The following is a 112,277-nucleotide window of genomic DNA, read 5'->3' as shown; positions in this document are numbered from 1 at the left end:
TCACCGAAGATGGCTCTGCTGCCGAACGAATGGCGGCGCGAGTCGAACGAATGCTTGAAGCCCGCGTCGGCGCAGGAAACGCCGTTGTAGAGGTCAGCATAGAGCGCGTGACAGAGCGCGAATCGATCGTGGAGCGCTTGGTGGACCCCGACAGCCGAGTCGCCATCAGCAGCGAGACACAGGAAAACTCGGCCACGGCCCGCAGCGCCGAAGCTGGCATGACGGTCGCTTCTGATCTGCCCGAAAATGCGGGCGCGAACGGTGGGGACTCGTCGGAAAACTCAAACGAAACCGTCGAGCGCGTGAATTACGAGGTATCCGAAACCCGCCGCGAAGTGTTGCGCACCCCTGGCGCGATCAAGCGTCTCACCGTCGCCGTCTTGGTAAATGGCGTCCCCGACGACACCGGTGCGATTATCCCCCGAGAGCAGACAGAAATCACAGCGCTCACCGCCTTGGTCGAGGACATTGTTGGCTTTAACGAGGCTAGAGGCGATGAAATCACCTTGCAGTCGATGGCGTTTGTCGGGACGGATCCGGTGTACGCAACGCCTGCGCCCGGATGGCTGGCCTCGACAGCACCTTCTGCGAATACATTGATCCGGCTGGGTGTATTGGCGTTGGTCGCATTGGTCCTTGGGCTTTTCGTTCTCCGGCCGATGCTGCGCAAATCAGACCCCGTCGAACTGCCCGCTCTGGCCGAATTACCCGCAGGTGATTTCAGCATGGCGCCCTTAGAAGGTGAGATTGAGGACATTGGCGAGTTTCAACCCCTATCGACCGATGTCGCAGGCCCCTCGCTAGATCTGCCCGAAGACCCGGTCACCCGAATGCGGGCTCTGATCGACGCTCGAAAAGAAGAAACCATGACGATCCTGCGCAACTGGCTTGAAGACGAGCAGGAGCAAGAGACATGAGTATCGAATTCTTGTTGATGGATTTCGGTACACCGACCGGAGCCGTCAACGACACCACGCCCGAGGCCACGATGAACCTCGATTCCTTCGAAGAGGGCTATAACGCAGGATGGGCTGATGCGGTCAAAGCCAACAAAGACGAGCAATCAGAACAGCAAGCGCAACTGGCAGAAAGCGTGAAAGACTTTGCTTTCTCGCGCACAGAAGTGCAGCAACACACGCTCCGAGAACTCCGCCCTCTGATCGAGGGCGTTTTAACGGCCATCCTGCCGGCGGCGCTCCGGCCTGCCCTTGCCCCCATGATTGTCGAAGCTCTCGAGGAGATCGCAGCCGATAGCCTAAGCGATGAGATCGTCCTTGCAGTGCCCGAAGGTCTTTCGGGCGCTGTTTCGGGACTGCTCGATCTGACGGACTGGCCCGATTTGACCGTGTCCGAAGATGATCGCTTGGGGGATGGCCGCGCAGAAATACGCTGCGGTGATACGACCAAAGCTGTCGATCTCGGGGCCGTGCAAACCCAGATCACCCAACTTGTTTCCGAATTCTTTAATGATCCGCAGCTCACTGCGGCCACCGGCACAGAGGGATAATTCATGAGCAACCGTTTTTCCGCACTTCCAATTGAGGTTCACGTCTGTGTCGGGCGCGCCCGCCCTTCGCTCGGGGAGCTTCTTGACCTCGCGCCAAACGCGGTACTGACGTTGGAGCAGCAAATCGATGACCCTGTAGACATCATGATTGGTGAACGAGTCATCGCCCAAGGTGTTTTAGAAGAGATCGAGGATGGTTCGCGCCGCGCACTATCCGTTCGGCTCACCTCGGTGAAGAGCTTTGAAAATGACGCTTAACGTCCGCGCAGTCAGTCTTGGAATTTTGATTACGGTGACTGCATCCGTGGCCAACGCCCAAGGTCTACAGATTGGTGACATGACGCTGGATGACGATCTGAGCCAGCGCGTGTTGCAAATAATAGCGACCGTCACTGCAATATCACTGGTGCCCGCGACTCTCATGATGGTCACGTGCTTTCCTTACATGCTGACAGTGCTTGTGGTCGTCAGATCCGGGCTGGGGCTGCAACAGTCCCCACCGAATATGCTCCTCATCACGATCGCTCTGTTTTTGACCTATTTCGTGATGGAACCGGTGCTCATGGAAGTCTGGGAGGGCGCAATCAAGCCACTCAATTCAGGAGTCATCTCGATAGAGCAAGCTTACGAGCGGTCCCAAGGACCGTTCCGGGGCTTCATGGAGCCTCGTATCGAGATAGACTCACTCTATCGGCTGGCAGAGATCCGAAACATGGACACAGCGGGGCTAACGGTGCAGACCGCACCCTTTTCACTGCTGGTACCGACGTTCATCCTGACGGAGCTGACACTGGCGTTTCAGGTCGGCTTTGTGGTTTATCTGCCCTTTCTGATCATCGACCTGATCGTCTCTGCGATCCTGATGTCGATGGGTATGATGATGGTCCCCCCGTCGGTCGTCTCTCTTCCCTTCAAGCTTGGGTTCTTTGTCGTCAGCGACGGCTGGTCTCTTTTGGCTGGTGGACTTGTAACGGGGTACATGGGCTGACGCCCATGCCCCTACTTCACCACCAGTTCTGCATACAGAGCACCGGCCGCTTTGATGCTTTTCAGGATATCGATCATATCACGCGGTGAGACCCCCAGCGCGTTCAATCCGCCGATTACCTGAGACAGAGACGTGCCGCCCCTTACCTCAGCCAAACCAACTCCCTGCTCTTCCTCGATCGACGCTGTCGTACGCGGCAGTGTAATCGTCTCTCCGTCGGTAAAAGGATTCGGCTGAGACACAATCGGCTCTTCGCTGACACGCAGGGTCAGATTGCCCTGAGCGACGGCGACACGAGCGATCCTCACGTCATCCCCCATCACAATCGTACCAGAACGCTGGTCAATCACGACACGGGCACGGCGCTCGGGCTCAATGAGCAGATTCTCGATCACACCAATCGCATGAGCCGGTGACGAGGCCCGCGTGGCAGACACATCCAGTTCGACCGTACCGGAATCGGTCATTCGCGCGACAGCTCGACCGAATTTTCCATTTACAGCCCGTTCAATCCGCGCAGCCGTCGTGAAGTCCGGCTCGCGCAGAGCCAGTCTCAACCGGTCCAACGAAGCCAACTCAAACGCAACTTCGCGCTCGACTCGAGCGCCAGACGGGATCGTGCCTGCAGTGGGAACGCCTTGGACGACTTCGGCCGCCTGCCCCGCAGCGACGGCGCCCGCCGCAATAATCGTCCCTTGGGCGACGGCATAGATATCGCCATCTGCTGCATTCAATGGCGTCATAACAAGCGTCCCCCCAAGAAGGCTTTCGGCATCGCCAATCGCAGAGACGGTCACGTCAATCTGCGTCCCAGCTCTGGCAAAGGGTGGCAAGGTCGCGGTCACGAATACACCCGCAACGTTTTGCGGGCGCAGTTGTTCACCAGTAACGTTCACACCAAGCCGCTCTAGCATCGTGCCGAGCATCTCTTCGGTAAACGGGGCATTGCGAAAGCCGTCACCCGTGCCGTTTAGACCGACGACCAGACCGTAGCCCACCAAGTCGTTTCCGCGGACGCCATCAAACTCCACCAGATCCTTGAGCCGGATCGGAGAGGCTGATGCGCTTAGGGTCGAAAATACCAATAAAACAGTCACAAAGAGACGCAGCATCACATGAACTCCGCGAAATTCATGGCCGAAACGCGGGAGGTCACCAAATAGAGCCGTTCCAGAGCCATCTCATAATTTTCCAGCTCAGTTGCGGCCTCATACATATCTGGCGTGGTTAGTTCGGCCAATCGCAGCTCCATAGCGGTCGCTGTCGCGCCGTTGCGCGTTTGAACAGTCTCAATCCTCTCTTGCACGATGCCAAGCGTGCCGCGTGTGTCCGCGATCGCTTGCGCGCCACTCAACAAGTCAGCCCCTGCAGTCACGGCTTGGTCAGCATTACTCACCAATGCGCCAGTTGCCATTGCCGCCAAAGATTGCCGCAAATCAGGCGACAGCGCCGTCACGTCTGAACGAACTGTCTGCCCCGGAGCTATGGTGAACGCGATACGGTCATCAGAGGCACCAGTGTAAGCTGCCGCGTACCCACCCGCATCATCTGTGAAAAAGGCATGAATATGAGAAGCCGCATCAGCATGCGACATGCCCGCAATTTCGACTTCAAGCGTGGCGAGCATGTCCTCGCCCGCGGGCAAAGGCGCATCTGTCACGTTAGCGCCCGAAAACAGGTATCGCCCGCCCGCGGCATAGTTCAGGGTGGACACTGCCTGAGTAAAAGCAGACCGAGCTCCCTCGGAGATCGTATCTAGGGTGCCTGTAGCCTCTGCCTCATGCGCTGCCACGAGATCTTGTGCGAGCCCCGTGGAGAGATCACTGATCATGTCAAGCGCGCTCTGTTGCTGATCCACAAAGAACGCAGCCTGCGTAGACACGCCCGAGTAAGCCGCTAGCCGACTGAGCGTGTTCTGAATAGCATTCAGGGGTTTAAAGTCTGCCTGCAGCGACGCTCTCAGGTTCTGGATTTTGCCTTCTGCAACTGTGGCCGCTGCGGCTTCGAATTTAGCGCTGGTTTGACCGTTGGCAGACCGCAACGCCATGTATTGCGCCAGATCGCTTGCTCCTGTGATCATCAGGTCATCCTCATCAAGGTATCCATCATTTCATCCACGACCGAAATCACCCGGGCGTTCGCGGTGTACAGCTTCTCGATCATGAGCAGCGATTGCAGCTCTGCGTCGCTATCGACGCCTTCGCTGGCAGCGGCCTCTTGGAGTGCGGTGTAGCGCGCATTGGCCGAGGTTTCGCTCATCTCGGCACGAAAGAGCTGCGCGGACTGTTTGCTTACGTAGTTACCAAGACTGTCAGAGATGCTTTCCGTGCCTGCCGCAAGTGTATCCAAGAAGCCCGCATTCGCTACGTACCCCGGCGAGGTTGGAGTAAAGCCATCTCGCAAGCGCCATGGGTCCGCCGAAAGTTGCTCTCTGACGGACAGCACCCCATCACCCTCGGTAAACAGGCCCGCTCCGTCAAACGCCGTCGCGTCCAGCATGCTTTGTCGTTCAGCAGCCAGCTCGTTCGACGCTTGCGGCATCAAACTATCCCTGACCTGAAGCGTTGCAGCGATCTGGCCGCCAATCAGGCGATTGCTGATGTCGTCACCATCCCCGCCGACGATCAAAATCCCAGAGAGCGCCCCGCTGTCCAAGGTCATTGCCTCGTCCATCCCTTGTACTGGCGTAAATTCCAGCGTGACAGCTTTGCCATCCAACAAAACCTGTCCGCCTCTGCTGACCAATGCGACGCTGCCATTGTCCCTCTCAAGGGTCCGCACAGGGATCAATTCTGACAGGGTGGCGATGGCCTGATCCCTCTGATCCGACAGGGTCGCTGCGCCGCGCCCGTTTTCCTTGGTTGAGATGATCTGTTTGTTCAGTTTCTCGATCTGGCTCAAGACTTCGTTGACTGTCTCGACATCCCGCGCAACAGCGTGGTCAGCGGACAAGCGCTCTGCTTGGATGGCGTCCCCTATTGCATTGAATCGCGCCGCCAAATCCTCTGCCGCGTATAGAACTTGGTTCAGCCGCACGTCGCTTTCGGGTTGGGCAGCCGCGCTGATCAGCGTAGACTGCATGTCGTCCAAGGCAGTGGTCAAACTGCCACTGTCCCCAACTGTTCCGACCGCAGCATCGACAGCAGCCAAAGCGTGCGTACGCACTTCGGCCGCCGCAGCTTGCGCGGATTGTGCGTTGAGCGACGCTTGCACCGCAGCGTCGCGGTGGCGCTGTATGCCAGTGACTTGAACGCCACCGTTCAGGTTCGAAACGAGGGAAACCTCGCGTTTGGCATAGGCGGCATTGGACGCGTTCGACAGGTTGGAAGAGACAATCTCTGCCCCCAGAGACGTGGCCCCCAACCCCGACAGCGCATTGGAAATTGCACTCGTCAGAGACATTCAGGCCCCCTTATCGTTTGATGTTGGTGGTTTCTTGAAGCATCTCATCCACAGTTTGGATGATTTTTGCGTTCGACGAATAGGCCCGCTGTGTCTGGATCAGGTCAGTCAACTCGCCTGCTACGTCAACGTTCGACTCCTCTAGCGCATAACTGATGATATCGCCCGTCGGGCCGTCTCCTGCGTCCCACAAGAAGAAGCTGCCGCTATCCGGCGACGGTGCATAGGTCTGGCTGTCCATCGCGATCAAGCCATCAGGATTCGGCAAATCGACCAGTGGCACTTTGTAAATCGCGCGGGTGATCCCTGTGTCATAGAGCGCCTGAACGATCCCGTTTTCATCCACTTCCACCGAAGTCACGTTGCCGATCTCGTATCCGTCTTTGCTGATCGCCAAGGGCGCGAAACCATCAGAGAGCTGCGTCATGCCGGACGCACTTCCCAAAGCGCCGATGTCAAATTCAATTGGACCGCCAGCAACATTCACAGTTAGTTTGCCCGTGGCGCTATCATATGCCCCCCCAGATGTCGCCGTGACAGAAGCGAGCGTGCCGCCGGACGCACGAGAATCGTCGAACGTCAGCACATATTCACCCACACTCGTCCCGCTCGACGCTCCATCACGGATCGTCATAGTCCACTGGTTGCTCGAGCCACTGGCCGGAATGGTTGGGGCGAACTCAATATCCAGGTTCTGAGAGGTCCCCAGATTATCGAAGTACTCAATCGACAGTTCTTGCGTTGAACCATCTGCATCAGAGTCCGTCTCACTCGCCGGTAAATTTACGCCGAGGCTGACCTGTGTGGTCGGCTCTCCAGAGAGTTGGTTTACATTGATCTGAACCGGCTCAAGCGCGTCAGCCGTGTCGCGCGCATAGGTTGGGAACGTCCCATCAGGCAGGGCCGGCCATCCCAGCAGCACCAAGCCCGACCCTGTGGTGAGATATCCCTCTGAGTCCGTACGGAAGGATCCCGTGGAGCTCAGCAGCATTTCTTCGTTTCCATTCACGATGGAGGACTGCTGCGTCACGGGCAAGAAGCCCCTGCCCCGAACAGCCAAATCTGTCGAGTTAGCTGTTGTGACCAACGATCCGGACTCGCCGATCCGCCGTTCAGTCGTGAATCTCACACCGCCAGCAGAATATTGGCCGCCATTTCCTCCGACGACCATAGAATGGAAGTCGGCCTCGGCCTTTTTGTATCCATAGGTCGAGGCATTTGCGATGTTGTCAGAGATGGTTGCCAGACGGCCTGCATTTGCGGCCAGCCCGGCGACGCCAGCATTGAGCGACGAAGAAATTGTCATGGGGCACCCTTGTGTTGTGCGGTCATGCCCCATGCTTAGGAACGGTGCCTTAATGCCTGACTAACGGAACAGGAAGTGGATTGCGCAGAATGATGATTTCGATCCTGTTGTTACCAATGGCCATTGGCGTTTCAGGGTACTTTAACTTCTGATCACCAAAGCCAGTGACGCGCTTTAGGCGATTACGTGGCAAACCACTATTTTCGAGTAATTCCCGTACCTTATCCGCTCTTTCCAAGGACAAACGCCACGTCGGATTATCCTCGAGAACGAGGGGTTTTGCGCCCATATGGCCTGCTACGACAAAGGCATTTCCCGTCCCTTTTGCGGTCGCCGCCACCGTACGTAAAAATGACCGCAAAGTTGATGTTGGGGTTGCAGTCCCCTCTTCAAAGAGCCTCGAATCGGTACGCTCTTCCAATTCCAGAGCGGGGCCCTCGTCGGTCATGCGGAACTCGTAATGTCGACGCATATCCGCGTCTTCGGCCATTTCCAGCGCTTCTTCGAGGCGGAGTTCTAACTCCAGAGCCGCCCCACGAGCAGCCTCTTCTTTTGTTGGGTACAAAGAGGACGCTCCACGCCCTTCAAGCGCAAGGCTCTCTTCGGATGCCAGGCTTTCGCCGCCAAAATTGCCCTGCCCGCCTCCTGAGACCCGCGCCACGGGAATGTCTGGCGTGAAGTAATCCGCCAACCCTTTGCGTTGCTGTTCTGTTGTCGCATTCAACAGCCACATCAAAAGAAAGAATGCCATCATAGCGGTCACGAAGTCAGCATACGCGACCTTCCAAGCGCCACCATGGTGCCCACCACCCGCGACGACTTTCTTTCTTTTGATGATGACTGGCGCGTTTGTCATCGCACCCATAGTCCACCACCTTTCCCACACTCTTGGAATAGGAACTGCGGGTTACCGAAGACTTAAAGCCGACAGAAACTTGAATGGATGGTTAACAGGCAGAAACCACCAAGGTGCTGCAAGTGGTAGAAGATGCAGTGAAGAAGTGGTGCCGGTAAAGGGACTCGAACCCCCGACCCCATCATTACGAATGACGTGCTCTACCAGCTGAGCTATACCGGCACTTCTTCGGTGGACCCTATTGGTCCGCGTGGAGTGCGATTTAGCACCGGCGCACTCCACGGAAAAGACCTATTTTGAGGTCTCTTTTTGCTCTTCTTCGGCCTCAATGACCTCTGCTTCCTCGATTTTATCGGCTTCTGCAGTCGGCTCGCTCGCGGGAACAATGGCGTTCTCTGCAGGAGCTTCGGGCGTCCCAACGATCAAGGGCAGCATTTCGGCGTTCAGGCCAGTGGTCGACAGCATCTGAGCAGGGGGCTGGCGCCATGCGAGTGTGTCAAAGCCTTTGCAGTGCTCGCAGATCGGAACCCATTCGTTGTGGATATGATTACAGTTGTCACAAATCCACGATTCACCACGGGGCGCAGTGACCGCACGAGCCAACCATCCGCGGACAACGGCGTCTTCGGCACCTTCGCCACGTTCGATAGCCGCCATCAGTGTCAGCGTGCGCGTGTTAGGCATCTCTTGGGCCAGGTCACCCAAGGCACGGCGCGCAGCGGGGAAATCTTCGGCAGCGATGTTGAGCTCTGCCAAAAGTTGCTTGGATTCGACATCATCTGCGTTTTTACCCAGCAGGGTGCCGAAACGCTTGAGGCGCTGTTGCGGCGTTTCGTCGGGCTCAATCTCAGCGAAAACGGATGCGAGATCGGGATGCGGCTGCACTTCCCACGCCTTTTTCAGAACACGCACAGCATTCCGCTTCTTGCCCTTTTCGATGTACCCACGCGCAGCCATGCATGCGGCGGGGATCAAGTCAGGCGAAAGACGGTTTGCTTCGATCGCTTCCTCGCGGGCCTCGATCGAGGTCTCTTCTGCGATCAGATCCTTGGCCTCGGACAGCGCCAGTACGGCGTCACGACGCTTGTGAACGTCGCGAGGCAGGGCGCCAGTCTTCAGTTTGGTGGCCAAAGTCTTGCGCGCGCCTTTCCAGTCATGGTTTTCCGACTGTAGGCGCAGCAGAACATCCTGAGTTTCTTCGTGTTTGGGCTTCAGGGCGAACGCAGTCTCGGCCAGTTTCAACGCGACCTCGTTGTTCCCTTCGGACAGACGCTGTTTCATCAGACCGCGCACACCGACGAAACGGGTGCGATTGTCCTTGAGCAGTTCTTTGTAGACCTTTTCAGCGGTTTTCTTGTCACCCATCATCTCGGCCGCTTGGGCCGTGATCAGATTGGTAAGTTCAGGACGGTTCAGGTATTTGTCCGCCTGATGCGCCTTATTCATAGCTTCGCGACCCTCGCCGGAAGCAAGCGCCAGCATGCCGTCAGACAGCGCCTTAAAACCTTTGCGCTCTCGATTCCGGCTGAAATAACGGGTCACCGCGGTTTCATCGCCATTGATAAAGCGCACAATCGCGACCAGCAGGCCCAGCAGTTTCAGCAGAATCCAAACCGCAATGATCAGCAGGATCCCTGCGATCACGGATTGCAGCGCACCGAGAGTGAATTCCATGCCACCAAAGGCAATCTGAATGCCGCCGTTGGCTTCCATGAGGTAACCAGCGGACAGGGTCAGCGCGGCGACAATGAGTACGAACAGGATAATTTTAGCAAGCGACCAGAGCATCGGGCGGGCCTCAGTTATTCAGGGTTTGTGCAAGCGACTCGGCCGCTGCGAGAGCATCCTGACGCGTGCGCGCCATTTCGATCCACGGAGCCATCGCGGGCTGCGCAACTTCGGGCAGGCCGTCGAGTTCCGCGAGCGCATCTGTCAAACGCGCCTCTTTCAGCGCAGCCTCGGCACGGCTGAGGATCGCATCGGTTCCATCACCTTCTTTGGGCTCCAGAGAGCGGGCGCCAAGCTGATTCATCAAGAATGCACTCACGCGATCCGCTGCACCCCCATCAGCCGTCTCGGCGCGGGTGTCCGCCAGCGCCTCTCGGGCGTGGGCGGGGTAGGCGTCGATCAATTGTGTCAGGCTCGGAATCCCGTCCGCGGCAGGACCAGCGAGCGATGCGGCAATATCTGCACCAGTGTTCGCGCGCAAATCGGCCAGAGCCGTTTCATAGGGCGCGCCAGCATCAAGGGCTGACTGCACCCGTGTCAGCGCAGCGCGTGCCATCGCCTGACGAGAGGTTTCCTCGGCTGCAGCTTCGGCTTCAACCGCCTCTTTGGCCATGTTTTCGATTTCTTCTTTCTGCGCAGCCACTTCCTGACGCAGGGTGTTCACCTCGTCCTCAAAGGCCGAAACAGCCGCATCGCTCGCCGCTTCGACGGGGCGCTGCTCCATGTCGGTCATGCGCTGTTCGAGCGCGGCCAACGCTTCGGTGAGGCGTGTATCAAGCGATTGAAAGTTTCCCTCGACCGCTGCAATGCGCTCTTCGATTGCGCTGGTGTCAGGCGTTGCAGGCACTGCGTTCGCGAGCTCGTCGATCCGAGCCGACAAGGCTTCCTGAGCTGAAGTTCGCTCAGCTTCACTTTCTTCGAACTGAGCAGCAAAGTCCCCAGTTGCACCAGAAGCTGCAAACGGACCGGTCTGGTAATAGTAAGAGGTTGCACCAAACCCAATGGCCGCCGCTGCGACGCCGCCAAGGAGCATGGGGAAAAATCCGCCCTTCCGCTCGACCACAGTTTCTTTGATGACTTCTTTCGGAGCCTCGGTGGGCGCCACTTCGGTCATGTCGATTTGCTCTTCATGCATCTCGACAGCTTCGGCTTCGGCTTCGGCTTCGGCTTCGGCTTCGGCTTCGGCTTCGGCTTCGGCTTCGGCTTCGGCTTCGGCTTCGGCTTCGGCTTCGGCTTCGGCTTCGGCTTCGGCTTCGGCTTCGGAAGAAGCATCCTCTACAGCGTCTGTGCTGTCATCCTCTTTGTTGGCAACATCTGCGGTGTCATCCGCAGGCGTTTCAGGGGCCACAGTTTCGGACTCTTCGGACTTTACCTCAGCACCGGTTTCCTGAATTTCGGACGACGCGTCTTGCGTCTCTTCCGGCTTGGCTGGTTTTTGGTCCATGGTCGTCTCAACCCCCCTAAAATCAAATAGCCTTGCGAATATCTTCGCCGCAACTTAGCCCCTTATCTAGGGGCTCACAATAAATCCGTCCTCGTCAAATAGGCCAGCAATGCCCTTTGCCATAGCAGGACTATCCGCCCTTGACGCAATAATAATGGTTTTTGCCCATCCTTGCGGCAATTCTGATGCAACTGCCCAACTCATCGCGACAACATAACGCGGGGCAATCCCGGTCACTTGTTGCGCTAACAGCTTGGCACTCCGCGGAGAAAACAACGGCAAGACCACCGGAAAAGTTCCATTAAGCAGAATTTTCGCATCTTCGGTAAGGGAAATGGGCGTCTGAGCATAGACCACTTTTTCGCGCGTTAAGATGCCGTGAGTCGACAATCGCTGCGCAACATCGCCCCGCGAAACCTCGCCGCGCAAGTGCAGGAGCGGTGCTTTGGGGCCCAGCCTAAGAAGCCCCTCGACCAGCTCATCCGCATCATCGCCCATTTGACGTGCGGCAAACCCCGCAGCAGCGGCAGCGGCTGTTGTGCGCTGCCCGACCGCATAGACCGGCAGATCCCGACGATCTGTCTTGGCGATCAACGCATCGACACCATTTTTCGATGTGACGATCAAACCTTTGACGTGCTCTAGCGGCAACAGATCGGGCAGGGGGGCGATGTCCAAAACAGGTGAGATTACAATCGGCATCGCGCATGGCATCACTTGCGCCAGTTCCATCGCAAACCGCTCGGCCCCTTCGCGCGGGCGCGTGATCAGGATCTTGGCAGCGGGACGGTCCATCAGGTCTCGGCATTGTAAGGTCTTTGTCCCAGTGCTACCTCGGGACAAACCGCCCTGCAATGAAAGAGACAGATGTCCGACCTGACGATTCTTGGTATCGAGAGCAGCTGTGACGACACCGGCGCCGCCATTGTGCGCGGGACTGCGGGCAACGCCCGTGTGATGTCGAACATCGTGATGGGGCAGGCCGAATTGCACGCAGCCTTCGGCGGAGTTGTCCCCGAGATCGCTGCCCGTGCCCACGCTGAAAAGGTCGATCTGGCGGTCAAACAGGCCCTTTCCGAAGCGATGGTGTCCTTGTCCGAGGTTGATGCGATCGCCGTCACTGCGGGCCCCGGCTTGATCGGCGGTGTGCTATCCGGCGTCATGTGCGCCAAAGGGATCGCGGCCGCCTTGGGCAAACCCTTGATAGGCGTAAACCATTTGGCGGGCCATGCGCTGACTCCGCGCCTGACTGACGGTCTGACCTACCCCTATCTAATGCTCTTGGTTTCTGGCGGGCATTGCCAGTTCCTGATCGTGCGAGGACCGGACGAATTCACCCGTGTCGGAGGCACCATCGACGACGCCCCGGGCGAGGCGTTTGACAAAGTTGCGCGACTGCTCGCGCTGCCCCAACCCGGTGGCCCCTCGGTCGAGGCACGAGCGCGCGATGGCGATCCGAAACGGTTCCGCTTTCCGCGCCCTCTGTTGGATCGCGAGGGCTGCGACATGTCCTATTCCGGTCTGAAAACCGCTGTCTTGCGCGCGCGGGACGAGGTGATGACCGACAACACCCTGACCGCTCAAGACCAAGCCGACCTTTGCGCTGGCTTCCAAGAGGCCGTCACTGCCGTTCTGGCCGAGAAAACGCGCCGCGCCCTGCGGGTTTATATGGATTTGAACCCCGGCCAGCCCATGATCGCCGTCGCAGGTGGTGTCGCCGCGAACCAAGCGATCCGCGCCGCATTAACCACCGTCGCCGAAGAGGCTGGCGCAGGCTTCACCGCGCCGCCCCTGAAGCTGTGCACCGACAACGGAGCGATGATCGCCTATGCAGGGCTGGAACGGTTCGCCTTGGGCGAGACCGACGACATGACCCTACAAGCCCGCCCTCGATGGCCTTTGGACAAGAAATCAGCGCCCATGATCGGCAGCGGCAAAAAGGGAGCCAAAGCATGAGCGTTTCCGTTCTGGGGGCAGGGGCGTTCGGCACCGCCTTGGCGATCACTTTGGCAGAGCGTGGCGTGACCCTGTGGGCCCGCGATCCGGATGCCGCCACTGCCATGCAAAAGACCCGTGAAAACGCCACACGGCTCAAGGGCATCCACCTGCCCGAAGGCTTGACCGTCACCAGCGATCTGACCACCGCCTGTGCCGCCGACACGATTCTGATGGCTGTCCCGATGCAGTCCACTGCTGCCTTCGTCACGGAAAACGCGGACCTTCTGCGCGGGAAAAAACTGGTGGCCTGCTCCAAGGGCGTCGATCTGACCAGCCTACGCGGCCCGACCGCTATTCTGGCCGAAGTCACGCGCGCCCCTGCGATCATCACAGGTCCCAGCTTTGCTATCGATATCGCCCGAGGACTACCGACCGCGCTGACGCTTGCCTGTAAAAACCCGATCCTTGGCGAAGAGCTGCAAGAAACCCTTAGCTCCGCGACCATCCGCTTGTATCGCAGTACGGACCCTGTGGGCGCGGAGCTTGGCGGCGCGCTGAAAAACGTCATCGCCATTGCAGCGGGGGCTGTGATGGGTGCAGGCCTTGGGGAGTCTGCCCGAGCAGCTCTGATCACCCGCGGATTTGCCGAGATGATGCGGATCGCAGGACCCCTTGGCGCGATCCCCGAAACGCTAATGGGATTGTCCGGATTTGGCGATCTGACGCTGACCTGCACGTCGCCGACCAGTCGCAACTATGCGTACGGCTTCGCGTTAGGGCAGGGTGCAGACTATGACCCAACCATAACAGTCGAAGGCGCCGCGACCGCCCGCGCCGTTGCCCGTCTAGCCCGTGACAAAGACATCGAAATGCCGATCACCTCGGTGGTTGCCGCGCTGGTCGAAGGCCGTCTAGATGTATCGCAGGGCATGCAAACATTGCTGTCCCGCCCATTGAAAGAGGAAATCTAATGCTGTTTGCCCTGACCGCCCGTGACAAAGCTGGCGCCCTTGAGGTCCGCAAAGCCAACCGTGACGCGCACCTTGCCTATATCAAAGACACAGGCGTTGTCGCCCAAGCTGGCCCGCTTCTGGATGCAGCAGGCGAGATGTGCGGATCGCTGGTCATTCTGGACGTCGAAGACATGGACGCAGCGCAGGCTTGGGCTGCCGGCGACCCCTACAAAGCAGCAGATCTGTTCGAATCCGTCGAAATCATCGCTTGGAAAAAGGTCATCGGCTGATGCGCTATTGGCTGTTCAAATCCGAGCCCGACACCTGGTCTTGGGACGATCAAGTCGCCAAAGGCGATGCGGGCGAAGAATGGGACGGCGTGCGAAACTATCAGGCCCGCAACTTCATGCGCGAAATGAAGGTCGGCGACCGCGGTTTCTTTTACCACTCGCAGAAGGCCAAGGCCATCGTCGGTGTTGTCGAAGTCATCGCCGAAAGCCACCCCGATAGCTCGACCGATGATGATCGCTGGGATTGCGTCGACATCAAAGCGATTGGCCCGTTCAAAACCCCTGTGACCTTGGATCTGGTCAAATCGGATGAACGTCTGGCCGATATGGCTTTGGTGAAGCAATGCCGCCTGTCGGTCCAACCGGTGACTGCAGAGGAATGGCAAATCCTCTGCGCATTGGGCGGCTATTCTAAATAAGGCGTCGGGGTCCGGCCAACGCGTGGCCGAACCCCTTTCCCCACATGCTCCCACACACGCGATGGATTGGTTCGGCCATTCTGGCCTGTTGATTTATGAATAGACCGTGCGGTGCCCTGATCGCAAACAAATAGAACAGGGCATTTTATTCGATTGCGCAGTCAATTGGCTTCGAGGCGCCAACTCATAAAAGGTGTTAGCCGTACACGGACTCTTTGCCGAAGTGCTTGACCAGCAGATAGTAGATGACAGCGCGGTACTTGTTGCGCTCTGAACGGCCATAGGTCTCGATCACGGAATTGATCGCCTCCATCAGTTCTGGACCATCAGTCAACCCAAGTTTCTTGATCAAGAAACTCTTGCGCACAGTTTCCAGCTCACTCGGCTGGCTTCCTGCAACGGTCGCAGCATCAGCATTGTAGATCGACGGGCCGCACCCGATCGTCACTTTGGTCAGCAAATCCATATCGGGGTCCGTGCCGCATTTATCGCGCAGATCCTCGGCATACTTGGCAATCAGATCATCTCGTTTTCCCATAGTCACTCTCCCTATTCGGGCTGCCGCCCTTACTCGCTAAAGTTGTGAAAAGCGTAAGAGCGGGATTGCCTTGCAGACAAGGGAATTTTGCATCCGCCGCGTTTTCGGCAAAGAAAAGGGCGCGCCGCACTGGCGCGCCCCACTTAAACCGATACGCTCGGAGTTACGAGTTGTCGGGCATATCCGGCATGGTCTCGGCGGTCATAGCATCCGCGATCACCATATCGTCGGGCAGGCTCTCAATCGCACTCTCGTCAATCTGCGGCATCTGCTTCAGGGCCTCAGCATCTTGCGACAGGATCAGAGTCTCGTCTTCGGCAACTGTGAAATCGTTCAGCGGCAGGGCAACTGTGTATTCGCCTAGGCCAAGGAAACCGCCCACGCCAACAACGGCTTCGACACCGGTTTCGCTTGCGATCACGTAGTCAATCTCGCCCACATCATCGCCGTTAATGGCCTCTACCTCCATCCCGATGACCTCACCTACAGTTTTCTGAGCCAGTGCCATCTCGGTGTCGGCTGGTTCGGTCGACATCATTGGATCGGCGCTCATGTCAGCTTGGGTGCCCATATCAGTTGTGGTTCCGATCTCGGTGTCGCCATCCATCGGTTGTTCCATCATGATCTGGCCATCGACTTCGCTCTGCGCATTCATGCCGGTGTCGTTCATTTCGGCATACGCGGTACCAGTCATCAGGGCGGTGGTGGCAGCGGCGGTCATCAGTTTGGTCATAAAGGTCATCGTGTTTCTCCTTCTCCAGTTGCGATGTGTTGGGGAAACAGAAAAGCCCCGGCGAATGTTTCCGCCGGAGCTTGGAACCGCCAAATTTGGCGGTAAGTTGCTGTGACTGCGGGGAAGCTCTGTGCAGGTTCCCGCCGACAGCCTGTTAGTAACGGTAATGTTCCGGCTTAAAGGGACCTTCGGGGGTCACGCCGATGTAATCCGCTTGTTCTTTGTCCAAAGTGGTCAGCTTCACACCAATCCGGTCGAGGTGCAGGCGCGCCACCTTTTCATCCAGATGCTTTGGCAGGATGTAGACCTTGTTGTCGTACTCGTCGCCTTTGGTCCACAGCTCGATCTGGGCCAGAACCTGGTTGGTGAATGAGGCAGACATCACGAACGATGGGTGACCGGTTGCGTTACCGAGGTTCAGCAGACGGCCTTCAGAGAGCAGGATGATCTTGGCGCCGCTCGGCATCTCGATCATGTCCACTTGGTCTTTGATGTTGGTCCACTTGTGGTTCTTCAGGTTGGCGACCTGAATTTCGTTATCGAAGTGACCGATGTTGCCGACGATCGCCATATTCTTCATCTCGCGCATGTGCTCGATGCGGATGACGTCTTTGTTGCCGGTGGTGGTGATGAAGATGTCAGCGGAGTCCACGACGTCTTCCAGCAGGACAACTTCGAAGCCGTCCATGGCTGCCTGCAGTGCACAGATCGGGTCGACCTCAGTGACTTTCACACGTGCGCCTGCCCCGCGCAGCGATGCGGCCGAGCCTTTGCCCACGTCGCCGTAACCGCAGACGACAGCCACTTTGCCGGCCATCATCACGTCGGTCGCGCGGCGGATGCCGTCAACCAGCGACTCTTTACAACCGTACTTGTTGTCGAACTTCGACTTGGTGACCGAGTCGTTCACGTTGATCGCGGGGAAGGGCAGCTGGCCGTCGCGCACCAGTTGGTACAGACGGTTCACGCCAGTGGTGGTTTCCTCGGACACACCTTTGATCTGGTCGCGCACTTTGGTGAACCAGCCGGGGCTCTGTTCCATGCGCTTCTTGATCTGCGCTTTGATGACTTCCTCTTCCTCGGACGAGGGGACAGGAATGATGTCTTCGCCTGCTTCTGCGCGGGCACCAAGCAGAACATACAGGGTCGCGTCACCGCCATCGTCGAGGATCATGTTCGGGCCGTCTTCAAACATGAAAGACTTGTCGAGATAGTCCCAATGCTCTTCGAGGGTCTGACCTTTGATGGCGAACACGGGGATGCCCGCTTCGGCGATCGCCGCAGCCGCGTGGTCTTGGGTCGAGAAAATGTTGCAGGATGCCCAACGCACGTCCGCACCCAGCGCCGCCAGCGTTTCGATCAGAACCGCGGTCTGGATGGTCATGTGCAGCGAACCAACGATGCGCGCGCCCTTCAGCGGCTGGCTATCACCATACTCTTCGCGCAACGCCATCAGGCCCGGCATTTCGGTTTCGGCGATGTCCAGTTCCTTGCGACCAAAGGCGGCCAGCGAAATATCCTTGACGATGTAGTCGTTAGCCATGGGAGGCTCTCCTTCGATCTAGCGTCTTTTGCCGGTCGAAATAGCACTCGGCCGCTATATCGACAATGCGTATGAAAAAATGCATTTTTACTGTTTCCATAATGGAAACATTATCCTAAAGTGTAGGTGCGAAGCGGAGCTACAAGGTCTGCGTCGTGTTTTACCAAAGTACAATTATTGAACACATTAACCCTCAGTGGGAGCAACATTTTCAAACGGAGCGCACCACAGTATAATATCGTTTTGCGAAACAATAGCACCCCCATGCACTGTTTATTCCTGCAACCTGTGCGAAATGGCTGATTGATCACGACAATCTGTCATTTTTGCTGACGGTCCCCAACATACCCCAGCACACAGTTTTGCTGGAATCGCAGGTGTCGGCCCATTCAGACCGGCATTGGCGGGCAAGGTGATACGAGGGGCCGGATTGGCCTTGGCCAATCCGGCACTGTAGTAACGAGTAACCTGGTACTGGATGGCGCGGAGGGCAGCACCGCGCCATTTTCTTTTGACTTCTGGCATTCTATTCATGGCACACCACCACAGGAGTGCCCCATGCCCCCACCTCCCAGAGCTTGGCAACGCATGCTATCCGGTCGTCGTCTGGATTTGCTGGACCCAACCCCCATGGATATCGAAGTTGAGGATATCGCTCACGGGCTGGCTTTTGTCGCGCGGTGGAACGGGCAGACAGTCGGGGATTATGCCTACTCGGTCGCCGAACATTCCTTGCTGGTCGAAAAGATTTACGCCCTTCAAAATCCCAAAGCTCCGCCAAAATGGCGGCTGGCAGCGCTGCTGCACGATGCACCGGAATACGTGATCGGGGATATGATCTCGCCGGTCAAAGCGGCAGTTGGCCCGTCCTATTCAGAACTGGATGAAAAGTTGGCTGCAGCAATTCACATCCGGTTCGGCCTGCCAGGCGCGCTGCCAAAGACGGTAAAGGCCGCGATCAAGCGCGCCGACAAGGTCAGCGCATGGCTTGAGGCAGTGAAAATCGCCGGGTTCGATGAGACAGAGGCCAACAAGTTCTTTGGCCGTCCATCAGAAGAAATCCTGAACAGTATCTCTATCGATCTACGTCCGCCGGTCAAAGTCCGCGAAGACTACACCAAGCGGCATGCAGAACTGCTCGCCCTTATTTAGGCGAGCGTTTAGCCAGAATGCGCTGAAGAGTCCGGCGATGCATATTCAAACGGCGCGCCGTCTCGGACACGTTCCGATCACACAGCTCATACACGCGCTGAATATGCTCCCAACGAACGCGGTCTGCGCTCATTGGGTTTTCGGGCGGCGGGGGCAGCTCGTCATCGGTGGCCAGTAAGGCGTTGGTAATGTCGGTCGCATCTGCGGGCTTCGACAGATAATCCGTCGCTCCGATTTTCACGGCAGCCACCGCGGTCGCGATCGCGCCATAGCCGGTCAGCACAACGATCCGAGAGTCAGGTCGTTTTTCTCGCAGAGTTTCGACGATGTCCAAACCGTTCCCATCTTCGAGCCGCAGATCAACAACGGCAAAGGCCGGAGGCCGCGCCGTGGCGACAGCTTTGCCACCCGCAACCGAGTCCGCAGTCTCCACATCGAACCCACGCTTTTCCATAGCCTTGGCGAGGCGCCGCAGAAACGGTTCATCGTCATCGACCAGTAACAGTGTCTTGTCGACGCCGATATCAAGCTGTGCTTCTGCCATCGTAAAACCTCCCCACCGATCCACCGGCCATCACCTATATCTATGTCCAAGGTGTGACTGCGTCAAACCTTCACATTCACGACTTAGCATCCAGAAAACATTGAATGCCGTCAGCCATCTGCTCTGGGCTCAGTTCGCGGCGATAGAAATCGAGAAAGCCATCCTCGGGCGTGACGAGGTAACTAAATGTTGAGTGGTCGACCAAATACCATTCGGGATCCTCGGACTCGTTCTTCTTGTAGTAAGTCCGGTAGGCTTGGCTTGCCGCTTTGACCTGCTCGGCGCTTCCGGTCAGCCCAATCATGTCAGGATGAATATTCTGTGCGAACTCTCCGACGACTTCGGGCGTGTCCCGCTCTGGGTCGATCGAGATAAAGACGGGCTGAATATCGTAGCCTCGTTCCGTCAAGATATCCACGGCATCTGCATTGCGCACAGTGTCAAAGGGGCAAACATCGGGGCAGAAGGTATAGCCAAAGTACAGCAGGGAAGGTTTGGTAATGACATCGGTGTCAGTTACGACCTCTGCGCGACTATTCAGCAACTCGAACGGACCACCGATCGCACCTGCACCGCCAGCCACTGCGCTGGTCCGACATTCGGCAAACTGATCTTCGGGCCCTTGGGTCAGCACGAAAGCCGCCGTCCCGCCAACCACTGCCACGACCGCAGCGGTTGCTCCGATTGCTAGTGCTTTCCGCATCGCCTTCTCCTTTGTTTGTTCGGGACGTTGATCCCAAAACCGGTGGCCCGTAACAATGGTTTACCTTGTCGCAACCTATGTAGGCATCGCTATGGCAGATACCAGCCTCTTTTCGACCGGTTTCGGCGGTCCAAACCACTTCGTGCGCCTACGGACCATGATCCTGCTGCGTTGGCTGGCCATCGGGGGTCAGTTGATGGCGATTGTGGTGGGGCAGTGGCTCTATGGTCTGCAACTGGAGATTGGCCTTTGCTTTATGGCTGTTGGCGTTTCTGTGATCGGCAACCTGATATCGCTGTTTGTCTTTCCTCAGAACAAGCGCCTATCAGAGACCGAAAACTTCCTCATGGTCCTGTTCGACATCCTGCAATTGGGTTTCCTGCTCTACCTGACGGGCGGTCTGCACAATCCCTTTGCCCTGCTGATCCTCGGACCCGTGACTGTATCCTCCGCGGTAATGAGCCTGCGGTCCTACCTGATCCTTGGCATGACGGCAGTGGTGATCGTTTCCCTGCTCGCCAAGTATCACCTCTTACTTACAACGCAGGCGGGCGAGGTCCTGCGGGTTCCGGATCTCTTTGTCTTTGGCACGTGGTTGGCGATTGTGATCGGGGTGATGTTTCTAGGCCTCTACGCGCGGCGCGTGACGTCCGAGATGCACACCATGTCGAACGCCCTACAAGCCACGCAAATGGCCCTCGCCCGCGAGCAGAAGTTGACCGACCTCGGCGGCGTGGTGGCAGCGGCAGCTCACGAGTTGGGGACTCCACTGGCAACGATCAAGCTAACCAGCGCCGAACTAGCCGAGGAATTGGACGATCGCCCCGAACTCCAAGAAGACGCCCTGCTCATACGGCAGCAGGCGGATCGTTGCCGTGACATCCTGCGGACGATGGGTCGCGCTGGCAAAGATGACCTGCACATGCGTCACGCCCCATTAACGACAGTTCTGGAAGAGGCCGCAGACCCCCATCTCATGCGTGGCTCTCAGGTGATCTTCGACTGGCCAGAGAACTTAGATGCAGAAATCCCGACGATCCTACGCCGGCCAGAGCTGATCCATGGTGTTCGCAATTTGGTCCAGAATGCGGTCGATTTTTCCCGCAGCAAAGTCTGGATCGAAGCTCGTTGGACCGAAAATACGATCACAATCCGTATCATTGATGATGGCAAAGGCTACCCTGTCAGCATCATTGGCCGCATTGGCGATCCCTTTGTTCGCCGACGCCGCGCAGAACGCGACCTGCACCAAAGACCGGAATACGAGGGCATGGGTCTGGGGCTCTTCATAGCGAAAACGTTACTAGAACGTATAGGCGCCGAATTGACATTCGCAAACGGATCTAACCCATTGGACCCCGAATCACTGGGCACAGAACAGTGCGGTGCGATCGTCGAAGTGGTGATCCCGAGGGCAAAAGTAGAAGCCTCTAGTGACCAAATTGCACAAATTGGCGCTGAAAACCCGTATTTCGAATAATTTTCGCAACATGATAGTTGCGCTAATGCTTTATCTCTCTACCGTGAGGTTATCTCTTAGGGAGAGTTACATGCCACCGTTGCCACCGCATCTTGTACTAGTTCTTGTGGCCTCTTCGCTCCTGGCGGGCGCATTAGCCGCTTTGGCAATTTTGATTGCCACGCACAACAAAGAAATACCGGAGAAGCCCGGTCAGAAAAGCACGTCCGGTGATCATCCAACGGATGATTTGTCCGGCACTGCGATTGCACAAAACCCCGAGGCTCTTGGGGGTGCCCTGCTACAAACATTGACCAAGACGATTGCCCATCTTTCAGTCGGTATCGCCATTTTCGACAAGGACGGTCGAATGGTGTTGTTCAACCCAGCCCTGATGGAACTGTCGAGCTTGCCGCTTGATCTGCTGACCAAGCGTCCACGCCTGTTCGACTTCTTTGACCAGCTGCGTACTCAAGGGATATTGCCGGAGCCGAAGGACTACGCAAAGTGGCGCAATCAATACATGCAGCTCGGGAATAATGCGCCAGACCTGCTCGAAGAATTGTGGAGCCTACCGTCCGGCCTGACCTACCGCGTGACAGCGCAATCCCTGCGCAACGGGAACATGTCCCTTATGATCGAGGATATCTCGAACGAGTTAAGCGCAACGCGCGGCATCCGTGCCCGCGTCCGACAGAACGAATGCATCCTCAACAGCATCGACGAGCCGCTATGCGTCTTTTCCGGCACCGGTCATCTGTCATTCTCTAACCGCGCATTCAAGGAACGTTGGGGCACCCCTGAGGCACGATCTGTCGGCAAGATGAACGACGCAATCAGCCGTTGGAAGGCACAAACCACTCTGAACGCAAACTGGGGCAAGCTCGCCGCGTTCTCTGAACAGCTGGATCACCGCAATGAATGGAGCTTTGATGCGGCCTTCCTTGATGGCGAGAGCTACTCGGTGCGTGTGAACCCTGTGACTGGCGGTGGAACTATGCTGCGGTTCTTGCGACAGGACGCGATGGATTCTCTGTTCGAAACTGCGCAGAGCAGGTTGCAGGTGGACGGCGCTCGGTCCATCTTCGCAACCGATGGAAAAGCTATTTGAACTTCGCAGTCCCGAGGACACCCAGGACCTGGCAGAGCGCCTTGCCCCGCAGCTGAGCGCGGGCGATATCATCCTGCTCGAAGGCCCGATCGGCGCTGGCAAAACACACTTCGCGCGGTCCCTGATTCAGGCCCTGCTGCCCGAGCCAGAAGATATCCCGTCGCCGACCTTTACGATCGTGCAGGTCTATGATGGGCCGGATTGTGAAATTTGGCACAGCGATCTCTATCGCCTGAGCCATCCTGACGAAGCGATTGAACTCGGACTAGAAGAGGCGTTCGAGACCGCAATCTGCCTGATCGAGTGGCCAGATCGGTTGGGTGACGAAACTCCAGAGGCGGCCTTAAAAATCACGCTAGATGTCTCTGACGACCTACGAGCGCGCACCGCGGTGCTCAGCTGGACCGATCCACGGTGGGGTCAGAAAATCGAGGCGGTGTCATGAGCGTCACCGAATTCCTCACCCTCGCAGGCTGGCAAAATGCGCAAATCAGTCCGATGACGGGCGATGCCTCTGCACGCCAGTACTCCCGCCTACAGCGCAAACAAGAGACTGCCATTCTGATGCAGGCCCCCCAAGACGGCAGCACGTCTACCTTTGCGCGGGTCGCTCGTTATTTGCGCCAGAGCAGCTTGGCGGCACCTCAGATTTTCGCCGCCCAGCCGGATCAAGGCCTGCTACTAACCGAAGACTTCGGTGCCTATCGGTTCGCTGACATCGCGGACCAAGAACCGGACCGAGCCACATCTCTGTATGCTTTAGCGACCGACGTCCTGATCCACCTGTCTCGGATCCCCGCGATGGATGGGTTGCAGCCCTATGACGGCAAGACGATGGCCGCGCAGGCAGAACTGATTTTTGAGTGGGCGCTCCCGGCCAAGCCTTTGCCCGACCTCACATTGACTAAGTCACTGAAAACCGCACTGAGACAGGCGGCGCGCCCCTTTGACCGGATGCCCCGCGTGACGATGCTGCGCGATTACCACGCCGAAAACCTGATGCTCAGGGACGCTGCGGGCATCCAAGCCGCTGGCCTGCTCGACTTCCAAGATGCAATGGCCGCGCATCCGGCCTATGATCTGGTCTCGCTCTTGCAGGATGCTCGGCGCGATGTTGATCCAGCGATCGAGCAAGAGATGACCTTCCGTTACATGGCCGAGACGGACTGCGACAGCACCGACTTCTACGCGGCATATGCGTTATATGGTACGGGCCGCGCGCTGCGCATTCTGGGGATATTTGCGCGTTTGGCCGCCCGGGATGGCAAGACGCGCTACCTCGATTTCGTGCCGCGGGTGCGCGCGAACCTCGAACGGAACCTCTCTCATCCCCATCTGTCAGAGGTTTCCAGGTGCCTCACCCCTTGGCTGGAGGCTACAGCATGACCCTGCGCTTCCCCGTCATGCTCTTTGCCGCCGGGTTCGGCACACGCATGGGCGCACTGACCCAGTCCCGCCCCAAGCCGCTGGTCGAGGTCGCGGGCAAAGCACTGCTCGATCATGCTCTTACTCTGGTTGCTGAAGCAGGCGGTGGCCGAACCGTCGTGAACACCCATTACCTAGGCGGTCAAATTGCCGACCATCTGACGGGTCGCGACGTCGCAATCAGCCACGAGGCACCCGATATTCTGGATACGGGCGGAGGATTGCGAAACGCTCTGCCGCTTCTTGGCCAAGAGACCGTCATGACCCTGAACACCGATGCCGTGTGGGCGGGGCCGAACCCCCTGACACAACTTGATGCTGCTTGGGACCCTGATCGCATGGATGCGCTGCTGCTTTGCCTGCCAAAGGAAAACGCTCTGGGTCACAAGGGCGAGGGCGACTTCATTGCCACCGCAGATGGTCCCGCCCAGCGCGGCCCGGGACTGGTCTATAGCGGTGTGCAGATTATCAAAACCGGCGGCCTATGGGACATCGCCGAAGATGCCTTTTCGCTAAGTGTGCTCTGGTCAGACATGATCGCCCGCGAACGTTTATACATCCTGCCCTACGCTGGCCATTGGTGCGACGTGGGCCACCCTGCTGGTATCACCCTAGCCGAAGAAATGTTGGAGACTCATGGCTCTGTTTGACCCGACCGACGGCCCTCGCATTTTCGGCCTGCCCATGGGGGCGGACTTCACGCGAGAATTCACACTTGGGCTGATGGATCGGCTGGATGGCCTGCCACCCCACGAACAGGCCCGCGCCGAGGTGTACGTGAACACCGCGCGGATGAAGCGCCGGATGCAAGAGGTCTTTGATGAGCGTGGCGCTCGCCTGCTGCCGCGCATCCGCCTGATCGGCGAGCTTGCGGACTTGCCGGGCCCAGACCCCATGCCGCCTGCTGTGCCCGCTCTGCGCAAGCGGCTGGAACTGGTGACGCTGATCCGCCAACTCCTAATCAGCGCGCCGGAGATCGCCCCACAAACGGCACTCTTTTCTCTTGCGGACTCGCTCGCTGCACTCATGGATGAGATGCAGTCCGAAGGAGTCGATCCCCAGCGCCTACAGGAGCTAGATGTCTCGGACCAATCGGGACACTGGCAACGCGCACTAGCCTTTGTCCAGATCGTCGAGCAATTCTTGGAAAACAGCGCAACACAGCCGGACAGGCTTGGCCGTCAGCGCATGATTGTCGAAGCGCTAGATACCTACTGGCAAGAGAACGTCCCCCAACACCCTGTCATCATCGCGGGCTCTACTGGCTCGCGGGGGGCGACGGCCGAGTTCATGAGGCTTGTAGCAGGTCTGCCTCAAGGCGCGATCGTCCTTCCCGGCTTTGACTACGACCTGCCTGCCAAGGTCTGGGGCGAGATGAACGATGCCCTAACAGCCGAGGACCACCCGCAGTTCCGCTTCCGCAACCTGATGCGGATGCTGGGTTTAACACACTCAGATGTGCCAATCTGGACCCAGATTGCACGCCAAAATCAGACACGAAACAAGCTTGTGTCGCTTGCTTTGCGGCCTGCACCTGTGACGGATGCTTGGCTCGAAGAAGGTCCACGCTTGCCAGACCTACACGCTGCAGCTGATGGTCTGACCCTGCTGGAGGCACCTGACCCTCGTACCGAAGCGAACGCGATCGCACTGGTCATGCGAGACGCTCTAGAGCATGGGCGCACTGCCGCTCTAATCAGCTCTGATCCCGTGCTCAACCGGATGGTCAAAGCGGCCCTCGACCGCTGGGAGTTGATCCCAGACGATTCCAAGGGCGATCTGGTACCGCTGTCTCCACCGGGCCGGATTCTGCGCCAAGTGGCCGAATTATATGGCACGCGGGTCAGTGCTGACGACCTGCTACGCATTTTGAAACATCCGCTAACCCACTCTGGTCACCTGCAAGAAGAAGATCCACGCGGCAACCACCTACGCCGTACCCGTGACATGGAATTGCAAATCCGCCGCAAGGGCGTCGCCTATCCAGACCCTGCGTGGCTGCGCGACTGGACCGCCAAGAAGTACAAGGGCGAAGAGGGCACCGAGGTCTGGGCCGAATGGATCATAACCAACCTCCTGACCCTGCCCGATTTCGGCGAGGCTCCTCTGCAATCCTATGTCGAGGATCATATCGAGCGCACAATCCGCATCGTCGCTGGTCCCGAGGGCGAAAGCTCGACCCTCTGGCGAAATGCGGCAGGTCGGGTGACGAAACCCCTGATCGACGAATTCCGGCGCGAGGCGCATGTGGGCGGCGACATCACCGCCTTTGATTACGTGGGGCTGCTTTACGGTGTGCTGACCGGTGCCGAAATCCGAGACCGCGATACGGGCCATCCCATGCTCAGTATCTGGGGCACCCGTGACGTGCGGGTCGAGCGGGCTGATGTGATGATCCTTGCTGGTTTGAACGAAGGCTCGTGGCCCAGCGCACCGCGCCCAGATCCGTGGCTGAATCGCGCGATGCGCGCGCGGGTTGGGCTGAACCTTCCAGAGCGGGACATTGGCTTGGCCGCACATGACTTCCAACAGGCGATCACCGCGCCAGAGGTGGTGCTGACCCGCGCAGTTCGCTCGGACGATGCGCAAACCGTGCCGTCGCGCTGGCTGAACCGCCTTACGAACCTGATGTCAGGCCTGCCGATGATCAACGGCGCAGAAGCCTTGGGCGCCATGCGCAAGCGCGGGCGCCATTGGGTCGAGCTTGCCGAAGCTATGGAAATTCCGGGCGACATCCCACGGGCACAACGTCCGAGCCCGTGCCCCCCGATCGAGGCGCGCCCACGCCAGATGTCAGTGACGGAAATCCAGACCCTGATCCGAGATCCCTACGCCATCTACGCCAAGCATGTACTGCGCCTGCGCAAGCTGGACCCTTTGGGCCGTGACCCGGACGCCCGCTTGCGCGGGACTGTGTTGCACCGTGTGTTAGAGTTATTCACCAAGGCGGGGCCCGTTACAGGCACTGCCGAAGACCGCGAACGCCTGCTGAAGATTGCTGATGGTGTGCTGCTGGAAGAGGTTCCGTGGACCGTGACACGCACCTTCTACCGTGGCCGGATCGAGAAGTTCGCCGATTGGTTCATCAAGGCCGAAGCCGAACGCCAGACACGGCTGCAAACACTGGGCCGAGAGGTTGCCGGCAAACTGTCGATCAACGTCGGGGACTTCACCCTGACGGCCAAAGCCGACCGTATTGATCAGGACGACAAAGGCCGCTTGCATCTGTTCGACTATAAAACCGGTGGCGCCCCCAAGGACAAAGAGCAGACCTATTTCGACAAACAGCTGCTCTTGATGGCGATGATGGCCGAAGAGGGCGCGTTCCATGGCATCGACCCAGCTGACGTCGCCAGCGCGATCTATATCTCTCTCCGTGACATGGACGAAACCGCTGCCCCGCTGGACAAGGACCCGACAGACAAAGTGAAAGGTGAGTTCTTTAGCCTGCTGTCCTCCTATCGCGACCTGGACAAGGGTTATACCTCGCGCCGCGCTGTGAAGAACGAGAATTTCGAAGGCGATTTCGACCATCTGGCCCGCTACGGCGAATGGGAGCCGACGGACGATGCCAATCCCAAGGTGCTGGAATGAACGTGATGAACGACGCAACCGCCCGTCAGGTGCAGGCAGCGAACCCGCACTATTCGACATGGCTGGCCGCAAATGCAGGGTCCGGCAAAACGCGTGTTCTGACTGACCGCGTGGCGCGACTGCTGCTTACTGGGGTCGAACCCCAGCACATCCTCTGCCTCACCTACACCAAGGCTGCCGCATCCGAGATGCAGAACCGTCTGTTCAAACGGCTTGGCGAGTGGGCGATGCTGGACGCTGCGTCCTTGCAGCAACAGCTCGAGGAATTGGGCGAAGCGGGAGAGATCAACGCCGAACGCTTGGGCCATGCACGCACCCTGTTTGCCCGCGCGATCGAGACTCCGGGCGGCCTGAAAATCCAGACGATCCACTCATTCTGCGGGGGGCTTTTGCGGCGTTTCCCCCTAGAGGCCGGCGTCAGCCCTGGCTTCGCCGAGATGGAAGAACGCGCCTCGGAGATTCTGCGCATCGACGTGCTGGAACAGATGTCTGAACAGGTGCCGGACCTCTTGGCCCGAGTGGCCGACCATCTGGACGAGAGCATGCTCGGGGGCTTTACCGCGAGCGTTGTTAGTAATCTGGACCGCCTGCGCGACCATCCAGGGCAGGACGCAATATGGCAGACCTTTGATCTACCCTCGGGATATACCGAGTCTGATCTGCGCGCCGACGCCTTCATAGGCGGCGAGACAGAATTGATCGGAGAATTAGTCCCGTTGCTGCTGGGATCGGGGGCGAATGACAGCAAGGCAGGCGCCAAGCTGCGAGGGTTCCACGTGGACAACGCCGATGCCTTTGACGTTCTGGAAAATGTGCTGCTGACGGGTGCGGGGGCCAAAGAGCCCTTTACAGCCAAGATTGACGCCTTTCCCACCAAAGGCCTGCGCACTAACGGGGCCGCACACCTCATGGATCGCCTGAACGCACTTATGCTGCGGATTGAGGATACCCGCGCTCGCCGCCTGTCCCTGTTGGCCGCCCGCAAGAGCCTGATCCTGCACGACTTCGCCGCCGACTTCCTGCGCCGCTACGAAAGCGCCAAGCAGCTGCGCGGCGCGCTCGATTTCGACGATCTGATCCGCAAGGCGCGCATGCTCCTGACCGATCCCGCGGTGGCGCAGTGGGTTTTGTACCGTCTGGACGGCGGTATCGACCACATTCTGGTGGACGAAGCTCAGGATACGAGCCCGCAGCAATGGGCGGTGATCGAAGCCCTCGCCCAAGAGTTCACCAGCGGCGAAGGCGCGCGGTCCGACGTGGAGCGCACCATTTTCGTCGTGGGCGACAAGAAGCAGTCGATCTACAGCTTTCAAGGCGCGGACCCCGAAGCCTTTGACCGGATGCAGGATGAATTCAGGGGTAAACTAGAGACTGTCGGCGCGCTGTTTCAGTCACTAGAGCTTGAATACAGCTTCCGATCCTCGGTCGCGGTTCTGGGATCAGTGGACAAAGTTTTCAAAGGCCCATTGTCCAAGCAGGTCGGTCAGGATGCCACCCACCGCGCGTTCAAATCGGCGCTCCCAGGGCGGGTCGATCTGTGGCCCTTCTACGAGGCGGACAAAGACAAGGAAGAAGATACGCCTTGGTACGATCCGGTGGACCGGACCAGCGCATCGTCGCCCGAAATCCTTCTGGCCCGCGACGTCGCCCGCGAAATACGCCGCATGGTGGATGACAAGGTGCTGCTGCCTGATGAGGCCAAGAGCACCACTGGCCTACGCCCCGTGCGGCCCGGTGATTTTCTGATCCTTGTTCAGAAACGGGCAGGGGCGCTGTTTTCTGAACTCATCCGCGCGTGCAAAGCCGAGGGGCTGCCCATCGCAGGGGCCGACCGCCTGAAGGTCGGCGCGGAACTGGCGGTGCGTGATCTGGGGGCCTTGCTGGCGTTTCTGGCGCTGCCAGAGGATGATCTGGCGCTGGCGACGGCGCTGCGCTCGCCGCTGTTCGGGTGGACGGAACAGGAACTTTATACGCTGGCGCATCACCGTGAACCGGGGCGGTTCCTGTACCAAGACCTGCGCGAGCGTTCCTTGGACGATCCGACCGCCGCAGTCCTGAAGGACTTGCGAGACAAATCGGACTTCTTGCGTCCGTTCGACCTGATCGAACGCATCCTCACCTACCACAACGGCCGCCATAACCTGCTGTCCCGCCTTGGGGCAGAGGCCGAGGATGGGATCAACGCGCTACTTTCTCAAGCCTTGAAGTACGAGCAGCAGAACGTCCCCGACCTGACCGGTTTCCTGACGTGGATGCAGACCGAAGACTTGGTGATCAAGCGTCAGATCGACGACGCAAACGACGAAATCCGTGTAATGACGGTGCATGGGTCCAAGGGCCTAGAGGCGCCCATCGTGATCCTGCCCGACACCGGCAAACGCAAGGCGCCCGACGCGCCAAAGCTACTCGATATGGGCACAGCCTATGCATGGGGCGGCAACGCGCAGACCCGCACCCAAGAGATGGCAGAGCGTAGCAAAGCCTCGGTCGAGCGGACTTCGGACGAAAATTTCCGCTTGCTTTACGTGGCGATGACGCGGGCCGAGAAGTGGCTCATCGTTGCGGGTGCCAAAGACAAGGGTAAATGGCCCGACAGCTGGTACAGCATTGTCGAACACGCGATGCAGGACATGGAGGCCAAGACCCACAGCTTCGATCTGGGGCCGGGTCCCGGCCAGCGGCTGGAGCATGGGGATTGGACGAGCTTGCCGCAGATCGACGTGCCCTTGCCCGAGCAGGCGATCGTCGATGTTCCGCCCTATGCCCGCATGGTGCCTGATGCGCCCGTGATGCCGCCACGCCCGTTGATCGGCTCTGATCTGGGTGGGGCTAAAGCCCTGCGCGGAGAGGGGCAGGACGAAGAAACCGCCAAAACATATGGCAGCATGGTACACCAGCTGCTGGAAGTGCTGCCTGACCATCCCCGCGACCGGTGGGAAGAGATCAGCGCGCGGCTGATGACCGGCAAGGACGGAGCGCTGGCTGCATTGGCCGAAGGAGAGGCCATTTCGGTGCTCGAGCACCCCGCATTGCAGTACGTCTTTGCACCGGACACTTTGGCAGAGGTTGCCTTGACTGCCCAAATCAATGGCCAAACCTTGCACGGGATCGTGGATCGCCTTATCGTGACGGATCATTTCATCGAGGTCATCGACTTCAAAACCCACCGCACCTTACCCCAGTCAGCAGACCAGACCCCCGAAGCGATTTTGCGCCAAATGGCCGCTTATTCCGAAGGGTTACGGCAGGTTTACCCAGGCCGAGACATCCGTGTTTCGGTGCTGTGGACGGCAAGTGCTGTGCTTATGCCAATCCCGGACACAACACTTCGTGAGGCGTTGAATCGGGTCGGGGTTGCTTGACGCCCCGAGCCCGCGCACTTACGTTCCGCTCAACCGCATTCCGTAGGAGTTACAGACATGGCCACCGTAGCCGTCACCGACGAAACCTTTGACACCGAAGTCAAGCAGTCCGACATCCCCGTGGTCGTGGATTTCTGGGCAGAATGGTGTGGCCCCTGCAAGATGATCGGCCCCGTTCTGGAAGAGCTGTCGACCGAGATGGAAGGCAAAATCAAAGTCGTCAAAGTCGACGTTGACTCGAACTCGGGCATGGCAGCCCAGCTGGGTGTTCGCGGCATCCCCGCGCTGTTCATTTTCAAAGACGGCGAAGTCGTTTCGAACCGCGCTGGCGCAGCCCCCAAGGCGGCTCTGCAAGCTTGGATCAACGAGTCGATCTGATCTAACGATCACTCGGAATACATAGGGGCGTCCGCCATAGGGCGCCCTTTTTCTTATGCGACACGAGGTAGATTTCATGGCAGAGAGCGAATTTCCCGGCTGGCACGGCACCACCATCATTGGCGTGCGCCGCGGCGGAGAGGTCTGCATCGCGGGCGACGGTCAGGTCAGCCTCGGCAACACAGTGATCAAAGGTACGGCCCGCAAAGTGCGCCGCATTTCCCCCGGCGGGTATGACGTGATCGTCGGCTTTGCCGGATCGACCGCAGATGCCTTTACCCTGTTGGAGCGTCTAGAGAAAAAACTGGAGGCCACACCCGGCCAGTTGGCCCGCGCGAGCGTCGAGCTTGCCAAGGATTGGCGCACTGACAAATACCTGCAGAAGCTGGAGGCGATGCTGATCGTCAGCGACGGCAAAGAGCTGTTGGTGATCACAGGTGCAGGCGACGTACTGGAGCCCGAGCATGACATTGCGGCCATCGGATCAGGCGGGATGTTCGCCCTGTCTGCGGCGCGCGGTCTGGCCCACAACGAAGAGCTGTCCGCCCGAGAAGTGGCCGAGCGCGCCATGGATATTGCGTCAGACATCTGTGTCTTTACCAACGGCAACCTCACCATCGAAACCCTGAAGGGTTAAGGGGTCCGCCCCTTTTCCCGACGTGGGCCAGCGCCTATGTCTGGCCCAAGAATGACATCCAGGAGACCCCTATGACCGACCTAACCCCGCGCGAGATTGTCAGCGAGCTTGACCGGTTCATCATCGGACAAGCCGAAGCCAAGCGGGCCGTCGCGGTCGCCCTGCGGTCCCGTTGGCGGCGCCAGCACCTGCCATCTGCCCTGCAGGACGAGGTGTACCCCAAGAATATTCTGATGATCGGGCCCACCGGCGTTGGTAAAACCGAGATCAGCCGCCGTCTGGCGAAACTGGCCCGTGCTCCCTTTATCAAGGTCGAAGCGACCAAGTTCACTGAGGTCGGCTATGTGGGCCGAGACGTGGAACAGATCATCCGCGATTTGATGGATGCCGCGATCGTCACCGTCCGCGAGTATATGCGCGAAGACGTGAAATCTCGTGCTATCCAAGCTGCCGAAGAACGCGTTTTGGCCGCGATTGCAGGTGAGGACGCCCGCGAGAGCACCAAAGAGATGTTCCGCAAGAAGCTGCGCGCAGGCGAGCTGGATGACAAGGAAATCACCGTCGAGATTGAAGACACTGCAAGCCCCTTTGGCGGGATGATGGACATTCCCGGCCAGCCCGGCAGCCAGATGGGCATGATGAACCTAGGCGAGATGTTCGGCAAAGCGTTCCAGCGCAAAGTGCGCAAGACCGTCACCGTGGCAGACAGCTACGAGCTGCTGATGGGCGAAGAGGCCGACAAACTGCTGGACGATGAACAGATCAAGCGCGCTGCGCTGGAGTCGGTCGAGCAAAACGGCATCGTCTTCCTAGACGAGATCGACAAGGTTTGCGCCCGCTCTGATGCCCGTGGTGGCGATGTCAGTCGCGAGGGCGTGCAGCGCGACCTGCTGCCCTTGATCGAAGGCACCACTGTCAGCACCAAATACGGCGCTGTACGCACGGACCACATCCTGTTCATCGCATCGGGTGCGTTCCACATTGCGAAACCGTCCGACATGCTGCCTGAATTGCAGGGCCGTCTGCCCATCCGCGTGGAACTGAACGCTCTGACAGAGGCAGATTTCGTTCGCATCCTGACCGAAACCGACAATGCGCTGACCCGCCAGTACGCCGCCTTGATGAAGACAGAAGGCGTCACTATCGAGTTCAGCGAAGACGGCATTGCTGAGATCGCGCGCATCGCCGCAGAGGTGAACCGCAGCGTCGAAAATATCGGGGCCCGCCGGCTGTATACGGTGATGGAGCGTGTTTTTGAGGAATTGTCGTTCGTCGCGCCCGATCTTGGGGAACAGCTGATCACGATCAATGCGGATTACGTCCGGAAATATGTGGGCGAATTGGCCGAGTCCGCCGACCTGAGCCGCTACGTCCTGTAATCAGCGGGTCCGTCGCAGATACACGTAATACGCACCTCCGCCCCCGTGGCGGAGGTGCGCTTGTCTCACCTGCAAGACCAGATGGGATAGGGGGCTCATTTGCAGCCACATAGGCACCTGATGGCGCAGCGCGCCGATACGTTCAGGAATGGGGCTGTCGGTCTCTTTGACCTTACCTTTGCCCGTGATCACCAAAACCAGCCGATGCCCCGCCGCGTGATTTCGCATGACAAAGCCGACGAGGGCAGGGTGCGCCTGTGCCAAGGTCATCCCATGCAAGTCGATCCGTGCGTCTGGCATCAGCTTGCCGCGCTTCATCTGCGTATGGGTTTTCTTGTGCATGTTCAGCGGAGCCCCTGCGACCTCGTCCTCGATCGCCGGACTCAGGTGCTGGCCGAGTTTGTGTTTGCCCTTTTTCGCTTTCATTCCGATGGTGAAATGCTCGAGCGGAGGAGGCGTCGGCACATCCTCTAGAGGCTTTTTCGGCGCCTTGCGGACAGGATGGGGCAGCCATTCCGCCTGATCTTCTGGTTCAGCTTTGCGCGTGGGGTGCAGAGGGTCCGCAGTGCGACGCACCTGATCCCATAATTCCCGCTCTTCATCGCTGAGTTTCCGGCGGCGGCTCATAACTCCTCCGCAAGGCTCGCGTAGGCGCGTTGGATCGGCATCAGAACGACCATGCGGCCGTTGTCTTTCATGGTTCCGGCGATTTCACCCGCCTTGTCTCCCGTCCCGACAAAGATATCAGCACGCTGCGCACCCTTGATCGCAGACCCTGTGTCCTGAGCGATCATGAGGCGGCGCAAAGACATGTGGCCATCCTTCTCGACCCAGACAGGCGAGCCAAGGGTCACATAGGCCGGATCGACCGCAATGCTGCGCCCTGCGGTGATCGACCGGTTCATCGCCCCGAGGGGCCCCATATGCGCGGGTACTTGGCTGACTTCGCGGAAAAAGACGAAAGAGGGGTTGTGCCATAGCAGTTCACGGCCCTCGGCCGGATTGCGGCGCACCCACTCGCGGATCACCTGCGCAGACACCTGATGTTGGTTAAAGACGCCGCGCGCCACCAGTTCTTGCCCAATTGAACGATACTCGTGACCATTATGGCCGGCGTAGCCCACGCGCATGGCCCCGCCACCGCGCAGTTTCACGCGGCCAGACCCTTGGACCTGTAGGAAGAATGCCTCGACCGGATCGTCGACGTAGACAAGTTCTAGACCGCGACCGCGCATGAAATCACCCTCTTCGATCTGGCGGCGTGTGGCCCAAGGAGAAATCTGCTTGGCCTCGGACGGCATGCGGTAGAGGGGATAGCGATAGCGGCCAGTCGGCACACGAGAACCATCCAGTTCCGGCTCGAAATAACCGGTGAATAGCGGGTCGTTTCCGTCCTCGATCATCACGGGGCGGAAGAAGAGTTCAAAGAATGTACGTGGGGCGTCTTGGTGCGCGCGCGCCAAGGAGCACAGGCTCGTCCAGTCGGATCCGTTGATATCGCCGCAGGTGTTCAGAAAAGCATCAAGGGCCGCGGCATGATCATCCTCGGCCCATCCATCCAGTTCTGAAAATTCAAGCAGTCGGTTCACAGGTTCCTCGCTGTGTGCTGGCGCGACCCACCAAGGGAGCAGCGCCAACATGACGGCCAGCGCCCTGCGGATCATTCGCCAGTTGCCACCAGCTGCCAGTTCGGATCGTCCGCGCCCATCTTGCGGGCAAAGGTCCATACGTCCTTCTGACGCTTGATCTGCTTTTCGTCGCCTTCGATCACGACGCCGTCCGCATCGCGCACCTGCCATGTCAGATCGGCAACATAACGTACGGTGACTTCACCTTCTTGGGTCGCTTCGTCAAATGTGGCTTCGACCAACTGCAGCTCACGGATACCCACGAACGTCGCGTCGATCGTCAGACCTTGGTCCGCACGATGATCGATCACGCTGGCAAAACTTTCGGCCACGTCCTCGGACAAGAAGGGGCTGATTTCGTTCAGATCGCCGCGCTCGAAACCCATCAGGATCATTTCATAAGCCGCACGCGCGCCGGACAAGAACTCGTGCACCGAGAAAGACGGCTCTGCACGTTTCATCGCGGTCAGCGCTTCGGCACTCGGGCTGTCCTCGGGCACATGGTCGGTGATGTCGCGGTCAGGTCCCCCTTCGATCACTTCGAAGGAATGGCGCGATTTCGCAGCGGGTTCAGGCTGTTCTGTTCGCGGAAGAGGGGGTTTTTCAAACCCTTCACGCGTGCCGAGCACGCTTCTGAGCCTCAGGATCAGAAACACGGCAATAGCGGCAAGGACCAAAAGCTGCACGATCGGAGATTCCATCTATTCCTCGTTCTTAAACGGGGACCGTAGCATGATCCCGTGTCAGCACCTATGTATGTCACTGACAGGGTCAAGTCCACTGACCCCCAGAAACTCTATTACCGGAAAGGTTCTAACAATGTGGTTATTCCTGGCGTTTGTGCTGGTCCCTCTGATCGAGATCGGCCTGTTCATTCAGGTCGGAGGTCTGATCGGGCTGTGGCCAACGCTGGCAATCGTGCTGCTTACAGCGGTCGTCGGCACCTATATGGTCAAGACCGAGGGACGCGGCGTGCTGCGTGATTTGCAGAACTCTGTCAATAATATGCAGGATCCCTCTGAACATCTGGCCAGCGGGGCCATGATCCTGTTCGCAGGCGCGTTGCTCCTGACACCCGGCTTTTTCACGGACATCACCGGCATTCTGTTCCTGATCCCAGGCGTGCGCAGCGTCATCTTCCAGCAGATCAAACACAAAATGCAGGAACAGCGCTCACGCGGACAGTCCGGGGGTGGATTTCGATCGGAAACGATCGTTGTCGACTACGAAGTGGTGGACGAAAATGCGCCGAAATCCGGACCAAGTGGCCCAGAAAACCAAGGGCCCTCTGGCTGGACGCGCCATTGAGCATCAATACAGCGGATGATAAGCCCGTTACCGAGATAAAATTCCCAGGGAGACCTTCAAAATGACTGATACACCCGAGGCAGGCGCACAGAACGCCGCCCCCCAAATGAAAATGCAAATTCTGGCGCAGTACGTTCGCGACCTTTCCTTTGAGAACATTCTCGCGCAAAAGGGCGCGTCGGGCGACACCACCCCCGAGGTTAGCGTTAACGTCGGTCTGGACGTGAAAAAGCGTCAGGCAGAGCACCAGTACGAAGTCATCATGAAGACCAAGGTCAACGCCAAGACCAAAGAAGGCGGTCAGCCCCTGTTCCACGTTGAACTGGAATATGCTGGTGTCTTCCACATCGAAGGTGTGCCCGAAGACCAGATGCACCCCTTCTTGCTGATCGAGTGCCCGCGTCAGCTATTCCCGTTTGCACGCCGCGTTATCAGCGACGTGACCCGCGACGGCAGCTTCCCTCCGCTGAACCTCGAAAACATCGATTTCGTTGCTCTGTACCGCCAGCAGCTGGCACAGATGCAGGCGCAGGCCGCACAGAAGGCCGACGCCTAATTTCTGCCTAGCTGCCCAGCTTTTTCCAAAGCGCGTCGTCGCCCAATTTGTCGATAAAGGCAGAATGGGCGGCGGCTTCCTGCTCCGAAATCCGCGACGGCAGCGGATTTGGACGCGGGCGGGGCCGCCATTCCTCGGCCCCTGAACCGCCGCGATCCCCGCGATAGGTTTCCGCCAGTCCGAAATCAGGCTGACGTCCGCCCAGAAGTTCCAGATAAACCTCGGCCAGAATTTCAGAGTCAAGCAAAGCGCCGTGTAGAGTCCGGTTCGAGTTATCGATGCCAAAACGGCGACAAAGGGCATCCAACGTCGCCGGCGAGCCAGGGAATTTCTTGCGCGCCATCGCCAGTGTATCGAACGACCGCTCCATCGGGATCTGGGGCAGGCCCATCCAGCGCAATTCAGCGTTCAGGAACTTCATATCGAAGCTGGCATTGTGGATCACGAGGATCGAGTCCTGACCGATGAAGTCCCAGAAAGACCGGCCAACTGCCTTGAACACCGGCTTGTCCTTGAGAGTGACCTCACCATCCTTGGGCGGGCGTGGGCTGTCTAGGAGGTCGGGGCCGATCCCATGCACGCCAAATGCCTCGTCCGGCATCCCGCGTTCGGGGTTGATGTACTGGTGATAGGTGTTGCCGGTGGGCATATGGTTCAAGAGTTCCACCGCACCGATTTCGACGATGCGATCCCCTTTCTCGGGATCAAAACCTGTGGTTTCGGTATCGAGCACGATCTCACGCACGCAATAACTCTCCTCTGATCTTGGTCACGATGGCCTCGACCTGCTGGCGCGCATGGTCGAGCGTATCCGTTTCAATGATATAGTCAGCGCGTGCGCATTTGTCGGCATCAGACATCTGACGGGATTTGATTTGTTCGAACTGCTCTTCCGTCATGGTGCCGCGCGCCAGAACGCGGGCGCGCTGGGTTTTGGCATCAACAGTGGTGACGCAGACAGCGTCCAACTCTACCTCGGTCCCATTTTCGAAGAGCAGAGGAATGTCATAGATTGCGATATCAGCATCGCAGGTATCTTTGAACACCGCGCGGTCCGCTGCCACCAGAGGATGTACAATCTCGTTTAACAGATTGAAATCATTCGTATTCTGAGACAGATGTTCACGCAAAGCTGTACGCGAAACCGCGCCATCAACGATGACGTCAGGAAAAACCACCCAAAGCGGGGCCACCGCAGTGCCACCCACATCGTAAATCCGATGAACTGCAGCATCTGCGTCCCAAACCGCACATCCTAGATCCGAAAACATCTGTGCAGTCGTGCTTTTGCCTGTGCCGATCGAACCGGTCAGGCCAAGGTGATAAGTCATCCCAAAACCACGTTACGCAGTTCGTCGTCCACTTCGGGGCGCTGACCAAACCAGCGTTGGAAACCTGGTACCGCTTGGTGCAGCAACATCCCAAGGCCATCGACAGTCTGGTAGCCATAGTCCTGCGCCAACGCGAGCAGGGGGGTGATCAACGGCGTATAGACGATGTCTGTAACCAGCGCCTTGGGATCCAATTCATCAAGGTTGATCTTGAGCGGTGGCTGCCCCTCCATCCCCATAGAGGTGGTGTTGACCAGAGTAGTCGCACCATTGAGCATACCGTTCATGTGGGCCCAGTCGTACACGACGATACGACCCCCGAATTCAGACTTCAGTTGATCAGCCCTCAGGCGCGTGCGATTCGTTAGCCGGATTTCAGGCACCCCCGCATCCAGCAGGGCGACGACAACAGCGCGCGCTGCGCCGCCTGCACCGATGACAGCGGCAGGGCCGCTGCGCGGGTCCCAGTCAGTCGCATTCTGGCGCAGGTTCTCGATAAAGCCATAGCCGTCTGTGTTGTCGGCAAAGATCGTGCCGTCCGGCCGGAAGGTCAGAGTGTTCGCCGCCCCAATCAGGGTGGCGCGGTCTGTGACTTGATCCGCCAGACGAAGCACCGTCTCTTTATGCGGGATCGTGACATTTGCCCCGACAAAGCCCATGCGGCCCATCGCGCCCAACGCTTCGACCAGATCATCGGGATGCACTTCGAGCGGCACATAATGACCTGTGATACCGTATCGCTGCAGCCAGTGGCCATGCAGACGGGGGGACAAGCTGTGCGCGACGGGGTTTCCGATGACACCGGCCAAAGGTATCGAATGCTTACTCATGATGCGATGCTCCCTGTCACTCCGAGATACGCCAGAAGCTCGACCAGCGGCAAACCCAAAATGGTAAAGTAGTCGCCCTGAACACTGGAAAAGAGGCGTACACCTTCCTCTTCGAGTTTATATCCCCCCACAGAGTGGCGAATGCTTTCCCAGTTCCGCGACAAATAGTCGTCAAGATAGGCGTCAGAGAAATTGTGCATCCGCAGACGCGCAACGCCCACATGGCGCCACTTTGGCTCTGCGTCTTTGTACAGCACCGCTGCAGAGAGCAGCTGGTGCGGCTGGTTTCGCAGCGCGGTTAGTTGCACGCGAGCGTCTTCTGGTGTGGCGGGCTTGGCGTAGATTTGAGTGCCCATCGCGAGAACCTGATCGCAGCCAATGACGATCGCGTCCGGATGCTTGGCGCTAATCTTACGCGCTTTGGCCTCGGCCAAGGCGTCGGCGACGTCGCGAGGTTTTGCCTCTTCCATCTCTAGCGCGGCGCGGATGGCCTCTTCGTCGACGCGGGCGGGGATGACCTCGACCTCGAGCCCTGCATTGCGAAGAAGCTGCGCGCGGATGTCCGATCCTGACGCAAGAATGATGCGATCCTGCATGTGGATAACCTTGTGAGAGTCTGCCGTAAAATCCCTGTAGGGGTTCGGGGACGGATAAAGCCCCTGAGCGGCCCTGTCGATAGTTTCGAGTTTATGAGTCTGGCTCATATTCTTTTTACCCCCACGGATAAGGATAAATCAGACTCTGTGGATAACCAACTTTCCCACGAGTTATCCACAGATTCCCGCAGGACTCAAATTTCCAGATTCAAGCAAGGAATCCTGAGATTTTATTAGGAAAAATCGATTCCCCCACACCCCCTGTGGGACTCTTATTCACTGTGCAAAACCATGGGGGAAAGGAAACAATCCACAGAGTCTGCTGACTCTTCAAATACATCTTCCTTTTAATTCTTATATTTTATTTAAGGGTGTTAATCAGAGAGGAACCCGCCCATGCTCGATCTGCTCGCTAGTGTTTATCCTTGGACGAAATCACTTCACGTGGTCTCGGTCATGTCCTGGATGGCGGGGTTGTTCTATCTGCCAAGACTGTTCGTCTATCACGCGGAACGCGTGGGGCAGGACGGCGAGACTCACAAGCTGTTCACCACGATGGAGCTCAAGCTGTTCCGCTACATCATGAACCCAGCCATGATCGCCACGTGGATCTTTGGACTAGCTTTGGTGTTCACGCCGGGGATCGTGGACTGGACCAGCGTCTGGCCTTGGACCAAGGCTGCGAGTGTGTTGGGAATGACTTGGTTCCATCATTGGCTGGGATACCGCCGTAAGGATTTCGTCGCAGCCAAGAACTCACGCGACGGCCGAACTTACCGCCTGATGAACGAGGTTCCGACGCTTCTGATGCTGGTCATCGTCTTCTCGGTGATTGTGAAGTTCTAAGCGATTCATTGACTCAAGGGGGAATCCCCCCTATGTCGCGTTCAACGGCCAGTCCTGGTCGGGGTTTTCCTGTGTAAGAAAATAACTTTGACCTTGGCTCGATCGCGGGCGGCAAAGGGTATACCTATGACCGATGAACGTCTGAATCTCTCTGAACTCAAAGCCAAGAGCCCCAAGTCCTTGTTGGCGATGGCCGAAGAGTGGGAAATCGAAAACGCGTCGAACATGCGCAAAGGCGAGATGATGTTCTCGCTTCTCAAAGAGCACGCAGAAGACGGCTGGGTAATCGGTGGTGAAGGCGTTCTTGAGGTTCTGCAGGATGGCTTCGGCTTCCTCCGTTCGCCCGAAGCGAACTACCTGTCTGGTCCCGACGATATTTACGTTTCGCCTGAAATGATCCGCCAGCATTCGCTGCGCACCGGTGACACCGTCGAAGGTGTGATCAAGGCGCCGGCGGACAACGAGCGCTATTTTGCTTTGACTGCGGTCGAGCAGGTGAACTTCCAGGATCCCGAGAGCGCGCGTCACAAGGTCAGCTTTGACAACCTGACGCCCCTATATCCTGACGAACGTCTGAAGATGGAGATCGAAGATCCCACCATCAAGGACCGTTCTGCCCGTATCATCGATCTGGTTGCACCCATCGGCAAAGGCCAGCGTTCGCTGATCGTGGCGCCGCCGCGTACAGGTAAGACCGTTCTGCTGCAGAACATCGCCACCAGCATCGAGAAGAACCACCCAGAGTGCTATCTGATCGTTCTGCTGATCGACGAACGCCCCGAAGAAGTTACCGACATGCAGCGGAGCGTTAAGGGCGAAGTCATTTCTTCGACTTTCGACGAACCTGCCACCCGTCACGTGGCCGTTTCCGAGATGGTGATCGAAAAAGCCAAGCGTCTGGTCGAGCATAAGCGTGACGTTGTCATCCTTCTGGACTCGATTACGCGTCTTGGCCGTGCATACAACACTGTGGTTCCGTCGTCGGGCAAGGTTCTGACCGGTGGTGTGGACGCAAACGCGCTTCAACGCCCCAAGCGTTTCTTTGGTGCTGCGCGAAACGTCGAAGAAGGTGGCTCGCTAACCATCATCGCGACCGCTCTGATCGACACCGGTAGCCGTATGGACGAAGTGATCTTCGAAGAATTCAAAGGCACCGGTAACAGCGAAATCGTTCTGGACCGCAAAGTGGCCGACAAGCGTGTCTTCCCCGCGATGGACATCCTCAAGTCGGGCACTCGCAAAGAGGACCTGCTTGTCGACAAAGTCGATCTGGCCAAGACCTTCGTTCTGCGCCGCATCCTTAATCCGATGGGCACCACAGACGGTATCGAATTCTTGATTTCCAAACTCAAGCAAACCAAGACAAACTCCGAGTTCTTCGACTCGATGAACACCTAAGAGGGCGTAATGCACACGATCTTTGCCCTGGCGACTGCTCAAGGCAAAGCCGGGGTCGCAGTGATCCGGATTTCGGGGCCGCTGGCATTTGCCGCGGCCTCTGTTCTTGCGGGTTCGATGCCTGAGCCGCGTAAAACGGGTATTCGCAGGCTGAGTGATAGGGCAGGGGCCTTGATCGACGAAGCTATGGTAATCTGCTTCGCCGGTCCTGCCAGCTTTACTGGCGAGGATGTTGTCGAACTTCACCTTCATGGCAGTCCCGCCATCGTGCGAAGCGTGATGAATGAGCTTTCCGTCATTGATGGATTGCGCTTGGCCGAGCCTGGAGAGTTCACGCGGCGTGCTTTGGAGAACGAGCGCCTCGACTTGGCTCAGGTCGAAGGCCTGTCCGATCTGATTGAGGCCGAGACGGAAGCACAGCGTCAGCAAGCGATGAAGGTGTTCTCCGGAGGACTGAGCGAGCAAGCAGAACTATGGCGCTCTCAGATCATTCGCGCTGCGGCTTTGCTCGAGGCGACGATCGACTTTGCAGACGAAGAAGTTCCAGAGGATGTTACCCCAGAAGTTCAAACGCTTCTCAGAAGCGTTAAAGAGGACCTTCAACAAGAAATTGTAGGCTCAGAGGTCGCAGAGAGACTACATCTGGGGTTCGAGGTCGCGATTGTTGGCGCGCCGAACGCGGGTAAGTCGACACTGCTGAACTATATCGCGAAACGAGATGCAGCAATCACCTCTGACATCGCTGGTACGACCCGCGATGTGATTGAAGTACGGATGGACTTAAAAGGCTTGCCAGTCACATTTCTGGACACGGCCGGACTGCGCGAGACCGACGATCAGATCGAAGGGATCGGAATTGAGCGTGCGATGCAGAGGGCGAAAGCTGCTGATCTTCGAATCTTTCTCAATCAATCCGGAGAGCCATTGCTACTGACGCCAGGGAGTGGCGATCTACAGTACTCTGCAAAAGGCGATACACGATATGATGCGCCCAACCCTATATCTGGTGTAACTGGCCTCGGTGTTATTGATATGCTGGATTCGGTTCATGCGATTCTTTCTGACCGACTGCAACAAGCAAACCTTGCCAGCAAAGAGCGGCACCGCGTTACCCTTCTGATAGCTAAAGACGCCATTGCTTTTGCTGAAGAACAGGTCCAACACGGCGCAGAACGTTATGAACTCGTCGCGGAAGAAATCCGTACTGCGGCGAGAGCCTTGGACTCGTTGTTGGGTCGAATCGATGTGGAAGTTATCCTTGATGAAATCTTTTCGAGCTTCTGCTTGGGTAAATAGGAGTGTTTCACGTGAAACAATCTGATTTCGATGTCCTCGTTATTGGTGGAGGCCACGCCGGCTCCGATGCGGCTCATGCGGCGGCACGCATGGGGGCGAAAACAGCCTTGGTCACCTTGCGAAAGGATACGATCGGAGTGATGTCGTGCAATCCGGCGATTGGTGGCTTGGGAAAAGGTCATCTGGTTCGCGAGATTGATGCGATGGACGGCCTTATGGCTCGCGTTGCAGATCGTGCCGGCATTCAGTTCCGTCTTCTTAATCGTCGCAAAGGACCTGCTGTACAAGGGCCACGAGCACAAGCTGATCGGAAGATCTATCGTGAGACCATGCTGGCCGAGTTGGTGACCGCCCGAAATCTCTCGATCATTGAAGGGGAGGTCGCGGACCTGATCGAGCTTGATGGTCGGATTTCTGGTATCGTACTTGCAGACGGCAGCATGATCAAATCCCATGCAGTCGTTTTGACGACAGGCACCTTCCTAAACGGGATTATCCACATTGGTGATGTTTCAAAGCCGGGCGGACGGATGGGAGATACCCCGTCGGTCAAACTGGCGGAGCGCCTTCACAGCTATGGCCTGCCACTTGGCCGCCTGAAAACTGGTACACCGGCAAGGTTGGACGGGAGAACGATCAAATGGGAGCTCCTTGAGGAACAGCCCGGTGATGAAGAGCCTACAATGTTCTCGTTCGCCTCAAAAGAGCCATATGTGCGCCAAATCTCTTGTGGGATAACACACACTAATGAGCGGACCCATGAAATTATTCGCGATAATCTCTCTCGTTCTGCAATGTATGGGGGACACATAGAGGGTGTTGGTCCGAGATATTGTCCTTCGATCGAAGATAAAATCGTACGTTTCGCTGATAAGACCTCCCATCAGGTTTTTCTTGAACCCGAGGGCCTGGACGATCCTACGGTTTATCCGAACGGAATTTCGACATCCCTGCCAGTTGACATACAAGAAGCCTATATCCGTTCGATGTATGGTTTGGAGGATGTAAAGATCTTTCAGCCAGGGTATGCGATTGAGTATGACTACGTTGATCCAAGATCATTGAATGAGACATTGGAGCTGCGAGACCATCCTGGTCTTTATCTGGCTGGCCAGATCAACGGCACCACTGGCTATGAAGAGGCGGCAGCCCAAGGAATGGTTGCCGGATTGAATGCAGCTCAATCAGCCTTTCGAAAAGATGCGATAACTTTCAGTCGGACGAATAGCTACATTGGCGTAATGATCGATGATCTAACGACGCGTGGTGTGAGTGAGCCTTATCGCATGTTTACATCTCGAGCAGAGTTTCGTCTATCGCTCCGTGCTGACAATGCTGATCAGCGTTTGACGCCGATGGGCGTTGCGCTTGGTTGTATATCCGAGGACAGAAAAGCGGCATTTGAGGATAAAATGGAGCGCTTGACCAACGGTAAAGCACGGTTGGAGAGCATGAGTTACACTCCTCGCGAGCTCAAAGAGAAGGGTTTGAAAGTAAACCAAGACGGTGCGCGACGCACCGCGTTCGATCTTCTGGCATTCCCTGATTTCAATTTTGATACACTTCTCACGGTATCGCCCGAACTGTCCGACGTCGATCCCGAAACCAGGCGACAGCTGGAATGTGATGGACTCTACGCGAAGTATATCGCGCGCCAAGAGAAAGATGCAGAGGCGCTGCGGCGGGACGAGGGACATGTCATCCCAGAGGATTTCGATTTTGCCGCTCTGCAAGGTCTCTCGAATGAGCTAAAAGCCAAATTGATTGCCGCTAGGCCCTCAACTTTGGGACAAGCTGGTCGCGTCGAGGGGATGACGCCGGCTGCACTAACTCTAATTCTATCCAAGATGCGTCAAAATAAAAGATTGGCCGCCGGCTCATGAATCTCGAAAGTTATCCACTGAGTGTTTCACGTGAAACACTGGACCGGTTAGCGCACTACGAAGCGCTCCTAAAAAAGTGGAACAAAGCGATCAATCTCGTTTCGCCGGCCACATTAAAAGATGCTCGATCTAGGCACTTTATAGATTCTGCCCAGATATATGCTCTGGCAAAAGAAGATTGGCAAATCTGGTGTGATATGGGCAGCGGTGGTGGTTTCCCTGGTTTGGTTATCGCAATCTTAGCCGCAGAGCTCAAGCCTGCGTCTGAGGTCGTTTTACTTGAGAGCGACCAGCGGAAGGCAACGTTTCTCCGTACCGTGGCGAGAGAGACTGGCATCAAGGCAACTGTAATTTCTGATCGAATCGAGACGGCTGAGCCGATTGGGGCGGACGTTTTGTCTGCTCGTGCACTTGCATCGCTCACCAACCTGCTCGAATTTTCTGAGCGACATTTGAAGCCAGAAGGGCAGGCATTGTTTCCAAAAGGAGCAACTTGGCAACAAGAGCTTCAAGAAGCAAAGCGAACGTGGTCTTTCTCTCATGAAGTTACTAAAAGCATCGTAGAGTCTAACTCGGTTATTCTGAGCATCGGAGGCATTGCACGTGGCTGATATTTTGACGTCCAGCGGTACCAAGATCATCGCTGTCACCAATCAGAAAGGTGGTGTGGGCAAGACGACTACAGCCATCAATCTGAGCGCGGCACTAGCCGATATGGGGAAGCGTGTTCTGGTGGTGGATATTGATCCTCAGGGTAACGCTTCAACCGGCTTGGGAATTCACGCCGACGAGCGTGATTACACAGCGTATGAACTGTTACTTGAAGAGGTTTTGCCAACCGAAGTGATCCGGCAGACCCAGTTTGAGAACATCTTTGTTGTGCCTGCGACCACAGATCTGGCGTCCGCTGATATCGAACTTATTTCGAATGAGAAGCGAAGCTATTTGCTCCGAAATGCATTGCGAACAGCTTTGATGGCCGAGATCGATTTTGACTACATCTTAATCGACTGTCCGCCGTCACTGAACCTTCTGACGGTCAATGCGATGGTCGCCTCGGACTCCGTGCTTGTCCCTTTGCAAAGCGAATTTTTTGCTCTGGAGGGTTTGAGCCAGCTCATGCTCACTATTCGGGACGTGCGCAAAGCGGCGAACCCCGATCTGCGGATTGAGGGGATTGTGCTGACGATGTTCGATGGGCGGAATAATCTGTCTCAGCAAGTGGAGGCAGACGCCCGCGAAAACTTGGGTGATCTCGTTTTTCAAACCAAGATCCCTAGGAATGTCCGCGTTAGCGAAGCACCTTCGTTTGCGCTTCCTGTTTTGCACTACGATCCCAATTCCCGTGGCGCAGTTGCCTATCGCGCACTCGCGAAAGAACTGGTAGAGAAGAGCGCTCAGGTAGCTGCATAAAAACATAAGAGGGCAGGCATGGATCGAAAGCCAACGAAACGAGGATTGGGCCGGGGTTTGTCGGCGCTGATGGCTGACGTTCAACCCGAAACTACGAGCGACGCGGCGACAACCGCGCCGCGCCGTCCAGATATGATGGTCCCGATCGAGAAGATCGAACCTAATCCCGACCAGCCGCGGCGCAGGTTCGAGACCGAAGATCTGGAGGATCTGTCGCGGTCGATCAAAGAAAAGGGCGTTATCCAACCCCTGATCGTTCGCGTAAGCCCGCGCGATAGTCTGAAGTACGAGATCGTTGCCGGCGAACGCCGCTGGCGTGCCTCGCAGATGGCACAGCTCCACGAGCTTCCTGTACTGATCCGTGACTTCGATGACACCGAAGTTCTGGAAGTTGCGATTATCGAAAACATCCAGCGCGCCGATCTGAACCCGGTAGACGAAGCTGCTGGCTACAAACAGTTGATGGAGAAGTTCGGTCACACGCAAGAGCGCCTTGCCGAAGCTCTTGGCAAGAGCCGGAGTTACATCGCGAACTCAATGCGTCTGCTACAGCTGCCAGAAGATGTCATAGAGCATCTGGCGGATGGCCGCCTGACGACTGGTCACGCGCGTGCGCTGATCACGAGTGACCATGCTTCGGAGTTGGCAAAGCAGATCGTCTCTCGTGGTATGTCGGTGCGCGACACCGAGCGGTTAGTCAAAAAGGCTGCGCAGGGCGAGACTGCGCCTAAACCGCGTGCCGCGTCAAAATCCGCGGGTGAAAAGGACGCCGATACCAAAGCACTCGAAGGGGATTTGTCTGCTGCAGTCGGGATGAAAGTTTCGGTCGAGCACAAGGACGGAACTGAGCAGGGCAAGATCGTTATCAGCTATAACAGCCTAGATCAGCTCGACGAAATCTGCCGCCGCTTGAGCGCAGTGGAATAAACGTTAATAGCTGGGGCGGGTCCATATAAAGATGAGAACCGCCCCAAGCGTCACGGCCTGAATAGCCAAGATCATTGGTCGTAATCCCATAAAAACAGAGATCGAAAAGACGACCGCGATCGAGGCGGTGGCAGCGCGTTTGCCCGTAAGGCTGATCGCGCCGCTACGATTCCAGTCTTCGATAGCGGGACCAAAGACTCGGTGGTTCACCAGCCATCCATGCATCCGTTCGGACGATCGGGCAAAGCAAAACGCTGCCAGCAGCATAAAGGGCACCGTCGGCAGCAGGGGAAGAACAACCCCGATGAGGCCGAGCGCCACGCATATGATGCCAAAGGTGAACCAGACAGGCCGCATGCTGTTAATCCAGTAGGAGTTCCGCGATTACCGCGTTCAGGACCAGTCGACCCGCACGCGTAGCTTTAAGATAGGGCTTTTCATTTTTAATCATCCCCATATCTTCTAGTTCTTGCAATGTGCACGGATTGAGAGGTTTGCCTCCAATTTGATTAAAACGCTGTAGATCGATGCCATCTGTCAGGCGCAGCCCCATCATCAGGTACTCGTTAGCTTGTTCCGTCGCAGAGACAGCCTCGACTAAATTCTCACCGGTCCCTGCCGCGACGGCATCAAGCCATTTCTGAGGTTGCTTCCACGTGTCAGTGGCGTGGCGCTGGCCGTTCATAGTTAATCGACCGTGTGCGCCAGGTCCGACACCGACATAGTCGCCATAATTCCAGTAGATCTGGTTATGCCGGCTCTCGGCGCCTGGTTTCGCGTAGTTCGAAACTTCGTAGTCGTACATTCCGAATTCAGCGCAGATCTCTTGGGTGACTTCGTACATCTCGGCTGCGTCATCATCTTCGGGCAGGCCACGCAGCTTGCCGCGTTCATATCGGTCGCCGAAGGCTGTTCCGGCCTCAATGGTCAGCTGGTAGAGCGATAGATGATCGGCCGCCAAAGAGAGTGCTTCGCGCAGTTCGGCTTTCCACGCAGAAACGGTTTGATCTTGGCGCGCATAGATCAAGTCAAAGCTGACACGCCCGAAACAGTCCTTGGCGATCTCGAATGCGCGCTGACCCTCGGCGACTGTGTGCATCCGGCCGAGACGACGTAAGTCATCATCTCGCAAGCTCTGAAGGCCCATCGAGACACGGTTTACGCCAGCGTCGGCATAGGCACGGAAGCGTCCAGCTTCGACTGATGTCGGGTTTGCTTCGAGAGTGATTTCCTGATCGTTGGCGGGCGTCCAAAGTTGGCCGACCCTTTCAAGGATCGCAGCGACAACGTCTGGGTCCATCAAGCTGGGGGTGCCGCCACCAAAGAAAACTGATTTCAGCACTCGGTCAGGGGTGCGGGCTGCATTGCGATCGAGCTCTTTCAGGTAGGCGTCCAGCCATGCCTTCTGGTCGATGGACCGAGAGACGTGGCTGTTGAAATCGCAGTAGGGGCATTTGGCCATACAGAATGGCCAGTGGATGTAGAGGCCAAACCCCCCGTTACGCCAGTCCTCAGCCAAAGCAGGCGTCCACGAACTTTTTGAAGGCGTCAGCTCGGTGGCTGATGCGGTTTTTCTCGGCGGGGTCCATCTCGCCGAGGGTGATGTCGTAGCCGTTGGGCATAAAGATCGGGTCGTAGCCGTGACCTTCGGCACCGCGCATGGGCCAAACAAACTGCCCTTCGATCGTGCCTTCGAAGACGTCATCGGCGCCATCGGGCCACGCCAGAACCAGCGTGCAGCAGAAGCGGCATGTGCGCGGCTCTGGCGCGTTCTTTTCTTCAAGTAGGTTGTAGGTCTTGGTCATCGCCATGACGAAGTCGCGCCCATTCGGAGTCTCGGACCAGTCGGCGGTATAGACACCGGGGGCACCGTCCAGCGCATCCACCGCGATGCCGCTGTCGTCGGACAGAGCAGGTAGGCCGGTCGCCTTGGCGGCGGCGTGGGCCTTGATGCGAGCATTCTCGACAAAGGTTGTGCCGGTCTCTTCTGGTTCGGGCAGACCCTTTTCCTTGGCGCCGACGACAGTGATGTTGAAGGGAGCGAGCAGGGCCCGCATCTCCTCCAGCTTACCGGCGTTGTGGGTTGCGAATAGGATCGTATCGCCTTCGAATTTCCGGGTCATGCGCAGGCGGCCTCTTGGGCTGCGACCAGTTCGGCGATGCCTTTGTCCGCTAGGTCCAGCAGCTGGTTCATCTGCGCCCGAGAGTAGGTCGCGCCCTCGGCCGACATCTGGGTCTCGATCATCTGGCCGTTGCCAAGCATGACGAAGTTGCCGTCAACGCCCGCAGCCGAGTCCTCGGGGTAGTCGAGGTCGAGCACAGCCTGACCCGCATAGATGCCACAGCTGACTGCCGCGACCGGAGAGATCAGCGGATCGGTTTTGATGTCGCCCGCCTTGATCAGCTTGTTGACCGCGAGACGCAGGGCAACCCAACCACCGGTGATCGAGGCACAGCGGGTGCCACCGTCCGCTTGGATCACGTCACAGTCGATGGTGATCTGACGCTCGCCCATGGCAACGCGGTCCACACCGGCGCGCAGGCTGCGGCCAATCAGGCGCTGGATTTCGACGGTGCGGCCGCCTTGCTTGCCAGTGGTCGCTTCGCGGCGCATCCGCGAGGTGGTCGATCGGGGCAGCATGCCGTATTCGGCAGTGACCCAACCCAGACCCGAACCCTTGATGAACGGGGGCACGCGGGGTTCGAGCGTGGCGGTGCACATCACATGAGTGTCCCCAACCTTGATCAAGCAGGAGCCTTCGGCATGCTTGGTCACGTTGGTTTCAATTGAAATTTCGCGCATCTCGTTTAGATCACGTCCAGAAGGTCGCATAATAATTCCCCTGTAATTGTTGCGTCGGGCATACGCCCGCGTCGGATAGGGTGGCAACCCCGATTGACGATTTCCTTCAGGCGAATTTTAGTGCGTCCTAAGGAGATGCAAATGCACGAAGGCAGAAAACTTCTCGAAGAGATGAACGACCGCTCGCGCGAGGTCTTTCGCCGTGTGGTCGAAGGTTACTTGGAAAGCGGCGATCCGGTGGGTAGCCGGACCCTAACGCGTACTATGAACGAAAAGGTCAGCGCTGCGACGATCCGGAATGTGATGCAAGATCTGGAGTACATGGGGCTGATCGGTAGTCCCCATGCCAGCGCGGGCCGCGTGCCGACCCAGATGGGGCTGCGTATGTTCGTTGATGGTTTACTCGAGGTGACGGCACCCTCTGATCAGGACCGCGAAAAGATCAGCGCGACCCTAGGCGGAAACAGTGATGATGTGGGCATGATGCTGGACCGGATTGGGTCGGCGTTGTCTGGGGTCACCAAAGGCGCCAGTCTGGTTCTGGCTCCCAAGCACGAAGCGCCGATCAAGCATATTGAGTTCGTGTCTCTGACACCAGAGCGGGCGCTCGTGGTGTTGGTGTTCGCAGACGGGCATGTTGAGAACCGCGTGTTCACTCCGCCTGTAGGCCAGACCCCGAGCAGCATGCGCGAGGCCGCGAATTTCATGAACGCGCTGGCAGAGGGCAAAACCCTGTCCGAGCTGCGGCGCGATGTCCGCGACCAGATCAGCACCCGCCGCCAAGAGATCGACGCACTGGCCCATGCCATGGTCGAATCCGGGCTCGCAGTCTGGAGCGAAGAGGGCGATGGCCCCGAACGCCTGATCGTCCGTGGCCGCGCGAATCTGCTCGAAGAGACGGGCCAAGACGATCTGGAACTGATCCGCGTACTGTTCGACGATCTGGAGCGCAAACGTGATTTGGCCGATTTCCTTCAACTGACCGAAGAAGGCGAAGGCGTGCGCATTTTTATTGGCTCGGAGAACAGACTTTTTTCACTTTCGGGTTCCTCTCTGGTCGTCTCTCCTTATATGAACGCTGACCGAAAGATTATTGGTGCGGTCGGGGTCATCGGACCCACGCGCTTGAACTATGGTCGGATCGTGCCCCTTGTGGACTACACAGCTCAGCTGGTAGGGCGCATGATCTCTGACCGGACTGAGAGGTAAGCAATGGCTGAGCCGAAGAACGAAGACTTCCTTGATGATGTCGAGGCTCTCGAAGAAGAGCTGTATGGCGAAGACGAAAATGACAGCGAAGAGCTGATCGATATCGACGAAGAAGCTGCCAAGGGCGAAGCATACGATGCCCTGAAAGCGGAACGCGACGATTTCAAAGATCGCTATGTCCGCGCACTGGCCGAGGCTGAGAACGCCCGCAAGCGTGCTGACAAGGATCGCCGTGATGCCGAGAAGTATGGCAGCACCCGTCTGGCCCGCGATCTGCTGGGGGTTTACGACAACCTGCAGCGCGCGCTGAAGGCCGCCGAGGAAACCTCGAAAGAGGACAACGCGATCCTGATCGAAGGCGTTGAGCTGACACTGCGCGAATTGAACAACACCTTCTCGAAGCATGGTCTTGTTGTGATCGAGCCTGCGGTGGGTGAGCAGTTTGATGCGAACGTCCACGAAGCGATGTTCGAGGCTCCTGTGCCGAACACCAAAAAGGGCGAGATCATTCAGGTCAGCGCCGTTGGCTTCATGCTGCACGACCGTCTGCTGCGTGCCGCTCAGGTTGGCGTATCGTCGAACCCCGCCTGATTTTCAGCGCATCTCTGGAATGCCAAAGGCCCGCCGTTACTGGCGGGCCTTTTCTTTGAGATCGTAGAGGAGTTGCAGTGCCTCGCGTGGGGTCAACTCGTCGGGATGGATTTTCTCCAGCATCTCGAGAGCAGGCGACGGAGCCGGTTTGGCAGCCGGTGGCGGTGCAGGTGGGATCGCAGCGAACAAGGGAAGGTCGTCGATCAGCGCCTTTTGCTTTGATCCGCCGCCCTGACGTTCGCCTTCCTCCAGCGCCTCTAGCACGACACGGGCCCGTTCCACGACGCTCGTGGGCAGGCCCGCCAGACGGGCCACCTGAACACCATAGGACCGGTCGGCTGCGCCGCGTTTGACCTCGTGCAGGAAGATAACTTCGCCTTCCCATTCCTTGACGCTGACAGTCGCGTTCTCCACGCCGTTCAGTTTTTCGGTCAGGGCGGTCATTTCGTGATAGTGGGTTGCGAACAGAGCACGGCAGCGGTTCACGTCATGTAGGTGCTCCATCGTGGCCCAAGCAATCGACAGACCGTCGTAGGTCGCCGTACCGCGCCCGATCTCGTCGAGGATCACCAGCGCTCGGTCATCGGCCTGATTCAGGATCGCAGCCGTTTCGACCATCTCGACCATAAACGTCGAGCGACCACGAGCCAGATCGTCCGACGCACCCACGCGGCTAAAGATCTGGCTCACCAGACCAATATGCGCGGACTGCGCGGGGACGAACCCGCCCATCTGCGCCAGCAAAGCAATCAGCGCATTCTGGCGCAAGAATGTCGACTTACCCGCCATGTTCGGACCGGTCAGCAGCCAGATCGCAGCACCGTCCCGTGGGGACGGGGACAGTTCGCAGTCATTCGCGACAAAGGGATCACCGTCCGACTTCAAAGCGGCCTCGACCACAGGATGCCGACCTGCATCAATGCGGAAGGTCCGGCTGTCGTCGATCACAGGACGGCACCAATCTTCGCTGCGGGCCAAATCGGCCAGAGCAGTCGTCAGATCCAACTCGGCTAAGGCACGGGCCATCGACCCCAGCGGGGCGGCTTGCTCCAGAATGGCCTGGCGCAGGTCCTCGAACAGGCGCTTCTCGATCTCTAGCGCGCGGCCACCCGCGTTCAGGATGCGTGTCTCCAGATCGGACAGCTCGACAGTGGTAAAGCGCAGGGCGTTCGCGGTGGTCTGGCGGTGAATGAACCGTTCGCCCATCCCTAGCATCTTTTCACCGTGGGTCGCGGTGCATTCGATGAAGTAGCCAAGGACGTTGTTGTGTTTGACCTTCAGGCTCGAGATGCCTGTCTCTTCGGCATACTGGGCTTGCAGGCCGGCGACGACCCCGCGGCCTTCGTCGCGCAGGGTGCGAGCTTCGTCCAGTTCGGCATGAAATCCGGCTGCGATGAAACCACCGTCCCGTGCCAGCAGAGGCGGCTCCGCGATCAGTGCCTGATCTAGCAGATCCAGCAGCTCCTCTTGCTGGGCCATGTCTACCGTCAATTGGGACAGCAGCGGGGGCAGGTCCAACTGCGACAAGGTCTCGGCCAGATCCAGAGATTGGGTGATGGTGTTCCGAACAGCGGTCAGGTCGCGGGGACCCGCGCGATCCAGCGACAAACGGGACAGCGCGCGGTCCAGATCGGGCACGCGGCGCAGGCTCTCGCGCCATTGATTTGCCGTGATCGTATGATCGACGGCATAGGCAACGGCTTCTTGGCGGCGTTGCACTTCATCCAATACGCGCGACGGGGCCGACAGGCGACGCTCTAGCAAGCGGCCGCCACCGGCGGTCACCGTGCGGTCCACGACAGACAGCAGCGATCCCTGACGCCCACCCGACAGACTGCGGGTCAGTTCCAGATTGCGGCGGGTCGAGGCATCGATCTGCACCACACGGTCCTGAGCCTCGCGCACGGGCGCGCGCAACAGGGGCAGGGTACCTTTCTGCGTGATGTCCAGATACTCGACGATCGCACCTAACGCGGACAATTCGGCACGAGTAAAGCTGCCAAAGGCATCGAGCGTGTCGACCTTGTAGAGCTTGCACAGGCGCCCCTCGGCGGCAGTGCTGTCAAACGCGGCGCGGCTCAAGGGCGTCAGCGCGGCGCCGTTGTCCTCAATTAGCTCGGCCCAATCTTCTTCTTTGTTGTCGCTCAGCAGAACCTCGCGCGGCATCAGGCGCGCCAATTCCGGCCCGATCCGGACCTCGGGCAGGGACACCACCCGCAACTCGCCGGTCGAAATGTCGGAGTAGGCCAAAGCGACTTCGCCGCGGACCTCGGTCAGCGCGGCCAGATAGTTATGGCGGCGCGCTTCTAGAAGCGAGTCCTCAGTCAGTGTGCCAGGCGTCACCAGACGCACGACGCCGCGTTTCACGACAGACTTCGATCCGCGCTTCTTGGCTTCGGCGGGGTCTTCCATCTGCTCGCAGACGGCGACGCGGAAGCCCTTGCGGATTAAGGTCAGCAAATACCCTTCGGCCGCGTGCACAGGAACGCCGCACATGGGGATGTCGTCGCCCTCGTGCTTGCCGCGTTTGGTTAGCGCGATATCCAGCGCCTCTGCCGCAGCGACGGCGTCGTCAAAGAATAGCTCGTAGAAATCGCCCATGCGATAGAACAGCAGAGACCCCGGATGAGCCTCTTTGATTTCCAAATACTGCGCCATCATCGGCGTAACGCCGGTTGCTGCCATGCTGCCTCTGGTCGTGTTAACTCTGGTCCCGTTTCCAGAGGGGATACCCTGTCAGGGCCAGCGCCAAAAGGCAAAACATTGGATACACCCACAGAGTAACTTAATTACAAAAATAGATCATTTTTGATAATTATGTGTTGAACATCTCGAAATAAACTGCGAAATCGCAAATCGAATGAAGGGAATACGCGTTTGTTAGCGCAACCATTGTGGCCGACTGTTGAGACAGCCGAAACAAGGGGTTAGGGACCTACGCGCTCCACTGAGGGAAATGAGAATGTCGAAGAATAAAGTCACCCGCGAAGAGGCTCTGGCCTTTCACCTGAACCCCACCCCCGGCAAGTTCGAGGTGACTGCGACCGTTCCCATGACCACACAGCGCGACCTGTCGCTGGCTTATTCGCCCGGCGTGGCTGTTCCCTGCGAGGAAATCGCAGCGAACCCCGAGGTCGCATATGACTACACCACAAAGGGCAACCTTGTGGCGGTGATCTCGAACGGGACGGCTGTTCTGGGTCTAGGCAACCTTGGCGCGCTGGCGTCCAAGCCCGTGATGGAAGGCAAGTCGGTTCTGTTCAAACGCTTTGCCGACGTGAACTCGATCGACATCGAACTGGATACCGAAGATCCCGATGCGATCATCAACGCCGTGAAACTGATGGGCCCGACCTTTGGCGGCATCAACCTCGAGGATATCAAGGCGCCCGAATGCTTCATCATCGAGCAGCGCCTGAAAGAAGAGATGGACATCCCCGTCTTCCACGACGACCAGCACGGCACCGCCGTGATCTGTGCCGCCGGCCTGATCAACGCCCTGCACATCAGCGGCAAGAAGATCGAGGATGTGAAGATCGTTCTGAACGGCGCGGGTGCTGCGGGCATCGCCTGTATCGAACTGCTGAAATCCATGGGTGCACGTCACGAGAACTGCATCGTCTGTGATACCAAGGGCGTGATCTATCAGGGCCGCACCGAAGGCATGAACCAGTGGAAATCGGCCCACGCGGTGAAAACTGACCTGCGCACGCTGGAAGAGGCGATGAACGGCGCGGACGTGTTCCTTGGCGTATCGGTCAAGGGCGCTGTGACCCCCGACATGGTGGCGTCCATGGCAGACAATCCCGTGATCTTTGCGATGGCGAACCCCGATCCCGAGATCACTCCGGAAGAGGCGCACGAAGTTCGCGTCGATGCAATCGTCGCGACTGGACGCAGTGACTACCCGAACCAGGTGAACAACGTACTGGGCTTCCCCTACCTGTTCCGCGGTGCGCTGGACATCAACGCTCGTGCCATCAACGACGAGATGAAGATCGCCTGCGCCGAAGCTCTGGCTGAACTGGCCCGCGAGGACGTTCCGGACGAAGTGGCGTTGGCCTATGGCCGCAACTTGTCGTTTGGTCGTGACTACATCATCCCGACCCCGTTCGACCCGCGTCTGATCTACCGCATTCCGCCCGCAGTGGCGAAGGCCGGTATGGACACCGGCGCGGCGCGCCGTCCGATTATCGACATGGACGCCTACGAGGTTTCGCTCAAGGGCCGCATGGACCCGACCGCCAGCATCCTGCGCGGCATCCATGCCCGCGCAAAAGCTGCACAGGCGCGCATGATCTTTGCCGAGGGTGACGACGTTCGCGTTCTGCGCGCGGCTGTGCAGTACCAGCGTTCGGGTCTGGGCAAAGCCTTGGTCGTTGGCCGCGAAGCAGACGTGAAGGAAAAGCTCGAAGCCGCAGGCATGGGCGATGCCGTTCGCGAACTGGAAATCGTGAACGCGGCGAACACCCGTCACCTCGAGACCTACAAAGAGTTCCTGTACGAGCGCCTGAAGCGCAAAGGCTACGACCGTCACGACATCCACCGTCTCGCGGCGCGTGATCGTCACGTGTTCTCGGCCCTGATGCTGGCGCACGGTCACGGCGACGGTCTGGTCACCGGTGCGACCCGCAAATCGGCCCACGTGCTTGAGTTGATCAACCACGTGTTCGATGCAGATGCGAAACATGGTGCGGCTGGTATCACTGCGCTGCTGCGCAATGGTAAAATCGTATTGATCGGTGACACGCTGGTCCACGAATGGCCCGAAGCCAGCGATCTGGCTGACATTGCAGAGCGCGGTGCAGGCGTGGCCCGTCATCTGGGCCTTGAGCCCCGCGTGGCGTTCGTCAGCTTCTCGACCTTTGGCTATCCCCGCTCGGAGCGCGCAGAAAAGATGGCGTTGGCGCCCAAAGTGCTCGAAGATCGCGGCGTGGACTTCGAATTCGAAGGCGAGATGACTGTGGATGTGGCACTGAACCCGAAATCAGCAGAGGCCTATCCCTTTAGCCGTCTGTCGGGGCCAGCGAACATTCTGGTCGTGCCTGCCCGTCACTCGGCTAGCATCTCGGTCAAGTTGATGCAGGAAATGGGTGGCGCGACTGTGATCGGACCGATCCTGACCGGCGTGGACCAGTCGATCCAGATCTGCTCGACCAACATGACAGAGACTGACATTCTGAACATGGCGCTTCTGGCGGCCTGCAAAGTCGGCTAAGTTAGAAACATAGCGCAAACCATTGTAAAACGCCCCTCGCGGGCGTTTTATGCGTTTCAGATCATTGCTTCAGGGGGCGCAGATGACCGTTTTCAATCTTGGATCGATCAACGCGGACTACACCTATCAAGTCCCGCACCTGCCCCAACCGGGCGAAACGCTGGCGGCCAGTTCTGTAACACGCGGTCTAGGGGGCAAGGGCGCAAACATGTCAGTGGCCTGCGCCCGCGCGGCTGGGCGCGTGTTTCACATCGGCGCTATCGGCGAGGATGGCACGTGGGCGACGGACCGTTTGCTGGAATACGGGGTCGACACGCGCCACGTCTCGACACTGGACGTGCCAACGGGGCACGCAATCATCTCTGTCGATCCTGAGGGTGAAAACAGTATCCTGATCCTGCCCGGCGCGAATATTGAAATCACGGAAAAGATGATTGCTGCCGCGATCTGCGAAGGCGGGCCGCAAGACTGGCTGTTGATGCAGAACGAAACCAACGGCTTGCAAGAGGCGACCGATATGGCAAAGCAGGTGGGCATGAAGGTCGCCTATGCCGCGGCGCCCTTCGTTGCCAAAGATGCTGCGCAAATCGCGCCGCGTGCTGATCTGCTGTTCCTGAACGAGATTGAAGCGCAGCAGTTGCAGGACGAGATGAACACCACGCTTTCGAGCCTGCCGATCGCCGATATCATCGTCACCAAGGGCGGCAAAGGCTGCGCATGGCATCATGGCGACGAGGTCACTGAATTCCCGAGCTATCCGGCCGACGTTGTGGATACCACGGGCGCGGGTGACACCTTTACCGGCTATGTTCTGGCCAGTCTGGACCGAGGGATGACCATTCCTCAGGCAATCGATTTGGCGCAGCGCGCTGCTTCGCTCATGGTGCAGCGTTTGGGGACAGCGGATGTTATTCCTGATCTCAAAGAGGTTCAGGACGCCTCTTTCGGGTCCAGCCAAAGCTGATCAGATCGTTTCGGTCTGACCTCTGTTCGATTCATCATGTACAGCCACTTGCCTTCGTCAGGAGGCAAGATCAGTCTGCGGCCAAACCGATATGGAAAAGGCGCGCAGAATGACCGACACAGACCAAGTCTCGACCCACCAATCGCAGGACGACCCCCGCAACGAAGAGATCCTGATCTACGTGAACGGTGCCTTAAAGCCCAAGGCCGAGGCGCTGGTGAGTGTCTACGACAGCGGCTTCATGCTTGGGGACGGCATTTGGGAAGGTCTGCGCCTGTACAATGGCAAGTGGGCCTTCGTGGATGATCATTTGGACCGCCTGTTCGAGGCGTCGCTCGCCATTGATCTCGATATCGGCATGACGCGGGCCGAGGTTTTCGCAGCTCTGGAAGAAACGCGCGCCGTAAACAACATGCACACCGATGCCCATGCGCGCTTGATGGTGACACGGGGGATCAAGACGCGCCCGTTTCAGCACCCATCGCTGTCCCAGCAGGGACCCACTGTGGTGATCATCATGGAGCATTCGCAGCCCAAAATTCCGCGTCCCATCCGTCTGGCGACAGTCCCGCATCAGCGCGGGCTGCCTATGACCCAAGACCCGAAACTCAACAGCCATTCCAAGCTGAATTGCATTCTCGCCTGTATCGCGGCGGAAAAGGCAGGCGCGGACGAGGCGCTGATGCTGGACGTCCATGGATTCGTCAACACCACGAACGCCTGCAACTTTTTCATCGTCCGCAAGGGAGAGGTTTGGACCAGCACGGGTGACTACTGCATGAACGGCATCACCCGCGCCAAGGTTATTCAAGTCTGTCGAGAGGCGGGTATCCCTGTGTTCGAACGCAACTATAGCCTCGTTGACACCTACGGCGCGGACGAAGCTTTCTTGACGGGCACATTCGGGGCGCAGACGCCTGTTGGGTCGATTGACGGGCGCCAAATCGGCTCGGGCGAGATGGGGCCGATGACCCAGCGCATCCGAGACCTCTACAAAGCTTTGGTCGCCAAGGAGGCGGGCGAATGAGGCTCGCTGTCTGGTCAGGCCCCCGTAATCTGTCGACTGCGATGATGTACGCTTTTGGCCACAGAGAGGATTTTACCGCTGTGGATGAACCGTTTTATGCCGCGTATCTGGCGAAAACGGGTTTGATCCATCCGATGGGGGACCAGATCATTGCCAGCCAGCCCACCGATCCCGATCAGGTCATTGCTGGCCTACTGGCCCCGACGGCAAAGCCGCACGTCTACCACAAGCATATGTCGCAGCACATGATAGACGGCATTCCGAGGGAATTCATCGAAGAGTGCACCAACGTGTTTCTGATCCGCCATCCTGCGCGGGTCGTTGCGAGCTTTTCCGCGAAGTATGACAACGTGACGCTAGACAGCATCGGGTTCGTTCAGCAGTACGAACTGTGCAACCAGCTGATGGCCAAAGGTATCGCACCTGTGGTTATCGACAGTGCTGACATCCGCCGTGCGCCAGAGGCGGGGCTGCGGGCCATGTGTGATGCGGTTGGGTTGGAATTTGACCCATCTATGTTGCATTGGCCCGCTGGTCCGCATCCCGACGACGGCGTTTGGGCTGCGCACTGGTACGGCGCTGTGCATCAATCGACAGGTTTTGCCGGTGTCGAGGGGCCGCTGCCTGATGTCCCCGAAGCTTTGCAGCCTCTCGTAGATGGGGCCATGCCGCACTACGAACAGATGCAGAAGATGGCGCTCTCTTTTACGTGATCTGTCGTGAACACTCTCGATGCGTCCAAATGATCGTTCCCGAGCGTAACCCTATCAGAAAGAGGGCAAAGAGTGCTCTCTCTGAACCGGGAGGATTTTTCCTTGAAGACTTTTTTGATTGCAGCCGCCGCAGCTTCGATTACCGCGACAACCGCATTTGCAGCGGGCCACGGCATGGCTCCCATGGTTGACGCCGCAGACCAGTCCGTTTCGAACGGTGTTGTCTCGGCCTCCAAAGTCATGGCGCCTGCGAACGGCTGGATGGTTGTTCACCGCACTGACTCGGAAATGAAGCCCGGCCCCGTCGTCGGCTACGCCCCCCTGCGCGAAGGTGAGAACACCGACGTTGCAGCGATCCTGCAGGAAGATGTCGCAACTGGCGATATGCTGATGCTGATGGTCCACGGCGAAGACGGTGGCATGTCGACCGGTGTGTTTGAATACACCCTTGGCGCCAAAGAAGATGGTCCGATCAAAGTCGACGATGCACTGGTTATGAAGGTTATCACCGCACAATAACCACCACTCGATTAGGCGAACTGGGCCCGCTTTGGCGGGCCCTTTTTCATTTCAGGAACTTGGCCAGTTCCATTGCGGCGGACGGATTGCCGCTGACTTTCATTTTACCCATCATGACACCAGTCATCGGGTTCAGTTGGCCCTTGAGCAGCTTTTTCAGGTTTTCGAGCGAGATTTTGATGGTGCATTCCGCGGGGCGGTCCTCCATCGCGACCTCTTGGCGGTCCAGCACCATAATGCCGTCTGCACCGCAGTCGATCTTCAGGCTTTTCTCATTGGTACTGGTGGCCAGAACGGGCGCGACGCGGTCCGCAATGTCTTGGAGCGTTGTGCTCATTAGGAAACCTCTAAACTGATGAGTTCAGAAAAAGAAATGGCCCGCCGAAGCGAGCCAAATCAAGACTGACGGTGCGTCCTGCACTTACGATTTGTTGCGGCGCTTGCGGGCGGCCAGCAGTTTCAGACGCAGTGCATTCAACTGGATGAAGCCTGCCGCGTCCTTCTGATCGTAGGCGCCTGCATCCTCTTCAAAGGTCACGTGCGCTTCGGAGTAGAGGCTGTTGTCCGACCAGCGGCCAACAGTGCGAACAGAGCCTTTGTATAGCTTCAGACGTACGGTGCCGTCGACATGCTCTTGGCTCTTATCGATGGCAGCCTGCAGCATTTCACGCTCGGGCGAGTACCAGAAGCCGTTGTAGATCAGCTCTGCATAACGGGGCATCAACTCGTCCTTCAGGTGGGCTGCGCCGCGATCCAGAGTGATCTGTTCGATACCGCGGTGTGCCTCGAGCAGGACGGTGCCGCCGGGCGTTTCGTAGATGCCGCGCGACTTCATGCCAACAAAGCGACCCTCGACCAGGTCCAAACGGCCGATGCCATGCTTGCCACCCAGTTCGTTCAGCTTGGTCAGGATGGTTGCGGGGCTCATCGCCTCGCCGTTGATGCTGACTGCGTCGCCCTTTTCGAAACCAACTTCGATGAACTCGGGTTCATTGGGGGCGTCCTCGGGGTGGACGGTCCGCTGATAGACGTAATCGGGTGCTTCGACTGCGGGGTCTTCCAGAACCTTGCCCTCGGACGAGGTGTGCAAGAGGTTCGCGTCGACCGAGAAGGGCGCTTCGCCGCGCTTGTCCTTGGCGATCGGGATCTGGTGCTTTTCAGCGAACTCGATCAGCTTGGTCCGGCTGGACAGGTCCCACTCACGCCAGGGCGCAATTACTTTGATGTCGGGGTTCAGCGCGTAGGCGGCCAGTTCGAAACGAACTTGGTCGTTGCCCTTGCCGGTTGCGCCGTGTGCCACAGCGTCAGCTCCGGTCTCGGCTGCGATCTCGACCAGACGCTTCGAAATCAGCGGACGCGCGATCGAGGTGCCCAGAAGGTACAGGCCTTCGTAGACCGCATTTGCGCGGAACATGGGGAAGACAAAGTCACGAACAAACTCTTCGCGGACATCTTCGATGTAGATGTTTTCAGGCTTGATCCCCAGAAGCTCGGCTTTCTTGCGAGCAGGTTCCAGCTCTTCGCCCTGACCGAGGTCAGCGGTAAAGGTCACGACTTCGCAGCCGTATTCGGTCTGGAGCCATTTCAGGATGATCGAGGTATCAAGGCCACCGGAATAGGCCAGGACGACTTTTTTGGGCGCGGACATGAAGAATTCCCCTTTAATCGGACAATGGGCCGATAGCGGGTTTTCTGCGCGGGGGCAAGTTGAGCCGCTAGAATCCTGTGTTTTCCGGTCTACTGCGCGCGGAAATCGTGCGTGAAGTTGTTGACCGGCCAGATGATCCACGCGATTCAAGGCACAGACTTCTAGTTAAGGGTGAGCATATGACGGCTTGGATGTTGTTTCGACACGCGGTGCTGATAGTGGCGCGCAACTGGCGCGAGGCGCTGAAAATTTCTGGCGTGCTTTACCTGATCATCGCAGTGTTCGATTTCTCGATCTCGAGCCAGATGCCCCAAGGCGGCATGGGCAACGGGATGGCTCATGGTGAATTTGGGATGTCTCCGACAAACATGCTGCTGTCGATCGTGCTGATTGCGGCCTACATCATTATCAGCATGTGGATCGCCGTCGCGTGGCACCGCTATGTCCTGCTCGAAGAGATGCCGAGCGGTTGGTTGCCCACGTGGAACGCCCCAGCTGTGGGCCGATACTTTGGCAAATCTCTGCTGATCATGGCGATTGTGATTGCAGCGGCTTTGTGTGTTGGCCTGTCCGTCACCATCACTGCAGTTTTTGCCCCCCCGATTGCCGTGTTTTTTGGTTTAGCGGGCATGCTGTTTGTCGGCGCACTGTTCTATCGTCTTTGCCCTGTCCTGCCTGCGGTAGCTGTGGGCGAGTCGCTGTCCATTCGCGACGCATGGCACCAGACGCGCGGGCTGTTTAGCTCGATCATCCTGCTTGTTCTGCTGCAGTTCATGCTGATGCTGGCGATCCAAATTCCAGTGGTTCTGATCGGATCGCTGATCCCGTTCCTTGGACTGTTGGCACAAATTGCGGCCAGCTGGTTCCTGACGCTGGTGACAGTCAGCCTGTTGACCACGTTCTACGGTCACTTTGTCCAAGAGCGCCCTCTGGCAGATTGACGCCTTGCGCGGGATCGGCGGTTGAGCCACAGATATCGGCATGACCGATTTTCGCACTCTGGCCCAAGCCGCCGAAGCCGCCATGCGCGAGGTGTTCCCCGCAACACCCTTGCTCCGTAACGATTACCTCTCCAAGCGCTACGACGCCGATATCTGGCTCAAGCGCGAGGATCTGAGCCCTGTCCGCAGTTACAAGATCCGCGGCGCGCTAAATTCTATGCGCAAGGTCTTGGCGAACAATCCCGACAGCAACGTGTTTGTCTGCGCCAGCGCGGGCAACCACGCGCAGGGCGTGGCCTACATGTGCCGTCATTTCGGGGTCAAAGGCGTGATCTATATGCCTGTGACCACCCCGCAGCAGAAAATCATGAAAACGCGGACTTTTGGCGGGGATGCGGTCGAGATCCGGCTGATCGGGGATTATTTCGACGACACTCTGGCCGCAGCGCAGGCTTATTGCACCGAGGCAGGTGCGCATTTCCTGTCACCCTTTGACGATCCCGACGTGATAGAGGGACAGGCCAGTGTGGCAGTTGAAATCGAGAAAGCCTTGGGGCGCGCGCCGGATCAAATCGTGCTGCCTGTGGGCGGAGGCGGTTTGTCTTCGGGTGTGTACAACTATTTTGGGGAAAGCACGGATTACAGCTTGGTCGAGCCATTGGGCGGTATGAGCTTGAGCGAAGCGCTCAAAGCGGGCCGCCCGATGAAGCTGAAACGTGTGGACAGTTTTGTGGACGGCGCGGCGGTAGCCCAGATCGGGGCCAAGCCCTTTGAGATTCTGAAGAATCTGCCGGTGAACAAAGTCTTTGCTGCGCCAGAGGATCGGATCTGCGTCACCATCCTCGATATGTTGAATGTCGAAGGGGTCGTACTGGAGCCCGCCGGCGCCTTGGCAATCGACGTTCTAGCGGACATCCGCGATCAGGTTCGCGGGAAAACTGTGGTCTGTGTCGCCTCGGGCGGAAACTTTGATTTCGAGCGTCTGCCAGAGGTCAAAGAGCGGGCGCAGCGCTATTCGGGCGTGAAGAAGTACTTCATCCTGCGACTCCCCCAGCGTCCGGGTGCCTTGAAAGAGTTCTTGAACCTCTTGGGCCCCAAGGACGATATCGCGCGTTTCGAGTACCTGAAGAAGTCAGCGCGCAATTTTGGTTCCGTCCTGATCGGGATCGAGACAGATGATGCAAGCAACTTTGCTGGGTTCTTCGCCAAGTTGGATGCCGCAGGATTTGTCTATACAGACATCACGAACGACGATCTGCTCGCGCAGTTCCTGATTTGATCAGGCAGCGCCCTTGACGAGGGCGCTGTTCAAAAACTGTTCTTTAGAAGCATCGTAGGTCGAAACGACCTGGCCAATGTCCACAGTTTCGGGGTTGCCAGCTCGCGCGGCAATTTCGCCTTCTTGGCACAGACGGGACAATTCCGCGAAGCCAAGGTTCAGGGCGCTGCCTTTGAGGAAGTGCAAATCTTCGCCCAATGTGCCCATGTTCGGCGAGGTCCGCAGGGTGTCGATGGATGCATCAACCTCTGACACGAACATTTCTGCCACTTCGGCAAAATCTTCGGCTCCGATCTCGTCGCGCAATTCTTTGATGCGATCCCAATCAATCATTTATTAGTTGCCCCTATACACCTGTTCCAAAGCTGGCACGACGTCTCTTACTTTCAAGTAAATAATCGACCCAAACCCGCAGAATTTTACGTTTTACCTCTGATTAAGACGGCTCTGCGAGTGCTGAGTCCCGTGGGTAATGGGACAACCGATATGATTTCAGATGATCGCCCCTTGGGCACATCGCAGGGTAGCATGGGCCGTCCGTTCAAAATCCTTGTGGTGGATGACAGCGCGTTGCAGCGGCGCATCCTGCGGGTGATGCTGACAAAACGCGGATACGAGGTGTCAGAGGCAGAGTGTGGTGCGACCGCGCTACGGATGTGCGCCGCAGACTCGCCGGATATTATTTTGAGTGACTGGATGATGCCTGGCATGGACGGTATCGAGTTTTGCCGCGCGTTTCGGCAGATGTCAGCAGACCGCTACGGATATTTTATTCTGCTGACATCGCGCAGCGAAAAGGGCGCAGTGGCCGAGGGACTGAACTGTGGTGCCGATGACTTTTTGACCAAGCCCGTCAATATAGAGGAGCTGGAGTCGCGTCTTTTGGCCGGAGAGCGCATCTTGCAGATGCAAGAGCAACTGCGGGAGAACAATTCTCGTCTGTGCTCTGCGCTAAGTGAGCTTAAGGGGCTCTATGAAGCGCAAGAGCAGGAACTCACTGAGGCGCGCCAGTTGCAGCAGTCACTGGTCCCAGAGAGGTTCAAGGATTTTGGGGTTGGACAAATTGCCTTGATGCTGCGGCCTTCGGGGCATGTTGGCGGTGATCTGGTTGGTTTTGTGCCGTCCGGTCCCGAGCAAGTCCTGATGTATGCGATTGATGTTTCGGGGCATGGGATCAGCAGTGCGCTGATGACAGCGCGGCTTGCAGCGTACCTCTCGCCCGGGCATCTGGGGTCAAATGTGGCCTTCGAAAAGACCTCAGAGGGATATCGTCCATGTGCCCCGCACATCGCCGTTGCGCGCCTGAATGAGCGTCTGCTCAAGGAAATATGCACGGATCATTACGCTACAATGGTTCTGGCGCATATGGATCTGCGGACCGGTGCCTTGTCGCTCTGTCAGGCTGGACACCCTCATCCCATCGTATTGCGCGCCAACGGACAAACAGAGTTTTTGGGCGAGGGTGGCATGCCCGTTGGGCTCATTTCAGGCGCAGAATACGAGACTGTGGACACGACCTTGGCGCCCGGCGACCGATTGTGGATTTTGTCTGACGGCATTTCCGAGAGCGAGGATACCACAGGGGTTATGCTCGGAGAGCAAGAGACAAGCACCATTCTGGGTGACCTAGCGGATCATGGGCCACGGGCGGCGCTTGATGCGCTTATGTGGCATCTCGCCGACCGCACGGGTACCGAAGATTTCGAGGACGATATCTCTGCAATCCTCTGGCATGTCTCGGGATCACAAAGTGGCCAGAACCCGATCGAGGAAGAACCGATCCCCGCTGTTGGCCAGTAGCGCTGGAGCCTCGGCCAAGGGCAGCCAAAACGCGAAATGCCCTTCTTCGATCGGCGGACTGACGCGTTGGGTTGGGCGTGCAACGTAGATCGAGCAGATTTTTTCGGCGTGGATGTCGTAGTCGGGCATGTAGCAGAACCGCTTGTACGTCCCGATTTTCTGAGGGGTCGAGATTTTCCAACCGGTTTCTTCGTAAACTTCGCGGTGAAGGGCAGGGATCGCGGTCTCGCCCGGATCAATCCCGCCGCCGGGCAGCTGGAACTCCGGCTCTGGGCTTTGTTGAAATGTCAGCAGAATTTGCCCGTCGCGGATCAGGATCGCATAAGCTCCGGGGCGTCTGGTGTAGGAAACAGTCAGGTCGCGGGGCTCGCCAAATCTACGCATTTCAGATCCATGTGTTTTTGCAAATTGGGGATGCATCAGGCCCATCCCTCTTGGACAGACGCTTGTAGCCCTTATATGGGCGCGGTATGCCATCCCCCAAGCGCGTAAGGATACCCCGAAATGATTGCAAACAAAATCGCATGGGACGACACGGTATTGCCGTTCCAGTTGGACAACGCTGATGTGCGTGGTCGTGTCGCCCGTTTGGACGGCGTTCTCGATGGCATTCTGAAACAGCACAACTACCCACCTGTGGTCGAAGCCTTGGTCGCGGAGATGGCGTGTCTGACCGCTTTGATCGGCCAGACCATCAAGCTGCGCTGGAAGCTATCTCTGCAGGTGCAGTCCAAGGGCCCCGTGCGGATGATCGCGACGGATTATTATGGTCCGACAGAAGAGGGCGAGCCTGCCCGCATTCGTGCCTATGCCAGCTATGACGAAGATCGGATCGATAACGCCTTGGCGCCGATTGATCACATCGGGCAGGGCTACTTTGCGGTTCTGATTGACCAAGGCCCCGACATGCAGCCTTACCAAGGCATTGCGCCCTTGAACACGACCTCGCTGTCTGCGGCGGCCGAAGGGTACTTTGCCCAGTCTGAACAGCTGCCGACCCGCTTTTCGATTAACTTTGGCCGTTCGGTCGAACCAGGCGGTCGTGGTGAGTATTGGCGTGCTGGCGGCGTGATGCTGCAGCACATGCCTAAAGCGTCGCCCTTTGCTAGTGGCGAAGGCGGCTCGGGCGAAGGCGGCACCCTGACAGCCAACGATCTGGTCCACGGGGACGACGAAGAGAATTGGAACCGCGCGAACATCCTTCTCGACAGTGTCGAAGAAATGGAACTGATTGGCCCGACTGTTTCGCCCACCGATCTTCTGATCCGACTGTTCCACGAAGAGCAGCCGCGCGTGTTCGACTCTCAGGTCGTGAAGTTTGGGTGCACCTGCTCTGAGGAACGCGTGCGTCAAACCCTGTCGATCTATTCAGCCAAGGACTTGACCCACATGCTGACAGACGATGGCCGGATCACAGCGGACTGCCAGTTCTGCGGCGCGCATTACGATCTGGACCCCGCGACAGTCGGCAAGGATGCGGTGCAGCCCGAAGGCGGCTCTGATGAGCAGCAGGACTGATCTGATCACAACATTGACGGCGGCGCTGGCCAAAGAGGCCGCGCCGTCCTCGGATTTCGACCTCAACCCAGAGGTCGTCTTGCCCGAAGGTCGCAAACTGCGCCCCGCCGCTGTTTTGCTTGCGTTCGAGGCGTCTCCTTCGGGTGCACGGCTTTGGCTGACCAAGCGGTCCTCGGCCCTAAAACACCACCCCGGTCAGATCGCAGCTCCTGGTGGTAAGCAGGATGAAACAGATGCCGATCTGGTCGCCACTGCTCTGCGTGAGGCGCACGAAGAAATCGGATTACCTCGGAACTCGGTTGAGGTTTTGGGCGCGCTGCCCCCGCACGAGACCGTGACAGGGTTTACCATGACGCCAATCATCGGAGTGCTAAGAAGCGGGTTCACTCCGGTGCCCGAACTGGGCGAAGTGGCAGAGGTTTTCCACGTGCCGATGCAGCACGTGACCAATTCCGAGAATTTCATGGTGCACGGTCGACGTTGGCGCGGGTCTCGCCGCTATTACTTTGCCGTACCCTACGGGCCCTATTATATCTGGGGCGCGACAGCGCGCGTTCTGCGCGGCTTGGCGGAGCGTTTCACATGAAACTTTCCGGCCCGTGGCTAGAGCGTCCCGCGACCCAAGCGGTGTGCGTGATGTTGGTTGAGGCCGGCTATCAGGCATGGTTCGTCGGAGGCTGTGTCCGCAACGCTCTGATCAATGCGCCTGTGGATGACATCGACATTTGCACCGATGCGCGACCCGAAACCGTCATGGAACTGGCACAGAAGGCAGGGCTCAAGCCTGTCCCCACCGGTATTGAACACGGCACCATCACAGTTGTTTCCGGTGGGATCGGTCACGAGGTCACGACTTTTCGCCGCGATGTCGAGACCTTTGGCCGTCATGCGGTTGTGGCCTTTGCCGATACGATGGACGACGACGCTGCGCGGCGGGATTTTACCATGAATGCGCTTTATGCAGATCGGAGTGGCGTGATCGCGGACCCCTTGGGTGGTTTGCCAGATCTAAAAGCAGGGCACGTTCGGTTCATTGGTGACCCGTATCAGCGCATCCAAGAGGACTACCTGCGTATCTTGCGGTTCTTCCGCTTTACGGCCTGGTACGGAAATCCAGATCTGGGGATCGACCCAGACGGCTTGGCGGCCTGTGCCGAATTGTCTGATGGAATCTTGAAACTGGCGGCAGAGCGGCTTGGCGCTGAGATGCGCAAATTATTGACGGCAGCGGAGCCGACACGCGCAGTCGCGGCAATGGCGCAATCTGGTGTGCTGATGCAAGTTTTGCCAGGCGCGGATGCGACCGCGTTAGGGCCGCTCGTCCATCTGGAGGCCGAGGCAGGGTTGGCCCCCGATCCGATGCTCCGTCTCGCATCGCTGGGAAATTGCGAGGCGGCCACCCGCTTGCGCTTGTCCAAGGCCGAGGCGCGAGCCCTCGCTGAATTGCGGGACTCCGCGACAGAGGGCGCACCAGCTCATGAAATCGGGTATCGCTTGGGTGCAGAGCGGGGCCTGCAAGCGATGATTTTGCGGGCGGCGCTCATGGGGGTGCCGATGACGGATGGCCCTGCGGTGGCCAAAAGTGCCGCGGCCAAATTCCCAGTCAAAGCGGTTGATCTGATGCCAGCCTATCAGGGTGCACAACTGGGTCTGCGTCTGAAGCAACTTGAAAAACGCTGGATAGAGGCGCAATTTTCGCTCACGCGCGAAGAGCTCTTGAACAGCCCCGAATAATCGACATGTGACCATCAACTTTGGGCGCTACATCCTCGCATAACAGCAAGGCGGTGACCCGATGATGCGGTTTTTTGAAAAACTCGTTGATCCCTATGCTCCGTATACGGAGCCTGATCAGCCCCCCCGGAGGGTGCGGGATTACTTATGGTGGCTGTCTGGGCCGTTTCGGGCGGTGTTCGCGTGGGCCGCGCTGACGGCGATCATTGTGGCGGGGGTCGAGGTCTGGCTGATCTATTATATGGGGCATCTCGTAGATGCGCTGTCCGGTGATCCCGCCACGTTTTGGCAGACCCAAGGGCTGCAAGTCTTGGCGGTCGCGGCCTTTATTCTGATCCTTCGGCCCCTGCTTCAGTTTCTGGACGTCGCGCTGCTGAACAATGCGATCCTGCCGAATTTCGGGACTGCCTTTCGGTGGCGGGCGCACAAGCATGTTTTGCGCCAGTCGGTCGGCTGGTTCGAGAATGATTTCGCGGGCCGGATTGCGGGCCGGATCATGCAGGCACCCCCCGCGGCGGGCGAGGCTGTTTTCCAGATCTTTGATGCGATCGCGTTTGCATTGGCATATGTTGTCGGTGCAGCGATCCTGCTGGCTGACAGTGATGGCCGTTTGGTGTTGCCACTTCTGGCGTGGGTCGGGCTGTTTCTGCTACTGGTCCGCTGGGTGATGCGTCGGGTTGCGCCTGCGTCGAAATACTCTGCCGACATGCGCACGCGAATTTCGGGCCGCGTGGTCGACACCTACACGAACATCCAGTCGGTCAAGCTGTTCGCCCATCAGGATCAAGAACTCGACTACGCCAAAGAGGTGATCGAAGAAGGGCGGCAGGCGTTTTTCAAAGAAATGCGGCTCTACACGATTATGGATCTGATGCTGATGACCTTGAATGGCCTGCTAATTGTCGGCGTGGTCGGATGGGCGCTATATCTGTGGACCGTGGGGTCGGCTTCGGTCGGGATCGTGGCAGCGGCGACGGCGTTAACCCTGCGGCTCAACGCGATGACGGGTTGGATCATGTGGGCGATCAGTAGCTTCTTCCAGCAGCTCGGCGTCGTGGACGAAGGGCTGGAGACGATCGCGCAGCCACTAGCTTTGCGTGATGCGAAGGGCGCGCAAAATCTGCACATGAACAGTGGCCGGATTGAGGTTCAGTCCCTGAGCCACCATTATGGTAAAGGGCAGGGTGGCCTTGATCACGTGTCCCTGCAGATTGAAGCGGGGGACAAGGTCGGGATCGTCGGCCGTTCGGGTGCGGGCAAATCGACCCTGATCAAGTTGCTCTTGCGGTTCTACGATATCGAAGGGGGGCGCATTCTGATCGACGGTCAGGATATCGCGCAGGTCACCCAAGACAGTCTGCGCCGACAAATCGGGATGGTCACGCAGGACAGCAGCCTGATGCACCGCTCGGTCCGCGACAACATTCTGTACGGGCGCCCCGATGCGACTGAAGAGCAGATGATTACGGCCGCGGAACGGGCCGAGGCGCATGAGTTTATCCTTGCCCTTCAGGATGCCGAAGGCCGCACCGGTTACGACGCCCACGTGGGCGAGCGTGGTGTAAAACTGTCAGGCGGTCAGCGCCAACGCATTGCTCTGGCTCGCGTCATCTTGAAGGATGCGCCGATCCTCGTGCTGGACGAAGCGACAAGCGCCCTAGATAGTGAGGTCGAAGCCGCCATCCAGAGCACGCTGTATCAGCTGATGGATGGCAAGACCGTGATCGCGATCGCACATCGGCTTTCGACAATTGCGCAAATGGACCGGATTATTGTTCTGGATCAGGGGCGTATCCATGAACAAGGCTCGCACGACGCGCTTCTGGCGCAAGGCGGGCTCTATGCCAGCCTCTGGGCGCGCCAATCGGGCGGGTTCCTAGCCAGCGATCCGACGACAAAGGACAGTGAATGCTGAAATTATCTCAGTGGATCGATTCATTTAAACCCGCGGGTGGGCCGCCTCCCCGAACCTTGGGCGCGTTCATGAAGTGGGCGCTGGCCGGAGCGTGGCCTGCTGTATTCGGTGCGTTTGCGCTGTCCGCTTTGGCGGGCGCAACCGAGGCTGGGTCTGCTCTGGTTCTGGGGATGCTGGTCGACACGGCTGCAGCCTCTGGTGACATCTTCCAGCCGGTTAATTTAGCGGTTATCGCTGGTGCGCTGCTGTTCTTCTTGGCGTTGCGGCCGATCACGTTTGGTCTGTCGGCTGCGGCGAACAGTATTGTCATTCAGCCTAATGTCATGCCCTTGGTGCTCTCGCGCCTGAACCGCTGGGTGCTGGGGCAAGAGGTGTCATTCTTTGATGACGACTTCGCAGGGCGGCTGGCGCAAAAGCAGATGCAGACCGCCCGTGCCACGACCGAAGTTGTGTCAGAGTTCGTCAACGTAGTGGCGTTTGCGCTGGCATCCCTGTTCGGGTCGGTGGCCTTGTTAGGAGCGATAGACTGGCGCGTTGCCAGCCTGCTGACGGTCTGGCTGATCGGGTACTTTGCCCTGATCCGCTATTTCATCCCGCGCGTGCGGGCCATGTCCAAGGACCGTGCCAATGCCCGCGCGATGGTCACGGGGCAGGTGGTCGATACGATCACCAACGTAAAAACGGTGAAGCTCTTCGCCCACGACCATCACGAAGATCGAGCGGCCCTGTCGGCGATGGAAGTGTTTCGCGGCAAGGCGCTGGATATGGGGTACTTGTCTGCGAAATTCCGGTTGGTCCTGATGTCGTGGGCCGGTGTGCTCCCCGTCCTGCTGATAGGTGCGTCGCTGCTGCTGATGCGGTCGGGGCAGGCTTCTGCGGGGGATATCGCTGCGGCTGGGGCGATTTCACTGCGGATTGCGCAGATGACGGGCTGGGTCAGCTTCACGCTAATGGGCATGTACGGCAACATCGGCGAGGTTGAGGACGGCATTCGCACGCTGACCCCACACCGCCGGATTGAGGATGCGCCTGACGCGCAAGACCTGTCTGTGACGGGCGGAGAAATCCGCATTGATGGCCTGAAATACGCCTACGGCCGTGAACGAGGCGGGGTGCAGGGGATCGATCTGACCATCAAAGCGGGCGAGAAGATTGGTGTTGTCGGGGCCTCTGGCGCGGGGAAGTCGACGCTAGTGTCGTTGCTTTTGCGGCTTTACCAGCCCGAAGGCGGGCGCATTATGATCGACGGTCAGGACATCTCGCACGTCACGCAGCAGAGCCTGCGCAGTCAGATCGGGATGGTCACGCAGGACACGGCGATGTTCAATCGTTCTGCCCGCGAGAACATCAAGTACGGTCGACCCGACGCCAGCGATGCCGAGATGAAACGCGCCGCCGAGGCGGCCGAGGCAGACGGTTTTATACAACACCTACAAGATTTCGCGGGGCGCAAAGCCTATGACGCCTATCTGGGGGAGCGCGGCGTGAAGCTGTCAGGGGGCCAACGCCAACGGATCGCACTGGCCCGTGCCATTCTGAAGGACGCGCCGATCTTGATCTTGGACGAGGCGACCAGTGCGCTGGATAGCGAGGTTGAGGCCTCGATCCAGAGCGCTCTAGATCATGCGATGGAGGGCAAGACCGTGCTCGCAATCGCGCACCGCTTGTCGACCATCGCACGGATGGACCGGATCATTGTCATGGATGATGGCAAGGTGACCGAGGCAGGCACCCATACTGAACTTCTGGCTCGCAACGGGGCCTATGCGCGGCTGTGGGCGCGGCAGTCGGGCGGGTTCTTGGGGCTCGACGCGGCAGAATGAAAAACGCTGGCCTCTGGGCAGGGGCCAGCGTTTCGATGTTTTAGGCGGGTTTGAACAGGCCGTCTGCTTTGACCTGCGCCATGCCCTCGTCCAGCGATTGCCAAGCGCGCGCGATCAGCAGATCCACATCCTCTTTGCTGATGACCAGCGGCGGAGAGATGATCATCCGGTCGCCCACATGGCGCATGATCAGGTTGTTCGCAAAACAGCGCTCGCGGACCATGTAGCCGACGGTGCCCGTCTCGGAGGCAAAGGCGGCGCGGCTTTCCTTGTGCGGAGTTAGCGCGATAGAGCCCATCATGCCCACAATCTTGGCTTCGCCGACCATGGGATGTTCGGTCAGTCCCTCGAACTTTTCCTTCAGGTAGGGCGCGATCTCCTCGCGGGCGCGGGTCACGATGCCCTCTTCGTCCAGAATGCGCAGGTTTTCTAGCGCTACGGCACAGCTGACTGGATGACCCGCATAGGTGTAGCCGTGGTTGAACTCATCGCCGCCGACGACTTCGGCCACTTCGTCACATACGATCGAGCCGCCGATGGGCGCGTAACCAGAGGAGAGACCTTTGGCGATCGTCATGATGTGGGGCTGGATGCCGACGGTTTCACTGCCGAACCAGTTGCCTGTGCGGCCAAAGCCGCAGATGACCTCGTCCGCGATCAGCAGGATGTCGTATTGGTCGCAGATGCGCTTCAACTCGGGCCAGTAGCTGTCCGGCGGGACGATCACGCCACCAGCGCCTTGGATTGGTTCAGCGATAAAGGCCGCGACGCGGTCTTCACCGAGTTCCAGAATAGCTTTTTCTAGCTGCTGCGCACGTTCGATGCCGAAATCCTCGGGGGACATGTCGCCGCCCTCGGACCACCAGTTGGGTTGGTCGATGTGGTGGACGTTCTGCACAACGCCGCCTTGGGTGTGCATCCCGCTCATGCCACCAAGCGACATCGCCCCTAGGGTCGAGCCGTGATAGGCGTTCTTGCGGCTGATGATGATGTTCTTTTCCGGCTTGCCCTTCTGGGCCCAGTAAAAGCGCGCCATGCGGATGTTTGTGTCGTTCGCCTCGGAGCCTGAGCCCGCATAGAACACGTGGTTCAGATCGCCGGGGGCCAGTTCCGCCAGGCGCTGGGACAGGGCGATGACCGGCACGTGGGTCGTCTGGAAGAACGTGTTGTAGTAGGGCAGTTCCTTCATCTGGCGGTAGGCCGCTTCGGCCAGCTCATCGCGGCCGTAACCGATGTTGACGCACCACAGACCCGCCATCGCATCCAGAATTTCAGCCCCTTCGGAGTCCCAAAGCCGCGTACCCTTGGCACGGGTGATGACCCGCGCGCCCTTTTTCGAGAAGCCCGACTGGGTTGAAAAGGGATGCATGTGGTGCGCTGCGTCCAGAGCCTGCAATTCGGCAGTGGGCATGTGGTTGGAAATCTCGACCATAACGATCCTCGTCCTAACAAAGGGGGAGACGGGCGCCGCGGCGCCGCTGCTAAATTAAGAATATGATCAAATTATTTACTGTCAAATCGAATCAGAGGCCCCGAGGCTCTCGGCCAGCTGATTCATGCCTTGTTCAATGTCGTCGCGCATCGCTTGGGCGGCGCCCTTGACGTCGCCTGCTTCCATAGCAGTCAGCAAAATCTTGTGATTGTCCGGAAGGTTGACGGTGCCGTACCGGCCGCACACGACACGCAAGGAAGGTCCGAACCGTAACCACATACTATCTGCCATGGACGACAGGATGGGCGCTTTTGCCAGATCGTAGAGTCGGTGGTGAAACTGGTAGTTGCCCCGCAGATAGCCCGAAATGTCCCCGTGCTGCATGGCTGAATCCAGCTGCTTGTCGATCGTGGCCAGACTGCTGCGGGCAGCATCGTCGGCCTTTTCGCAGGCCAACTCTGCTAGCCGCGGTTCGAGAGCAAGACGTGCAAAAACCAGCTCTTCAACGGAGTCACGGGTCAATCTGGGCACGCAAACGCGGCGGTTTCCCTGCAGGTCCAGCGCCCCTTCGGCGATCAGGCGGCGGATCGCCTCGCGAACCGGAGTCATGCCTGCCCCAAGCTGTTCTGTCAGACCGAGAATCGTCACGGGCTGCCCTGGGGCGAGCTCTCCGAACAGGACCTTTTCGCGTAAAGACCGGTAGGCGATCTCGTGAGCGGGGAGTGGGGCGCTTTTGACGTTCGGGAGGTCAGGGCTGCTCAATTCTTAATCACCTTCCAAATTGTGTTGTGCCGCTTGCGTCGTATCCAGCCTTATGAGTTTACTGGAGATGTGGGAATAATGAAACGTTGCCACATGGGGTAAAACTTGATCAAATTCTCTACAAGGCGCGAAAAGCGTCAGATGCCCAACAGGAGAGTACCATGACATTCAAACTTGCGACCACCACCGCAGTGCTTGCGATCACCGCAGCATCGGCCATGGCCGAAGAGGTCCGCGTCTACAACTGGTCCGACTATATCGACGAAGAGCTGCTGACCAAGTTCGAAGAAGAGACCGGCCTCGAGCTGGTGTATGACGTGTTCGACAGCAACGAAGTTCTGGAAACCAAGATGCTGGCCGGTGGTTCGGGCTATGACGTCGTGGTTCCGACCGGCAGCTTCCTGCAGCGCCAGATCATGGCGGGTGCATTCCAGAAGCTGGACATGTCGCAGCTGCCTAACGCAGATAACCTGTGGGGCGTGATCAAAGACCGTACCGCACAATATGACCCCGGCAACGAGTACTCGATCAACTACATGTGGGGCACCACAGGCATCGGGACGAACACTGGCAAAGTCGCCGAAGTTCTGGGCGATGACGCACCCATCGATAGCCTGTCGCTGATCTTTGATCCCGCGAACATGGAAAAGCTGGCTGAGTGTGGTGTCTATTTCCTGGACGCTCCGACCGAAGTGATCCCCGCCGCGCTGGCCTACTTGGGCGAAAACCCTGACAGCAAGGATGCGGACGTTATCGCCAAGGCCGAAGAGGTCCTGATGGGCGTGCGTCCCTACATTCAGAAGTTCCACTCTTCGGAATACATCAACGCGCTGGCCAACGGTGAAATCTGTGTCGCCTTTGGCTGGTCGGGTGATATTCTTCAGGCCCGCGACCGCGCCGCCGAAGCTGATAACGGCGTTGAGGTGGCCTATCACGCTCCCAAAGAGGGTGCTTTGATGTGGTTCGACCAGATGGCGATCCCTGCCGATGCGCCGAACCCCGAGGGCGCGCACACCTTCCTGAACTTCATTATGGACGCGCAGAACATGGCTGCGGCTTCGAACTATGTGTACTACGCAAACGGCAACAAAGCCTCGCAAGAGTACCTGATCGACGACGTGATCGGCGACACCGCGATCTATCCTGACGAGGCGACGCTGGAAAACCTCTACACATTCTCGCCCTATGATCCCAAGCTGCAGCGGACTGTGACCCGCATGTGGACCAAGATCAAATCGGGCAACTAAGACCGATGTTTTGGGCGCCCAGGGTTCCTTGCGCGCCCCTCTTTGTTTTTCGACCATTCGCCGAGGTTATTCATGCCCGCCAACGGTGCTCCGATTTTCGCCCCATGGGATGATCCCGCTGCCAAGCCGCTGATCCGGTTTGAAAATGTCACCAAACGGTTCGGGGACTTCACCGCAATCGATAATCTGACGCTGGATATCTACGAGCGGGAATTCTTTGCGCTGTTGGGCCCTTCGGGCTGTGGCAAGACCACGATGATGCGGATGCTGGCGGGGTTCGAGACCCCCACAGAAGGCAAGATTTATGTCGGCGGACAGGACATGGGGCCGATCGCCCCGAACCAGCGCCCCGTGAACATGATGTTCCAGAGCTATGCGCTGTTCCCGCACCTGTCAGTCTATGAAAACATCGCATTCGGCCTGCGCCGCGACGGAAAACCCAAGGACGAAATCCACCACCGCGTCGAAGAAATGCTGCGGATGGTTCGCCTGCAGAAATTCGCGAAACGCAAACCGCACCAGATTTCCGGCGGCCAGCGCCAGCGTGTGGCTTTGGCCCGTTCCTTGGCCAAAGAGCCGAAGCTGCTGCTGCTGGACGAACCGCTTGGCGCGCTCGACGCCAAACTGCGCGAAGACACGCAGTTCGAGCTGATGGATATTCAGGAAAACACCGGCACCACTTTCGTCATCGTGACCCACGATCAGGAAGAAGCCATGACCGTCGCCAGCCGGATCGCCGTCATGGACGAAGGCAAGGTGATGCAGGTCTCGACCCCAGACCGCATCTACGAATTCCCTGACAACGCGTATGTGGCGGACTTTATCGGGGACGTGAACTTGATCGAAGGTCGCTCTAGCGCCGCAATCGACGAAACCGTGCAGATTGAATGGGCCGAAGGCCAGCAGGCCATCACTGCGCAGACCTCTCGGGCGATCACGGCAGGGCAGAAAGTGTTCTACGCTATCCGCCCCGAGAAGGTGACGATCAGTCCCGACCGCCCTGCAGATGCCGTGAATGCCGCACAGGGCAAGATCCTTGATATCGCATACTTAGGGAACCTCTCGACCTATCACGTGCAACTGCCGACAGGCCAAGTGATCAAGTCGCAGATGGCCAACACCCGTCGCATCAGCCGCCGTCCCTATACTTGGGAGGATGAGGTCTGGGTCAGCTGGACCAAGACTGGCGGCTCGGTGCTGGAGGGTTAAGTGATGCGCCGCTACCTTGTCATAGCGCTGCCGTATCTTTGGCTCTTGGGGTTGTTCTTGGTCCCATTCTTGATTGTGCTAAAGATTTCGTTGTCGGACCTGAACCTGTCGATCCCGCCCTATCTTCCGCAGCTGGATCCGAGTGCCGGATGGGCCGGGCTAAAAGATTTCTTTAGCCAGCTGGATTTCGAAAACTTCGTCTTCCTGACCGAAGACGACCTCTACTGGAAAGCCTACCTGAGCAGCCTGAAGATCGCGGTTGTCGCGACCTTCTTTACGCTGTGTGTGGGCTACCCGATGGCCTACGGCATGGCCCGTGCCCCATCCGAATGGCGCCCGACCCTGATGATGCTGGTTATCCTGCCGTTCTGGACCAGTTTTCTGATCCGCGTCTATTCGTGGATGGGCATCCTGTCGAACGAAGGGTTCCTGAACCAGTTTCTGCTCTGGACCGGCATCATCTCCGAGCCGCTGGTCATCATGAACACCACGACTGCCGTCTACATCGGGATCGTTTACACCTATCTGCCGTTCATGATCCTGCCGATCTATTCCGCGCTGGAAAAGATGGACGACAGCCTGCTCGAAGCGGCCGAGGACCTTGGCTGTTCGCGCCTGCAGGCTTTCTGGCTGGTGACATTTCCCCTGTCGAAATCCGGCATTATTGCGGGCTGTTTTCTGGTCTTCATCCCGTCGATCGGTGAATTCGTGATCCCGTCGCTCTTGGGCGGCTCCGACACCCTGATGATCGGCAAGGTCCTGTGGGAAGAATTCTTTAACAACCGCGACTGGCCCGTGGCCTCGGCAGTGGCGGTGATCCTGCTGGCGATCCTCGTGATCCCGATCATCCTGTTTCAACGCAACGAGCAAAAGCAGCGGGAGGCCGACGGATGAGACGCTTCAGCTGGTTCAACCTGACCTCCCTGACGCTGGGGTTCGCGTTCCTGTATCTGCCGATGTTGATCCTCGTTATCTATTCGTTCAATGAATCCAAACTCGTGACGGTTTGGGCGGGCTTCTCGACCAAGTGGTACGGCGAGCTGATGCAGAACGAGGCGTTTCTGGACGCCGCATGGGTGACCTTGCAAGTTGGCGTGATCAGTTCGACCATCGCGACCGTTCTGGGGACGATGGCGGCGCATATCATGGTGCGCGGCGGTCGGTTCTTTGGCCGAACGCTGTTTTCCGGCATGATCTACGCCCCACTTGTGATGCCCGAAGTCATCACCGGTTTGTCGTTGTTGCTGCTCTTCATCGGTATCGGCTTGGACCGCGGAGTTCTAACGATTGTGCTGGCGCACACGACGTTCAGCATGTGCTATGTCAGTGTCGTTGTCAGCTCGCGACTTGTTAGCTTTGACAAATCGCTGGAAGAGGCCGCACTGGATTTGGGCTGTACTCCGTTCCAAGCATTTCGACTCGTGACCCTGCCGATCATCATGCCTGCGGTGATTTCTGGCTGGCTGCTGGCATTTACACTGTCGCTCGATGATCTGGTGATCGCCAGCTTTACCGCAGGCCCCTCTGCTACAACACTGCCGATCAAGATTTTCAGCTCGGTACGCTTGGGCGTCAGCCCAGAGATTAATGCGCTATCGACGATCATGATTGGGATCGTGACCGTTGGGGTCATTGGGTTCTCAGTGATCAGCAAACGCAACATTGCTCGCGCCGAAGCCGACGCCCGTGCAGCCGAGCGTACTTGATGCGTCGCGTTTTCGAGGACTACGCTTACACCGACGCGGTGCGAAACGGCTGCTATTGGGATAGCACCGTAGCGCAGCGGTCTTGGCCGGTGTTGCGTGGCACACACCAAGCGGATGTTGTTATTATTGGCGCAGGATTCGTCGGTCTGAACGCGGCAATCGAGTTGGCACAGGGCGGCGCCTCTGTCATCGTTGTTGATGCGGAATCTCCGGGCTGGGGGGCCTCTGGCCGAAACGGGGGCTTCTGCTGCATGGGCGGTGCCAAGGCCGAAGATGCTACGATTGCGCGCCACTACGGACTGGAGGCGCTAGAGGCGTGGGATGCAGCGCAGGTCACTGCGATCGACCTAGTCGACCAGCGTATCAGCGACTTGGCTCTAGACGTCGAGCGGCATTCCGACGGCGAGATCGTGTTGGCCCATTCCGCCAGAGCGATGAAGCGGTTGGCGGCAGAGAATCAGACTGTTTTCAATGTCGAGGACCTTCGGGCGATGGGGATTGCGGGTCACGGGTTCCATGGCGGGATGCGTACGCCTGTCGGCTTTGGCCTGAATCCGCGCCGCTACATGGATGGCTTGGCCCGACATGCGGACTCGCTTGGCGTCAGCATCTACGGTCAGACTCCCGTTACAAAGTTGACCAAGGGGGCCAACCGCTGGCATGCCCACACCCCCGAAGGTTGGGTCGAGGCGGATACTGTCCTGATCGCATCCAATGGCTACAGCAGCGACGATTTGCCGGACTGGCTGACCGCACGCTATTTGCCGGCCCAGTCCTCTGTCATGGTCACTCGACCGCTGTCCGAAGCGGAACAGCACGCGCAAGGGTGGACCAGTGACCTGATGGCCTATGACACGCGCACGCTGCTGCATTACTTCCGGCTGATGCCAAATGGACGGTTTCTGTTCGGGATGCGCGGCGGCTTGTCTTCCTCTCCGCGCGCCGAAACGGCGACACGCTGCCTGATGCGCCAACACTTTGACCGCATGTTTCCCGCATGGACATCGGTCGAGGCGACGCACATGTGGTCAGGGCTTGTTTGCCTGATGCCGTCGCTCGTTCCCTTTGTGGGCGAGGTGCCTGATATGACCGGCGTATTCGCGGCGATGGGGTGGCATGGTAACGGTGTTGCTATGGGCAGTTATGCTGGGGTGCAGATTGCCGCGCGCATGGCAGGTCGTCCGTCGAACGGGCTACCGAAATTCGTCAGCTACCCGCCAAAGCGGTTCCCGCTGAACAAAAATCGGCGCGCTTTGTTGCGGTTGGCCTATTTAGGCTACGCTGTTAAGGACGTGATCTAATATTTCCATTTTCAGGACAGTCGGCGCTGGCGTCTCGGCTTCAGGTTGCTAAATATATCGCAAGTTTATTGCAATTTGATTGGCTCGACTTCTCGTGGATCTTCCATTTTTCAGAGACAAAGGCACTGGCAGGCCAATAATCTTCCTTCATGGGTGGACCATGGATGGATCGGTGTTCTCTGGGCAGATGGAACGGTTGTCACCACAATTTCGGTGCATTGCTCCTGACTTACCTGGTCACGGTCAAAGCCGAAACCTGCCTCCAAATATTCCCCGTAGCGCTGAAGCGCTGAATAAACTCATCTTAGACCTCAAACTTGAAGATGTGATTCTGGTTGGCTGGTCGATGGGGGCACTGATTGCATGGCGCTACCTGTCGCGTTTCGGGCAGGACAAGGCAAGCGGGCTGGTGACGGTCGATATGTCACCGAAGATTTCTAACGGGCCAGAGTGGTCCTACGGTTTGTTGCGGGAAACACGCCGCGAGGCTGCTGATCCGACCTACAAGACCGACTGGGAGAAGCGCGCAAGTGCGATTGCGCGTGGCATGTTCAGCGGTGCGGCATCGGATAATGATAAGTCCGTGGATGCCGCATTAGAACTGGTTCTAAGTCAGAACCCTGGAATGATGCAGGCAATGTGGGCGTCGATGATGAAGACTGACGAGCGCGCGACCATTCCTCAACTGCGGATCCCTTGGTTAATTTGCTACGGTATGCACAGCCAGATTTATCCCCGTCAGGTTCGCAAATGGATGCTTGAACGGGCGCCGCAGGCGCGTGCGCTTGGTTTCTCTGCAAGTGGCCATAGCCCGCATCTAGAGGAACCAGCGACGTTTGCCCAAGCGCTCGTGCGCTTTGCGGATGGTTTGCCTACTGCGACATCTTCCTCGCAAGCTCTAGGTCGAGCGATGTAAGACCCCCCGCGTCGTGAGTCGTTAGCCGCACATCGACGCGATTGTAGACGTTCGACCATTCAGGATGGTGGTTCATCTTTTCAGCGATGACACCCATGTGGACCATCCACCCCAGAGCCTCGGGGAATGTTTTGAACTTGAATTGCCGCGTCATTGCATTGCCGGACTCTTCGACGGTCCACCCAGCCTCTGACAATTCTTCCAATGCTTCGGTGCGGTCTGTGCCTTCGAGTAGTTTGCTCATTCTTGTTCCTCCACTTGGGTTTTGCGAAACGGACCGTAATCCGTGAGGATCTCGATCTCTTCATCGACGGCGGCGGCCTCGGCGGCCAGAAACTGAGCCACAGCCTTGCGCAAGCCAGGATCTGTCAGCCAGTGCAAAGAGTGCGTCACCGTAGGCATGTAGCCGCGCGCCAGCTTGTGATCCCCTTGGGCGCCGGCCTCTACGCGGGACAGTCCATGCTCAATGGCCCAGTCGATTGCACGGTAATAGCACAGTTCGAAATGGAGGCAGGGGTGATCCTCAATGCAGCCCCAATAGCGACCGTAGATCACGTCGCGGCCCAGAAAGTTCAACGCACCGGCGACGTAATGCCCATCGCGCTCGGCCAGCATCAGAACAATGTCATCTCGCAAGGTCTCGTGGGCGATGTCAAAGAACGCGCGGGTCAAATAAGGCGTACCCCACTTCCGCGCGCCCGTGTCCTGATAGAACTGCCAAAAGCTGTCCCAGTGCTCAGCTTCGATCTGATCGCCTGTCAGCACGTGGATCTCACCGCCAAAGGCATTCGCCTTTTCCCGTTCTTTGCGGATGTTTTTACGTTTGCGCGACGATAGGACCTGAAGAAAGCCGTCAAAGCTGTCGTAGCTTTCGTTGAACCAGTGATATTGCTGGCTCTTGCGCCCCATAAGGCCAAGCAGCTTGCCCGCAGCGACCTCGTCTTCGGTGCAGAAGGTTGCGTGAACACCAGACAGTTTGTTCTGTTCTGCAATTTGCATCGCGCCCTGCATTAGGGCGGATCGTGCACTATCGGTAAAATCGGGATGGGTCAAAAATCTGCGGCCGGTTGCAGGTGTGAACGGCACAGCGATTTGCAGCTTGGGATAATAGTGACCACCCGCACGTTCGTAGGCATGGGCCCAGTTGTGGTCAAAGATATACTCGCCCTGACTGTGCGCCTTGGCATAGAGGGGCGCGACCCCGATCAGAATGTCGCCAACAGTCGCCGCTAGATAGTGCGGCTCCCAGCCGGTGCCGGGCCCGACGGAGCCGCTTTGCTCAAGCGCATTCAAGAACCGCCACGTGGTGAACGGATCGAGCGGGCGGCCGCCATCTTGCGCCTCGGGACATGCGCAGGCATCCCATTCGGCCTCGGACAGTTCCGCGACCGACGACAACATGCGGATTTCTATCGTTTCTTCCATGTCGGCACCCCCGACGCCAAAGGTGGTCTCTTACCTGTCAGGATCAAGCGGGGTTGTAGTTTTCAAAGGTCACATTTTCCGCAATGCGGCGGGCTTCGACCTCTTGTAGAGCGCTCTTGATGGTCCAGCACAGGATATGGACGCCCTTGTCCTTCAGCGCGGCCACCTGCGGATTGTCCAGATCGGCGCGGTTATGGCTGATAAAGGCGCAGTTCAAAGCCTCTACTTCTGACAAGTCGCGCAACTCGGCCAAGCGCGCTTCCTTGATCAGCGGAAAGTCATCCTTGGTGTAGGCGCAGGTTGTGAGGCCGTGCGGAATGTCTGGGCACAGCTCAGCCATTCGGGCCACGGCGTAGGGGTTAAACGACATCAGGGCCACGGGTCCCGTGTATCTTGCCAGCGCCTTCGCGGTGGCTTGCTCAAGCGGCCCGATGTTGCGGCCAAGACCGCCATCCTGATCCTTTATCTCGATCAGCAGGGGGACGCGGCCCGAAACCTGTTCCAGCACCTGCGGCAGAGTGGGAATGCCAGTCTCGCCACCGGTTAATTGGATCGCTTGCAGTGTGTCTGATGTCTGCTGACGCACCGGACCAGAGGCCGCTGTCAGACGTCGTAGGTCATAGTCGTGAAAGACCATGGCCTGACCGTCCGCGCTGAGTTGCAGGTCGATCTCAATCCCGAACCCAGCTTGGCATGCTGCCTCGATCGCCTCGCGGCTGTTTTCCGGACGCCCCGGACCGTGCAGGGCACGGTGTGCAATGGGACGCCCTAGAAATCGCGGGTCTAGCGCGGTCATTGGATTTGAAAGATCGCTTCGATTTCTACAGCGACGCCAAGGGGCAGGCTGGCTGCGGATACGGCAGAGCGCGCATGACGGCCCGCGTCACCCAGAACCTCGACCATGAGGTCAGAGGCACCGTTAACCACTTTGGGCTGTTCGGTGAAGTCTGCGGTCGAGTTCACAAAACCGACCAGTTTGACCAGACGCACAACGCGATCCAGATCTCCGCCACAGGCCGCCTTGGCTTGGGCCAGCAGGCTCAGCGCGCAGCGGCTGGCGGCAGCGGCACCTGCTGCGGTGTCCAGATCGGCACCTAGTTTGCCTGTGATCAGGCCATTTTCATCACTGCTGATCTGTCCTGAAATGTGGACTAGATCACCGACCTGCACAAACGGGACGTAGTTGGCCGCCGGCGCGGGGGCATCGGGCAAAGTGATGCCAAGTTCCGTGAGACGGGCTTCGATTTTTCCGGTCATGGTGCGCTCCTTGCTAGTGCTTTTGAGCGGACGCTAGCGGGGAACGCACCATCGCGATAGTCCAGATCAGCTCTCTCGGAACGCTTTTGCGAAATAATCCGTCAAAGGTTTCGTGAGGTAGACCAGGGGGGTCCGGTCTGCTGTTCGGATAAAGGTTTCGACGGGCATGCCCGGGATCAAAGACGTCCCCTCGGGCAGCCGCGCGAGCTCTCCGTCGTTCAGCAGAATTTCCGTCCGGTAGTAGCTGGCACGGGTTTGCTCGTCTTCGAAGGCGTCAGCCGAGATTTTGACAACGTGGCCAAAGAGTTCAGGCGTCGTCCTTTGATCCAATGCGGCAAAGCGCAGGGTCACATCCTGACCAAGCAAAAGCTTGTCGATGTGGATGGTTGGTACCTGCGCCGTGATGACCAAGGGACGGTCCTGCGGGATCAGATAGAGCAGGGGATCTGCTGGCCGAATGACCGAGCGTTCTGCAAAGACTGACATGCCATACACGACGCCAGAAACAGGCGCACGGATATCGAGGCGGCTGAGCTGTTCGAGGATCGACCGGCGCTGCTCTCGCAGACTCAACTCATTCGCACCAATGTCACGAAGCTGACTGATCGCCTCTTCGCGCTGACGGCTGCTGAGCTTCAGGATCTCGATCTCGATCTCGGTGATGCGGCCTTCGGACTGGGCTTGTAGCGCCAGAAGTTCGCCCCGATCACCGGTGAGGCTCGCCGCTTCGCGTTGCAAAGACATCACCCGGGCGGTTTGGGCCAGACCTTGATCCAACAATCTCTGCTGACCCGATAACTCCGAAGCAAGCAGCTCTTCTTGGGTGTCGATCGCCGCGATCTGCGCCGCGATGCCGATCAGTTGCTCTTCGGTCTGGATGCGACGCTTTTGCAACTGCTCGACTTCGTTCGCGACAGACTCACGCCGTGCCAAAAACAGGTTCTTCTGTCCGTCTACCAGCTCTTGTACCTCTGGGCGCAGGGCGGCTTGTTCCAGTAGCAGCGGATCAAAGTCGATTTCGTCCGCTTGGTGCTGCTCTGCTTCGAGACGACCGCGACGGGCCATCACTTCGAAAAGCTGCCCCTCGATGATCGCCAGTTCCGACTGCAAAAGCGTCGGGTCCAAGCGGATGAGAAGCGCGTCCTTTTCGACCATCTGGCCTTCGTCGACTGCGATTTCGGCAACTACGCCACCGTCAAGGTGCTGAACGACCTGCCGGTTTTGATCCACTTCGATCCGGCCGCTGGCGACAACCGCGCCAGAGAGTTCGGCCAGAGTGGCCCAACTGCCAAAACCGAAAACGAGAATAGCGAGCGCGACAGCGCCGATTGTCATCGGCGTGCGTGCGGAAAATGATTTGCTCATGTGACACCTCCGGGGCGTGCAGAAGTGACGTCTTGGTGATTTTGCAAAATGCTACGCAGGACTTCGTCTTTGGGACCAAAGGCGCGGCGTCCTCCGCCTTCGAGCATGAGGATCAGGTCACATTCCTGAATGGCTGCGGGCCGGTGCGCCATAATCAGCGCGGCTTTGCCTTCGGCTTTCATGCGGCGGATGGCGGCGTTCACAGCCTCTGACCCCTCGTTGTCGAGGTTTGAGTTCGGCTCGTCGAGCACCAGAAGGACGGGATCGCCATAAAGCGCGCGTGCCAGACCGATGCGCTGAATTTGACCACCGGACAGCCGTCCCCCCAACTGGCTGACACGGGTGTCGTAGCCGTCGGGCAGCTTCAGGATCATGTCGTGCGCGGCAGCGCGTTGCGCGGCTTCGACGACTTGCTTGGGGTCTGGGTTCTCTGACAGGCGCGCGATGTTTTCAGTGATCGTCCCATCAAAGAGTTGGACGCGCTGCGGCAAATAGCCGATCAGCTGACCCAACACGTCCGGATCAAACTGATCCAGAGCAGCGCCATCCAGACGGATTTTACCGCCAGCGGGACGCCAGATGCCGGTCAACGCACGAGCAAGTGTCGATTTGCCTGCGCCCGAAGGGCCCACCACGCCAACCGCTTGGCCCGGTTGCAAGTCAAAGCTGACCATGCGCAGGGCGGCTTGCTTTTCTCCGGGGGGAATAACGGTGACCTGATTTACGGACAGAACAGCCTTGGGGCGCGGCAGCGGGGTACGCTCGGCCTCGGGTGGGACAGAGGACAACAGTTCGGACAGGTTCGACCAGCCCTTCATCCCGCGCTGCACCACGGGCCATTGGCCAATCGCCATCTCGATCGGGGCTAGCGCGCGACCCATCAAGATTGAACCTGCAATCATGGCGCCAGCGGTCAGCTGGTTCTGCAGCACGAGATATGCGCCCAACCCCAGCATGGCTGATTGGAGTAACAGGCGGAATGTTTTGGTAATCGACGAGAAGCTGCCCGAGATGTCGTTTGCACCGACTTGCTGCGCCAGAGCTTCATCCCGAGTGGCCTTCCACCGTTTGAAGCTGGCACCGCGCATCCCGAGGGCTTGCAGCATCTCGGCTTCATTCCGCAGATGGTCCCCTAGAATTTCAGCCTTCTGGCTGGTTTCGATGCTTTTGAGCATCGGGCGGCGCGACATCCGTTGGTTAATCAGGGCCAATGCGACCAGAATTGCTCCACCGCCCAAGGCCAGCAGGCCCAGTGAGTAGTGGAAGATTAGGATGCCTGCCAGAAAAATAGGCGTCCATGGAAGGTCGAACATCGCCATCAAACCGGGCGAAGCAAGCATGCGTTGTACCGCTTCTAGATCGCGAAGACCGGTTTGCGCATTACTGGAGTTGGGGTCGAGCGCGGCGCGGCGAAGACTCGCCTCGTACACGCGGCGCTCGAGCCGGTTCTGGAAGCGTGCGCCAATACGGGCCATAATACGCCCGCGGCTGACGTCTAGCGCGCCCATAATAATAAAGAGAAAGACGATCAAAAGGGTCAGAGCGAGGAGCGTAGCCTCGGATCTGCTGCCGAGAACACGATCGTACACGAGAAGCATGTAGAGTGGACCGGTGAGCATAAGGAGGTTAGCGAACACGCTAAACAACCCCACTGCCCAGAAGAGGGGCCGAAATTCCTGTCGCGCTTTGATCAATTCATCGCGACCAGGGGCGGGTCTTGGCTGTGCCATGGATGGAAAACCGCTAGTTATTAATTTGAGAAACTATGCCATTGAGACTTTGTAATAGTAATCGTTAAAACACAATTTCGAAAGAAACGCCAAGGCTACACTAGGCAATCCTGAATTAATGCGTAGTTGATGCCGAGACTTTATTGACAGGAAGACCCGTGCCAGCTCCCAAGTTCCTTCGTTCTGTTGTTGCGCGTTTCGCGCCTTTGTTTGCTGTTGGTGCGCTCGGATTTCTGGGCGCATGTGCTTCGCCTGAGCCGGGCCAATTAGTTGCGGACCCCTACGAAAAGGTGAACCGCAATCTGCACGAGCTGAACAAGGGTACGGACACCGCGTTCGTGCGCCCTGCTGCGATGACCTATGGCACAATTGTGCCGAACCCTGTGCGCCAAGGCGTCTCCAATGTTGCCGACAACCTGACCCTCCCGTCAGAGGTCCTGAACGGCCTGCTACAGGCTGACGGCAAGTTGGCGCTGAACAACGGGTTCCGCTTTGTCATCAACTCCACCTTTGGTTTGGCAGGGCTACTAGACCCCGCAACCAAGATGGGTTTGCCCGATATGGACACAGATTTCGGTGAAACCTTGCATGTCTGGGGGTTCAAAGAGGGTGCGTACCTGTCTGTCCCCTTGCTTGGCCCATCAACAGAGCGTGATTTCGCGGGCACTGTGGTTGATGCCGCCATCAACCCTGTCACCCTGTTCACGCCCTTGTACTACACAGCCGCCCGTCGCGGTCTGAACGCGGCAGAGCTTTTGGATGATCGTTACCGTTATGATGAAACGATCAGTTCAACTCTTTATGACAGCGCCGACAGTTACGCTCAGAGCCGACTGCTCTATATTCAGAACAGACGTTTCGAGCTGGGCCAGAGTGCCAGCGGCTCGGATTCGCAAGACGATTTCTACTTTGATCCTTACGAGGACCCTTATGCTGAATAATTCTATGACCCGCCGCGGCGTCCTTTTTGGCGCGTCGGCTCTTTCGCTTGCCTCGGCGCTGCCAGCTTTCGCGCTGACCGAGGCGAATGCCACAAAACTGATCAATAGCGTTGTTGGACAAATCAACAGCGTTATTGCCTCGGGGCAGTCTCAATCTGCGATGATTAGCCAGTTTGAGAACATCTTTGTTCGATACTCGGATGTGCCGACCATCGCGCGCTACACCCTTGGGGTTGCGGCTCGCTCGGCAAGCGGCGCGCAATTGAATGCCTTTACTGACGCATTCACGGGCTACATCTCGCGCAAGTACGGCAAGCGGTTCCAAGAATTCGCGGGTGGTCGCCTCGAAGTGCAGCAGACCAAAGCTGTCAAAAGCTTTTACGAAGTCAAAACGCTGGCCTACTTGCCGAACTCTGCACCCTTTGACGTGACCTTCTTGGTTTCCGACAAATCCGGCAAAGACCTTTTCTTCAACATGTTCATCGAAGGCGTGAACCTTCTGCTGACAGAGCGCGAAGAGATTGGCGCTATGCTGGACCGTCGCGGTGGCGACCTCAACGCCCTGATCGCGGATCTGAAAAAGGCGGGCTGATGCACAATGCTTTTCCTGCGGCCGCCGTCATTCTGATGGCAGCGACCGCAGTTTCAGCTGAATTCGATGGAATCTACCGGCAAGCGGCAGACTCGGACTGCTCGCTTGTTGGTGTTGATGGTGGCGCGCTCAAGATCGAAAAAGATGTCTTCTACGGTGTCGATTCCACCTGCAACATGACAGACCCAGTGCCGGTCAATGACATGGATGCGGTGCTCTATACGATGCGCTGCTCTAGCGAAGATGGGGCATGGACGGCACGTGCTATGATGGTACATGGCGCTGATAGCGGATTGATCATGGTTTGGGACGGGTATGCGTTCAAATATGACAGCTGTCCTGATCCGGATGCTTCAAATCCAGTGACAGACTCTATTCCTGTCGAAGCACAAGCTGCGCCCGAAGCCGAGAGCGACATTGTGGAGCCTGCAAAAGCCGTCGTTCCCGATGAAGAAAGCGTCCCGCGCGAAAGCGAGACGCCAGACGTTTTGACCGAAGAGCCGGAAAAAACCGAATCCGACGCAGGTTAATTGCCGGCGCCGAAGATCGAATTCAGGACGTCCCGCAGCACAGTATCTACCGGATTTTCTGACGTCTGCCGATTGCTTGGGGCAGGCAGTTCGCGGTTTTGCGGAGCAGGCGCCGGAGCAGGACGCAGCATGGGCAGCGGTTTGGCAGGCATTCCGTCGTGCACACGGGTCATGGTTTCGCGCCAAATCTCGGCGGGCAAGCCGCCACCTGTCACGCCTTTGAGCGGTGTGTTGTCGTCGTAGCCCATCCAGACCCCGGCCACGTAATCCGCAGTGAAGCCTACGAACCACGCATCGCGCGCTGCAGATGTGGTGCCAGTCTTGCCAGCGGCTTCGCGGCCATCAGGCAGCTTTGCACGTCCGCCCGTGCCTTCGCTCACGACCTTCGACATCATATAAATCAATTCGCGCGCAGCCTCTTCGCGGATCACACGCTCTCCAATGCCGCCCTCGGTGCCCATGACAGGCTCGTTATCCTCGAGCAGGCGAAGTTCAGTCAGACCGTAAGGTTCTACCGACGAGCCGCCGTTCAGAATGCCCGCGTAGGCGCCAGTGACTTCGATCAGAGTAGATTCAGAAGCTCCGAGCGCCAGTGCCGGACCTTCGGCCAGATCGCTGTCGATCCCGAAATCAGAAGCAATTCGGCGAACATTCTCGCGTCCGACAGCCTCTGAAACTTTAACCGCAGGAATGTTAAGAGAGTTGGCTAGCGCATATTCCAGCGTCACGCGGCCATAGTGTTTGCGCGTGTAATTCTCGGGTGACCAAGGACCACTACCAGGAATGTCGATGGTATAAGGTTCGTCTACCACGGTTGAGTTCCAGTGGTGACCGAGCTCCAGCGCCGTCGCGTAGACAAAGGGTTTGAACGCCGAGCCAGTTTGCCGCTTGGCCGAGGTGGCGCGGTTAAAGACGCCGCTGACCTGGGTCTTGCGTCCGCCGACCATCGCGCGCACGGCGCCATCCGCGCTCATGACGACAATGGCTGCCTGCGCTTTAGACCCCTCGCTGACCTTCTCTTCAAAGATCTGCTTCATCGCATCTTCGCCAGCTTTCTGAATGCGCTGGTCAAGGGTGGTCTTGATGATCACATCCTCTGTCGTCTCGCGGGTAAAGAATTCGGGACCGTCAGACATCACCCAGTCAGCAAAGTAGCCTCCGGCCTTGGCCTCGGCCGCTTCGGACAGTTGCGCAGGATTGGTGCGCGCGGTGCTCGCCTGAGAGGTGGTTAGGTAGCCCTGATCCTCCATCAGACCGACGATGATGCCAGCACGCTGTTGGGACCGTTCCAAATTGTTCGTGGGAGCGTAGCGCGTGGGGGCCTTGAGCAGCCCCGCCAGCATCGCCGATTCGGCAGGCGTGACCGCCGAGGCCGATTTGCCGAAATACCGCTGAGAAGCCGCTTCGAACCCACGTGCTCCAGCTCCGAGGAAGGCGCGGTTCATATAGATCGTCAGGATTTCGTCTTTGGAGTACTTGGCCTCCATGGCCAAAGCAAAGACAGCCTCCTTGATCTTGCGCCATAGTGTTGTCTGGCGGCAGTCATTCTCGTACTCGGCTTCGGTCATGCCGCCGTTCGGATCGAATGGCACGCCAAGGCAAAGCAGTTTGGCCGTTTGCTGAGTGATGGTCGAACCGCCGTGACCGGACAGGGGACCGCGCCCTTCGCTTAAGTTAATTTTGACTGCGCTGGCGATACCGATCGGATCCACGCCGATGTGGTAGTAGAAGCGTTTGTCCTCTGTCGCGACGATGGCGTCCCGCAAATAGGGGGATACGGTGTCTGCCGTGATCATCCCGCCGAACTGATCGCCGCGCCAGGCAAAGACAGCCCCGTTGCGGTCCATCAGCGTGACAGAGCCCCGCGCGCGGCCATCTACGAGTTCCGACACCGGAGGCAGTGTCGTATATATATAAAGAACGCCAGCGCCGATAAGCAGGGACACCACCATGCCGATCCGCCAGCCGAATCCCCACAGAACGCGCCAGATCAGCCCTAAAAAGCCAAAGAACATGCCCGAAATCAGACCACGCTTGGGCGCGTTCCGCGCTTTGCGGGCACTTTTCGGCTTTGTTTTCTTCGGGGCGGCTTTCTTTCTGTCTGAAGTCGTCCGAGATTGGGAAGTGCGTTTCTCAGCGACAAGCCTGCCGCTACCGCGAGGGCGATTTACCATGATGAGCTGCTCGTTGGTTCATTTTGCGGTCAATTTATCGCCAAAAGGGTGCCTTGTAGAGACTATCACCTAGGTTTGATCGTTTTTAAATCGCCCAATTAGTATGCATTGAAAATAAAATGCACAAAAAATAGTCACTAAGACCCCAAAAGGACTGACCAAACCTGCCGTCCGACTTGTTGCAATGGCGGATTCCCGCCTTTCTGCCGGAGCAACCCGCAGCAACGTCTGCCAATCAAAGGGGACCAAGGTGAAATTCATCATTGCAACAATTAAACCGTTCAAGCTCGAAGAGGTCCGTGAAGCACTGACTTCGATCGGCGTGCGCGGCATGATGGTAACCGAGATCAAAGGCTTCGGCTCCCAGTCGGGCCATACCGAGATCTACCGTGGTGCAGAATATGCCGTCAATTTCGTGCCGAAGATCAAGCTCGAGATCGCATGTGCAGCTTCGATGGCAGACCAAGTTGTCGAAACCATCCAGAAGACCGCCAAGACCGACAAGATCGGTGACGGCAAAATTTTCGTTCTCGACCTGCAGGCCGCCCTCCGTGTCCGCACCGGCGAAACCAACGAAGACGCTCTGTAAGCGCGTAACTAGGGACCAATAGTCAAATGAAACTGAACAAAATCCTTCCGTTGGCTGCAGCTGCTGCTGTTCTGCCGACTCTGGGTCTGGCTCAGGACGCCACCCCCGGCGTTGATGCCAGCACAGACACCATCTTCATCCTGAACTCGCTGCTGTTCCTCGTTGGCGGTTTCCTCGTATTCTTCATGGCTGCTGGCTTTGCGATGCTCGAAGCAGGCCTCGTTCGCTCCAAGAACGTTGCCATGCAGTGTACCAAGAACGTTGCGCTCTTCTCGCTCTCCGCGATCTTCTACTACCTGATCGGCTACAACCTGATGTACCCGCTGGGCACCTGGGCTGTTGACGGCGTTCTGTCCGGCGTCTGGGGCGTTGCGATCCTCGAAGCAGTTGGCATCACCCGCGATGCAGCTGACGACTACGGCTACGCATCGACCGGTTCGGACTTCTTCTTCCAGCTGATGTTCTGCGCCGCGACCGCGTCGATCGTTTCGGGCACCCTGGCCGAGCGTATCAAACTGTGGCCCTTCCTGATCTTCACCATCATCCTGACCGGCATCATCTACCCGCTGCAGGCATCGTGGAAATGGGGCGGTGGCTTCCTGGACGCAAACGGCTTCCTCGACTTCGCTGGCTCGACTGTTGTGCACTCGGTGGGTGGCTGGGCCGCTCTGACCGGCGCGCTGATCCTCGGCCCCCGTATCGGAAAATTCTCCAAAGATGGCCGCGTTGTTCCCATGCCCGGTTCGAACCTGACCCTCGCAACTCTGGGTACGTTCATCCTGTGGCTCGGTTGGTTCGGCTTCAACGGCGGTTCGCAGCTGGCAATGGGTACTGTTGGTGACGTAACCGACGTATCGCGCATCTTCTCGAACACCAACGCAGCAGCAGCCGGCGGCGCAATCGCAGCCCTGATCCTGACCCAAGTTCTGTACAAAAAGGTCGACCTGACCATGGTACTGAACGGCGCACTGGCAGGTCTGGTTTCGATCACTGCAGAGCCCCTGACCCCCACTCTGGGTCTGGCGACCATCATCGGCATGATCGGCGGCGTAATCGTAGTGTTCGCAGTTCCCATGCTGGACAAGCTGAAGATCGACGACGTTGTTGGCGCGATCCCTGTTCACCTGATCTGCGGCATCTGGGGCACCATCGCTGTTGTCCTGTCGAACGGTGACGCGACCATCGGCGCACAGCTCTACGGTATCGTAGTTGTCGGTATCTTCACCGTTGTTGCTTCGGGCGTTGTCTGGTTCATCCTGAACATGGTCATGGGCCTGCGCGTCACCGAAGAAGAAGAGATCAACGGTCTCGACAAAGCGGAACTGGGCATGGAAGCCTACCCCGAATTCTCGAAGCTCTAATCAGATCTTCGATCATCGGAAAACAGATCGGGCGCCCAAGTGGCGCCCGATTTCTTTTTTTCTGTTAGCCTTTCCGCTGAGGCGCGCCGCTGGCCATGTCTGTCCCCATGTAAGGCTTCTCGGCGGTCTTCCACGCACCAAAGCCGCCGCCCATGTGTGCAACTGGGGTCATGCCAGCGTCCAGCGCGGCGCGCGCCACCTTTTCGCTCCGCATACCAGATCCGCAATGGAATACGATCCGCTTGCCGTCCTGAGTCGGCAGCTTCTTGGCGTCAAAGAAGGCCATCGGCATCAACAATGCGCCTTCGACGTGTTCGAACATGTATTCCTGCGGGGTGCGTACATCGATCAGAACAATTTCGTTCTTGTCGAATGCGGCTTGGACCTCGTCTACGGTCCACGTTTCGAGCACGCCGTTTTCAGTATTTTCGGTTTGCATGGTCAGTCCTTGCTTAGAAGTAGTTCGCTGGAATTTTAAAGTACTGGCGCCCGTCATCTTCGGGCGGCAATAAGCGGCCGCCGCGCAGGTTGACCTGCAGAGCGTACATCATCTGGGTCGGCAAGCTGAGCGTTGCGTCCCGCTCGTCGCGCACCTTCCGGTATTCAGTTTCTGTCACGCCTCCGCTCAGGTGTTTGTTGTTGGCTTTGTGCTCAGCAACCGTCGCTTGCCATGCGGGGTCTTCGCGATCGCCCACGGGCGGGTAGTCATGGCCTATATAGAGACGCGTTTCGTCAGGCAGCGACAGAATGGCCTGGAGCGAGTCCCACAGGTCTTTGGACGATCCACCGGGGAAGTCTGCACGGCTTGTCCCGCTGTCAGGGTACATGAACGTGTCATGCACAAAGGCCGCATCGCCCACGATATACGTGATCGACCCCAGCGTATGGCCGGGAGACAGCATGACGCGGACATCTAGATTACCGATCTTGAAGGTGTCGCCATCTGCAAACAGATGGTCAAAGTCCCGCTCGGGATCAAAGGCATCGGGTAGGTTGTAATACTCGGCCCAGAGCTTTGCGATATCGCGGGTTTTCTCGCCAATCGCGGTCTGCACGCCTGTCTGCTCTTTGAGCCAAGCAGAGGCCATTAGGTGGTCGGCGTGTGGGTGTGTATCTAGGATCCACTCCAGCGTCAGACCGTTCGCTTCGATATAGTCCAACGCGGTCTGTGCGCTGCTGGTCGATGTGCGGGCGTGGGCGGGGTCGAAATCCAGAACCGTGTCAATCACGGCACATTTCTTGGTCGCTTCGTCGATACAGATGTATTGAACCGAGCCCGTGACCTTTTCGTAAAAGCCGACAACCTTGGGGCTGTTCGGGCCGTTCGACGGACTCTCGCGCGTAAACATGGGAACCTCCTGACATGTGTTTCATGCATTCAGATAATGGAATGCATTTAACAACCAAGAGGTTCCCAATAATTTTTTAGCCGCCGGCTTTGATGATCGCGTCAGCGAGCAGAGGCACGGTGGTCTGGTTCAGGCCCGCGATGTTGATACGCGAGTCGCCAACCATGTAGATGCCGAAGTCTGCTTTGATCTTCTCGACGATCTCGGGCGACAGGCCCAGACGCGAGAACATGCCGCGGTGATGGGCCACGAAGTCAAAACGATCCGAGTTCGACAAACGCTTTAGCTCGCTGGCCAGCTGTTCACGCAGACCCAGCATCGACAGACGGACTTCTTCCAGCTCTGTCTGCCATTCGGTGCGCAGGGCGTCATCGGTCAAAACCATGGTCACCAGACGCGCGCCGTGATCGGGCGGGAAGCTGAAGTTCTGGCGGTTCAGGAAAGCCAGAGTGCCTTGGGTCACAGGAGTCTGCGCTGCAGTTTCCGAGATCGCCATCAAGCAGCCGGTCCGCTCGCGGTACACACCGAAGTTCTTGGAGCACGAGGCCGCGATGATGGTCTCGGGGCAGCTTTTGGCAACCAGACGTGTCGCGGCTGCGTCCTCTTCCAAACCGTCACCAAAGCCCTGATAGGCGATGTCGATCATGGGAACGGCGCCAACTTCGTTCAGTTTGTCCACGACGGTCTGGAACTGATCCAGAGTCAGGTTCGCACCGGTCGGGTTGTGGCAGCAGCCGTGCAGCAGGACGACGTCGCCCTTTTGCAGCTGGTTCAGGTCTTCCATCATGCCGTCAAAGTTCACGCCGCCCGACTGTTCGTCGAAGTAGCGGTAGGTGGCGGTGGGCATGTTGATGAACTTCAGGATGCTCAGGTGGTTCGGCCAAGTGGGGTCCGACACGAATACGCGCGCATCTGGGTTCGCCAGACGGATCGCTTCGAAGCCTTGACGGACCGCGCCGGTGCCACCGGGGGTCGCAACAGCCGCGATACGGTCACGGGCCACAGCGCCATCCAAAACCAGATTGATCATCGCGTCCGAGAATGCGGGATCACCAGCAAGACCGGTATAGGCTTTGGTTGTCTCAACCTCCCACAGCTGTTTCTCGGCGGTCTTGATTGCGCGCATCACGGGGGTGACGCCTTCGGCATTCTTATAAACGCCGACGCCAAGGTCGATCTTCTGGTCGCGAGGATCCTCGCGGTACGCCTGCATCAGCGCCAGAATTTTATCTGCGGGTTGGGGTTTGAGGTTGGAAAACATTATGCCTCTCCGGTGGCAATAGGAAGGGTGGGGAATGCGCCCCATTCGGCCCAGGAGCCGTCGTACAAGGCATGATCGGTCTTGCCCATGTGCTCCATCGCGAGGTTCAGGACGGCTGCGGTCACACCCGAACCGCAGCTGGTGATGACAGGCTTGCTCAGGTCGACGCCTGCTTGTTCGAAGACGGATTTCAGCGCGTCGGGCGACTTCATGGTGCCGTCAGCGTTCTGCACGTCCTTGAAAAAGACGTTCCGCGAATTCGGGATGTGGCCGGCGCGCAGGCCGGGGCGGGGTTCTTCGACCTCGCCGCGGAAGCGGTCGGGGGCGCGGGCGTCAACGATCACCCAATCGCCAAGTTTCGCAGCCGAGGACACCTCGGTCACGTCTTTGACCATCTGGTTCTGGCGTGTCACGGTCATGTGGCGGTCGCGCAGGATGGGGGGAAGGTCTTCGGTTTCGCGGCCTTCGGCGACCCACTTGGGCAGACCGCCATCCAGAACGGCAACGTCCATTTTGCCCATCAGGCGGAACAGCCACCATACGCGCGCAGCCGAGAACAGGCCCATGCCATCATAAACCACGACCTGATGGCCGTCGCCGACGCCCATTGCCCTCAGGCGGGACATGAACTTTTCCACGGGGGGCGCCATGTGCGGCAGGTCTGAGCGCTGGTCGCTAATTTCGTCGATGTCGAAGAAACGGGCATTCGGGATGTGGCACGCTTCGTACTCTGCCTTGGGGTCGCGGCCCATGTTGGGCAGGTACCAAGAAGCATCGATAATGCGCAAATCAGGGTCACGCAGGTGCGCAGCCAGCCACTCGGTCGAGACAATCACTTTGGGGTTGTCCATACCTCACCCTCCCTCAGAAGACAGCGATCCTAGAAAATACGGTGTTCTGTAACGCGTGGCAGGGGTCTGCTGCAAGCACGGAAGGAGGCAGACCGGACCGAAAAGGCCCCGTTTTTCCACAGTTTCGCGTGATGGCAGGTATCAACCGTTCTGTTTCAGCAAACGGCTCTTCTGGCGATTCCAGTCTCGTTTCGCCTCTGTGGCGCGTTTGTCGACGTTCTTCTTACCCTGGGCGATCCCGATCTTGAGCTTCGCGATGCCGCGGTGGTTGAAGTACATCACCAGCGGAACAAGGGTCATGCCTTTGCGCTGTGTCAGATTCCACAGATCGGCCATTTCCTTGCGCGAGACCAGCAATCTGCGGCGGCGACGCTCTTCGTGCCCCCAAGTCTTTGCCTGCTCGTAGGGGGCGACATAGCTGTTAATCAACCACAACTCGCCATCTTCGACGCTGGCATAGCTTTCGGCGATGTTGGAGCCGCCTTGGCGCAGGGATTTCACCTCGGACCCATACAGTTGGATGCCGCACTCTATGTCATTCTCGATGGCATAGTCGTAGCGGGCACGCCGGTTTTCGGCGATGACTTTGTAGTTCGGGTCAGATTTGGTTTGTTTATTGGCCATGGTCGCGTTGTGTTACAGGGGTCTTGAGGGGCTGTCCACTCTTGGGAATGGGCATATGGGACCTAACGCGCGAAATCCAAGAAGCGTTGCATGGCCGCGTTCCCCGCTGTAGGCCAAATTCCATGACGCGCTTGATCCTGTTCAACAAACCCTATGACGTTCTGACCCAATTCACCGACCGCGGAAATGCGGATGGCCCAAGGGCAACGCTGTCCGACTACATTCGCGTGCCGGGGGTGTATCCCGCGGGCCGTCTAGATCGAGATAGCGAAGGCCTGCTCTTGCTGACCAACAACGGCAAGCTGCAGGCGCGGATCAGCAACCCCAAGAACAAGATGCCCAAGACCTACTGGGCGCAGGTCGAAGGCATCCCTGATGCAGCCGCCATCGCCGCCCTGCGCAAAGGGGTCGAGCTGAAGGACGGTCTGACCCGCCCCGCGCAATGCGAACTGATGGAAGAACCTGATGGCCTGTGGGAGCGCAACCCGCCGATTCGCGTGCGCAAGTCCGTGCCCGATAGCTGGATCGCACTGACGATCACCGAGGGCAAAAATCGGCAGGTCAGGCGCATGACAGCCGCAGTGGGGCATCCCACACTGCGGCTGATCAGGGCAAAAGTCGGTGAATGGTCTCTGGAAGGGCTCGCGCCGGGTGAGTGGCGCGAGGCAGTGGCCCAAAAACGTTAGATCAGTTCGGCGTGTGCCATCGCCATGTCGATCTTGGCGCGGGTTTCTCCGCTGATCGGTAGCAGGGGCAGGCGGACTTCTTCGTCGCACAGGCCCAGACGCGACATCGCGTATTTCGCGCCCGAAACGCCCGGCTCGATAAAGATCGCCTCGTGCAGGGGCATTAGCTTGTCCTGATACTCCAGCGCTTTGGCGTAATCACCCGCCAGTGTCGCCTCTTGGAACTCCGAGCACAGCTTTGGCGCGACGTTTGCGGTGACCGAGATCGCGCCGACGCCGCCATGTGCGTTAAAGCCAAGCGCAGTCGCATCTTCGCCGGACAGCTGGCAGAAGTCCGCACCGCAAGACGCGCGCTGCTTGCTGACGCGGCTGATGTCGCCGGTTGCATCTTTGACGCCGATGATGCGCGGCAACTTGGCCAGTTCACCCATGGTTGCGGGGCTCATATCGATGACCGAGCGGCCGGGAATATTGTAGATCACGATCGGCAGCGCGCAGGCTTCGTGCAGGGCGGTGAAGTGTGCGATCATGCCCGCTTGGGTAGGCTTGTTGTAGTAGGGTGTCACAACCAGAACCGCATCCGCACCAACCGATTCTGCGTGCTGGACCAGACGAATGCCTTCGCGGGTGTTGTTGCTGCCTGCGCCTGCGATCACGGGGATGCGGCCAGCGGCGGCTTTGACCACCTCTTCGATGACAGTTTCGTGCTCTTCGTGGCTCAGGGTCGGGCTCTCGCCGGTGGTTCCGACGGGCACCAAACCGTGGCTGCCCTGATCAACGTGCCAGTCGACAAGTTTCTTCAAGGTCTCCAGATCCAGCTCGCCGTTCTTGAACGGCGTGACTAGGGCAGGAATAGAACCTTTGAACATGACACGCTCCTTTAGAATAATCGTGCGGACCCACTGCGGGCTGCATCTGTGCAGCGCCCCATACCAAGGCGGCGTGGCCTTGCCAAGTTTGTGAATTGCGAACCAGCCGATCACTGATAGGATTATATGAAAAATTGGCTGAGCAGCATGACCCAAACCTTGAAACGCTGGTGGACCGGTGCCGTTTTTTGCGCGGCTCTGATCCCGACTGTTGCGCTCGCGGACCTGCGTCCGCCGCACACCATGGACCTTGCTTTGGATGCGGTCCGCGCCAAAGATTGGTCCAGCGCACTGACGCTTGCCCAAAAGGACGGACAGGTCGGGACGGACATTGTCCTATGGCACTACCTTCGGTCTGGCGAAGGCAATGCAGATCTGGTGCTGGACTTTTTGGGGCGTCGATCTGATTGGCCGGGCATTCCCCTGCTGAAAAAGCGCACTGAAGCAATCATCGCAGATCAGGCTGACGCTGCTCAAACCCTGCAGTTTTTTCAATCACATACCCCTGAGACAGGCGTCGGTGCACTGGCCTATGCGGCGGCTTTGACAGCCTCGGGGGATCGCGCATCGGCGGACGCTGTACTGGTGCGCGCTTGGCTCACGCTAGATATGGATGCAGAGGCGCATGACGCGTTTCTCGAGCGGTACGCGGACCTATTAGGTCAGTATCACACGGCACGGATGAACATGCTGCTTTGGGAAGGTGCCTACCCCGAAGCAGGCCGGATGATGGCGCTGGTGTCCGAGGATTGGCGCGCTCTCGCGGCGGCGCGGATCGCGCTTCAGACGGACAAAGGGGACGTGGATGCCCTGATCGTCGCAGTGCCCAACCGGTTAGGTGGAGATGCCGGTCTGAGCCATGATCGTTTCAAATGGCGATTCGATAAGAATTACACCGACAGCGCCCGTGACCTGTTGCTTGAGCGGTCAGAGCGAGTCGAATTGCTAGGTCAGCCTGAAAACTGGGCCTATCTGCGCCGTGTTCTTGTGCGCCGCGAATTGCGCGAGGGGACGCCTTCGGTCGCATATCGCCTGGCGTCCAGCCACCATCTGACCGGTGGGTCGAATTGGGCGGATCTGGAGTGGCTCGCGGGGTATATTGCCCTGCGCTACCTGCAGGATCCCGCCAAGGCACTCGAGCACTTCAAAGCGCTAGCTATGAACGTCGATAGCCCGATTTCCAAGGGACGGGCAGGTTACTGGATTGGCCGCGCCTACGAGGCGCTGGGGGATATGACTGCGGCGCAGCTCGCTTTCGAAACGGCGGGTACTCAACAAACGAGTTTCTACGGATTGTTGGCGGCGGAGCGCGTGGGCCTGCCGTTTGACGAGACTTTGGCCGGTGGTCCGATTGATCCTAGCTGGACCAGCTCTGCCTTTGTTGGATCGTCTCTCTTCGAGGCAGCGAGTGTATTGATCGCGGCGAACGAGCGGTCTTTGGCTGAACGGTTCGTGATTCAGATGGCCGAGACACTGTCCGAGCAGGAGCTGGTCGCTCTTGGGGATGCGATGCTCGCAATGAACGAGCCCCATCTGGCTGTGATGGCGGGCAAAGAGGCAGCGTCGCGCGGGATCGTGCTGCCGCGGGCCTATTATGCGCTGCACCCGATAGCGAAGCGATCGCTGGATATCTCACCCGAGTGGGCGTTGGCGATTGCACGGCGCGAGAGCGAGTTTGATCCTTGGGTGGTCAGCCCTGTGGGCGCGCGCGGTTTGATGCAGTTGATGCCGCGCACTGCACAGGCCATGGCAGAGGTCAAAGGCGTGCCCTTCCGCGAGCGCGCACTGCTGTCCGAGCCTAATTATAACGCGACGCTGGGGGCTGCTTATTTGGCAAAGCTGTCACGGGAATTCGGCAATAATCCGATGTTCATGGCGGCGGGCTACAATGCGGGCCCAAGCCGTCCAACGCGCTGGATCGAGCAATTCGGGGACCCCCGTACCGGTGCTATCGATGTGGTGGACTGGGTAGAGATGATCCCCTTCAACGAGACGCGGAACTACGTGATGCGTGTGACCGAAAGCTTGCCGATCTATCGCGCGCGATTGGGCATAGATCCTTTGCCGGTGCCCTTCAGTCAGGAACTGGCGCAGTAGTTGGAAAAAGGAGAGCGGCCTGAGGGCCGCTCACGTGATTTTCTGGTATGAGTATTTAGAGCAAAAAGAAGCGTTCTTAGCTTTCTTGCGCTTTTTGTTGCGCCCGCCAGAGCGTGAAGAGCCCTGCGCAGAGGATGATTGCAACGCCGATAGCGACGTTCAGGCGGATGGTTTCGCCGAACACCAGAATGCCGAGGGTCGAGGCAAAGACGAGTTGCAGGTAGGCAAAGGGCTGGACCGAGCTTGCTTCGGCGACCTCGTAGACTTTGATCAGAGTATAGTGGCCTGCTGCCCCTGTTAGGCAAAGCGTGATCATCCAGCCCCAATCTGGCGCCGTCATCGGCTCCCAGAACCAGATGCCGATCGCGGTCATTGCAACCGCGCCAGTCGTGCCAGTCCAGAAGAAGCTGGTCGCAGAACTGTCTTTGCGCGCGACATAGCGGGTCAGCAGACCATACAGCGCGAACATCAAGGCAGCGGCCAGAGGGATGAGAGCGTAAGGAGAGAAAACGCCGAAGCCGGGCTCTAGAATGATGAGAACGCCGACAAAGCCGATGGCGATGGCCAACCAGCGGCGCCATCCGACGGATTCTCCTAATACGGGGCCAGAGAGGGCCGCGACCAGAAGGGGATAGGTTGCAAAGACCGCGTGGCTTTCGACAAGGCCGAGGTAGACGAAGCCCGTGACCATGACGCAAATCTCGAAAGCGAGGAGGAGGCCGCGGAAGCCTTGGACCAGAGGCTGGCTCGTTGCGGCAGCGGCCCGCAGGCCGCCCGCTTTGCGGGTCGCGATGGTTATCACGAAGGCGGCAAAGAACCAGTATCGGATCATGACGACCATGAAGACGCTGTAGTTTTCCGCCAAGTGACGCGACAGGCCGTCCTGTACCGCAAAGATAAAGGTGGTCAGGACCATTAGTGCGATGCCGAGGCGGGTGTTTTGCTGTGTCATTTGGCCTCTGGGATGTGGGCGACGGTCATGTGCCGTTTGCGGCCATAGCCGGGGATACGTTCGACGGTAAAGCCTGCTTCGGTCAGATTGCGGCGGACAAAGCCTGCGGCAGTGTAAGTGGCTGCGGTTCCGCCAGCCTTCGTGTGCTGCGCGACTGCGGTCATCAGTGATGCTTCCCAGAGTTGGGGATTTTTTGCGGGCGAGAACCCGTCAAGGAACCACGCATCTGCGGCACCCTGCCAATTTTGCAGGGTTTCGCGGGCATCGCCTAGGACCATCGTAAACGACAGATCGGCGGTCTCGAACCGAGGCGTGCCTAAGTGATCCGACAGTTCTTCGGCCAAGGGCATGATATCGGGGAACGCAGCCAGCGCCCGCATCATATCGGGCTGGGCCATTGGAAAGGCTTCGAAGGTGGTGAAATGCAGGCGGCCCGTTTGTCCCGACCGCCGCCAGAGGGACAAAGTCATCAGCAGATTCAAACCCGTGCCAAACCCCAGTTCTGCGATATGGAAGTCAGGCCGAAAGCGGTCAGGCAGGCCGTTGCCTTGCAAGAACACATATGCTGTCTCGGCCATGCCGTTCTCGATCGAAAAATAGGGATCGTCGAACTGGCGGGACACTGGGATTGTGCCATCGCGCCAATCCAGCTCGGCAGCATTCTGGCTCTGCATGGAAAAATCCTTTAGCGAAGGGGGCAATAGCCGAGAATTGGCGGGAAGTCGGAGTTTTGGCAATGGCCGAAATCACAGTGTACGGGGCGGGGGCCTTTGGTCTGGCGATCGCATGGGAATGCGTGCGGCGCGGGGCCAAGGTGCGTGTCATTGATCCTTTTGGGCCGGGGGCTGGAAGTTCAGGCGGAATTGTAGGGGCGCTCGCGCCGCATACGCCAGAGAACTGGAATGCAAAAAAGGACTTTCAGTTTCGGTCACTGCTTGCTGCGGGAGCGTTTTGGGCAGAGGTCCAAGAGGCAGGTGGCTTGTCTGCTGGCCATGCGCGGGACGGGCGGTTGCAGCCGATTGCGGATGACCGTGCCTTGGCATTGGCCAAAGCGCGCGAGGTGTCTGCCGCCGAGTTATGGGAAGGACAAGCCGTCTGGCGCGTGATTCCAAGGGCCGAAGCGGGGGACTGGGCGCCAGTGTCTGCGATGGGTTACTTGATCCACGACACATTAAGTGGGCGGATGCATCCGCGGCAGGCCTGCGATGCCCTTGTCGCTGCGATTCAGGCCAAGGGCGGAGAGATCGTGACCGAGGGACCAGAAGAGGGCGCTGTGATCCATGCGACGGGTTGGTGGGGTCTGAAAGCTCTGTCCGAGAAGTACGGCAAGACTGTCGGGAATGGGGTCAAAGGGCAGGCGGCCTTGTTCGATCTGGACCGTAGCGGTCTGCCGCAACTCTATGCGGATAGTTTGCATATCGTGCCGCACGCGGATGGGACCGTGGCGGTCGGATCAACCAGCGAGCGGGAGTTTGACGCGCCGGACACGGTGGATGATCAGCTGGAGGCGGTGATTGAGCGCGCGCGGGCAGCATTGCCCGAGTTGGCGGAAGCCCATGTTCTGGCGCGGTGGGCTGGTGTCCGTCCGCGGGCCAAGAGCCGTGCGCCGATGCTGGGGGCGTTGCCCGATGCGGATGGTCAGTTCATCGCGAATGGCGGGTTCAAGATCGGGTTCGGCATGGCACCGGGTGTGGCGCGGGTTATGGCAGATCTGGTGCTGGAGGGACGTGATGGCATCCCGCAGGGCTTCCGTGTCGAGGATAACCTCTGAGATGACTGCCGCGCGATTGAGTATTTTTTGCAAAAAGAAGCCGCACGGCGCGCGGACGAACTGAACGGGTTGCGAAAATCTGTGTGGGGCGGTGTTTGAGGGCTTGTCAGGATGCGGAAATCTGGCAATCTCCAGCGCAACGCGGGGCGATGGCGTCGCCCACCAGAACGCGTTTGTTCGTCCTGTACGCCGGGACCTTCTTTTGAGGAAAAGGAGGTCTGAATTGGACCGTCCCGAAAATTACCGCTTTCACAACGGCACCGAAGCCGTTTTGCCTTTTGCTGCCGAAGAGTACGAGGCCCGTTTGACTGGCTTGCGCCGGATCATGGCTGATCTGGGGGTTGATGTGGCTGTGTTCACGTCCATGCACTCGATCGCATATTACTCTGGATTTTTGTACTGTGCCTTTGGCCGGCCCTACGGGTTGGTCGTCACGCCCGAAACGAGCGTGACTGTCAGTGCAGGGATTGATGCGGGTCAACCGTGGCGCCGCTGCTATGGCGACAACATCACTTACACCGACTGGCAGCGCGATAACTTCTGGCGCACGATCGCGCAGCTGTCTGGCTCGGGCAAGGTAATCGGCTATGAAGAAGATCACCTGACACTGCAGGGCATGGAGAAACTGAAGGGCTTCTTGTCGCCCGCGTCAGTCGTCCCGATTGCTGCCGCCGTGATGAAGCAGCGGTTCCACAAGTCGCCGGCAGAGATCGCTTTGATCCGGCATGGGGCTCAGGTGGCAGATGTGGGCGGTTACGCCATCCGTGATGCGATCAAGGCCGGTGTGCGCGAGATCGACGTTGCTATGGCAGGCCGCGATGCCATGGAGCTGGAGATCGCGAAGCGCTTTCCCGATGCCGAGTATCGCGATACTTGGGTCTGGTTCCAGTCTGGCCTCAACACTGATGGTGCGCACAACCCTGTAACGGGCCGCGTGCTGGAGCGCGGGGACATCCTGTCGCTGAACACGTTCCCTATGATTTCTGGTTACTACACCGCGCTGGAACGGACCTTGTTCGTCCAGGAGGTCGATCCCGCCAGCCTGAAGATCTGGGAGGCCAACGTCGCGGCCCACGAATACGGGATGTCTTTGCTGAAGCCGGGCGTCAGCTGCGCTGAGGTCACGCACAAGATTAACGCTTTCTTTGCCGAGCGGGACCTGCTGCAGTACCGGACTTTCGGGTACGGGCACTCATTTGGTGTTCTGTCGCACTACTATGGGCGCGAGGCAGGGCTTGAATTGCGCGAAGATATCGACACCGTTCTGGAGCCTGGCATGGTGATCAGCATGGAGCCGATGCTGACGATCCCGAACGACCAGTCGGGCGCGGGTGGATATCGCGAGCATGATATCTTGGTCATCAACGAGGATGGCGCGGAAAACATCACCGGCTATCCCTATGGTCCCGAGACCAACGTGGTGGGCTAACCCCACTGGACTTTGGCGCCCCTGACCGTCAGTGTGGCGCCAAAGACATTTCCGGAGGCTCTGACATTGGCCTACATTCGTTGGACGATTACCATTTTATTCTGGGTGCTTGTGGCTGGGTTCCTGCACTACACACTGCCACAGACGGACATTGTCCGGATCACCGACACCTATGAAAAGCGGCAGGACTTCACCAACGTGAACCAGTACTTCTGGGCCTCGCCAGAGACCGAGCAGCAGGCGCTGTCGGCCTCGCGCGATGTGTTCTTTATTCAGGCCTTCCGCGAGGATGGCGAGCCGATGATCTATCGCAACGAGGATACTGGCTGGGGCTGGCCGCCTTACTTCAAGTTCGACACTGCGAACCTGCAGGCGCGGGCGAGCGACCTGATTTCCAAGAGCAACGAGGCGAACCCCACTTGGGTGGCCATTCGCCACTACGGGTGGCGCAACGAGTTCATCTCGATCTACCCGAACGCCACCAGCCTCAAGGTCGTCACGGGGCCTGATGTCCGCATCATTCCGTGGACCTCGATCATTATTCTGATCGTTTTGGCTGTGCTGTTCCTAGCGATCTTTGCCCGTTGGCGCAGGTTCAAGGCGCGCCGTCTGGACCCCGTCTTCGACAGCGAAGAGGATCAGATGCAGCCTGTAGACACTTATTCCAACGGCATCGGTGCACGTCTGCGCCGTTGGTGGCGCGGCAAGGGTGATTAAACCGGCAGGGCGGTGGTTTTGAACACCGTCCGCAGGGCAAAAGAGCTTTGCATCTGTGCGACGCCCGGGAGGCGGGTCAGGTACTGGCGGTGGATACGCGCGAAATCCTCGGTGTTTTCGGCCACCACTTTCAGGATGTAGTCCGCTTTGCCTGCCATCAGATGGCATTCCAATACTTCGGGCACGCGGCTGACGGCGGTCTCAAAGGCCTCTAGCACGTCGTCGGCCTGTGTCTGCAGGGTGATCTCAACGAACACGGTCGCTGGGACTCCCATTTTCCGCGCGTCCAGAAGGGCGACGTAATCCTTGATGTAGCCGTCTTCTTCCAGCCTCTGCACGCGGCGGTGACAGGCCGAGGCCGACAGGTGGATCGCATCGGCGAGTTCGGCATTCGAAATGCGCCCGCGGCGTTGCAGGGTATGAAGGATGCGGCGATCTGTCGGGTCGAGGGTCATCTGATCCAGATTCTTGCGTCAAAGTTCAAATCTAACGAAGAAACTGCATCAAAACGGCGTTGCGGTACAGTGAATTCGAACCGATCCGCGCGGGCTCTTTGGTAGAATGCCGACGTTGGCAAGGTGGGTTCCGGTTGCAGACCCGTAGAAGCCTTGCCGCAGCAAGATGTTCACCGAACTCTGGATGGTCCTCCCGATCGCTCCAAAAGACTAGGGCCGGTTCAATCAACCGGCCCCTTTTCTTCATTTCTTCAGCAGATCGCGAATTTCTGTCAGCAGCTCGATATCCGGCGGTGTGACGGGTTTTTTCTCGGGGACGGGCGCTTCTTCTTCTTTTTGGACGGCGGCCTCTTTGATCCGGTTCACGCCTTTGACCATCATGAACACGGCGAATGCGATAATCAGAAAGTTGATCACAGCCATGACGAAGCGGCCAATCGCAAAGACAGGTGCGCCTGCTTCTTTGGCTGCGTCGATCGAGGCGTAGTCGTTGCCATCAAGTGCATAGAACCAACCCGAGAAGTCGATGCCGCCAGTGAAAATGGCGATGATCGGGTTCATCAGATCAGCAACAATCGATTGAACAATGCCAGTAAATGCCGCGCCAACGATGATACCGACTGCCATGTCCATCACGTTGCCGCGGGCAATAAAGTCGCGGAATTCTTTAAACATCTCACACGTTCCTTCTTGGGGCTATGCTAGCCCGTGTGACTGGGTAACGACTCTATTGTGCCAGATGTTTCAACAAAAATCACTTTGACGTTCGATCAGGCGTGAAATTGATGATGTGATCCGGTGCCGCTAGGTCAGGCAAGTTGCGTGGATCCGCGATCGGAGCGCCTACCACTTGGGTCATCGGTATAATACCGGCCCAGATCGGCAGGCCATAATCGGCGTCATCGTCGATCGGCGGACCCGAGCGGGCCTTGGCACTGGCTTCTGTGATTTCCAGACCCAGAATTGTCGTCGCCTTGATTTCTTGCGGTTGCATGGGGCGCAGAACCTCGGTCCGGCCGGGCCACAGGTGTTCAACAAAGGCATCAAGACGCGCGGCTTTCTCCTCTTCGGGCACTTTGAACGCGCGGCCAAACAGGGTCGCAGACCGATAGTTGGCCGAGTGGTGGAACGCGGAGCGCGCCATAACGTAACCGTCAATAATCTGAACGCTCAGGCACACTTCGGCATCAGTCGCCTTGCGGAGCATGCGGCTGGCTGAGCTGCCGTGCCAGTATACATGGTTACCCTCGCGCCAGTGAAAGGTGGGCGTGACGTAGGGTTTGCCATCAATAGTGTACCCAACGCTGCATTGGGTCGTTGCGTCTAAAATGTCGTAGATGGACTGCGGGTCGTAGCTGCCGCGCTGGTGCTCACGGCGCAGGCGGGTGCGCTCTGTCGGGGTCATAGGGCTATTCCTGTCTTGTTGCTCGACGAGTAGCGCGATATTGGACCTATCGAAATGACCAATAAATCCGCGCATAGCATATCCAATTTTCAGGCCGCCCTGTTTGCGTTGTCTCTGGACCGCGAGGCCGCAACGCCTTTGCACGTCCAGTTGGCCGAGGCGCTGCGCGACATGATCCAGCAAGGTAAGGCTGCCCCGGGTGCGCGCCTGCCAGCGAGCCGGATGTTGGCGGCAGAACTGTCGATCTCGCGGATCACGGTGCTGACGGCGGTCGATCAGTTGATTGCAGAGGGGTATCTGGAAACGCGGCGCGGTGCGGGAACGTATGTGGTAGATGATCTGCCTGACATGCCCGCGTTGCCGCCGGAGCAGTTGAAGACGCCGCCTGCGCCGCCTCCGCCACCGCTGCGCCCGTTCCAACCTGCGCTACCGGATCTTGAAAGCTTCCCCCACGTCGAGTGGGCACGGCACCTAGAGCGGACATGGCGCTATCCCCACCCCGCGCTGACGGGAGTGCCGGACCCAATGGGCTGGATGCCCTTGCGCGCACAGATCGCGGCGCATCTGTCCGCTTGGCGTGGTATTCAGGCGCGGCCCGAGCAGGTCGTCATCACCTCTGGCGCAACCGAGGGATTTGAATTGATCACGCGCGCTTTCTTGGCGGCAGGTGATCCTGTGGTGATCGAAGACCCGTGCTTTGCCCCTATGCGCGCCGCTCTGATCCGTGCTGGAATGAAGGTTCGAGCCTGCCCTGTTGATGGCGAGGGGCTGGATATCGCAAATGCCCCGACCGAGGGCGCGAAGCTGGCCGTTTTGACACCATCTCGGCAGTACCCGACTGGTGCGACCCTGCCACTGGCGCGGCGCGCGGCGGCGCTAGAGTGGGCCAGCCAGTCGAACGCATGGATTATTGAGGACGACTATGACGGCGAATTCCGGTATCGCGGGCAGCCCTTACCGGCTCTGGCAAGTCTAGATCGGGCAGGGCGCGTGTTCTACCTGGGCAGTTTTTCGAAACTGCTGAGCCCTGCTTTGCGCTTGGGGTATCTGGTGGCGCCGGAACACACTTTGCCGGGTCTGTTCCGCGCGATGGCAGAGACGGGAGCGCGGGCCTCTGTCGTGCCGCAGCCTGCTTTGGCGGGGTTCATGGAGAGCGGAGGGTTCTCGACGCACCTGCGCCGTATGCGCCGGACCTATGCCAAACGCCAAGAGGTTCTGCGGAACGCTTTGGCCGGACATGAAGACTGGATCATTGCCCATGCCGAGGATGCGGGGATGCACCTGTGCTGCACTTTGGGGCCTCGGATGAGGGGCGTGCATGATACGGTGATCGCTGCGGCGGGGGCCAAAGTGGGCCTGACCTTGCGGGCTTTGTCAGCCTACAGCACTCAGCCAGAGCCGCGGCAGGGGCTCGTTTTGGGCTACACCGCCTTTGCGCCAGAGGTTCTGGAAGAGGGGGCAAAGACCCTGATCGCGATGCTTCAGGAACTGGGGCGCTGAAACGAAAACGGCGCCCGAAGGCGCCGCATCATCAAGTGAAAGTATTGTCGCGGGGGAAGCCGCGCGGTGCCATGCGCCCTGCGGTCGCCCGTTTGCCGATCCATTCAGCTAGGTCGTTTTCTGTGCGCGTGCGACCAGCGGGGTCCTTCCACGACAGTCCGTTTGCCAGCGTAAAGGTGGTCGCGTCCGACAGCCCGCCATCCTTGTACTTTTGCAGACGGACGCCTTTGCCGCGGGACATTTCGGGCAGTTCTTCGATCGCGAAAACCAGAACTTTGCGGTTTTCGCCCACGACCGCCACGTGGTCGCCATCGACCGCTTTGCAAATCTTGGCGCGAACGTCGCCTTTGACGTTCAGCACCTGTTTGCCGCTGCGGGTTTGCGCGACCAGATCGTCCTCGGGGGCGATGAAACCGTCACCTGCGCTAGAGGCCAGCAGCAGTTTACGACCGGGCTTGTGGATGAACAGGTCCACAATTTCTACGTCGTTGGGGAGGTCCACCATCAGGCGCAGGGGTTCGCCCATACCGCGCCCGCCAGGCAAGTTGGCTGCGGACACGGTGTAGAAACGACCATTCGTTCCCAGAACCAGCAGGCGATCTGTGGTTTCCGCATGGAATACGAAACGCCCTTCATCGCCATCCTTGAACTTGAGCGCGCTATCCAAGGCGATGTGCCCTTTCATGGCGCGAATCCAGCCCATCTTGGAGCAGACGACAGTGATCGGCTCGCGGTCGATCATCATTTCCAGCGGGACGTCTTCGATTTCGGTCGCTTCGGCGAACTGGGTGCGACGCGCGCCAAGCGCGGTCTTTTTGCCGAACTCCTTTCGCACGTCACGCAGTTGTTCGGCAATACGGGCCCACTGAAGTTCATCACTGCCAAGCAGTTCGACCAGACCTTCGCGTTCGAGACGCAGATCATCACGCTCTTTGCGAAGCTCCATTTCTTCGAGCTTGCGCAAGCTGCGCAGGCGCATGTTAAGGATTGCTTCGACCTGATTTTCGTTCAGGAAGACGCCGCCACCCCAATCTTCGGCCAGCATGACGGCCTTGGGGTCATCCTCGGTCCGGATGATCTGGATCACGCGATCAAGGTTAAGGAAGGCGATGATGTAGCCTTCCAAAACTTCCAAACGCTTGTCGATCTGGGCCAAACGGTGACGCGAGCGGCGTTGCAGCACGTCGCGGCGGTGGTCGAGAAACGCGCGCAGAACTTCTTTGAGCGAGCAGACCTTGGGCGTCACGCCGTCGATCAGCACGTTCATGTTCAGGCTGAACCGGATTTCCAGATCGCTGTTGCGATACATCATGCCCATGAGCATCTCGGGATCGACGTTCTTGGAACGCGGTTCGAGGATCAGGCGCACATCGTCCGCAGATTCATCACGCACATCAGCCAAGAGCGGAACCTTCTTGGTCTGGATCACTTCAGCGATCTTTTCGATGAGCTTCGATTTGGCGACTTGATAAGGAATTTCGGTAACAACGATCTGCCAAGTGCCGCGCCCCAGATCCTCAACTTCCCATTTGCACCGCAGGCGGAAGGATCCACGGCCAGTCTCGTAAGCCTTGAGGATGTTCTCTTTGGGCTCGACGATGATGCCACCAGTCGGGAAGTCCGGTCCGGGCACGTAGTTCAGCAGAGTCTCGTCCCGTGCATCCGGCGTCTTGATCAGGTGCAAGGATGCAGCGACCAGCTCGTCGATGTTGTGGGGCGGAATGTTGGTCGCCATGCCCACCGCGATACCGCTGGCGCCATTGGCCAGCAGGTTCGGGAAGGCCGCAGGCAGCACCACAGGTTCCTGCAGCGTGCCATCATAGTTGTCGCGATAATCGACGGCATCCTCATTCAGCCCCTCGAGCAGGGCTTCGGCGGCAGCGGTCAGGCGCGCTTCGGTATATCGACTGGCCGCTGGGTTGTCCCCGTCGATGTTGCCAAAGTTGCCCTGGCCGTCGACCAGCGGGTAGCGGACGTTGAAATCCTGCGCCAGTCGGGCCATCGCGTCATAAATCGCGCCATCCCCGTGGGGGTGGTAGTTGCCCATCACGTCGCCCGAAATCTTGGATGATTTGCGGAAGCGTCCGTTCGGGCTGAGCCGCAGTTCCCGCATCGCATACAGGATACGGCGGTGCACAGGCTTCAGGCCATCACGCGCGTCGGGCAGGGCTCGGTGCATGATAGTGGACAGCGCATATTGCAGGTACCGCGACCCCAGCGCCCGGCGCAAAGGCTCGGTCGAGGAACGGGGCTGTTCTGGTGTTGTGTCGTCGTCGATGTCGCTCATGGCAGTTGTAGTACAGCGCCGCCGAGGGACGGTAAAGCGCGTAGAATTCGGTAGAGGTCAGGAATACGCGAAGTGAAATTGTAAAAATTATCTGCGAGTAAAACGGAACCATTTCCGGTATTCTGTGTTTAATTTTCGTAATTCATTTAAATCTAGGTAATATGACAATGTGGCGCTTAATCGTCGTGACTTTTGCATTTTTGGCATTTGCTCTTTACGAGTTAAGTGGAGGAAGCAATTTCCAGCCACAGGTGGCCGAAGCCGAAGTGCAGCACCTGACCCCAATGAAAACGGCTAGAGCCGAAACTGTCATTCCGGACCTTCCGGCGATGGGAATTCGTAAGGCTGAGCCTCAGAAACAAGTCGATATCACGCTCGCGAGTA

General features: G+C 58.3%; 111 protein-coding genes and 1 tRNA gene (2 of these 112 cut by a window edge). 61 read left to right on the top strand and 51 right to left on the bottom strand.

Translation table 11 applies throughout. The features are described from left to right. The 4 genes in view from fliF to fliP are tightly spaced (at most 3 nt apart) and all read left to right on the top strand, a layout consistent with a single transcriptional unit that may run on beyond the window. A protein-coding gene (gene fliF, locus BM225_RS08705; protein WP_072709035.1) for a flagellar basal-body MS-ring/collar protein FliF crosses the window boundary here: on the top strand, positions 1-917 show its 3' portion. Its footprint begins 652 nt before the window's first position; only the last 917 of its 1,569 coding nucleotides appear in the window; its start codon lies off the left edge, out of view; its stop codon occupies positions 915-917. Then, positions 914-1,507, top strand: a complete 594-nt coding sequence (locus tag BM225_RS08700) for a FliH/SctL family protein (protein ID WP_072709033.1) — start codon at positions 914-916, stop codon at positions 1,505-1,507. Before fliF ends, BM225_RS08700 begins: the two co-directional genes overlap by 4 nt. Positions 1,508-1,510: 3 nt before the next feature. Further along, positions 1,511-1,765 carry a FliM/FliN family flagellar motor switch protein gene (locus tag BM225_RS08695; RefSeq protein WP_072709031.1) on the top strand — a complete coding sequence of 85 codons (255 nt, stop codon included), beginning with the start codon at positions 1,511-1,513 and terminating at the stop codon, positions 1,763-1,765. Next, on the top strand, positions 1,755-2,495 hold the full coding sequence (fliP, locus tag BM225_RS08690) for a flagellar type III secretion system pore protein FliP (protein WP_072709029.1): 741 nt from the start codon (positions 1,755-1,757) through the stop codon (positions 2,493-2,495). The genes BM225_RS08695 and fliP overlap by 11 nt, the downstream gene beginning before the upstream one ends. Before the next feature lie 11 nt (positions 2,496-2,506). Here fliP and BM225_RS08685 read toward each other — a convergent pair whose 3' ends face one another. The 9 genes from BM225_RS08685 to BM225_RS08640 form a co-directional block, all read right to left on the bottom strand. After that, positions 2,507-3,607: a flagellar basal body P-ring protein FlgI gene (locus tag BM225_RS08685; RefSeq protein ID WP_072709027.1), complete on the bottom strand. Its 1,101-nt coding sequence runs from the start codon at positions 3,605-3,607 to the stop codon at positions 2,507-2,509. Continuing rightward, the gene (locus BM225_RS08680; protein WP_072709025.1) at positions 3,607-4,575 is read right to left on the bottom strand and encodes a flagellin; all 969 of its coding nucleotides are present in this window, start codon (positions 4,573-4,575) and stop codon (positions 3,607-3,609) included. The genes BM225_RS08685 and BM225_RS08680 overlap by 1 nt, the downstream gene beginning before the upstream one ends. Further along, positions 4,575-5,897, bottom strand: coding sequence for a flagellar hook-associated protein FlgK (flgK, locus tag BM225_RS08675; protein WP_072709023.1), 1,323 nt, complete (start codon positions 5,895-5,897; stop codon positions 4,575-4,577). The genes BM225_RS08680 and flgK overlap by 1 nt, the downstream gene beginning before the upstream one ends. A gap of 10 nt (positions 5,898-5,907) precedes the next feature. Next, positions 5,908-7,203: a flagellar hook protein FlgE gene (locus BM225_RS08670; protein WP_083595760.1), complete on the bottom strand. Its 1,296-nt coding sequence runs from the start codon at positions 7,201-7,203 to the stop codon at positions 5,908-5,910. 49 nt (positions 7,204-7,252) lie between these two features. Next, a complete protein-coding gene (locus BM225_RS08665; protein WP_072709019.1) occupies positions 7,253-8,068 on the bottom strand; it encodes an OmpA/MotB family protein in 816 nt (271 codons plus the stop codon). A gap of 137 nt (positions 8,069-8,205) precedes the next feature. Further along, positions 8,206-8,281: transfer RNA gene (locus BM225_RS08660), tRNA-Thr, on the bottom strand. A gap of 69 nt (positions 8,282-8,350) precedes the next feature. After that, a complete protein-coding gene (locus tag BM225_RS08655) occupies positions 8,351-9,847 on the bottom strand; it encodes a heme biosynthesis protein HemY (RefSeq protein WP_072708999.1) in 1,497 nt (498 codons plus the stop codon). A 10-nt stretch (positions 9,848-9,857) separates the two neighbouring features. Next, positions 9,858-11,231, bottom strand: coding sequence for a COG4223 family protein (locus tag BM225_RS08650; RefSeq protein ID WP_177218589.1), 1,374 nt, complete (start codon positions 11,229-11,231; stop codon positions 9,858-9,860). A 66-nt stretch (positions 11,232-11,297) separates the two neighbouring features. Further along, positions 11,298-11,963 (bottom strand): uroporphyrinogen-III synthase, encoded by a 666-nt coding sequence (locus BM225_RS08640; protein ID WP_177218588.1) that lies wholly within the window; start codon positions 11,961-11,963, stop codon positions 11,298-11,300. A gap of 135 nt (positions 11,964-12,098) precedes the next feature. Here BM225_RS08640 and tsaD point away from each other — a divergent pair, with 135 nt between their 5' ends. From tsaD to BM225_RS08620, 4 genes are read left to right on the top strand one after another with little or no spacing between them, the layout of a single operon-like run. After that, positions 12,099-13,187, top strand: a complete 1,089-nt coding sequence (tsaD, locus tag BM225_RS08635) for a tRNA (adenosine(37)-N6)-threonylcarbamoyltransferase complex transferase subunit TsaD (protein WP_072708991.1) — start codon at positions 12,099-12,101, stop codon at positions 13,185-13,187. Continuing rightward, positions 13,184-14,140 carry an NAD(P)H-dependent glycerol-3-phosphate dehydrogenase gene (locus BM225_RS08630; RefSeq protein ID WP_072708989.1) on the top strand — a complete coding sequence of 319 codons (957 nt, stop codon included), beginning with the start codon at positions 13,184-13,186 and terminating at the stop codon, positions 14,138-14,140. Before tsaD ends, BM225_RS08630 begins: the two co-directional genes overlap by 4 nt. Beyond that, positions 14,140-14,412, top strand: coding sequence for a YciI family protein (locus tag BM225_RS08625; protein WP_072708987.1), 273 nt, complete (start codon positions 14,140-14,142; stop codon positions 14,410-14,412). Before BM225_RS08630 ends, BM225_RS08625 begins: the two co-directional genes overlap by 1 nt. Further along, a complete protein-coding gene (locus BM225_RS08620) occupies positions 14,412-14,831 on the top strand; it encodes an EVE domain-containing protein (protein ID WP_072708985.1) in 420 nt (139 codons plus the stop codon). The genes BM225_RS08625 and BM225_RS08620 overlap by 1 nt, the downstream gene beginning before the upstream one ends. 196 nt (positions 14,832-15,027) lie before the next feature. Here BM225_RS08620 and BM225_RS08615 read toward each other — a convergent pair whose 3' ends face one another. The 3 genes from BM225_RS08615 to ahcY form a co-directional block, all read right to left on the bottom strand. Continuing rightward, positions 15,028-15,369 carry a DUF2853 family protein gene (locus BM225_RS08615; RefSeq protein WP_072708983.1) on the bottom strand — a complete coding sequence of 114 codons (342 nt, stop codon included), beginning with the start codon at positions 15,367-15,369 and terminating at the stop codon, positions 15,028-15,030. Between the two features lie 163 nt (positions 15,370-15,532). Next, positions 15,533-16,111, bottom strand: coding sequence for a PRC-barrel domain-containing protein (locus tag BM225_RS08610; RefSeq protein WP_072708982.1), 579 nt, complete (start codon positions 16,109-16,111; stop codon positions 15,533-15,535). A gap of 145 nt (positions 16,112-16,256) precedes the next feature. Then, complete coding sequence (gene ahcY, locus BM225_RS08605) at positions 16,257-17,645, bottom strand: adenosylhomocysteinase (protein ID WP_072708980.1); 1,389 nt, start codon at positions 17,643-17,645, stop codon at positions 16,257-16,259. A 558-nt stretch (positions 17,646-18,203) separates the two neighbouring features. Between ahcY and BM225_RS08600 the strand changes: the two genes are divergently transcribed. Further along, positions 18,204-18,797, top strand: a complete 594-nt coding sequence (locus BM225_RS08600) for an HD domain-containing protein (RefSeq protein WP_072708977.1) — start codon at positions 18,204-18,206, stop codon at positions 18,795-18,797. Here the strand turns inward: BM225_RS08600 and BM225_RS08595 are convergent. Together BM225_RS08595 and BM225_RS08590 are read right to left on the bottom strand one after the other, a co-directional pair. After that, the gene (locus tag BM225_RS08595) at positions 18,790-19,341 is read right to left on the bottom strand and encodes an ActR/PrrA/RegA family redox response regulator transcription factor (protein ID WP_072708975.1); all 552 of its coding nucleotides are present in this window, start codon (positions 19,339-19,341) and stop codon (positions 18,790-18,792) included. The two genes, BM225_RS08600 and BM225_RS08595, sit on opposite strands and share 8 nt — an antisense overlap. 76 nt (positions 19,342-19,417) lie before the next feature. Further along, entirely contained in the window at positions 19,418-20,044 is a 627-nt protein-coding gene (locus BM225_RS08590) for an SCO family protein (RefSeq protein WP_072708973.1), read from the bottom strand. A 91-nt stretch (positions 20,045-20,135) separates the two neighbouring features. Here BM225_RS08590 and regB point away from each other — a divergent pair, with 91 nt between their 5' ends. The 10 genes from regB to hslU all read left to right on the top strand — a co-directional run bounded on the left by regB (position 20,136) and on the right by hslU (position 33,389). Next, positions 20,136-21,524 (top strand): sensor histidine kinase RegB, encoded by a 1,389-nt coding sequence (regB, locus tag BM225_RS08585; protein WP_072709424.1) that lies wholly within the window; start codon positions 20,136-20,138, stop codon positions 21,522-21,524. Between the two features lie 70 nt (positions 21,525-21,594). Further along, on the top strand, positions 21,595-22,614 hold the full coding sequence (locus BM225_RS08580) for a PAS-domain containing protein (protein ID WP_072708971.1): 1,020 nt from the start codon (positions 21,595-21,597) through the stop codon (positions 22,612-22,614). Next, a complete protein-coding gene (gene tsaE / locus BM225_RS08575; protein ID WP_072708969.1) occupies positions 22,598-23,059 on the top strand; it encodes a tRNA (adenosine(37)-N6)-threonylcarbamoyltransferase complex ATPase subunit type 1 TsaE in 462 nt (153 codons plus the stop codon). The genes BM225_RS08580 and tsaE overlap by 17 nt, the downstream gene beginning before the upstream one ends. Next, the gene (locus tag BM225_RS08570; RefSeq protein WP_072708958.1) at positions 23,056-24,000 is read left to right on the top strand and encodes an aminoglycoside phosphotransferase family protein; all 945 of its coding nucleotides are present in this window, start codon (positions 23,056-23,058) and stop codon (positions 23,998-24,000) included. The genes tsaE and BM225_RS08570 overlap by 4 nt, the downstream gene beginning before the upstream one ends. Beyond that, complete coding sequence (locus tag BM225_RS08565) at positions 23,997-24,689, top strand: nucleotidyltransferase family protein (protein ID WP_072708957.1); 693 nt, start codon at positions 23,997-23,999, stop codon at positions 24,687-24,689. Before BM225_RS08570 ends, BM225_RS08565 begins: the two co-directional genes overlap by 4 nt. Beyond that, entirely contained in the window at positions 24,676-27,633 is a 2,958-nt protein-coding gene (gene addB / locus BM225_RS08560) for a double-strand break repair protein AddB (RefSeq protein WP_245780440.1), read from the top strand. The genes BM225_RS08565 and addB overlap by 14 nt, the downstream gene beginning before the upstream one ends. 5 nt (positions 27,634-27,638) lie before the next feature. After that, on the top strand, positions 27,639-30,995 hold the full coding sequence (gene addA / locus BM225_RS08555) for a double-strand break repair helicase AddA (protein ID WP_338060989.1): 3,357 nt from the start codon (positions 27,639-27,641) through the stop codon (positions 30,993-30,995). 57 nt (positions 30,996-31,052) lie between these two features. Continuing rightward, positions 31,053-31,373, top strand: coding sequence for a thioredoxin (gene trxA, locus BM225_RS08550; protein WP_072708953.1), 321 nt, complete (start codon positions 31,053-31,055; stop codon positions 31,371-31,373). A 76-nt stretch (positions 31,374-31,449) separates the two neighbouring features. Next, positions 31,450-32,010: an ATP-dependent protease subunit HslV gene (gene hslV / locus BM225_RS08545; RefSeq protein ID WP_072708951.1), complete on the top strand. Its 561-nt coding sequence runs from the start codon at positions 31,450-31,452 to the stop codon at positions 32,008-32,010. A gap of 71 nt (positions 32,011-32,081) precedes the next feature. Then, entirely contained in the window at positions 32,082-33,389 is a 1,308-nt protein-coding gene (gene hslU, locus BM225_RS08540; protein WP_072708949.1) for an ATP-dependent protease ATPase subunit HslU, read from the top strand. Here hslU and BM225_RS08535 read toward each other — a convergent pair whose 3' ends face one another. From BM225_RS08535 to BM225_RS08525, 3 genes are read right to left on the bottom strand one after another with little or no spacing between them, the layout of a single operon-like run. Beyond that, on the bottom strand, positions 33,390-34,016 hold the full coding sequence (locus BM225_RS08535; protein WP_072708948.1) for a Smr/MutS family protein: 627 nt from the start codon (positions 34,014-34,016) through the stop codon (positions 33,390-33,392). Beyond that, entirely contained in the window at positions 34,013-35,053 is a 1,041-nt protein-coding gene (gene mltA / locus BM225_RS08530) for a murein transglycosylase A (protein WP_072708947.1), read from the bottom strand. Before mltA ends, BM225_RS08535 begins: the two co-directional genes overlap by 4 nt. Next, positions 35,050-35,718: a Tim44/TimA family putative adaptor protein gene (locus BM225_RS08525; protein ID WP_072708946.1), complete on the bottom strand. Its 669-nt coding sequence runs from the start codon at positions 35,716-35,718 to the stop codon at positions 35,050-35,052. The genes mltA and BM225_RS08525 overlap by 4 nt, the downstream gene beginning before the upstream one ends. 118 nt (positions 35,719-35,836) lie before the next feature. Here BM225_RS08525 and BM225_RS08520 point away from each other — a divergent pair, with 118 nt between their 5' ends. After that, complete coding sequence (locus BM225_RS08520; RefSeq protein ID WP_092464181.1) at positions 35,837-36,325, top strand: FxsA family protein; 489 nt, start codon at positions 35,837-35,839, stop codon at positions 36,323-36,325. A 61-nt stretch (positions 36,326-36,386) separates the two neighbouring features. Then, entirely contained in the window at positions 36,387-36,881 is a 495-nt protein-coding gene (gene secB / locus BM225_RS08515) for a protein-export chaperone SecB (protein WP_072708944.1), read from the top strand. 7 nt (positions 36,882-36,888) lie between these two features. On the opposite strand, the gene dnaQ is transcribed toward secB, so the two are convergent. Genes dnaQ through BM225_RS08495 form a run of 4 tightly spaced genes read right to left on the bottom strand, consistent with a single transcriptional unit; the run spans position 36,889 to position 39,638 of the window. Beyond that, positions 36,889-37,626 (bottom strand): DNA polymerase III subunit epsilon, encoded by a 738-nt coding sequence (gene dnaQ, locus BM225_RS08510; protein ID WP_072708943.1) that lies wholly within the window; start codon positions 37,624-37,626, stop codon positions 36,889-36,891. After that, on the bottom strand, positions 37,619-38,212 hold the full coding sequence (gene coaE, locus BM225_RS08505) for a dephospho-CoA kinase (RefSeq protein WP_072708942.1): 594 nt from the start codon (positions 38,210-38,212) through the stop codon (positions 37,619-37,621). The genes dnaQ and coaE overlap by 8 nt, the downstream gene beginning before the upstream one ends. Continuing rightward, positions 38,209-39,042 (bottom strand): shikimate dehydrogenase, encoded by an 834-nt coding sequence (locus BM225_RS08500; protein ID WP_072708941.1) that lies wholly within the window; start codon positions 39,040-39,042, stop codon positions 38,209-38,211. The genes coaE and BM225_RS08500 overlap by 4 nt, the downstream gene beginning before the upstream one ends. Then, positions 39,039-39,638 (bottom strand): Maf family nucleotide pyrophosphatase, encoded by a 600-nt coding sequence (locus BM225_RS08495; protein ID WP_072708939.1) that lies wholly within the window; start codon positions 39,636-39,638, stop codon positions 39,039-39,041. The genes BM225_RS08500 and BM225_RS08495 overlap by 4 nt, the downstream gene beginning before the upstream one ends. Positions 39,639-40,034: 396 nt before the next feature. Here BM225_RS08495 and BM225_RS08490 point away from each other — a divergent pair, with 396 nt between their 5' ends. From BM225_RS08490 to BM225_RS08460, 7 genes are all read left to right on the top strand, one after another. Continuing rightward, complete coding sequence (locus tag BM225_RS08490; protein WP_072709420.1) at positions 40,035-40,484, top strand: CopD family protein; 450 nt, start codon at positions 40,035-40,037, stop codon at positions 40,482-40,484. Between the two features lie 126 nt (positions 40,485-40,610). Further along, complete coding sequence (gene rho, locus BM225_RS08485; RefSeq protein WP_072708937.1) at positions 40,611-41,882, top strand: transcription termination factor Rho; 1,272 nt, start codon at positions 40,611-40,613, stop codon at positions 41,880-41,882. A gap of 9 nt (positions 41,883-41,891) precedes the next feature. Next, a complete protein-coding gene (gene mnmE, locus BM225_RS08480; protein WP_072708935.1) occupies positions 41,892-43,178 on the top strand; it encodes a tRNA uridine-5-carboxymethylaminomethyl(34) synthesis GTPase MnmE in 1,287 nt (428 codons plus the stop codon). 2 nt (positions 43,179-43,180) lie between these two features. Beyond that, the gene (gene mnmG / locus BM225_RS08475; protein ID WP_072708933.1) at positions 43,181-45,061 is read left to right on the top strand and encodes a tRNA uridine-5-carboxymethylaminomethyl(34) synthesis enzyme MnmG; all 1,881 of its coding nucleotides are present in this window, start codon (positions 43,181-43,183) and stop codon (positions 45,059-45,061) included. Beyond that, positions 45,058-45,672: a 16S rRNA (guanine(527)-N(7))-methyltransferase RsmG gene (gene rsmG, locus BM225_RS08470; RefSeq protein WP_092464179.1), complete on the top strand. Its 615-nt coding sequence runs from the start codon at positions 45,058-45,060 to the stop codon at positions 45,670-45,672. The genes mnmG and rsmG overlap by 4 nt, the downstream gene beginning before the upstream one ends. Continuing rightward, a complete protein-coding gene (locus BM225_RS08465) occupies positions 45,665-46,474 on the top strand; it encodes a ParA family protein (protein ID WP_072708929.1) in 810 nt (269 codons plus the stop codon). Before rsmG ends, BM225_RS08465 begins: the two co-directional genes overlap by 8 nt. Before the next feature lie 18 nt (positions 46,475-46,492). Continuing rightward, entirely contained in the window at positions 46,493-47,401 is a 909-nt protein-coding gene (locus BM225_RS08460; protein WP_072708927.1) for a ParB/RepB/Spo0J family partition protein, read from the top strand. 3 nt (positions 47,402-47,404) lie between these two features. Here BM225_RS08460 and BM225_RS08455 read toward each other — a convergent pair whose 3' ends face one another. The 4 genes from BM225_RS08455 to rph are packed head-to-tail and all read right to left on the bottom strand — an operon-like array spanning position 47,405 to position 50,234. Further along, positions 47,405-47,758 (bottom strand): YbaN family protein, encoded by a 354-nt coding sequence (locus BM225_RS08455; RefSeq protein ID WP_072708925.1) that lies wholly within the window; start codon positions 47,756-47,758, stop codon positions 47,405-47,407. A 4-nt stretch (positions 47,759-47,762) separates the two neighbouring features. Next, complete coding sequence (gene hemW, locus BM225_RS08450; protein WP_218157050.1) at positions 47,763-48,920, bottom strand: radical SAM family heme chaperone HemW; 1,158 nt, start codon at positions 48,918-48,920, stop codon at positions 47,763-47,765. Then, positions 48,913-49,524, bottom strand: coding sequence for an RdgB/HAM1 family non-canonical purine NTP pyrophosphatase (gene rdgB / locus BM225_RS21960; RefSeq protein WP_072708921.1), 612 nt, complete (start codon positions 49,522-49,524; stop codon positions 48,913-48,915). Before rdgB ends, hemW begins: the two co-directional genes overlap by 8 nt. Further along, the gene (rph, locus tag BM225_RS08445) at positions 49,521-50,234 is read right to left on the bottom strand and encodes a ribonuclease PH (RefSeq protein ID WP_072708919.1); all 714 of its coding nucleotides are present in this window, start codon (positions 50,232-50,234) and stop codon (positions 49,521-49,523) included. Before rph ends, rdgB begins: the two co-directional genes overlap by 4 nt. Before the next feature lie 111 nt (positions 50,235-50,345). Between rph and hrcA the strand changes: the two genes are divergently transcribed. Then, positions 50,346-51,413 carry a heat-inducible transcriptional repressor HrcA gene (hrcA, locus tag BM225_RS08440; RefSeq protein WP_072708917.1) on the top strand — a complete coding sequence of 356 codons (1,068 nt, stop codon included), beginning with the start codon at positions 50,346-50,348 and terminating at the stop codon, positions 51,411-51,413. A 3-nt stretch (positions 51,414-51,416) separates the two neighbouring features. Continuing rightward, complete coding sequence (locus tag BM225_RS08435; RefSeq protein WP_072708915.1) at positions 51,417-52,004, top strand: nucleotide exchange factor GrpE; 588 nt, start codon at positions 51,417-51,419, stop codon at positions 52,002-52,004. Between the two features lie 36 nt (positions 52,005-52,040). Here the strand turns inward: BM225_RS08435 and mutS are convergent, their stop codons facing one another. Then, positions 52,041-54,689 (bottom strand): DNA mismatch repair protein MutS, encoded by a 2,649-nt coding sequence (gene mutS, locus BM225_RS08430; protein WP_072708913.1) that lies wholly within the window; start codon positions 54,687-54,689, stop codon positions 52,041-52,043. A 277-nt stretch (positions 54,690-54,966) separates the two neighbouring features. Between mutS and BM225_RS08425 the strand changes: the two genes are divergently transcribed. From BM225_RS08425 to BM225_RS08405, 5 genes are all read left to right on the top strand, one after another. Next, positions 54,967-57,222, top strand: coding sequence for an NADP-dependent malic enzyme (locus BM225_RS08425; protein WP_072708911.1), 2,256 nt, complete (start codon positions 54,967-54,969; stop codon positions 57,220-57,222). An 82-nt stretch (positions 57,223-57,304) separates the two neighbouring features. After that, positions 57,305-58,186, top strand: a complete 882-nt coding sequence (locus BM225_RS08420) for a ribokinase (protein ID WP_072708909.1) — start codon at positions 57,305-57,307, stop codon at positions 58,184-58,186. Between the two features lie 109 nt (positions 58,187-58,295). Beyond that, positions 58,296-59,213, top strand: a complete 918-nt coding sequence (locus BM225_RS08415) for a D-amino acid aminotransferase (RefSeq protein WP_072708907.1) — start codon at positions 58,296-58,298, stop codon at positions 59,211-59,213. Continuing rightward, a complete protein-coding gene (locus tag BM225_RS08410) occupies positions 59,210-59,926 on the top strand; it encodes a sulfotransferase-like domain-containing protein (RefSeq protein WP_072708906.1) in 717 nt (238 codons plus the stop codon). The genes BM225_RS08415 and BM225_RS08410 overlap by 4 nt, the downstream gene beginning before the upstream one ends. Positions 59,927-60,100: 174 nt before the next feature. After that, on the top strand, positions 60,101-60,445 hold the full coding sequence (locus BM225_RS08405; RefSeq protein WP_245780448.1) for a DUF7282 domain-containing protein: 345 nt from the start codon (positions 60,101-60,103) through the stop codon (positions 60,443-60,445). A gap of 46 nt (positions 60,446-60,491) precedes the next feature. Here the strand turns inward: BM225_RS08405 and BM225_RS08400 are convergent, their stop codons facing one another. Both BM225_RS08400 and BM225_RS08395 read right to left on the bottom strand, forming a co-directional pair. Further along, complete coding sequence (locus tag BM225_RS08400) at positions 60,492-60,782, bottom strand: SCP2 sterol-binding domain-containing protein (protein ID WP_072708904.1); 291 nt, start codon at positions 60,780-60,782, stop codon at positions 60,492-60,494. An 84-nt stretch (positions 60,783-60,866) separates the two neighbouring features. Next, positions 60,867-62,093 carry an argininosuccinate synthase gene (locus BM225_RS08395; protein ID WP_072708902.1) on the bottom strand — a complete coding sequence of 409 codons (1,227 nt, stop codon included), beginning with the start codon at positions 62,091-62,093 and terminating at the stop codon, positions 60,867-60,869. 191 nt (positions 62,094-62,284) lie between these two features. Between BM225_RS08395 and BM225_RS08390 the strand changes: the two genes are divergently transcribed. Together BM225_RS08390 and ilvA are read left to right on the top strand one after the other, a co-directional pair. Next, the gene (locus tag BM225_RS08390; RefSeq protein ID WP_143095355.1) at positions 62,285-63,034 is read left to right on the top strand and encodes a hypothetical protein; all 750 of its coding nucleotides are present in this window, start codon (positions 62,285-62,287) and stop codon (positions 63,032-63,034) included. Positions 63,035-63,074: 40 nt separating this feature from the next. Beyond that, a complete protein-coding gene (gene ilvA / locus BM225_RS08385) occupies positions 63,075-64,313 on the top strand; it encodes a threonine ammonia-lyase IlvA (RefSeq protein ID WP_072708897.1) in 1,239 nt (412 codons plus the stop codon). Here the strand turns inward: ilvA and BM225_RS08380 are convergent, their stop codons facing one another. Further along, positions 64,314-64,646, bottom strand: a complete 333-nt coding sequence (locus tag BM225_RS08380; protein WP_072708894.1) for an Hpt domain-containing protein — start codon at positions 64,644-64,646, stop codon at positions 64,314-64,316. A gap of 153 nt (positions 64,647-64,799) precedes the next feature. On the opposite strand from BM225_RS08380, the gene BM225_RS08375 reads away from it, so the two are divergent. Next, positions 64,800-66,113 carry a PP2C family protein-serine/threonine phosphatase gene (locus tag BM225_RS08375; RefSeq protein ID WP_245780439.1) on the top strand — a complete coding sequence of 438 codons (1,314 nt, stop codon included), beginning with the start codon at positions 64,800-64,802 and terminating at the stop codon, positions 66,111-66,113. Here the strand turns inward: BM225_RS08375 and BM225_RS08370 are convergent. Continuing rightward, complete coding sequence (locus BM225_RS08370; RefSeq protein ID WP_072709416.1) at positions 66,057-66,497, bottom strand: NUDIX hydrolase; 441 nt, start codon at positions 66,495-66,497, stop codon at positions 66,057-66,059. The genes BM225_RS08375 and BM225_RS08370 overlap by 57 nt on opposite strands. A gap of 120 nt (positions 66,498-66,617) precedes the next feature. On the opposite strand from BM225_RS08370, the gene hslO reads away from it, so the two are divergent. From hslO to BM225_RS08345, 5 genes are all read left to right on the top strand, one after another. After that, positions 66,618-67,631 (top strand): Hsp33 family molecular chaperone HslO, encoded by a 1,014-nt coding sequence (gene hslO, locus BM225_RS08365; RefSeq protein WP_072708890.1) that lies wholly within the window; start codon positions 66,618-66,620, stop codon positions 67,629-67,631. Next, positions 67,615-68,217 carry a CoA pyrophosphatase gene (locus BM225_RS08360; RefSeq protein ID WP_072708888.1) on the top strand — a complete coding sequence of 201 codons (603 nt, stop codon included), beginning with the start codon at positions 67,615-67,617 and terminating at the stop codon, positions 68,215-68,217. The genes hslO and BM225_RS08360 overlap by 17 nt, the downstream gene beginning before the upstream one ends. Further along, positions 68,214-69,365, top strand: a complete 1,152-nt coding sequence (locus tag BM225_RS08355) for a CCA tRNA nucleotidyltransferase (RefSeq protein ID WP_072708886.1) — start codon at positions 68,214-68,216, stop codon at positions 69,363-69,365. Before BM225_RS08360 ends, BM225_RS08355 begins: the two co-directional genes overlap by 4 nt. 61 nt (positions 69,366-69,426) lie before the next feature. Further along, on the top strand, positions 69,427-71,280 hold the full coding sequence (locus BM225_RS08350; RefSeq protein ID WP_072708884.1) for an ABC transporter ATP-binding protein: 1,854 nt from the start codon (positions 69,427-69,429) through the stop codon (positions 71,278-71,280). After that, a complete protein-coding gene (locus BM225_RS08345) occupies positions 71,277-73,103 on the top strand; it encodes an ABC transporter ATP-binding protein (RefSeq protein WP_072709414.1) in 1,827 nt (608 codons plus the stop codon). The genes BM225_RS08350 and BM225_RS08345 overlap by 4 nt, the downstream gene beginning before the upstream one ends. A 40-nt stretch (positions 73,104-73,143) precedes the next feature. Here BM225_RS08345 and BM225_RS08340 read toward each other — a convergent pair whose 3' ends face one another. Both BM225_RS08340 and BM225_RS08335 read right to left on the bottom strand, forming a co-directional pair. Then, the gene (locus BM225_RS08340) at positions 73,144-74,535 is read right to left on the bottom strand and encodes an aspartate aminotransferase family protein (RefSeq protein WP_072708882.1); all 1,392 of its coding nucleotides are present in this window, start codon (positions 74,533-74,535) and stop codon (positions 73,144-73,146) included. 81 nt (positions 74,536-74,616) lie between these two features. Further along, positions 74,617-75,297, bottom strand: a complete 681-nt coding sequence (locus BM225_RS08335; protein ID WP_072708880.1) for a GntR family transcriptional regulator — start codon at positions 75,295-75,297, stop codon at positions 74,617-74,619. Positions 75,298-75,458: 161 nt separating this feature from the next. Here BM225_RS08335 and BM225_RS08330 point away from each other — a divergent pair, with 161 nt between their 5' ends. The 6 genes from BM225_RS08330 (at position 75,459) to BM225_RS08305 (ending at position 81,676) form a co-directional block, all read left to right on the top strand. Beyond that, positions 75,459-76,544, top strand: coding sequence for a polyamine ABC transporter substrate-binding protein (locus tag BM225_RS08330; protein WP_072708878.1), 1,086 nt, complete (start codon positions 75,459-75,461; stop codon positions 76,542-76,544). A 72-nt stretch (positions 76,545-76,616) separates the two neighbouring features. Continuing rightward, a complete protein-coding gene (locus BM225_RS08325) occupies positions 76,617-77,753 on the top strand; it encodes an ABC transporter ATP-binding protein (RefSeq protein WP_072708876.1) in 1,137 nt (378 codons plus the stop codon). A 3-nt stretch (positions 77,754-77,756) separates the two neighbouring features. Continuing rightward, the gene (locus tag BM225_RS08320) at positions 77,757-78,647 is read left to right on the top strand and encodes an ABC transporter permease subunit (protein ID WP_072708874.1); all 891 of its coding nucleotides are present in this window, start codon (positions 77,757-77,759) and stop codon (positions 78,645-78,647) included. Then, on the top strand, positions 78,644-79,459 hold the full coding sequence (locus BM225_RS08315) for an ABC transporter permease (RefSeq protein ID WP_072708872.1): 816 nt from the start codon (positions 78,644-78,646) through the stop codon (positions 79,457-79,459). Before BM225_RS08320 ends, BM225_RS08315 begins: the two co-directional genes overlap by 4 nt. After that, positions 79,459-80,760 carry an NAD(P)/FAD-dependent oxidoreductase gene (locus BM225_RS08310; RefSeq protein ID WP_177218587.1) on the top strand — a complete coding sequence of 434 codons (1,302 nt, stop codon included), beginning with the start codon at positions 79,459-79,461 and terminating at the stop codon, positions 80,758-80,760. The genes BM225_RS08315 and BM225_RS08310 overlap by 1 nt, the downstream gene beginning before the upstream one ends. A gap of 94 nt (positions 80,761-80,854) precedes the next feature. Continuing rightward, positions 80,855-81,676: an alpha/beta fold hydrolase gene (locus BM225_RS08305; protein ID WP_276326931.1), complete on the top strand. Its 822-nt coding sequence runs from the start codon at positions 80,855-80,857 to the stop codon at positions 81,674-81,676. On the opposite strand, the gene BM225_RS08300 is transcribed toward BM225_RS08305, so the two are convergent. The 6 genes from BM225_RS08300 to BM225_RS08275 form a co-directional block, all read right to left on the bottom strand. Beyond that, entirely contained in the window at positions 81,633-81,920 is a 288-nt protein-coding gene (locus BM225_RS08300; RefSeq protein WP_072708866.1) for a 4a-hydroxytetrahydrobiopterin dehydratase, read from the bottom strand. The genes BM225_RS08305 and BM225_RS08300 overlap by 44 nt on opposite strands. Further along, positions 81,917-83,101: a GNAT family N-acetyltransferase gene (locus BM225_RS08295; RefSeq protein WP_072708864.1), complete on the bottom strand. Its 1,185-nt coding sequence runs from the start codon at positions 83,099-83,101 to the stop codon at positions 81,917-81,919. Before BM225_RS08295 ends, BM225_RS08300 begins: the two co-directional genes overlap by 4 nt. A 43-nt stretch (positions 83,102-83,144) precedes the next feature. Then, a complete protein-coding gene (locus tag BM225_RS08290; protein ID WP_092464171.1) occupies positions 83,145-83,897 on the bottom strand; it encodes a glycerophosphodiester phosphodiesterase family protein in 753 nt (250 codons plus the stop codon). Next, positions 83,894-84,358 (bottom strand): RidA family protein, encoded by a 465-nt coding sequence (locus BM225_RS08285; protein ID WP_072708859.1) that lies wholly within the window; start codon positions 84,356-84,358, stop codon positions 83,894-83,896. The genes BM225_RS08290 and BM225_RS08285 overlap by 4 nt, the downstream gene beginning before the upstream one ends. Before the next feature lie 66 nt (positions 84,359-84,424). Continuing rightward, positions 84,425-85,723, bottom strand: a complete 1,299-nt coding sequence (locus tag BM225_RS08280; protein ID WP_072708857.1) for an HlyD family type I secretion periplasmic adaptor subunit — start codon at positions 85,721-85,723, stop codon at positions 84,425-84,427. Next, complete coding sequence (locus BM225_RS08275) at positions 85,720-87,453, bottom strand: type I secretion system permease/ATPase (protein ID WP_072708854.1); 1,734 nt, start codon at positions 87,451-87,453, stop codon at positions 85,720-85,722. Before BM225_RS08275 ends, BM225_RS08280 begins: the two co-directional genes overlap by 4 nt. 158 nt (positions 87,454-87,611) lie before the next feature. On the opposite strand from BM225_RS08275, the gene BM225_RS08270 reads away from it, so the two are divergent. Genes BM225_RS08270 through BM225_RS21800 form a run of 3 tightly spaced genes read left to right on the top strand, consistent with a single transcriptional unit; the run spans position 87,612 to position 89,516 of the window. Further along, positions 87,612-88,394 carry an MlaA family lipoprotein gene (locus tag BM225_RS08270; RefSeq protein WP_072708852.1) on the top strand — a complete coding sequence of 261 codons (783 nt, stop codon included), beginning with the start codon at positions 87,612-87,614 and terminating at the stop codon, positions 88,392-88,394. Further along, positions 88,384-88,986: an MlaC/ttg2D family ABC transporter substrate-binding protein gene (locus tag BM225_RS08265; RefSeq protein WP_072708850.1), complete on the top strand. Its 603-nt coding sequence runs from the start codon at positions 88,384-88,386 to the stop codon at positions 88,984-88,986. The genes BM225_RS08270 and BM225_RS08265 overlap by 11 nt, the downstream gene beginning before the upstream one ends. Then, on the top strand, positions 88,986-89,516 hold the full coding sequence (locus tag BM225_RS21800; protein ID WP_072708848.1) for a hypothetical protein: 531 nt from the start codon (positions 88,986-88,988) through the stop codon (positions 89,514-89,516). Before BM225_RS08265 ends, BM225_RS21800 begins: the two co-directional genes overlap by 1 nt. Here BM225_RS21800 and BM225_RS08255 read toward each other — a convergent pair. Further along, a complete protein-coding gene (locus BM225_RS08255; protein ID WP_092464167.1) occupies positions 89,513-91,690 on the bottom strand; it encodes a transglycosylase domain-containing protein in 2,178 nt (725 codons plus the stop codon). The two genes, BM225_RS21800 and BM225_RS08255, sit on opposite strands and share 4 nt — an antisense overlap. 250 nt (positions 91,691-91,940) lie before the next feature. Between BM225_RS08255 and BM225_RS08250 the strand changes: the two genes are divergently transcribed. Then, entirely contained in the window at positions 91,941-92,279 is a 339-nt protein-coding gene (locus BM225_RS08250; RefSeq protein ID WP_072709413.1) for a P-II family nitrogen regulator, read from the top strand. A gap of 26 nt (positions 92,280-92,305) precedes the next feature. Beyond that, entirely contained in the window at positions 92,306-93,640 is a 1,335-nt protein-coding gene (locus BM225_RS08245; RefSeq protein WP_072708844.1) for an ammonium transporter, read from the top strand. A 64-nt stretch (positions 93,641-93,704) separates the two neighbouring features. On the opposite strand, the gene BM225_RS08240 is transcribed toward BM225_RS08245, so the two are convergent. From BM225_RS08240 to smpB, 5 genes are all read right to left on the bottom strand, one after another. After that, positions 93,705-94,079 carry a rhodanese-like domain-containing protein gene (locus tag BM225_RS08240; RefSeq protein ID WP_072708842.1) on the bottom strand — a complete coding sequence of 125 codons (375 nt, stop codon included), beginning with the start codon at positions 94,077-94,079 and terminating at the stop codon, positions 93,705-93,707. Between the two features lie 13 nt (positions 94,080-94,092). Then, positions 94,093-94,989, bottom strand: a complete 897-nt coding sequence (locus BM225_RS08235; RefSeq protein ID WP_072708840.1) for an MBL fold metallo-hydrolase — start codon at positions 94,987-94,989, stop codon at positions 94,093-94,095. 76 nt (positions 94,990-95,065) lie between these two features. Then, complete coding sequence (locus BM225_RS08230; protein ID WP_072708838.1) at positions 95,066-96,250, bottom strand: amino acid aminotransferase; 1,185 nt, start codon at positions 96,248-96,250, stop codon at positions 95,066-95,068. Continuing rightward, positions 96,250-97,101, bottom strand: a complete 852-nt coding sequence (sseA, locus tag BM225_RS08225; RefSeq protein WP_072708836.1) for a 3-mercaptopyruvate sulfurtransferase — start codon at positions 97,099-97,101, stop codon at positions 96,250-96,252. Before sseA ends, BM225_RS08230 begins: the two co-directional genes overlap by 1 nt. A gap of 141 nt (positions 97,102-97,242) precedes the next feature. Next, complete coding sequence (gene smpB / locus BM225_RS08220) at positions 97,243-97,725, bottom strand: SsrA-binding protein SmpB (RefSeq protein ID WP_072708834.1); 483 nt, start codon at positions 97,723-97,725, stop codon at positions 97,243-97,245. A gap of 122 nt (positions 97,726-97,847) precedes the next feature. On the opposite strand from smpB, the gene BM225_RS08215 reads away from it, so the two are divergent. Next, positions 97,848-98,411: an rRNA large subunit pseudouridine synthase E gene (locus BM225_RS08215; RefSeq protein WP_072708832.1), complete on the top strand. Its 564-nt coding sequence runs from the start codon at positions 97,848-97,850 to the stop codon at positions 98,409-98,411. On the opposite strand, the gene dapA is transcribed toward BM225_RS08215, so the two are convergent. Continuing rightward, positions 98,408-99,280: a 4-hydroxy-tetrahydrodipicolinate synthase gene (dapA, locus tag BM225_RS08210; RefSeq protein ID WP_072708830.1), complete on the bottom strand. Its 873-nt coding sequence runs from the start codon at positions 99,278-99,280 to the stop codon at positions 98,408-98,410. The genes BM225_RS08215 and dapA overlap by 4 nt on opposite strands. A 147-nt stretch (positions 99,281-99,427) precedes the next feature. Here dapA and BM225_RS08205 point away from each other — a divergent pair, with 147 nt between their 5' ends. Further along, positions 99,428-101,377, top strand: coding sequence for a lytic transglycosylase domain-containing protein (locus tag BM225_RS08205; protein WP_072709411.1), 1,950 nt, complete (start codon positions 99,428-99,430; stop codon positions 101,375-101,377). 76 nt (positions 101,378-101,453) lie between these two features. Here BM225_RS08205 and BM225_RS08200 read toward each other — a convergent pair whose 3' ends face one another. Together BM225_RS08200 and mnmC2 are read right to left on the bottom strand one after the other, a co-directional pair. Next, complete coding sequence (locus tag BM225_RS08200) at positions 101,454-102,329, bottom strand: DMT family transporter (protein ID WP_072708828.1); 876 nt, start codon at positions 102,327-102,329, stop codon at positions 101,454-101,456. After that, complete coding sequence (gene mnmC2 / locus BM225_RS08195; protein ID WP_072708826.1) at positions 102,326-103,003, bottom strand: tRNA (5-methylaminomethyl-2-thiouridine)(34)-methyltransferase MnmC2; 678 nt, start codon at positions 103,001-103,003, stop codon at positions 102,326-102,328. The genes BM225_RS08200 and mnmC2 overlap by 4 nt, the downstream gene beginning before the upstream one ends. Positions 103,004-103,059: 56 nt before the next feature. Here mnmC2 and BM225_RS08190 point away from each other — a divergent pair, with 56 nt between their 5' ends. From BM225_RS08190 to BM225_RS08180, 3 genes are all read left to right on the top strand, one after another. Continuing rightward, a complete protein-coding gene (locus BM225_RS08190; protein WP_072708824.1) occupies positions 103,060-104,100 on the top strand; it encodes an NAD(P)/FAD-dependent oxidoreductase in 1,041 nt (346 codons plus the stop codon). A gap of 223 nt (positions 104,101-104,323) precedes the next feature. Further along, positions 104,324-105,529, top strand: a complete 1,206-nt coding sequence (locus BM225_RS08185) for an aminopeptidase P family protein (protein WP_072708822.1) — start codon at positions 104,324-104,326, stop codon at positions 105,527-105,529. Positions 105,530-105,595: 66 nt separating this feature from the next. Then, a complete protein-coding gene (locus BM225_RS08180) occupies positions 105,596-106,246 on the top strand; it encodes a DUF1523 family protein (RefSeq protein ID WP_072708820.1) in 651 nt (216 codons plus the stop codon). Here the strand turns inward: BM225_RS08180 and BM225_RS08175 are convergent. From BM225_RS08175 to BM225_RS08165, 3 genes are all read right to left on the bottom strand, one after another. Next, positions 106,243-106,701: an Lrp/AsnC family transcriptional regulator gene (locus BM225_RS08175; RefSeq protein WP_072708818.1), complete on the bottom strand. Its 459-nt coding sequence runs from the start codon at positions 106,699-106,701 to the stop codon at positions 106,243-106,245. The genes BM225_RS08180 and BM225_RS08175 overlap by 4 nt on opposite strands. Positions 106,702-106,944: 243 nt before the next feature. Further along, positions 106,945-107,376 (bottom strand): large conductance mechanosensitive channel protein MscL, encoded by a 432-nt coding sequence (gene mscL / locus BM225_RS08170; protein ID WP_072708816.1) that lies wholly within the window; start codon positions 107,374-107,376, stop codon positions 106,945-106,947. A 79-nt stretch (positions 107,377-107,455) separates the two neighbouring features. Next, complete coding sequence (locus BM225_RS08165) at positions 107,456-108,106, bottom strand: pyridoxamine 5'-phosphate oxidase family protein (RefSeq protein ID WP_092464163.1); 651 nt, start codon at positions 108,104-108,106, stop codon at positions 107,456-107,458. A 54-nt stretch (positions 108,107-108,160) separates the two neighbouring features. On the opposite strand from BM225_RS08165, the gene pdxR reads away from it, so the two are divergent. Next, positions 108,161-109,606, top strand: a complete 1,446-nt coding sequence (gene pdxR / locus BM225_RS08160; RefSeq protein WP_072708812.1) for a MocR-like pyridoxine biosynthesis transcription factor PdxR — start codon at positions 108,161-108,163, stop codon at positions 109,604-109,606. 31 nt (positions 109,607-109,637) lie between these two features. Here pdxR and parC read toward each other — a convergent pair whose 3' ends face one another. Beyond that, the gene (gene parC / locus BM225_RS08155) at positions 109,638-111,893 is read right to left on the bottom strand and encodes a DNA topoisomerase IV subunit A (RefSeq protein WP_072708810.1); all 2,256 of its coding nucleotides are present in this window, start codon (positions 111,891-111,893) and stop codon (positions 109,638-109,640) included. 167 nt (positions 111,894-112,060) lie between these two features. Here parC and BM225_RS08150 point away from each other — a divergent pair, with 167 nt between their 5' ends. Beyond that, positions 112,061-112,277, top strand: partial view of an SH3 domain-containing protein gene (locus BM225_RS08150; RefSeq protein WP_072708808.1) — the beginning only. Its footprint extends 317 nt past the window's final position; only the first 217 of its 534 coding nucleotides appear in the window; its start codon is at positions 112,061-112,063; the stop codon falls past the right edge of the window.

It is taken from the genome of Donghicola eburneus (genome assembly GCF_900115865.1).
Classification (GTDB): domain Bacteria; phylum Pseudomonadota; class Alphaproteobacteria; order Rhodobacterales; family Rhodobacteraceae; genus Donghicola; species Donghicola eburneus.
The sequence above is the reverse complement of the archived record's forward strand: the minus strand, read 5'-3'. Positions and strand labels throughout refer to the sequence as shown.

What these genes read in the sequence shown, in the direction of transcription:
- BM225_RS08655 (WP_072708999.1), bottom strand. Translation starts at nt 9,847, where the DNA reads ATGCTCTGGTCGCTTGCTAAAATTATCCTGTTCGTACTCATTGTCGCC.
- BM225_RS08405 (WP_245780448.1), top strand. Translation starts at nt 60,101, where the DNA reads ATGGCTCCCATGGTTGACGCCGCAGACCAGTCCGTTTCGAACGGTGTT.
- BM225_RS08535 (WP_072708948.1), bottom strand. Translation starts at nt 34,016, where the DNA reads ATGAGCCGCCGCCGGAAACTCAGCGATGAAGAGCGGGAATTATGGGAT.
- ilvA (WP_072708897.1), top strand. Translation starts at nt 63,075, where the DNA reads ATGACCGATTTTCGCACTCTGGCCCAAGCCGCCGAAGCCGCCATGCGC.
- BM225_RS08300 (WP_072708866.1), bottom strand. Translation starts at nt 81,920, where the DNA reads ATGAGCAAACTACTCGAAGGCACAGACCGCACCGAAGCATTGGAAGAA.
- BM225_RS08455 (WP_072708925.1), bottom strand. Translation starts at nt 47,758, where the DNA reads ATGCGGCCTGTCTGGTTCACCTTTGGCATCATATGCGTGGCGCTCGGC.
- BM225_RS08380 (WP_072708894.1), bottom strand. Translation starts at nt 64,646, where the DNA reads ATGATTGATTGGGATCGCATCAAAGAATTGCGCGACGAGATCGGAGCC.
- BM225_RS08205 (WP_072709411.1), top strand. Translation starts at nt 99,428, where the DNA reads ATGACCCAAACCTTGAAACGCTGGTGGACCGGTGCCGTTTTTTGCGCG.
- tsaD (WP_072708991.1), top strand. Translation starts at nt 12,099, where the DNA reads ATGTCCGACCTGACGATTCTTGGTATCGAGAGCAGCTGTGACGACACC.
- BM225_RS08330 (WP_072708878.1), top strand. Translation starts at nt 75,459, where the DNA reads ATGACATTCAAACTTGCGACCACCACCGCAGTGCTTGCGATCACCGCA.
- BM225_RS08230 (WP_072708838.1), bottom strand. Translation starts at nt 96,250, where the DNA reads ATGTTTTCCAACCTCAAACCCCAACCCGCAGATAAAATTCTGGCGCTG.
- hslO (WP_072708890.1), top strand. Translation starts at nt 66,618, where the DNA reads ATGATTGCAAACAAAATCGCATGGGACGACACGGTATTGCCGTTCCAG.
- addA (WP_338060989.1), top strand. Translation starts at nt 27,639, where the DNA reads ATGAACGACGCAACCGCCCGTCAGGTGCAGGCAGCGAACCCGCACTAT.
- BM225_RS08280 (WP_072708857.1), bottom strand. Translation starts at nt 85,723, where the DNA reads ATGAGCAAATCATTTTCCGCACGCACGCCGATGACAATCGGCGCTGTC.
- BM225_RS08315 (WP_072708872.1), top strand. Translation starts at nt 78,644, where the DNA reads ATGAGACGCTTCAGCTGGTTCAACCTGACCTCCCTGACGCTGGGGTTC.
- pdxR (WP_072708812.1), top strand. Translation starts at nt 108,161, where the DNA reads ATGACCAATAAATCCGCGCATAGCATATCCAATTTTCAGGCCGCCCTG.
- regB (WP_072709424.1), top strand. Translation starts at nt 20,136, where the DNA reads ATGGCAGATACCAGCCTCTTTTCGACCGGTTTCGGCGGTCCAAACCAC.
- BM225_RS08435 (WP_072708915.1), top strand. Translation starts at nt 51,417, where the DNA reads ATGGCTGAGCCGAAGAACGAAGACTTCCTTGATGATGTCGAGGCTCTC.
- BM225_RS08240 (WP_072708842.1), bottom strand. Translation starts at nt 94,079, where the DNA reads ATGCAAACCGAAAATACTGAAAACGGCGTGCTCGAAACGTGGACCGTA.
- BM225_RS08415 (WP_072708907.1), top strand. Translation starts at nt 58,296, where the DNA reads ATGACCGACACAGACCAAGTCTCGACCCACCAATCGCAGGACGACCCC.
- BM225_RS08495 (WP_072708939.1), bottom strand. Translation starts at nt 39,638, where the DNA reads ATGCAGGATCGCATCATTCTTGCGTCAGGATCGGACATCCGCGCGCAG.
- hslU (WP_072708949.1), top strand. Translation starts at nt 32,082, where the DNA reads ATGACCGACCTAACCCCGCGCGAGATTGTCAGCGAGCTTGACCGGTTC.
- rph (WP_072708919.1), bottom strand. Translation starts at nt 50,234, where the DNA reads ATGCGACCTTCTGGACGTGATCTAAACGAGATGCGCGAAATTTCAATT.
- BM225_RS08460 (WP_072708927.1), top strand. Translation starts at nt 46,493, where the DNA reads ATGGATCGAAAGCCAACGAAACGAGGATTGGGCCGGGGTTTGTCGGCG.
- trxA (WP_072708953.1), top strand. Translation starts at nt 31,053, where the DNA reads ATGGCCACCGTAGCCGTCACCGACGAAACCTTTGACACCGAAGTCAAG.
- BM225_RS08325 (WP_072708876.1), top strand. Translation starts at nt 76,617, where the DNA reads ATGCCCGCCAACGGTGCTCCGATTTTCGCCCCATGGGATGATCCCGCT.
- coaE (WP_072708942.1), bottom strand. Translation starts at nt 38,212, where the DNA reads ATGACTTATCACCTTGGCCTGACCGGTTCGATCGGCACAGGCAAAAGC.
- BM225_RS08165 (WP_092464163.1), bottom strand. Translation starts at nt 108,106, where the DNA reads ATGACCCCGACAGAGCGCACCCGCCTGCGCCGTGAGCACCAGCGCGGC.
- fliP (WP_072709029.1), top strand. Translation starts at nt 1,755, where the DNA reads ATGACGCTTAACGTCCGCGCAGTCAGTCTTGGAATTTTGATTACGGTG.
- BM225_RS08370 (WP_072709416.1), bottom strand. Translation starts at nt 66,497, where the DNA reads ATGCGTAGATTTGGCGAGCCCCGCGACCTGACTGTTTCCTACACCAGA.
- BM225_RS08630 (WP_072708989.1), top strand. Translation starts at nt 13,184, where the DNA reads ATGAGCGTTTCCGTTCTGGGGGCAGGGGCGTTCGGCACCGCCTTGGCG.
- BM225_RS08175 (WP_072708818.1), bottom strand. Translation starts at nt 106,701, where the DNA reads ATGACCCTCGACCCGACAGATCGCCGCATCCTTCATACCCTGCAACGC.
- mnmC2 (WP_072708826.1), bottom strand. Translation starts at nt 103,003, where the DNA reads ATGCAGAGCCAGAATGCTGCCGAGCTGGATTGGCGCGATGGCACAATC.
- BM225_RS08235 (WP_072708840.1), bottom strand. Translation starts at nt 94,989, where the DNA reads ATGTTTACGCGCGAGAGTCCGTCGAACGGCCCGAACAGCCCCAAGGTT.
- BM225_RS08615 (WP_072708983.1), bottom strand. Translation starts at nt 15,369, where the DNA reads ATGGGAAAACGAGATGATCTGATTGCCAAGTATGCCGAGGATCTGCGC.
- BM225_RS08580 (WP_072708971.1), top strand. Translation starts at nt 21,595, where the DNA reads ATGCCACCGTTGCCACCGCATCTTGTACTAGTTCTTGTGGCCTCTTCG.
- BM225_RS08700 (WP_072709033.1), top strand. Translation starts at nt 914, where the DNA reads ATGAGTATCGAATTCTTGTTGATGGATTTCGGTACACCGACCGGAGCC.
- BM225_RS08245 (WP_072708844.1), top strand. Translation starts at nt 92,306, where the DNA reads ATGAAACTGAACAAAATCCTTCCGTTGGCTGCAGCTGCTGCTGTTCTG.
- BM225_RS08590 (WP_072708973.1), bottom strand. Translation starts at nt 20,044, where the DNA reads ATGCGGAAAGCACTAGCAATCGGAGCAACCGCTGCGGTCGTGGCAGTG.
- BM225_RS08340 (WP_072708882.1), bottom strand. Translation starts at nt 74,535, where the DNA reads ATGGTCGAGATTTCCAACCACATGCCCACTGCCGAATTGCAGGCTCTG.
- BM225_RS08685 (WP_072709027.1), bottom strand. Translation starts at nt 3,607, where the DNA reads ATGCTGCGTCTCTTTGTGACTGTTTTATTGGTATTTTCGACCCTAAGC.
- BM225_RS08390 (WP_143095355.1), top strand. Translation starts at nt 62,285, where the DNA reads ATGTTGTTTCGACACGCGGTGCTGATAGTGGCGCGCAACTGGCGCGAG.
- parC (WP_072708810.1), bottom strand. Translation starts at nt 111,893, where the DNA reads ATGAGCGACATCGACGACGACACAACACCAGAACAGCCCCGTTCCTCG.
- BM225_RS08320 (WP_072708874.1), top strand. Translation starts at nt 77,757, where the DNA reads ATGCGCCGCTACCTTGTCATAGCGCTGCCGTATCTTTGGCTCTTGGGG.
- BM225_RS08490 (WP_072709420.1), top strand. Translation starts at nt 40,035, where the DNA reads ATGCTCGATCTGCTCGCTAGTGTTTATCCTTGGACGAAATCACTTCAC.
- BM225_RS08360 (WP_072708888.1), top strand. Translation starts at nt 67,615, where the DNA reads ATGAGCAGCAGGACTGATCTGATCACAACATTGACGGCGGCGCTGGCC.
- BM225_RS08610 (WP_072708982.1), bottom strand. Translation starts at nt 16,111, where the DNA reads ATGACCTTTATGACCAAACTGATGACCGCCGCTGCCACCACCGCCCTG.
- BM225_RS08310 (WP_177218587.1), top strand. Translation starts at nt 79,459, where the DNA reads ATGCGTCGCGTTTTCGAGGACTACGCTTACACCGACGCGGTGCGAAAC.
- BM225_RS08290 (WP_092464171.1), bottom strand. Translation starts at nt 83,897, where the DNA reads ATGACCGCGCTAGACCCGCGATTTCTAGGGCGTCCCATTGCACACCGT.
- BM225_RS21800 (WP_072708848.1), top strand. Translation starts at nt 88,986, where the DNA reads ATGCACAATGCTTTTCCTGCGGCCGCCGTCATTCTGATGGCAGCGACC.
- BM225_RS08565 (WP_072708957.1), top strand. Translation starts at nt 23,997, where the DNA reads ATGACCCTGCGCTTCCCCGTCATGCTCTTTGCCGCCGGGTTCGGCACA.
- BM225_RS08285 (WP_072708859.1), bottom strand. Translation starts at nt 84,358, where the DNA reads ATGACCGGAAAAATCGAAGCCCGTCTCACGGAACTTGGCATCACTTTG.
- BM225_RS08255 (WP_092464167.1), bottom strand. Translation starts at nt 91,690, where the DNA reads ATGGTAAATCGCCCTCGCGGTAGCGGCAGGCTTGTCGCTGAGAAACGC.
- BM225_RS08665 (WP_072709019.1), bottom strand. Translation starts at nt 8,068, where the DNA reads ATGGGTGCGATGACAAACGCGCCAGTCATCATCAAAAGAAAGAAAGTC.
- BM225_RS08265 (WP_072708850.1), top strand. Translation starts at nt 88,384, where the DNA reads ATGCTGAATAATTCTATGACCCGCCGCGGCGTCCTTTTTGGCGCGTCG.
- BM225_RS08650 (WP_177218589.1), bottom strand. Translation starts at nt 11,231, where the DNA reads ATGGACCAAAAACCAGCCAAGCCGGAAGAGACGCAAGACGCGTCGTCC.
- dapA (WP_072708830.1), bottom strand. Translation starts at nt 99,280, where the DNA reads ATGTTCAAAGGTTCTATTCCTGCCCTAGTCACGCCGTTCAAGAACGGC.
- BM225_RS08275 (WP_072708854.1), bottom strand. Translation starts at nt 87,453, where the DNA reads ATGGCACAGCCAAGACCCGCCCCTGGTCGCGATGAATTGATCAAAGCG.
- BM225_RS08620 (WP_072708985.1), top strand. Translation starts at nt 14,412, where the DNA reads ATGCGCTATTGGCTGTTCAAATCCGAGCCCGACACCTGGTCTTGGGAC.
- mnmE (WP_072708935.1), top strand. Translation starts at nt 41,892, where the DNA reads ATGCACACGATCTTTGCCCTGGCGACTGCTCAAGGCAAAGCCGGGGTC.
- BM225_RS08200 (WP_072708828.1), bottom strand. Translation starts at nt 102,329, where the DNA reads ATGACACAGCAAAACACCCGCCTCGGCATCGCACTAATGGTCCTGACC.
- BM225_RS08695 (WP_072709031.1), top strand. Translation starts at nt 1,511, where the DNA reads ATGAGCAACCGTTTTTCCGCACTTCCAATTGAGGTTCACGTCTGTGTC.
- BM225_RS08600 (WP_072708977.1), top strand. Translation starts at nt 18,204, where the DNA reads ATGCCCCCACCTCCCAGAGCTTGGCAACGCATGCTATCCGGTCGTCGT.
- BM225_RS08295 (WP_072708864.1), bottom strand. Translation starts at nt 83,101, where the DNA reads ATGGAAGAAACGATAGAAATCCGCATGTTGTCGTCGGTCGCGGAACTG.
- BM225_RS08525 (WP_072708946.1), bottom strand. Translation starts at nt 35,718, where the DNA reads ATGGAATCTCCGATCGTGCAGCTTTTGGTCCTTGCCGCTATTGCCGTG.
- BM225_RS08670 (WP_083595760.1), bottom strand. Translation starts at nt 7,203, where the DNA reads ATGACAATTTCTTCGTCGCTCAATGCTGGCGTCGCCGGGCTGGCCGCA.
- addB (WP_245780440.1), top strand. Translation starts at nt 24,676, where the DNA reads ATGGCTCTGTTTGACCCGACCGACGGCCCTCGCATTTTCGGCCTGCCC.
- BM225_RS08350 (WP_072708884.1), top strand. Translation starts at nt 69,427, where the DNA reads ATGATGCGGTTTTTTGAAAAACTCGTTGATCCCTATGCTCCGTATACG.
- BM225_RS08215 (WP_072708832.1), top strand. Translation starts at nt 97,848, where the DNA reads ATGACGCGCTTGATCCTGTTCAACAAACCCTATGACGTTCTGACCCAA.
- tsaE (WP_072708969.1), top strand. Translation starts at nt 22,598, where the DNA reads ATGGAAAAGCTATTTGAACTTCGCAGTCCCGAGGACACCCAGGACCTG.
- BM225_RS08410 (WP_072708906.1), top strand. Translation starts at nt 59,210, where the DNA reads ATGAGGCTCGCTGTCTGGTCAGGCCCCCGTAATCTGTCGACTGCGATG.
- BM225_RS08425 (WP_072708911.1), top strand. Translation starts at nt 54,967, where the DNA reads ATGTCGAAGAATAAAGTCACCCGCGAAGAGGCTCTGGCCTTTCACCTG.
- BM225_RS08570 (WP_072708958.1), top strand. Translation starts at nt 23,056, where the DNA reads ATGAGCGTCACCGAATTCCTCACCCTCGCAGGCTGGCAAAATGCGCAA.
- BM225_RS08680 (WP_072709025.1), bottom strand. Translation starts at nt 4,575, where the DNA reads ATGATCACAGGAGCAAGCGATCTGGCGCAATACATGGCGTTGCGGTCT.
- BM225_RS08355 (WP_072708886.1), top strand. Translation starts at nt 68,214, where the DNA reads ATGAAACTTTCCGGCCCGTGGCTAGAGCGTCCCGCGACCCAAGCGGTG.
- rsmG (WP_092464179.1), top strand. Translation starts at nt 45,058, where the DNA reads ATGAATCTCGAAAGTTATCCACTGAGTGTTTCACGTGAAACACTGGAC.
- BM225_RS08420 (WP_072708909.1), top strand. Translation starts at nt 57,305, where the DNA reads ATGACCGTTTTCAATCTTGGATCGATCAACGCGGACTACACCTATCAA.
- BM225_RS08625 (WP_072708987.1), top strand. Translation starts at nt 14,140, where the DNA reads ATGCTGTTTGCCCTGACCGCCCGTGACAAAGCTGGCGCCCTTGAGGTC.
- flgK (WP_072709023.1), bottom strand. Translation starts at nt 5,897, where the DNA reads ATGTCTCTGACGAGTGCAATTTCCAATGCGCTGTCGGGGTTGGGGGCC.
- BM225_RS08520 (WP_092464181.1), top strand. Translation starts at nt 35,837, where the DNA reads ATGTGGTTATTCCTGGCGTTTGTGCTGGTCCCTCTGATCGAGATCGGC.
- mutS (WP_072708913.1), bottom strand. Translation starts at nt 54,689, where the DNA reads ATGGCAGCAACCGGCGTTACGCCGATGATGGCGCAGTATTTGGAAATC.
- BM225_RS08640 (WP_177218588.1), bottom strand. Translation starts at nt 11,963, where the DNA reads ATGGAACTGGCGCAAGTGATGCCATGCGCGATGCCGATTGTAATCTCA.
- BM225_RS08400 (WP_072708904.1), bottom strand. Translation starts at nt 60,782, where the DNA reads ATGAGCACAACGCTCCAAGACATTGCGGACCGCGTCGCGCCCGTTCTG.
- rdgB (WP_072708921.1), bottom strand. Translation starts at nt 49,524, where the DNA reads ATGACCCGGAAATTCGAAGGCGATACGATCCTATTCGCAACCCACAAC.
- mscL (WP_072708816.1), bottom strand. Translation starts at nt 107,376, where the DNA reads ATGTTTAAAGAATTCCGCGACTTTATTGCCCGCGGCAACGTGATGGAC.
- mltA (WP_072708947.1), bottom strand. Translation starts at nt 35,053, where the DNA reads ATGATCCGCAGGGCGCTGGCCGTCATGTTGGCGCTGCTCCCTTGGTGG.
- secB (WP_072708944.1), top strand. Translation starts at nt 36,387, where the DNA reads ATGACTGATACACCCGAGGCAGGCGCACAGAACGCCGCCCCCCAAATG.
- BM225_RS08500 (WP_072708941.1), bottom strand. Translation starts at nt 39,042, where the DNA reads ATGAGTAAGCATTCGATACCTTTGGCCGGTGTCATCGGAAACCCCGTC.
- BM225_RS08375 (WP_245780439.1), top strand. Translation starts at nt 64,800, where the DNA reads ATGATTTCAGATGATCGCCCCTTGGGCACATCGCAGGGTAGCATGGGC.
- hrcA (WP_072708917.1), top strand. Translation starts at nt 50,346, where the DNA reads ATGCACGAAGGCAGAAAACTTCTCGAAGAGATGAACGACCGCTCGCGC.
- smpB (WP_072708834.1), bottom strand. Translation starts at nt 97,725, where the DNA reads ATGGCCAATAAACAAACCAAATCTGACCCGAACTACAAAGTCATCGCC.
- rho (WP_072708937.1), top strand. Translation starts at nt 40,611, where the DNA reads ATGACCGATGAACGTCTGAATCTCTCTGAACTCAAAGCCAAGAGCCCC.
- ahcY (WP_072708980.1), bottom strand. Translation starts at nt 17,645, where the DNA reads ATGGCTAACGACTACATCGTCAAGGATATTTCGCTGGCCGCCTTTGGT.
- sseA (WP_072708836.1), bottom strand. Translation starts at nt 97,101, where the DNA reads ATGGACAACCCCAAAGTGATTGTCTCGACCGAGTGGCTGGCTGCGCAC.
- hslV (WP_072708951.1), top strand. Translation starts at nt 31,450, where the DNA reads ATGGCAGAGAGCGAATTTCCCGGCTGGCACGGCACCACCATCATTGGC.
- BM225_RS08595 (WP_072708975.1), bottom strand. Translation starts at nt 19,341, where the DNA reads ATGGCAGAAGCACAGCTTGATATCGGCGTCGACAAGACACTGTTACTG.
- BM225_RS08395 (WP_072708902.1), bottom strand. Translation starts at nt 62,093, where the DNA reads ATGTCCGCGCCCAAAAAAGTCGTCCTGGCCTATTCCGGTGGCCTTGAT.